Origin of the sequence: Synechococcus sp. CS-1333 (assembly GCF_025128015.1) — a bacterium.
GTDB lineage: Bacteria > Cyanobacteriota > Cyanobacteriia > PCC-6307 > Cyanobiaceae > MW101C3.
Map to the genome: position 1 here is coordinate 1 of NZ_JAHLYO010000033.1, position 112599 is coordinate 112599.

The window sequence follows — 112599 nt, forward strand, 5'->3', positions numbered from 1 at the left end:
CCCAGCAGCAGCTGCTGCTGGGGGGCCGGCCGGAAGCGGGCGATGAAGCGCAGGATCGCGCTTTGCTGGGCGTGGCCGGGCACGGGAGCGGCCTTGGGATCGGCGCGCTTCCAGTCGTCCCCGAACCACTCAAAGATCTTCGAGATCCCCACGGTGCCGGCGGCCCGGTCGACCTGCAGACCCACGCTGCTGGCCAGCCAGCGCTTGCTCTGGTCCTCCAGCTGCCGCTCGAACTCCGCGCCCGTGAACGCCTCGCCACGCAACGGCGGACAACTCATCGCGGCGCAGACGAGGGCGGCGTGGATGCGGGGCTCGTTGTACTCGCGCCGCAGGATCTCGTGCTCGATCGCATCGAGGGTGAGCTGCTGGCCCATCAGCGCGTGGCGGCGGAACTTCCACACGCCGGGGATGTCCTTGATGCTGGGCCGGATTGGTTTGTGATCGATGATCGAGCGCAGGGTGAGGGCGTTGTAGGCGTTGATCAGCAGGGCGATCTGATCGGCCTCCGGCCAGGAGGCGAAGCGCTGGGGCATGAGCGCAGCCAGTTCCTTGAGGTAACGATTCAGCTGGGCCGGATCGCGCTGCAGGGTGTCGTAGTCCACCAGCCCCTGCGCGTCCACCACCGCTTGCAGCACGGCATTGAAGGGGGCTGGATCCAGGCGCGGCTGGGGGGTGGTGGCCGTTGTACTGCCGCTGCTCTGGCGGCCGATCAGCGCGGCCGCCCCGCCGCCGCAGCCTGCGGCGCTGAGCAGCAGCACCCCGCTGAGCGCCAGCGACGGGACACGCCAACGAAGCGAAGCCATGGCAGGGCGAAAGCAGACCAGGGGTTTACCGCTGAGCGGACGGTTCGGTTCGGTCGTGGTGTTCCCCCCGCAGGCTCAGCAGCAGACCCAGCAGCAGCGGCAGCCACAGCAGCAGCCGTTCCGGGGTGGTGAGCTGCCAGTCGGGCAGCCGCGAGAGCAGCACGAAATACACGAACGCCGAGAGGCTCACCAGCCGCGCCCCCCAGTTCTGGCTGGGCACCGCGAAGGGCATCAGCCAGATGAAATACCAGGCGTGCACCACCGGGGAGAGCAGCAGCAGGGCCAGCAGGTAGCGCCAGGCGAACACCCCCAGCCGCGCCCGGCCGGCGAGCAGCACCCCCACCACCAGGAGCAGCAGCAGCCCATGCACGGCATTGGTCTGCAGCGTCCAGGGCCAGAGCCGGCCGATCCAGTGGGGCAACCATTCGGCGCTGCGGCCGTGGCGGACGAAGCTGGAACCGGTGGGCACCAGCGGGCAGCTGCGCAGGCCGCAGAACAGGGAGGCCCCCAGCAGCAGGGGGGCCAGCCCCAGCAGGACTGTGGCCAAGGGCGGCCCGGGCCGCCGTGTCTGCCGCCAGCGGCTCCAGGCCCGCTGGACCAGCAGCGGCACGGTGATCCACTTCAACGCCACGCTCAGGCCCAGCAACAGGTCGACCCCGGCCTGTGCGCGGGCGCCCTGGGGTCCGGGCGTGCGCTCGCTAAGCAGCCAGGCCGCCACCAGCGGCAGCAGGAACCAGCTGTCGTAATGGCCGCCGCCGCTGATGCCGTAAACAACCAGCGGATTCCAGGCGTAGAGCGCCGTGCGTGCCGCCCCGAAACGCGCCGCCAGCAGGCCGCAGATCGCCAGGTCGGCGGCGGTGAAGGACAGCTTGAACAGCAGCGCCTGCTGGGCCACGGCGGCATGCAGCCGGAACAGCAGCTGCGCCAGCGGCGGATAGATGGCGGTCGTGCCGGGATGGTTGATCTGCGGCCACCAGGGCGTGCGCAGCCCCTCCAGCGCCGCGGCATCCGGCGGCAGGTCGTAGGGGCTGAAGCCCTGCAGCTGGATCCCCCCCTCCCAGAGGTAGCGCCAGATGTCATCGCCGGGCTCCATGCCCAGCAGCGCCAGCCGCGTGAGCACGGCCACCGCCCAGAACAGCGCCCGGGGCAGCGCGGCCAGCGACCAGGACAGGGCAAAGCCCGCCCCCATCACCGCTGCCGCCAGCCAGAACGGCTGCAGGTTGGCGGGGTCTAACAGATCGCCGTGGGGGCGCATCATCAGCGCCCCGCCGATCAGCAGCAGGGCGCTGAAGGCTTGGCGCAGCCATATTTGCCGCAGCCAGGCCTGCCGCAGCCCCGCCGACAGCTGGAGTCTCAACGCCATCGCCGCAGCCACAGCCGGCCGAGGGTGGAGAGGATCACGCTTCCCGCCCGCACGCTGGCGCGCCAGCGACCGGAGATCTTTGAGTCCCCAGCCAGACGCGGCCGGTGGGAGACGGGAATCTCGCCGATGCGCAGGCCCAGTTCGATCGCCCGCACCTGCATCTCCAGTGTCCAGCCGTAGCCCCTGTCGCGCATGCCCATCGCCTCGAAGGCGGAACGGCGCACCAGGCGCAACGGCCCCAGGTCGCGGTAGCGGAAGCCCCAGCCCAGGGCCACCAGCCCCGTCGCCAGGCGGTTGCCCCAGTGCTGCAGGGGGGTGAGTGCCGCCCGTCCGGCGGCGGTGGCGGTGCGATCGCCCAGCAGCAGGTCGTGGTCGTGCAGCAGCGGCAGGAAGCGGGGCAGCTCCTCGATCGGATCGCTGCCGTCGCCATCGCAGAACAGCAGCCAGCGCACCGCGGGGTCGAGCTGGAGGCAGCCGCGCCAGCAGGCCCTGCCGTAGCCGGGGTGCGGCTCGCTCAGCACCTCAGCCACCTGCGCGGCGGCGATCAGGGCGCTGCCATCGCTGCTGCCGTTGTCCACCACCCGGATGCGACGCAGCCCCTGCTGGTGCAGCTGGCCGATCACATGGGCGATCGTCAATCGTTCATTGCGCACCGGAATCACCACCTGCAGGCTGTCGAGCAGTTCCCTGGCGAACGGGGGCTGGGGCTCCGGTCGGCTCTGGGATGAATCGATGGCCATGACAGGTCTCGAGGTGTGCGCGCAGTCCCAGTGGCAGACAAGCCAGATCGGCAGGTTCGTCGCTATCGGCCAGGGGGCTATGCTCTCCCCACGACCATCCGAGTGTGCGCAACCGCTCGCGGGTGATGCCGCAGACGACGTCCGTGCTCCAGGGGATCGCGCGGAACAGGGAGGGAGCGAAGCGGCTGAGCGCCAGCAGCCCGTAGCCGCCATCGCGGCTGGGAATCAGCGCGGCCTGGTTGGCGGCCAGCTGGGCCACCGCTACCTGCAGATGCTGCACGCCGAGGCCGGGGCAGTCCATGCCCAGCAGCACCACAGGCGCTCCTGTCGCCTGCACCCGCTCAGCAACAGCGGCCAGGCGCGCACCGAGATCCCCCTCGGCCTGCACGCTCCAGGCCAGCTCCGCTTGCAGGTTCAGCCGCCGCCAGGCCGGATGGTCGGGAGTAGGAGTCGTGCACAACTCCACCACGCCCAGGCCGCTGGCACAGGCGGTGCGGATGGTCCGGCGCAGCAGCCGTTCGGCCAGCCGCGCGGCGCCGGCCGGTCCCAGGGCCGGCTCCAGCCGGGTCTTCACCTGCCCCGGGACGGGCGCTTTGGCGAGGATGACGATTCGAACGGGCGGAAGCAGGGGGGGAGCCCTCCAGGGTGGCCACCCAGGCAGTACCCACCAGTGGCCGATCCGGTTTGCTGCCTGCCCCAGCCGGCCGGTTCACATCAAGGTCTCGCCGGCTAATCCGCTCCACGATGCAGCCGGCCGGTTCACGCCACGGTGTCGCTGGCCAATCCACACCACGCTGTTGCCGGTAGGTCTAGGGAAGCGCCTCCTCCATGTCTGCGTCTGGTTCACCGCCCTCTGGCCGGCCCCGCTGGCGCCAGCTGCTGCTGATCGCCGCCATCGCCCTGGTGGTGGTGCTGTTCTTCGCTCTGGGCCTGCACCGCCAGCTCACCCTGGAGGGCCTGCAGCGCGCCCACGGCGCCCTGCTGGAGCGACGGGCGCAGGCGCCGGTGCTGGTGGCCGGGGCCTACATGCTCCTCTACGTGCTGGTGACGGCCCTGTTGCTGCCGGGGGCCGCGGTGCTCACCCTGGCCGGCGGGGCGCTCTTCGGCCTGGGGCTCGGCACCCTGCTGGTGTCGTTCGCCTCCAGCGTTGGCGCCCTGCTGGCCTTCCTGGTGGCCCGCACCCTGCTGCGCGATCTGGTGCGGCGGCGCTTCGGCCGCCAGCTGGCGCCGATCGAGGCGGGCGTGGCGCGCGATGGGGTGTTCTACCTGCTCAGCCTGCGGCTGGCGCCGGTGTTCCCCTTTTTTCTGGTGAACCTGCTGATGGCGCTGACGCCGATGCGGGCCGCCAGCTTCTATCTCACCAGCCAGATCGGCATGCTGCCCGGCACGCTGGTGTACGTGAACGCCGGCACCCAGCTGGCCCAGCTGCGCGGCCTGGGCGGCATCCTCAGCCCGCCGCTGCTGGGCTCGCTGCTGCTGCTGGCCCTGTTCCCCTGGCTGGCGAAGGCGGCCACCCGCCGCTGGCAGATCTGGCAGCTCTACCGCCCCTGGCGGCGCCCCCGCCACTTCGACCGCAACCTGATCGTGATCGGCGCCGGCGCGGCAGGACTGGTCACCTCCTACATCGCCGCCACGGTGAAGGCGCGGGTGACCCTGGTGGAGCGCGCCGAGATGGGCGGCGACTGCCTCAACACCGGCTGCGTGCCCAGCAAGGCACTGATCAGCTCGGCGCGGCTGGCGGCCCGCATGCGTCGCGCCGACCGCTACGGCCTTGAGCCGGTGGAGCCGCGCCTGAGCGTGCGCCAGGTGTTCGCGCGGGTGGCCGCCAAGGTGGAGGCGATTGCGCCCCACGACAGCGTCGAGCGCTACGAGGGCCTGGGGGTGGAGGTGCTGCGCGGCCAGGCTCGGCTGCTTGATCCCTGGACCGTGGCGATCCAGGGGCCCGAGGGGGAAGCGCAGACGCTCACGGCGCGCGCGATCGTGCTGGCCACTGGCGCCGAGCCGGTGCTGCCCGACTGGCCGGGGGGCGATACGGTGCCGCTGCTCACCAGCGAAACGGTGTGGAGCTGGCTCGGCAGCTGCGCCCTGGAGCGGCCGCGGCTGGCGGTGCTGGGGGGCGGGCCGATCGCCTGCGAACTGGCCCAGGCCCTGGCCCAGCTGGGCCTGCCGATCACCCAGATCCAGCGCAGCCAGCGCCTGCTCAGCAAGGAAGACACGGACGTGGCCGCCGAGGTGCAACGGGCCCTGGAAGCTGACGGCATCACCCTGCTGATGGGCACCACGGTGCTCGGCTTCGAGCGCCAGCCCGGCCCCCAGGGCGCGATCACGGTGCGGCTGCGGCAGGGGGAGGAGGAGCGGGCGATCGTCTGCGATGCCGTGCTCTGCGCCCTCGGCCGCCGCGCCCGGCTCTCGGGCTACGGCCTCCAGGAGCTGGGCATCCCCACCGGCGCCACGGTCACCACCAACGCCTTCCTGCAGACCAATTACCCGAACATCTACGCCGCCGGCGATGTGGCCGGACCGTTCCAGTTCACCCACACCGCCGCCCACCAGGCCTGGTATGCAGCGGTGAACGCCCTGTTCGGCAACCTGCGCGCCTTCAAGGCCGACTACCGGGTGGTCCCCCGTACCACCTTCACCGAACCGGAGGTGGCCACGGTGGGGCTCACCGAAGCCGACGCCGCTCAGCAGGGCATCGCCGTGGACGTGACCCGTTTCCCCCTGCACGAACTCGACCGCGCCATCGTGGAGAGCGCCGAGCAGGGCTTCGTGAAGGTGCTCACCCAGCCAGGCAGCGACCGCATCCTCGGCGCCACGATCGTGGGCGAGCACGCCGGCGAACTGCTGGCCGAGTTCGTGTTGGCGATGACGTGGGGCCTGGGGCTGGGCCGGATCTTTGCCACCATTCACGCCTACCCCACCATGGCGGAGGCCAACAAGTACGCCGCCGCCAGCTGGAAGAAGCAGCGGGTGCCCCAGCACCTGATGCCCTGGCTGCGCCGCTACCACGCCTGGCGACGGCGCGGCTGAGCCCCCCGAAGCTCTCCCGTTCATCCCCCTGCACCCTTCCATGGCCAGCCCCACCCACACCAGCAGCGCCGACGCCCCTTCCACCGACACCAGCTGCTGCAGCCCGGCGGCCACCAGCACCCCTTACACCAGCACCACCGACGTCAGCCGCGGCGTGCAGGAGTACTACGGCGCCACGCTCAGCAGCAGCGCCGACCTGCGCACCGACGCCTGCTGCGACGCCAGCAGCGTGCCCAAGGCCCTGCGTCCGCTGCTGGCCCGCATCCATCCCGAGGTGCTGTCGCGCTATTACGGCTGCGGCCTGGTGGTGCCGCCGCTGCTGGAGGGCCTGCGGGTGCTGGATCTGGGCTGCGGCAGTGGCCGTGATGTGTACCTGCTGGCCCAGCTGGTGGGGCCCGGCGGCGCGGTGGTGGGGGTGGACATGACGCCCGAGCAGCTGGCGGTGGCCCGGCGGCACCAGCAGCACCACGCCGACCAGTTCGGCTTCGCCAATGTGACGTTCCTGGAGGGCCGTATCGAGCAGCTCGATCAGCTGCCCCTGGAGCCCGGCAGCTTCGATCTGGTGATCTCCAACTGCGTGGTGAACCTCTCGGCCGACAAGCTGGCCGTGCTGAACGGGGTGCGGCGCCTGCTCAGGCCGGGCGGTGAGTTCTTCTTCGCCGACGTGTACGCCGACCGGCGCGTGCCCGAGGCGCTGCGTCACGATCCGGTGCTCTACGGCGAATGCCTCAGCGGCGCCCTCTACTGGAACGACTTCCTGCGCCTGGCCCGTCAGGCCGGCTTCGCCGATCCCCGCCTGGTGAGCGACCGGCCCCTGGAGATCACCGATGCCGAGCTGGCCGGCCGCACCGGCGCCATCCGCTTCTTCTCCGCCACCTACCGGCTGTTCCACCTCCCCGAGCTGGAGGATGCCTGCGAAGACCACGGCCAAGCGGTGATCTACCGCGGCACGATCGCTGAGCACCCCCACGCCTTGCCTTTCGACAAGCACCACTGGATCGAGGCCGGCAAGGTGTTCCCCGTCTGCGGCAACACCTTCCGCATGCTCGCCGACAGCCGCCTGGCCCCCCACTTCAGCTTCATCGGCGATTTCAGCCGCCACTACGGCCTGTTCGAGGGCTGCGGCACGGCCCTGCCGTTCGACGGGCCTGCGGCGGCCACGTCCGCAACGAGCGGCTCCTGCTGCTGATCGGCGCTGCCGCTGCGCGGCCTCTGATCGAAGCCATGGCGCACGTTTGAGCAGCAGAGCGCCGATGCCGACCGCTTCAGTGGGAAACAACCTCTGAGGCCCGCCGGCGCTTGATGGTGTCACCCAGCCGGCGCAGGTTGGCCTGCACGACGCGCCACTGGGCGAGCGTGTGCAGAACGATGAAGCCCAGGAAGGTGTAAGCGAGCCAGAAGTGCAGGCTGCGGCCCAGCTCCACCATCGCCTTGTTTTCAGGAAACAGATCGGGAATCACGAGGCCGAAGAAGGCGACATTGCCCGCCTTGAAAGAATTGGACAGCAGCAATCCGGCCAGTGGAACCACCACCATGAAGCCATACAGCAGGGTATGGAGCAGCATGTTGCGCCACCATTGCGGGCTCAGCCGAGGCAGATGCCGGGTGTACTTTTTCCACCACACCTGCAGCAGCACCACGATCCGCCAGAGCAGCAGGGCGATGGTGAGCAGGCCGATTGATTTGTGGATGTCATAAAGAGAGCCACGAAAAGACACCTCGCGACTCAGCTGGGCCATGAAGGCGCCGCCGCTGAACAACAACAGATAGAGCCCTGCCATCCACCAATGCACCGACATCAGCCGCTGAAAGGCCGAGGTGAGCCGTGGTCTTCGGGGTGTGGTGAGGTCTTGGTTCATCGGGTGGCTCTCAGCCAGCGGAAGGGCCTGATGGGTGCGGCTGTGCCATCGGCAACCAACCGCGAACTCCGGTGTAGCCAGATTATCTCCACTTGACACACATCGCTGTTCTCCAGGCTCGCTGTTCGCCAGGCTCGCAGTCTGCCGTTGGCACTGTCCGTCGGGCTGGCTCTTCCCCATTTGCGTTGACTGCGCTGTTCACTGCAGCAGAGTCAACAACTGTGGTGCAGTTGCGGTGATGTTGTTCACCTTGCTATGGCTTGCGCTGTGGCGTTCATGGATCGGCGCATCCCTCGAAGGGCGTTGGAATCACGGTGATCTGCGCCGGCCGCCTGGCGCAGCGGTGGCAACATGGTCGCAATCATCCAGCGCTCACATGTTCAACCTCCCCCAGCGCCTGCAGTCGCTGCGCATGGTGGCGGCACTGAGCGGCTTTCTGCGCAACCCCGACCAGCTCGACAGCGTGTTTGCGGTGGTGCGGAGTCTGCAGAACAGTCCGCTGTCCAATCAGATGCACCGCCATCTGCTCGCCAACCCGCAGATGGCGGCGTTGGTGGCAGAAGGTTGGCGACCGCAGCCGCTGAATCTTGAGGCGCTCGAAGCCATGCCGGTAGGCAGCCTCGGCCATGCCTATGCCCGGCACCTGAGCGAGCAGGGCCTGTCCCCGGAGGCGCTGCTTGACCCTGCGCCGATCACATCCGCGTCCGACTACCTGGTGCACCGCCTGCGCGAAACCCACGACATCGTGCATGTGCTGACCGGCTTCGGCACCGATGGGGTGGGCGAGCTCGGTCTGCAGGCCTTCAATCTGGCCCAGGTGCGCTCCCCGCTGGCGGTGATGCTGATCTTCGGCGGCCTGCTGAAAACGCTCCAGGACGATGAACCGATCGCCCCGCTGTTGCAGGCCTTGAGCAACGGTTTTGCCATGGGCCTCTCGGCCGGCTGCCTGGTGATTGCCCAGCGCTTTGAAGCCCACTGGGAACGCCCATTGAGCGACTGGCGCCAGGATCTGGGCCTTGCGGCGCTCAACGCCTGAAGCCTGGGCCCGGAACGCCGCCGCCGGCCGCCGCACGACGTGCGGGAACCGCTGCAACGACACTCACCAGGCCCCGGCCCCGGCACTGCCAGCGGCAGGAAACAACCGCAGACACGGTTCACCGCCGCACCTCACCACCTCGCTTCGCGGCCATAGAGACCTTGCAGAGGGGTAGCAGGCACTACCACTGGTGCCGTGCTTGAACGGGCCACCGCCACTAGTGTAGGGGAGGTCGTTTTCTGAGCATGACCCAGCTCCATGATCTGCGGCTGAGGCTGTTGGTGCAGCAGGAGAGCGAAAGGATCGCCCGGGGCCAGCCCGATGAGCTCGATCTTTCCGTGGTGCAGGCCCGTTGCCTCTGCTGGCTGGCCCTGCTCACCGAAGCGCACGAGGAGCAGGCCGGCGAGGCGGAGCGGCGCGGTGACATGGAGCAGGCGATGAGCTGGTTCGCCGATTCGATGCGGCTGCGCGATGTGATTCAGGTGGTGAGCACGATCGAAATTCCTTTGCCTGCCGCCCAGGTGGAGGATGGCGACCTCTTCGGTGACGATGATTTCACCGGGGATTCCTGTATCGATCTCGCCTGACGGCACAGGTTGGCGTCCAATGGCATGATGGTTTGAGAAGAACCAAGGGAGCGCGGTGCCCGAAGAGCCCTGCCAATGCCCTGATTGTCAGCGTTTCTATCGGGAGCACGACCGACTGATCCGCGAAAACCCCAGCCTGCGTCAACAGCAGGAGCTCAACTGGGCTGCCCTTCAGGCCTTCCGCACCCTGGCGGGCCGCGTGCTGGAAGAGCTGCAGAAAACCCACGGCGACGATGCCACCGATGCCGCGGCTGCCACCGCCGCTTCCGTTGCGCCCGATGCCCAGGCCTCTGACGACGACGCGCCGGAGCAGGACAGCCTGCAGCAGGCGATCAGTGACCTCGAAAACATCAATGCCCACCTCTTCTCGATTGAGGCGTTGATGGAGCGCATCTTTGATGTGCGGGTGCCGGAGGAGGTGGAGCAGAAGTTCCGGGAAACGGCCGGTGAGCTGGCTCCCGATCCGCTCAATGCCGATCGCTTGCGTCTCAACCGTCTGCTGCACCAGACCCCCGATCTGCCCGATCGCAGCTGAGCGTCAGTGTTCGCTCGGCCCAGTGCCGCCGCTGGCCCGGCGGCAGAGCCGGGCGGCCATGCCCTCCTCATCGGCGGCAACGCGCAGCAGCTGAAACGGTGGCAGCCAGGTCAGGCGCTCCCGCAGCTCCTGCTCCAGCAGCAAGTCGTTCTGGCCGATGCCGCCGCTGAGCGCGATCGCGTCCACCCCGCCCAGGCTGGCGGCCATGGCGCCGATGCCCTGAAGCAGTCGGTGCATAAACACCTCCAGCGCCAGCTGGGCGCCGGTGTGGCCCGCCGCCGCCGCCTGCCGCAGGCTGCGCATGTCGCCGCTCAGTTCCGAGAGCCCCCGCAGGCCGCTTTCGTGCTGCAGGGCGTGATCGAGCTCAGCAGCGCTCATGCCCTGCCGTAGGCGATCGAGCAGCAGGCCGGGATCCACCGAGCCGCTGCGGCTGGCCATCACCAGCCCCTCCAGCGGCGTGAAGCCCATCGTGGTGTCGATGCTGAGGCCGTTGCGCACCGCCGCCAGGGAGCAGCCCGCCCCCAGGTGGCAGCTGATCAGCCGCGGCACCGCCACCACTTCGCTCACGTGCTGGTGGTTGAGCCCATGAAAGCCGAAACGCCGCAACCCCTCGGCGCGCCAGGCGGCGGGGATGGCGTAGGTGTAAGCCGCCCGCGGCAGGGTGCCGTGAAAGGCGGTGTCGAAGCAGGCCCACTGCGGCAGCTGCGGCAGCCAGCGCATCATCCAGCGGATCACCACCAGCGCCGGCCCGTTGTGCAGGGGTGCCAGGGGCACCAGCGCCTCCAGGGCCGCCTCCTGCGCCGGGGTGATCCAGGTGGGCTCCGTGAGCGCGGCACCGCCGTGCACCACCCGGTGGGCGGTGAGCAGCAGGCGCTGACGCCACGGGGCCAGCGCCTGTGGCAGGAACGACGCCAGGACCTCGTCCGCTGCGGCGGGATCCCAGGGGCGCTGGTCCTGCCACAGCCGCGTGCCGGCCGGGTCGATCAGGCAGGCCTTGAGGCTGGAGCTGCCCACGTTGAGCACCAGCACCAGATCGGCGGCCTGCGTTGCGCTGGGCTCCATGGCGGCCTCCGGCTCAGGGGGATTCGGCCCCTTCGATGGCGCAGCTGATCGTGATCGGAAAGGGCTTCACCTTCCAGATGCGTTCGGCGTACTCCCGGATCGAGCGGTCGGAGGAGAAGAAGCCGGTGCGTGCGGTGTTGAGCAGCGACATGCGGTTCCAGTGCTCCCGATCGGCCCAGGCGGCACTGACCGCATCCTGGGCGCGCAGGTAATCGGTGAAATCAGCGAGCACGAAGAAGGGATCGCGGCCGGTGAGGTTCTCCAGCAGCGGCTTGAACAGTTCGGTGTCGCCGTTGCTGAAATGGCCCTGCTCGATCAGCCGCAGCGCTTCGGCCAGCTCCGGCATGCCGTTGATCCATTCCCACGGCCGGTAGCCCTCGCGGCGCAGGGCCTCGATGCCGTCGGTGGTGCGGCCGAACAGGAAGAAGTTCTCCTCGCCCACCTGTTCGCGGATCTCCACGTTGGCGCCATCGAGGGTGCCGATCGTGAGGGCGCCGTTCATGGCGAATTTCATGTTGCCGGTGCCGGAGGCTTCCAGGCCAGCGGTGGAGATCTGCTCGGAAAGATCGGAGGCGGGGTACACCCGCTCGCCCAGCTTCACGTTGTAATCGGCCAGGAAGATCACCCGCAGCCGCCCGTCCATGTCGGGGTCGGCATTGACCGTATCGGCGATGCCATTGAGGAAGCGGATGATCAGCTTGGCCATGTAATAGCCAGGGGCCGCCTTGCCGCCGAAGATCACCGTGCGCGGCGCCTGACCATCGGCCAGTCCGTGCTTGATGCGCAGGTACTGCACGATCACCTGCAGTGCATTGAGGTGCTGGCGTTTGTATTCGTGGATCCGCTTCACCTGCACATCGAACATCGTGGCGGGATCCACCAGCAGGCCCGTGGTCTGGTGCACGTAAGTGGTGAGCCGCCGCTTGACGGCCAGTTTCATCTGGCCCCAGCGCTCGAGGAAGGCGCTGTCGTGCTGGAAGCGTTCCAGTTCCCGCAGGAGATCGAGATCGCGCACCCAGTCGGAGCTGATCGTTTCATCCAGCAGGCTGCGCAGCAGCGGGTTGGAGAGGGCGATCCAGCGGCGGGGCGTCACGCCGTTGGTGACGTTGAGAAACTTCTCCGGCCAGATGGCGGCGTAATCGGGGAACAGCTCGGTGCGCACCAGCTCGCTGTGCAGCGCCGCCACCCCATTGACGTGATGGGAGCCCACGGTGGCCAGATTGGCCATGCGCACGGCCTTTTCGCCGTCCTCGGCAATGATCGACACCCGCCTCAGGATCTGATCGTTGCCGGGGTACTTCATGCGCACCGTCTGCAGGAAGCGCCGGTTGATCTCGAAGATCAGCTCCAGATGGCGCGGCAGCAGGCTGCTGAACAGATTGAGGCCCCACTTCTCCAGCGCCTCCGGCAGCAGGGTGTGGTTGGTGTAAGACAGCGAGCGGGTGGTGATGTCCCAGGCCTGATCCCACTCCAGGTGCTTCTCATCGATCAGCAGCCGCATCAGCTCGGCCACGGCGATGGCCGGGTGGGTGTCATTGAGCTGCACGGCCCAGTGATCGGGGAACTCGCTGATTGGCAGCTGGCGGGCATCGAGGCTGCGCACCATGTCCTGCAGCGAGCAGCTCACGAAGAAGTGCTGCTGCTTGAGCCGCAGCCGGCGCCCCTCATCGGTGCCGTCGTTGGGGTAAAGCACCTTTGTGAGGTTCTCCGAGCCCACCTTCTCTTCCACGGCGCCGTAGTAATCGCCAATGTTGAAGGCGTAGAAGTCGAAGCTTTCCGAGGCTTCCGCTTTCCACAGCCGCAGCCGGTCGCAGGTGTTCACCTGGTAGCCCAGCACCGGCACGTCGTGGGGGATGCCGATCGCCTGCTGCGCTGGTACCCAGCGCACCCGCAGGCAGTTCTGCGCGTCGCGGTAGGTCTCGGTGTGACCGCCGAAGCCCACGGTGCAGGCCTGATCCGGCCGGGGCAGCTCCCACGGCCAACCGCCCTTCAGCCACTTGTCGGTGATCTCCACCTGCCAGCCGTCGCGCACCATCTGATCGAAAATGCCGAACTCATAGCGGATGCCGTAGCCGGTGGCCGGAATCTCCAGGCTGGCCAGGGATTCCAGGTAGCAGGCCGCCAGGCGGCCGAGGCCGCCGTTGCCCAGCCCCGGCTCCTCCTCCACCTCCAGCACCTCCTCCAGGCTCTCGATGCCGAAGCGACGCATCGCCTCGGCCGCCTCGTCCTGGATGCCGAGCATCACCAGGTTGTTGCCGAGCTGGGGGCCGATCAGGAACTCGGCCGAAAGGTAGGCCACGACCCGCCGTGGCGAGGCCGAGATCGCCTCCACCCCCGCCAGGTAACGCGTCATCAGCCGGTCCCGCACCGCGTAGCTGAGCGCCAGGTAGGCGTCGTGGCGGGTGGCGACCGGTGCTAGCTTGCCGAGTGTGTAGAAGAGGTGACCGGTGACGCTGTCGAACAGATCGTCCGCCGTGAGACCGCTGCGCTGGGGATCGGCATAGCAGCCGGGGGTGGGCAGCTGCAACTGGCGGGCCTGGGTGTCGGTCATCGAGTGGGGCGGGTAAGGGGCGCGGGAGAGGAGAGAAGGCGCCGGTTCAGGCGCCGGGCGCTACTGACGGGGCCGGAAGGCTCCAGCGCCAGTTGGTCACCTCGGGGGTGTCCATGCCGTGGATGTGGGCGTAGGCGCGGTGCCGCAGGATTTCCTCCTTCATCCTCTCCTTGACGTGGGCGGCCCGTGATCCCAGCGAGGGCACCCGGTCGATCACATCGATCACCAGATTGAAGCGGTCGATCTGATTGTTCATCGCCAGTTCCAGCGGCGTGTTGATGTTGCCCTTCTCCTTGTAGCCCCGCACGTGCATGTTGCCGTGGTTGCTGCGGTGATAGGTGAGCCGGTGAATCAGCCAGGGATAGCCGTGGAAGTTGAACAGCACGGGCTTGTCCGTTGTGAACAGGCTGTCGAAGTCGCGGTCGGAGAGCCCGTGCGGGTGCTCGCTGGGCTTGGTGAGGGCGAACAGCTTCACCACATTGATCACGCGGATCTTGAGAGTGGGAATCTGATGGCGCAGGATCTCCACCGCCGCCAGCGTTTCCTTGCTGGGGATGTCACCGGCGCAGGCCATCACCACATCAGGTTCATCCGGTGCGGTGCCGTCATCATCGTTGCTGGCCCAGGAGACGATGCCGATCCCCTTGGCCACATGGCGGCGCGCCTGCTCCAGGGTGAAGTACTGCAGGTGCTTCTGTTTGTCGGAGACGATCACGTTGCAGACGTTGGGCTCCAGGAACGCCTCCTCCGCCACCGCCAACAGGCAGTTGGCATCGGCCGGCAGATACACCCGCACCACCTCACCGCTCTTGTTGCCGGCCAGGTCGATGAAGCCGGGATCCTGGTGGGTGAAGCCGTTGTGATCCTGGCGCCACACGGTGGAGGAGATCAGGCAGTTCCAGGGGGCGATCGGCGCCCGCCAGGGGGCGTGGTGAATGCACGATTCCAGCCACTTGGCGTGCTGGTTGAACATCGAGGCGATCACATGGGCGAAGGCCTCGTAGGTGTGGAACAGGCCATTTCGGCCGGTGAGCAGGTAGCCCTCCATCATTCCCACCAGGGTGTGCTCCGAGAGCATCTCCACCACCCGGCCGTTGCGGGCCAGTTCGCTGCCGCCGCTGTCTTCCGGAAGGATGTCCTCCATCCACACCTTCTTGCTCACCTCGTAGATCGCCTGCAGTCGGTTGGAGGCGGTCTCGTCGGGGCCGAACACGCGCATGCTGTCCGGGTTGCGGGCGATGGTGTCGCGCAGCAGCTCGCCCAGCGGCGCCGTGTTCTCGTGCTCTCGCTGACCGGGATGATCCACCGGCACCTCGTAGGCCTCCATCGGCGGCAGGCGCAGCTTGCGGCGCAGAAGACCCCCATTGGCATGGGGGCTGGAGCCCATGCGCCGCTGGCCCGTGGGAGAGAGGGCCCTGAGTTCGGCCATCAAGGTGCCACCTTCATCGAACAGCTCCTCAGGCCGATAGCTGCGCAGCCAGCTCTCCAGCATCTGCAGCTGCTCGGGGTCCTTGTTGGGGGCCGGCAGGGGTACCTGGTGCGACCGCCAGAAGCCCTCCAGCTTCTTGCCGTTCAGCTCGGTGGGGCCGGTCCAGCCCTTGGGAGAGCGCAGCACGATCATCGGCCAGGCGGGCCGGAACGATTCGCCGCTCTGGCGGGCCTGGGCGCGGGCGCTGAGGATCTGGTCCACCGCCTCATCCATGGCGGCGGCCATCGCCTGGTGCATGGCCGCCGGCTCATGCCCTTCCACGAACAAGGGCGTCCAGCCGTAGCCGCGCATCAGGCTTTCCAGCTCGTCGCGGCTGATGCGGGCCAGCAGCGTGGGGTTGGCGATCTTGTAGCCGTTGAGGTGCAGGACCGGCAGCACGGCGCCATCGCTGATCGGGTTGAGGAACTTGTTGATGTGCCAGGAGGTGGCCAGCGGGCCGGTTTCGGCCTCGCCATCCCCCACGCAGGCCAGGGCGATCAGCTCGGGGTTGTCGAAGACGGCGCCGCAGGCGTGCGAGAGCACGTAGCCGAGCTCGCCGCCCTCGTGGATCGAGCCGGGGGTTTCCGGGGTGCAGTGGCTGCCGATGTGGCCGGGAAAGGAGAACTGCTTGAAGAAGCTGCGCAGCCCTTGGGCGTCCTGGGACTTGTCGGGATAGATCTCGCTGTAGCTGCCGTCGAGGTAGGTGGGGCCCAGAACGCCGGGGGCGCCATGGCCTGGCCCCGACAGGTAGATCATCTCCAGATCGTGGGCGCGGATCAGGCGGTTGGCGTGGGCCCAGATGAACGCCTGGCCCGGGCTGGAGCCCCAGTGCCCCAGCAGCCGGTTCTTGATGTGCTCGTGCTTGAGCGGCTCGCGCAGCAGCGGGTTCGCCTGCAGGTAGATCATTCCCACCGCCAGGTAGTTGGCGGCGCGCCACCAGGCATCCAGCCGCTGCAGTTCGACGGCGTCAAGCGGGGCCTGTGTCCCTGTCTCCTGGGTCTGGCCAGCGATGCTGGCCGAGGTGATCGTCATGGGAGCGGGTGGCGAAGGGCGTAGAGAGGGCTCGGGGCGCACCCGGAACCGTAGGCACGGTGCGGAGTCAGGACGGTCGGCTGGAGCACGCGGGTCGTCCCGGCTCAGGGACAGGCTGTTCAAGTACCGCCGTGGCCGCAAGGCCGGTCGCCGCTGAATGGGCGTTCCCTCACCCCCGCGCAGCCGCCGAACGCTGCAATCCGTCGGCTCGGTTTTCAGTCAGCTCAGCAGGATTCCCATTAAGGTCCAACGCACTTTGCTGCTCCCCGCTGGGGAACGACCTCCACACCAATGATCTCGTCTGTCCCTCAGTTGTTCCTCCAGATGGGCTCCCATGAGATGGAGGTGGCTTCCACATTGATCTCGGTGGGGCGGATCCTGCTGATCTTCGTGGCGGCCCGTGCGCTCGCCGAAGTGATGGTGCGCTTGCAGCTCCCCACGATCCTCGGCGAGCTGCTGGCCGGTGTGCTGATCGGCTTCTCCGGCCTCCATTTCATCCTTCCCCCCGAAACCGGAGCGCAGCTGAACGGCACGCTGCTGAATCTGGTCAGCTCACTGTCGGATGTCACTCCCGACGTGGTGCAGTCGATCTACAACTCCACGTTCCCGAACCTGGAATCGCTTGCCACGCTCGGCCTGTTCGCGCTGTTGTTCCTCACCGGCCTCGAGAGTGAACTCGATGAGCTGGTGGCGGTGGGCCTGCAGGCCAGCACCGTGGCCGTGACTGGCGTGGTGGTGCCCTTCGCGCTCGGCACGCTCGGACTCCTCTATTTCTTCCATCTGCCATTGATCCCGGCGGTGTTCGCGGGTGCGGCGATGACCGCCACCAGCATCGGCATCACCGCGAGTGTGTTCGGCGAACTCAAATATCTCCGCACCAAGGAAGGTCAGATCGTGATCGGCGCCGCCGTGCTCGACGACATCCTCGGCATCGTGATCCTGGCGGTGGTGGTGGCCCTGGCCGGTGGCGGTGCTCTCGAGATCGGCCCGATCATCAAGCTGCTGGTTGCTGCGGCGGTGTTCGTGGCGGCGTCCCTGTTCCTCAGCCGCACAGCCGCCCCCCTGTTCGACTGGGTGCTGGATCAGCTCAAGGCCCCCGGTGAAGTGGTGGTGGCCTCCTTCGTGGTGCTTTGCCTCTGCTGTTTCGCGGCTCAGGCCATCGGCCTCGAAGCGGCCCTTGGTGCTTTCGCCGCCGGCCTGATCCTCAGCAGCTCCAAGCACACCCATCTGATCCAGGACACGGTGAAGCCGCTGGTGGCCCTGTTCGCCACCATCTTCTTCGTGCTGATCGGCACGAGCATGGACCTATCGGTGCTCAACCCCATGGATCCCAGCAACCGCGAGGGTCTCGTGGTGGCTGCCTTCCTGCTCACCGTGGCGATCCTCGGCAAGCTTGTGTCCGGCTGGAGCTACCTCAGCAAGGAGAAAACCAACCGGCTGGTGGTGGGTCTGGGGATGATGCCCCGCGGTGAGGTGGGCCTGATCTTCCTTGGCCTGGGTACCCAGGCCAGGCTGCTCAACCCCGCGCTGGAGGCGGCGATCCTGATCATGGTGATCGGCACCACCTTCCTGGCGCCGCTGCTGCTGCGCCTTGTGCTCGGAGGCAAGGAGGCGCCCGCCGAGCAGCCGGCCTGACTCACTCGGAATCGCGGCGGCTGGCCAGCCCCCAGAAGGCTCCGGCCAGCACCGCCATCAGCCCGAGGCTGGCCGCCCAGCTTGGGCTGAGTGCCCAGCTCAGGCCCAGCTGGGTGATTGCTCCCACCACCAGAGCCAGCAGCAGGCTGCTCACCACCAGGGCCAGCTGGCGCAGGCCTTCGCTCAGCGGCCCGTGCGCCAGTGCTTCCTCGAAGCGCACCAGCGGCACCGTGAGCGGCAGGTAGAGCGCCAGCGCCCACAGCGCGCCCCCCGACAGCAGGCTGGTCCAGTCGCTCACGGAGCGGGCCGCTCAAACTGCTCCCTAGCATCGGCCACCGAGGCAGGCTTCCGGTGATCCCTTCAAGCGCAGCGCCCAGCGCAGAGCCCGCCACCGCCGTGGTGCCGGCCACCCCTTCCCCCGCCATTCCCTGCGCGCAGCCCTGGACCTACCTGGGCCATGCCGTGCACGCGGTGCGGGCCGCCCCCGCAGAGCCGGTGGGGCCGGCCTTCCTGCTGGTGCACGGCTTCGGTGCTTCCACCGATCACTGGCGCTACAACATTCCGGCCCTGGCGGCACGGCACGAGGTGCATGCCATCGACCTGCTCGGCTTCGGCCGCAGTGCCAAGCCCGGCGAGCTGCGTTACGGCGGGGCGCTCTGGCGCGACCAGTTGGCCGCCTACGTGCACGAACGCATCGGCCGCCCCACCGTGCTGGTGGGCAATTCCCTCGGCGGCTTCGCCGTGCTGGCCGCCGGCGTGGCGCTGGGCCCCGACGCCGCCGGTGTGGTGCTGATCAATGCGGCCGGTCCCTTCAGCGACGAGCAGGCGCCTCCCCAGGGCTGGGGGGCGATCGCGCGGCGCACGATCGGGGGAGCGCTGCTGCGCAGCCCGGTGCTGCAGCGGCTGCTGTTCGAAAACCTGCGCCGCCGCTCCACGATCCGCCGCACCCTCCATCAGGTGTACATCGATCGCACCAACGTCGATGAGGCGCTGGTGGAATCGATCCTGCGCCCCTCGCGCGACCCGGGGGCCTTCGGGGTGTTCCGCACCGTGTTCGACATCCCGAGCGGTCAGCCGCTCGATGAGCTGTTCGCCGCCCTCACCGCCCCGCTCCTCTTGCTCTGGGGCATCCGTGACCCCTGGATCAATGCCGTGGGCCGCCGTGCCGCCTTCCAGCGCCACGCCCCCGCCGGCACCGCCGAGGTGGTGCTCGACGCCGGCCACTGCCCCCACGATGAGGTGCCCGATCAGGTGAACGCCGCCCTGCTGGAGTGGGTGGCCGGCCTGCCGAGCGCCTGAGTCATGCCCCTCCTGCAGCGAAGCCTTCCCTATCCCCACTGGGAGTTCAGTCCTCCCGGCAGCTCCGACGCTCCGGGCAACCCCGATCTGCTGCGCCTGGTGCCCGAGCGGGGCGGCTTGCTCACCGGCTGGCGTTGCAACGGCCGCGAGCTGTTGTATCTCGATGCGGAGCGCTTTGCCGATCCCGCCCTCTCGGTGCGGGGAGGAATGCCGGTGTTGTTTCCGATCTGCGGCAACCTGCCGGGCGATCAGCTGCCGTTGCCGGAGGGCAGCTTCACCCTGCGTCAGCACGGCTTCGCCCGGGATCTGCCCTGGCAGCTGCGGGCCCTGCCCCAGGAGGCGGGGGTGGAACTCGAGCTGCGCGACAGCCCTGCCACCCTGGCGGCCTTTCCGTTCCCTTTCCGCCTGCGGCTGCAGCTGCGCCTTGAGCCTGCTGCCCTGGCGATCACGGCGGTGCTGGAGAACAGCGGCAGCCGGCCGCTGCCCTTCAGCTTCGGCCTGCACCCCTATTTCAATGTGTCGGCGCTGCCGGCGCCAGACGGCGGCAACGCTGCGGTGCACCTGGAAGGGCTGCCGGAGCGCTGCTTCAACCATCAGGTGATGGCGGAGGCGGACACTGCCGCCACACTCGCGCCGCTGGCCGCTGGGGTGGACCTGCTGGCGCGGCCCGAGGGGCCGGTGCGGCTGGTGGATCCGGCTGCCGGGCTGGCGCTGGAGCTGCAACCCTCCGCCCCCTTTGACCTGGCCGTGGTGTGGACCGATCCGCCACGGCCAATGGTGTGCCTGGAGCCCTGGACCGGCCCACGCGGCGCGCTGGTGAGCGGCGACCGGCGGCTGGAGGTGGCAGTCGGCGCGAGCTGCACGCTGCTGAGCCGCTACGTGCTCAGGCCGCTCTGACGCCCGGCAGGCGCCCGCGCGCCAGCTGCTGCCTGGGGTCGAACTGGCGCTTGACCGCCTGGATCATCGCCACGGCAGGGGCGTCCTCCCAGGCGGGCACGGTGCTGCCGCTGGGTTGCTGCAGCACCGTGAGCTGGCCGCCCAGCTCCTGGCAGCGGCGCCGCAGCGCTTCCACCCGGTAGGCCGGCAAGGCCGTCGCCGTCGACCAGGCGTAGCCGAGGCCACTGCCGGCCCCCAGGGCCAGCGGCAGGCCGGCGACGGAGCGATCCGCCAGCAGCGCCGCGGTGTGGCTGGGCAACACACCCGGCCGCAGCAGCCAGAGCGGCTCGTCTGCGCCGGATACCGGTTCCGGCTGCTGGCCGCCGAGCCCCAGCACGCGCAGGGCCTCCAGCCGTTCGGGATCGAGCGGCAGCCCCTTGAGCGCGTGGCAGTCGGCCTGGGCGCGCAGGGTGACGAGCTGGTCGTCCAGGGCCTCGCTGCTCACACTGGCCAGGGCCAGCAGCAGGGCGGGCTGGGCTTCGGCTCCGGCCTGCTCCGCCAGTGCACTGCTCCACCAGTCGATCAGTTCGGGGGTGAGGCTGGAGCGCAGCAGCCACTGGCGCAGGCGCTCCAGCCCCTCCAGCGGCCCCTGCACCAGCAGCCCGCGCCGTTGCGGCGGCAGCGGGAAGGTGCGCAGGGTGAGTTCGGTGATCAGGCCGAGCGCGCCCCAGCTGCCCGTGAACAGGCGCATCAGGTCGTAGCCGGCCACGTTCTTCACCACCCGGCCGCCGGCGTGGGCGGCCACACCATCGGCGCGCAGCAGGCCGATGCCGATCACCTGATCGCGCACACCCAGGTAGCGCTGGCGCAGGCCGCCGCCGAGCCCCCGTGCCACCAGCCCGCCCACGCTGCCGGCCCCTTCGCCGTTGGCGCCTGTGCCCCAGGGCCAGTCGACGGCGAGCCACTGGTTGCGCGCGCGCAGGGCCTCCTGCAGCTCACGCAGCGGCAGCCCCGCCTCCACGGTCACGGTGAAATCGCCGCTGGCGTGGTCGAGCAGGCGGTTCAGGCGCGCCACGCTCAGCACCGTGTCGGTGTGCCGCACCGGCGGCCCCCAGCCAAGGCGGCTGCCCGTGCCGGCAGGCAGCCACGGCGTGCCGGCGGCATGCAGCTGCCGCACGAGGTCGGGCAGCTCGTGGGACGCGGGAGTGATCACGGCACGATGGTGCCATGGCCGCCCCGCCCCCCCCACCCGCGCCCCCGTTCAAGGTGGTCGTTTTCGACGACGATCCCACCGGTTCGCAGACGGTGCATGGCTGCCTGCTGCTGCTCCGCTGGGATCCGGACACCCTGCTGAGCGCCCTGCGCGACCCGTCGCCGCTGCTGTTCCTGCTCACCGACACCCGTGCCCTGGAGCCGGAGCCGGCGGCCGATCGGGTGCGCCAGATCTGCCGGGCGCTGCGGCCGGCGCTGGCGGCGGCCGGCATCGATCGCTGGCTGGTGGTGAGTCGTGGCGACTCCACCCTGCGGGGGCACACGCCGCTGGAGGCGGAGGTGATCGCCGCGGAGCTGGGCCCCTTCGACGCCACCCTGCTGGTGCCCGCCTTCCTGGAAGGGGGGCGCACCACGGTGGGGGGCTGCCATCTGCTGCACGGTGAGCCGGTGCATCGCACGCCCTTTGCCCGTGATCGCCGCTTCGGCTACGGCACCAGCGTGCTGCGTGACTGGCTGGCCGAGAAGAGCGGCGGGCGGCTGCTGGCCGCGGCGGTGCAGCAGATCGGCCTGGACGAACTGGTGCCGGCCGGCCGTGAGCTGTTGATCCAGCGGTTGCGCGGGCTGTCGGGTAACCCCTGGGTGGTGGTGGATGCGGAGCGTCCGGAGCAGCTGCAGGTGCTGGGAGAGGCGGTGCGCGCCGTGGTGCAGCCCCCGGCGGGCCAACGGCCGCTGCGGCTGCTGTTCCAGTCGGCCGCCAGCCTGCTGAACTCCCTGGTGGACTTGCCGCCGCAGCCCCTGAACCCGGCGGCCCTGGCCGGCCTGCGCCGGCGCGCGGCCACGGGCCCCCTGCCGGGGCTGGTGCTGGTGGGATCGCACGTGCAGCTGGCCGATGCCCAGCTGGAGCGGTTGCTGGCGGCGCCGGGTTGCGTGGGCGTGGAGATCCCGGTGGCCCGTGTGGCGCGGGTGCTGGAAGGCCCCCTGCCCGACCATTTGCTGCCCTCACTGGAAGCGGCCTGGCTGGCACAGCTGCGCGCCGTGCTGGCCAGCGGCCGCACCCCGGTGCTGTTCACCAGCCGGGGGGAGCTGGTCTGCCGCCATGCCGAGGAGCGGCGGCGGCTGGGCCTGGCCCTGGCGGCGGCGATGGCCCGGCTGGGGGGCGCGCTGGCGCCGCAGCTGGGGTACCTGATCAGCAAGGGGGGCATCACCAGCCAGACCCTGCTGGCCGAGGGGCTGGGCCTCAGCCAGGTGCGGCTGGAGGGTCAGCTGCTGCCTGGGCTGTCGATGCTGCGCACGGGCGCGGCGCACGAAACCGCGCCATTGCTGCCGGTGCTCACCTTTCCCGGCAATCTGGGCCAGGCGGACACGCTGCGGCAGGCCTGGGAGCAGATGGAGCAGTGATCGCCTGCATCACCAGCTCCCGCCTGCCGCGCATCGGCGGCCACCTCCGCTGACGCCAGGTTCAGCAGGGCGTTGGCGACGGCAGCCGGTAGAAGGAGGCCGCATTGCTCCACAGGGCTCTCTGTGCGGCCGGCTCGCCCAGGGTTTCGATCAGCAGGGTGAGGTCGCTGGGGTGGAACGGCCGCGGCGCCCGTGTGGACGGAAGGTCGGTGCCGAACATCAGGGCCTGGGGATTGGCGGCGTGCAGGGCGCGCAGGGCCTCGGCCACCGGCAGCTCCACCCGGGAGAAGCCGCTGGCTTTCACGCGCACGCCCTGCTCGGCGAGCTGCAGCAGCGTGGCAAAGCCGTCGCGCGAGAGGCCGAGGTGATCGATGCTCACCGCCGGCAGCCGCCGCAGCAACGGCTGCAGGGCCGCCAGCTCACGCGACTCCACATACAGCTCCACAGGCCAGCCCACCAGCGCATGCAGGCGCAGCGCCAGCGCCTCCAGGTGCTGCACGCGTTCTGAGCCCCCACGCCGCAGGTTGAAGCGCACGGCCCGCACGCCCCTGGCGTTGAGCGCGAGGATCTCCGCATCGGTGGCCTGGGCCGACAGCTGGATCACACCCACGAAGCCGGGGCCCAGTTGCTGCAGGGCACTGAGCAGATGGCGTTGACCGAAACCCTGGAAGGAGCCTGATACCACCGCTCCTGCCGTGATTCCCAGGACCTCGGTGCTGCGGCGGTAGTCGGCGACGGTGAAGGGCTCGGGCAGAAAGCCGTGGTTCGGCAGCAGCGGAAAGGCTGGATCGATGATGTGGAAATGAGCATCGAAGCGGTGGTGTTGCATCACGCTCCGCGTCGTGTTGATGCATGGCGCTCCGCTGCGCCGTTCCCTGCTTCTGGCTGCTCAAGCCGGCCGGTCGGATCCGCCATCCAGGCTCATGGCCAGCAGCTGCACCGGATGCAGCACCGCCAGCGGCCGCGGCGCGCTCTCCATGTGCTGCCGGATCTGCAGCGTGCAGCCGATGTTGGCGCTCACCGCCAGGTCGGCGCCGGTGCTGCTCAGGTCGGTGGCTTTGAGGCGGCCCAGCTCGGCGGCTTCCACGGGTTGCACCAGGTTGTAGATCCCGGCGCTGCCGCAGCACACCCCCGCTTCTGTGGCCTCCAGCAGCTGCAGGTGAGGGATCTGGCGCAGCAGCGCCCGGGGCTGTTCGCGCAGCCCCTGGCCGTGCAGCATGTGGCAGGCATCGTGATAGGCGAGCCGCAGCGGACGCTCGGCGCTGGCGCGGCTGCCGTCGCTGTGGCGCAGCGGCTGCAACCGCTGGCGCACCGCTTCGCTCAACCCCACCCGCTGCAGGAATTCCTGGATGTCCGCCACACGGCCGCCGAAGGCGCTGCCGCGCGCGGCCCAGGCCGGATCACCGGCCAGCAGGCGGCCGTAAGCCTTGAGCGTGTGGCCGCAGCCGGAGGCCGCCACCAGCACCGCATCGAGCGGTTCGGCGCCCGCCGGCTTGCCCTGGCCGATCACGGCGTCGAAGGCGTCGATCAAGGCTGCGGCCAGGGCATGGGTCTGGGCCTCTTCCCCTTGGTGGTGGGTGACGGCGCCGCAGCAGCCCTGGGCCGGCGGGATCACCACCTCGATGCCGTTGGCGCTCAGTACCTGCACCGCCGCCCGGTTCACGGCCGGCTCGAACAACCGCTGCACGCAGCCCAGCACGAGGCCCACGCGGTAGCGCCGCTCGCCCTGGGCCGGGGTTACCAGCGGCAGCGGATCGGTGAACGACTCCTCGGCCAGCGGCGGCAGCAGCCGCTCCATCGCCGCCAGCCCGGGCCCGAACAGGCGGGTGAGGCCGCTGCGCCGGGCCAGCCGTTGCAGCGGTGTGCCGGCATAGAGCCGCAGCGGCTGCAGCACGGCCCGCAGCCGCTGGGGATAGGGCAGCAACTGGAACAGCAGCCTGCGGAAGGCCCACTGGCCGCCGCTGCGCAGCTCCGGGGCGTTGAGTTTCGGGCGGGTGGCCTCGATCAGTTGGTCGTAGCGGACACCGGCCGGGCACGCGCTCACGCAGGCGAGGCAGCCCAGGCAGGAATCGAAGTGGCTCGCCACGGTGGCATCCAGCGCCAGCTCACCGGCATTGATCGCCTTGAGCATGTGGATACGCCCCCGCGGTGAATCCATCTCCGTTCCCAGCACCCGGTAGCTGGCGCAGGTGGGCAGGCAGAAACCGCAGTGGATGCAGGGATCGGTGACTGGAGAAGGCATGGCACTCAGTCTGCCCGGCTCAGGGCTTCCAGGACCGGCTGCTTCAGCCGCCGCACCGCCGCGGCGGTGAGATGGTCGTCGTCGGCCAGCTGCCACTTCAGATCGTCGAGGGAGCAGCCCTTTGGACAGATCCACGGCATCGGATCGATGAAGCGCACGCGGTCAGGGAGATTGCGGCTCAGTTGAACGTTGATCGTCCTGGTGGAGGTGGCATCCTCTCGCAGGGTGTTCAGGCAGGGCTCGCTCCATCGAGCGGGGCGGAACCACTCCGGCAGACAGAGCTCCCGTCCGATCAGCCTCGGACCGGCCCCGATCAGGGCGACCTGCAGCCCATTGGCACCAGCCCTGTCTGAAAAGGCATCCAGCGCCTTCATGTAAAGCGCCGTCTTCGCTTCGGTGCCCCGCACCGGCTGTCCGGTTCGATCCAGGAAATTGTCACGGGTGGCCCGCAGGCCGCTGCCCAGGTGACTGAGCTGATAGCCCGCGATCAGAACGCCATCTCCGGGTCGGCTGGTGGCGAGGATCCGGGAAGCAATCTCATCCTGGAAGCGCTCACAGCCAGGATCCAGATGGCCGAATGCGGTGGCCGGGAACGGGCAGCCGGCTTTGGTGAGCAGTGTGATTCCGGCGCCCTCCCGGTGGAGCTCGGCGGCCAGGGGAATCAAGGCAGTGGCATGGCTGTCACCGACCACGAAGATGGTCCGACCTTGGGCTGCGCCCTGGGGCGCGGACTCGACCGAGCAGGTCCTGGCCTTGGCATCGATCTGAGGGCGATCGAGCACATCGTTTCGATCGATCAGACAGGCCGTTGAGGTGATGGTCGTGCCGGCAATGCGCTGGTTCCGCCGTTCCTCGGACAACGTGGCCGGCCGCTGGCCGAGATAAAGATGGGGTCCGAGCCCTCCGCCAATCAGCAACAGCAGCATGGTTGCAGCGGCGGCGTTGATTCCGACTCCGATCAGGATGGTCTGTTGGTTGGTGGGAGCCCACGGCTTCGAACCGAAGGGGGTTTCAAGCGTCCGGTAGGACAGTTCTGCCAGCCCCAGGATCAGCAGCAACTGAAACGGCACACTCCAGGCGTGGATGCCGATCGTCCAGCGGCTGAGCACGATGACGCTCCAGTGCCACAGGTAGAGCGAGTACGAAATCTGGCCGATGCGGAGTACCGGGGGGCACGTGAGGATCCGGCCGAGCAAGGAACGTCCCCGCAGGGTTCGGATCAGCGCGCAGGTTGCCGCCACGCTGACCAGCATCGGGATCGAACTGGAACCCTGGGGCGCCAGGGTCACGCCGACCAGAGCCAGGAAGGCCCCCCAAGCCAGCCCGTCGCGAAGGGGGGCCTGTCCGGGTTCCCCCTGCGGATCCTCCCCGTTCGCGGTCAGCAGACAACCGACCGCCAACTCCCAGACCCTCGGCCCCGTGAGGAAGTAGGCGGCGGATGAATCGACCTGCCGCATCTGCAGAAACAGGATCAGCGACAGCACGGCCACCAGGGCCATCCCCAGGCGAAACCGCCTTCGCCCCGCTCCCCCGGCTCTGCCCAGTCCGAGCTGCCAGGCAGCCAGCGGAAACACCAGATAAAACTGATAATCCACACCCAGGAACCAGGTCTGGGTGAAGCTGTTGAGCTGGGCGCTGGTGCCGAAGTAATCGGTTGCCTGCTGGTGCAGGAACAAGTTCGAGGTCCCCGCCAGCGCAAGAAGCCCTGTCCACAGGGAGGCCGCCGGATCAGGAACCACCAGGCAGGTCAGCAAGGCGGTGACGACGACACAAGCGCTCAGAGCCGGGACCAGTCGCTGGATGCGTCGGCGGTAGAACCCGGCCAGGAAGGCTCCGCGGCTGTCGGCCGTTGGCCTGAGCTCCAGCGATCGGGTGATCACGTAGCCGGAGATCACAAAAAAAACGTCAACCCCGACATAGCCGCTCGGCAGCAGGGACTTGTTCAGGTGGTTGACGATGACGGCAACGATGGCGACGGCTCTGAGGCCGTCGATCTCGGCTCTGCGAGCGATCTGATGGGGGGGGGCACGCATCCCCCCGATTGTCCTCGGCCGCACCCCTGCCCGGAATCTCCGGGCTTCAGCCGCCGAAGTGGCGCACCACGGCCTCGGCGAAGCCGGAGCAGCTCACCGGATCCACCCGCGGTTCCATCAGCCGGGCCAGGTCGTAGGTGACCTCGCCGTTGGCGATCGCGGCGCTGATCCCCGCAGTGATCAGGTCGGCCGCTTCCTGCCAGCCCATGTACTCGAGCATCATCACGCCGCTGAGGATCACCGAGCCCGGGTTGATCCGATCCAGCCCCGCATGCTTGGGCGCGGTGCCGTGGGTGGCTTCGAAGATGGCGGCGTTGTCGCCGATGTTCGCCCCCGGCGCCATGCCCAGGCCGCCCACCACCGCCGCCGCCGCATCGGAGATGTAATCGCCGTTGAGGTTGAGGGTGCAGAGCACCGAATACTCCTGGGGCCGGGTCTGGATCTGCTGGAAGATGCTGTCGGCGATGCGGTCGTCGACGAGCACCATGCTCTTCCACTTGCCGTAGCCGTGGCTCTCGCCGATGCTGTCGAGCACCCCTTTCACTTCCGCGTCCACCGCCGCTTTCTTCTCGGGGGTGAGGCTGTCGTAGCCGGGTTCGATCAGGCGGGCGTTGTCTTCGACGCTGAGGCCGTGGTTGCGCTCCAGGTTGCCGAGGATCCAGCTTTCCCGCTCGGTCACGCACTGGTCGCGGAATTCGCTGGTGGCCAGCTCGTAGCCCCAGTCACGGAAGGCCCCTTCCGTGAACTTCATGATGTTGCCCTTGTGCACCAGGGTGACGTGGCGTTTGGCGCCCTCCAGCCCCAGGGCGTGCTGGATCGCCTTGCGCACGTGGCGCTGGGTGCCCGCCTTGCTCACCGGCTTGATGCCGATGCCGGCCCCCTCCGGGATGCGGCGTTTGCCGAGCTTGCCGTTGGCCGGAATCACCGTGTCGTTGAGGTGGGCGATCAGCTCCACGCACACCGGATCGGTGGCTTCCCACTCGATCCCCATGTAGATGTCTTCGGTGTTCTCCCGGTAGACCACCACATCGAGGTCCTGGGGCCGCTTGTGGGGGCTGGGGGTGCCTTCGTAGTAGCGGCAGGGACGCACACAGCAGTAGAGGTCGAAGATCTGGCGCAGGGCCACGTTCAGCGAACGGATGCCACCGCCGATCGGCGTGGTGAGCGGGCCCTTGATCGCCACGCCGAACTGCTCGATCGCGGTGAGCGTGTCCTGTGGCAGGTATTGATAGGTGCCGTAGAGCTCGCAGGCCTCGTCGCCGGCGTACACCTTGAACCACTCGATGCGCCGCTCGCCGCCGTAGGCCTTGGCCACGGCCGCATCCAGCACCCGCTGGGTGGCGGGCCAGATGTCCACGCCGGTGCCGTCGCCGCGGATGAAGGGGATGATCGGGTCGGAGGGCACCACCGGAAGGCCGTTCTCGAAGCGGATCGCCGTGCCGTTTTCGGGTGGGGTGAGCTTTTCGTAGGACGGAGCGGACAGGGTCACCATCGGCGGCAGGAGGGGGGAAACGGCGCGACCGACGGCGGTCCGTGGTCGTGGTGCCGGCCCGCTGGCGCAGCCTCCCTCGGGAAACTCCAGCATGGGTCGGCTCGCGGAGCCTAGGTTCCGTTCCATCCGCTGTTCTGCTCAGGGGAAACGCCATGAATGCGGCAGACCTGGCCCGAAGTCCGGAGATGGCCCACGCCATCGCCTCCGCCGCCGCCCTGTTCCGGCGCCATTTCCCTGATGCCCGCGCCAATCTCACCCCCTGGCGCGACGACCCCGACACCCGCCGTTTCGAGGAGCAGGCCTCGGTGGACCTGGCCTTCCACTTCCCCGGCTGGAGCCCCCGCCTGCAGTGCCGCAGCCTGCTGATGCAGCTGCGCCTCGCCGAGGCTCCGGTCGCCGGTGGCGGCGGCACCCCGCGGCTGCTGGGGGTGCTGCTCAGCGGCATGACCTTTCAGGGCGAGCAGTGGCGGCTCGCCACCGTGGGCGACTGGGAAGCGAGTGGCGTGAACCTGCCCCAGCCCGAGGTGGCGGAGAAGCTGCGGCTCGTCTGCCGTGACCTGTTCGCCCTGCTGGGCGAGGGGCCAGCCGCCGCCGCCGCCAGCGACGAGGCCGCTTAACCCTTCGCAACCTGAGCCGCCCGTGCCGGCGGCACGGCCCTAACTTGTTGGCCACGACCTACGGCACACCGGCTTCTATGGCTGTCGCCCTTGCTTCACAGTTGCGCGAAGGCACCAAAAAGGCGCACACGATGGCCGAGAACACCGGCTTCGTCACCTGCTTCCTCAAAGGGGTGGTCGACAAGATCAGCTACCGCAAGCTGGTTGCCGACCTTTATTTCGTGTACAGCGCGATGGAGGAAGAGATCGGCGCCCTCAAGTCTCACCCGGTGGTGGGGCCTATCGCCCACGACGCCCTCAACCGCCGCAGCGCTCTTGAGGCTGATCTTGCCTTCTACTTCGGCGCCGGCTGGCGTCAGCAGGTGCAGCCCACTCCGGGCGCCCAGAAGTACGTGGAACGCCTTCATCAGGTGGCCAAAGAATCCCCCGAGCTGCTGGTGGGTCACCACTACACCCGCTACATCGGCGACCTTTCCGGCGGCCAGATCCTCAAGAACATCGCTCAGAAAGCGATGAACCTGGGCGAACACGATGGCCTGCGGTTCTACGAATTCGATGCCATTCCCGATGAGAAGGCCTTCAAGGCCAGCTATCGCGAAAGCCTCGATCAGTTGCCGATCGATCAAGCCACCGCCGATCGCATCGTGGAGGAGGCCAACCACGCCTTCCACCTCAACATGGTGATGTTCCAGGAGTTGGAAGGCAACTTGGTGGCCGCCATCGGCAAGGTGCTGTTCGGCTTCCTCACCCGGCGCCAGCGCACCGGCAGCACCGAGGCCGTCGCCGCCTGAGCCGGCACCGGCCCTCCCCTGCGCCAGAGTCAGCGGCGGCTGCCAGATCGCCTTTGCGCCCCCTTCGCTTCCTTGTGCCCGGCACCAGCGGTCGCTTCCGCTGTGGCGGTCTTCAGGTTGAACTGCAAACGGCCCGCCTCACCGCTTCAATCGTGCCCACGGAGGTGGTCACCTATCGGCGAAAGGAACCCGGCAGGCCCTATCTGGCCGATCTGCTTCGCCAGGAGCGAGCACCCGGTTCGGCTCTTTGGATCGTGAGCTGGGGGTTTGACGTGCCCAGGCAGCTGCGCCTGCTGCGGGGCAGGGCGGTGGCGTATCACGCCCATAGCACTGGGTATGGCTTTGATTTGCCCGCTGGCGTGCCGGTGTTGGCGGTGAGCCGCAACACGCTCGGGTACTGGGGAAATCGGGCGCCACGCAACCCGCTGTTTCTGGTGCCAAATGCCATTGATGCAAGCTGGGGGGACGACGACAGTGTCGCCGATCCGGCCCTGGTGGCCCGGCGCCCTATTGATGTGCTGGTGCAGGCTCGCAAGAGCAGCGCCTACGTGCTGCAGCAACTGGTGCCGGCCTTGCGGGCCCAAGGCCTCCGGGTTGAGGTGCAGAGCGGCTGGGTCGACGACTTGGTGGGCTTGTTCCGCTCCGCCAAGGTGTATCTCTACGACTCGGCCGATTACTGGCGCAGCGAAGGGCTCAGCGAGGGCTTCGGACTTCCACCACTGGAGGCGCTTGCCAGTGGCTGTGTGGTGTTCAGCAGTGTCAACCATGCCCTGGCTGACTTCCTTGACCCGGGGGCGGTTGGCCACCAGATCGGCTTTGGCACACTCCAGGCCGACCTAGAGCGAATCATTGCTGCGGCTGCTGATCCGGGCCATTGGCAGGCAGACCCCGCCCAATGCAACAGGCTGTTGTCCATGTTCTCGGAGCAGGAACTGAGGTACCGCTGGGCAGAGGCCCTCAAGTCCATCGACCAGCATTGGGACCGGCTGTCATCCCTCACTCCGCCGCTGCGGAATCCCTCGCCCGCGAGCCTGGAAGCCATGAGGATCCTCTCCAAGCTGCGCAGCCTCACAAGCCGCTGGCGTGGACGATCGGTTCTGTGACTGGCTTGGACGCAGGCACCCTGTCGGATGTGACCGATAAGGTTATCGGGCCATTGAGCAGAGTCTTCGATTTCAGTGAAGTTGAGCCTCCCTGCCGGGCTGCAAAGCCAGACGCTGGCCCAACTGGGCCGATTATTGTCATTTTTGCCAAAAAAGCGTCTGCAGGGTCTGATCGCTTTGCTGGTGATCTCTTTATTGGTTGGCCTGCTGGATCTGGTTTTCGTTGGGCTTCTGGCTCGCCTTGTGGGTGCCTTGAGCGGGGTCAAGCTGCCCGACAGAATTCCACAGATCTGGTTCTTTGGCGGCGGTAGAGCCTCTCAATCACTTTGGATGGTGAGCATCCTAATTGGTTTGATTTGGTTGTCAACAGGCTTAAAGTTTCTCACTGCTGCACTACAGAGTTTCCTCAGCGCGCAGATTTGGTCGGATTACGGCAATCGGATCTATGCAAATATTCTGATGCAAGATTACGAGTACTTCCAGGCTCAAAAGTCTGCCCACCTTCTTGCACGTCTCAACCGTATCCTCAGCAAGATATCTGATGACATCATTCTGCCTATGCTGTCAGTGATTTCCAGCGCATTATCTGTTGGTGTGCTTACGATTGGTGTCGCAGTTGTCCTGGGCCCTGTTGCGATCATTCTCTTTGTCACTCTCGTTGCTGCCTACGCCTCGGTGTCGGCACTGCTGATTGCACCCTTAAGGCTTGCCTCCAAGCAGAAGCTGCGGTTTGCGTTGAGAATCAACTCGTTGCTGGTCGAATCTATTCGTTCAATCCGTGATGTTCAGCTCTATGCGGCCGAGCAGCGATTCATCGACAAGTTCTGGTCCATTGGAGTCACAGGAAAACGTTACGACAGAATTTCAAAGCTTCTGCCTGATATCCCTCGCTACATCATTGAGCCGGCCGGAATCACGATGCTCTTCGCGATTGGCCTTATTCCCATCTTGTTGGATCCAGATAGAAAGCTGCAGCAAGCCTTGCCTGCATTGGCAGCTGTCATGTTTGCAGCCTTGAGAATCTCAGCCCCAATCCAGTCGATTTTTCGATCTGTCAACCGGTTTCGAGGCAGCCTTCCAGATATCTCGGATGCCTTACAGCTGCTGGATCTGAAGGCGTCACGGGCCACTCTTCTAAGCCCTGGTACCCCCTCTCCTGCTGGGGTGATGCCTAAGCACACAATAAGACTGAATGATGTTTGGTTCCGTTATGCCAGTTCGGAAGATTGGGTGATCAAAGGAGTCAACATCACGATCCCCATTGGGTCAAGGGTTGCTTTGGTCGGCAAAACTGGCGGAGGTAAATCCACCACCGCCCACCTCCTGCTTGCCCTCTATAAGCCGCAAAGGGGATGCATCGAGCTGGATGGGATTGAATTGGCTTATGAAGAAACGCCAGCTTGGCAAGCTTGCTGCGCGATGGTCCCTCAATCGATTGTTCTGCTCGATACGAGCATCCGTGAAAATGTTGCTTTTGGAGTGGATGAGGAAGAGATCAATGATTATGCCGTTTGGGAGGCTTTGGAAGCTGCTCAGTTAAATGAGTTTGTCTCTGAGTTGCCATATGGACTCTATACAATGATCGGGGAAAATGGTTTGCGACTCTCCGGTGGACAGCGTCAGCGCCTCGCCCTTGCAAGGGCTTTTTACAAGAAGGCCAAGGTACTCGTTCTGGATGAGGCGACAAGCTCTTTGGACAATAAAACTGAGAGCAGCGTTTTAGACTCGCTTGAGCTGATCGGTCGTAGATGCACCACAATTGTGATTGCACATCGCTTAAGCACTGTTAAGAACTGCGATCGAATCTATGAATTTGCGGATGGGATGATTAGGGCCTACGGAGATTATCAACAACTTCAGGCCAGGTCGGAAACCTTCAGGGAGCTCGTTTCGCTGGACAATGGCTGACATCACCCTTCTGGCCACTGCAGATTGGGATCAACTACTTTGGACCAATAAGCAACACGTCGCTTCCGAGTTGGCTGATCTTGGTCATCGAGTTCTTTATGTCGAGTCACTGGGTTTACGTGCACCGCGCCGTCAGGCTCAAGATTTTGGCAGAATTTTACGTCGTTTAGTCAAGGGCTTGATGCCGCCACGGCAGCAGAAGCCCAACCTCTGGGTTTGGTCACCATTGGTTTTGCCTGGGGTTCGTGGTCAACTTGCCACTCGGATCAACCGATTCATCTTGCTTGGCGGTCTGGCTCTGGCTCGGCGCTGGCTGGGGATGCGAGCGGAATTGTTATGGACTTACAATCCAAAGACCCTTGCTTATGGAATGCCCGGTCCGTATGCAACTCTGGTTTACCATTGCGTAGATGACATCCAGGCTCAACCGGACATGGATGATCTGGATCTCTCCGCGTGGGAGGAACGTCTGTGTCGGGCTGCTGATCTTGTCTTTGTAACCTCTCCTGCCCTTCAGGAGAGTCGTCGTAAGTATAATCCTAATACGTACTACTTCTCAAACGTTGCTGACTACAATCACTTCGCGCAGGCACTTGAGCCTGATCTTGAGATTCCTCGCGATATTGCCATCATCCCCCAACCTCGAATCGGCTTTGTGGGGGCCATCAGTGCCTACAAGCTTGACCTTGACTTGCTTGCCAAGCTTGCAGAGGCGTCGCCAAGCTGGTCCTATGTGATGATCGGTCCCGTTGGTGAGGGTGATCCCAGTACCCAGCTTTCCGGCTTGCTGGATTGTTCTAATGTTTACTGGCTTGGCGTCAAGTCCTATCATGATTTACCTGCCTATATGAAGGGTCTTGATGTGGGCCTTCTGCCGCTTCGCTTCAACAGATACACCCGCTCCATGTTTCCCATGAAGTTCTTTGAGTATCTGGCCGCCGGGCTGCCGGTTGTGGCTTCGGCCATTGATGCTTTGGAGAGTTATCGCCCGTTTGCTGCTCTTTGCGAGCCAACAGTGGATTCATTCCTCGCCGCTCTGCATAACAGTCTCAAGGGCTTGGGATGCCCGCTTGAGGCGCGTATCGAATGTGCCGCTCAGCATACCTATCATCGCCGTACGCAAGCCATGCTTCGTTATCTTCCTAACATTGCCTCGGTGGAATGATCGAACGCAATCAAGTTTGGAATTTGCTTGTTTGCCTGCCCAATCTGCTCCTGTCGCGTCTTTGGGCCATTCAGGCCTATGACGGCATTCTTCCCATTGTGATCACACTTCATTCCTTCACTGAAGGACGCAAGCCCGCGCTGGGTTTGCTGGTGATCTGGATGGCTATCCGCTTGACCAATCAGATGGTTGCCAAGTTTAGGACACACTCCTTGCAGCCTCCGCTGGAAGCCATTCTGTTGGCTCTTCTACTCGTGAACACTCGCTTGATTGTTCTCCGTGAGGATATTGATGGGCCTACGACCTTCCTGTTGATTGCCATCGGCTTCATGATCGGTGCCAGCCAGAGCTTGCGCGCATGGAGGTTTTCATTCGGATGGTTGGCGCTCACCCCCTTGCTGCTTATGGCCTACTTTTTGCAGCATCATTCTGCCGCAAGCTTGTGGAGCACAACCTATGTTAGAGATGTGTACGAGGCGACCATGGATGGCCATGGAGGCATCAATCGTTTTGCCACGATCCTGATGCTTCTTACGCTCAGTTCGGCCAGTTACTCATTGCTCTCTCGATCGTTCCTCGAGCGTCTGATCGGCACCACGACAGCAGTTGTTGGTTATGCTCTCTGCGTGAGCACGGATTCCCGCCTTGCCCAGATAGCTCCGCCAGTGGCTCTTCTGATTGGTTGGGTAGCTGCACGCTGGAGGAGGGGCTCCTCAAAGTTTCTTTCCGTTGTGTTTGCCACCGCTGCCATGGCTGTCATGGTCATTGGGTCGTGGTGGTTTTTCTTGGCCCCTGATGCGAACATCAATCAGTCTTCTGATCTGGGTAGGCTGAGAGCGGGGGCATGTTGGCTGTCGTTGATGTTTACTGGGGCGAATCGGTTTCTTTATGGTGTGGGCTACGGCCCACAGGCAAACGATATGTGCAGCCACCTGAGGGAAGGAGGTGGATTCGGCCATGCTCACAACACGATCGCTCAGATCGGTGGCCAGCTTGGTGTGCTTGGCATAATGGCATTTCTGATTGTGGTGATTCTCGTCTCCATGGGTCTTAGGCGACAATTCCAGAGCATTGCGTCCCGATGTGACACAACGCCCTCACACCTTGCGTTTTTTCAAGTAGCTGTTTCCCTCAATGTGTTGCTCCTGCTCAACACCCTCGCCACTACCATCTATCGCACCAATCAAGTCACCCAGTGTTTGATCGGTTTCCTGGCGGCCACGTCGCTGTGCCTGTTCAGTGCTCCCGCGGACGCCACCCTTACCTCTGAGCCGTCAGTAGACAGTTCACTGACAGCCGACCCAATCCCGTGAGGCACTCAAGCCATCAATGATCCAGCCCAGTAGGCGGCGAATCCGCACTTACCTTCCTGAATGGGTTCTGGCTTGGGTGACTGTAGCGATAGCTGCTGGCTTACGTTGCTTCGGCAGGCGGCTTGCTGCCTATCAGCTCTTGATGCGGTTTCTGGAGCGGTGGCCCCGCAATCCTGCGGTGCTTGCCGCGATTATTCCTCAGGCAATGGCTCGGAATGATTATTCCTTTGCCGTGTGCAAGATTGAGGATCTATGGCTTAACTCAGGCCATACGCATTATCTTCATCGCCTTCTCTTTCGCCGGTCAATGCGGCCTGGTGATCTGAAGCAGCGACTGGCTCTGTTTCAGTTGATCGCTGCCAGCAGCAAGCTTCCTGAGCACTATCGCTGGTATTCCTTGATCATCATTGCTTACCAGGCGATTGCAACTGATGATTTCCCACTGATGGAGCATGCGGCTGCTGATCTGGAGCGGCTGGTCCAGCAGCTGTTGAGCGATCCAGGCGTGTTTATCTGCCAGCGCGCCAACCGGGAAAACCGAGCAAAGCTGCTGGTTTCGGTTTTCACAGCACTTTCTAGATTGTATCTGTCTCTGGGGAGTATTGATTCCTTCGAGTCTGTGGGGATTCGAGTCTCTGTCATCATCGACAGCGTTGACCTCACGGCCATTGATCCCGATAGCGCCTACAGATCTACCCGTAATCTGATGCGATGCCTGGCCATTGAAGCCCTTCAGGCTTGGCACCAACAGGATGCTGAGCGGTGGCGGCTCGCCTGTCATCGATTGCGCCGAGTCCACGACCATTGCCACAGGCCTTGCTTTGATGCCAGCAGTGCTCAGGAAGATCACCGTGGCTTCGCCAGGGAGATGCTTGGGGCAGTTGCAACAACAGATGGCACGGGCTGGTTGGTTGCGAAGGAAGATGAGCAGATCCATCACTTGATCACTCTCATCATCAAGACCACATTTGAGCCACGTTTCCTCCCCAAGATCAGAGTTATGTTTGCTTCCTACCTGGCTCCGTCGCAATGACAGTGCGTGTGGCGTTCTACATCGACTCTCTCAAGACTGGTGGTGCTGAACGCGTGACGCTGCGGATGGCGCAATGGTGCCGCGAGGCTGGCCATCTTCCTGTTGTCCTCACGCGGCGGCAGGCCCGCCACGACTTCTACCCCCTCCCTGAGGGTGTTTTACGTGAGGTTGAAGCCCCTGATCCAGCCTGGGTGGCCGCCTTGGGCTGGCTGGGATTCCCATGGAGGGTGCTGACGTTACGGCATTGGCTACGCCGCAACCGAATCGAGATTGCCATTGGGATGACTACCCTTCCAGCGATCAAACTGATCCTGGCGGTATGGGGTCTGCCGCTGAAGTGCTGGATCTCTGAGCGCAACTATCCACCCGCCAAGCCCCCGTCTCTGCCATGGCGCCTGCTGCGATGGCTCACCTACCGCAGGGCTGACCTTCATCTCGTGCAGACCCATCAGACCGGTGATTGGCTCAGGCGGCATCTGGGCGCCACGCCACAGCTGTTGCTGCCGAATTCGGTGAGCTGGCCATTGTCTTCATTTGCGCCTCATGTGGATCCAGTTACTGTTCTGGATCCTTGTCTGCGTCAAGACGATTCAGGCACTGCTGGGCCTCCACCCGCCCTGCTTCTTGCAGTTGGAACCAAAGCGTTTCAGAAAGGCTTCGATCGCTTGGTGAGGGCGTTTGCGTTGATCGCTGACGACTGCCCAGGGCTCCACCTTGTGATTGCTGGACTCACCATCAAGCCCTACCGCGGTAGGGATCAAGTGGCCGACCTACAGTCCTTGTTGCCCCCCTCCTCGGCAGCCATGGGGCGCGTCCACTTTCCAGGGGTGGTGGGAAACATTGGCGACTGGTATTCGGCTTGCGAGATGTTCATCCTGCCCTCCCGCTTCGAAGGCTTCCCCAATGTTCTTCTGGAGGCCATGGCCTCGGGCTGCGCCTGCGTGGCCTGCGACTGTCCGACCGGCCCAGCCGACCTGATCCGGGATGGGGAGAACGGACTGCTGTTACCCGAAGCAGCCTCGGATCTGGAGTTGGCGAACGCCATCATCACCCTGCACCGGGATGCCCTCTTGCGGCGCCGCCTGGGCCAGGCAGCTCAGCACGTCCGTGAAGAGTTCAGCGACGCACAGCTCGCACAACGCTTCGTCGAGGCCCTCAATGGCTGACGACCTCTGGATCGTGCTGCCCCATCTGGGCCCTGGGGGTGCCCAGAAGGTCGCCATGATGGCCGCTGCCCATTTCGCCGGGCAGGGCTACCAGATCACGGTTGTCTCCCTGCTGCCGGATCCGACCCCGGTGCACGCGGTGCCGGCCGGGGTACGGCTGCTCGACCTTGGCGCCGCCGTTGCGGCGGCCCGACGCGGCGATTGGTGGAACCGCTCCCTGCTCGCCCGCGGTCGCCGATTCCTCAAGCTGTGGCTGCCGCGCCTGGCGTCCTGGTTCCTGCTCATCACCCTCTGGCCCTGGCTCCGGCGGTTGCGCCCTCCCCAGGGCGCCGGCCTGTTGCGTTGGCTGGTGCGTGGGGTGGGCGGGCCCCAGGCCTCCTTGCTGCGGGAACGGGTGCTGGCGGAGCGACCACCCCGGCTGCTGGCCCTGCTCACCAAGACCAACATGCTCGCCTGCCAGGCCTGCTGGGATCTGCCCCTCCACCTGGCCGTGTCGGAACGCAACGATCCCCGCCGGCAGACCCTTGGCTTCCCGTGGCAGCGTCTGCGGCGTCTGCTTTACCGCCGCGCCGATGCGCTCACCGCCAACACGCTTGGGGTGCTGGCGACCCTGGAAACCGATCTGGGCCTCACCCAGGCTCGCCTGTTGCCCAACCCCCTGCCGCCCGGGCTATCCCTGGCCGGTGCAGGACGGCCGGACCTCCAACCGTCGAAGGTTTGTCTCGCCGTGGCTCGGCTGGTGCCCCAGAAAGGACTCGATCTGTTGCTGGAAGCCATGGCCCGAGTGTCACCAGCCTCGGGGGAGTGGCGGTTGGTGGTTGTGGGGGATGGTCCGGAGCGTGGGGCCCTGGAGGACCAGGCCCGGTCCCTGGGGATCGCAGCCCAGGTTCGCTTCGAGGGCTTCCAGAGCACCGTTCTTCCCTATTTCCACCAGGCCAGGATCTTCGTGTTGCCCTCCCGGTTCGAAGGGATGCCCAATGCCTTGCTGGAGGCGATGGCCACCGGTCTGCCGGTGATCGTGACGGATTCCTCCCCGGGGCCGCTTGAGCTGGTTGAGCACGACCGCACCGGCCTCGTGGTGCCGGCCGAGAACCCCGGGTGCCTGGCCGAAGCGATCGAAGCCCTGCTGTCCGATGAGCGGCGTTGTGCACGGCTCGGGTCAGCAGGCCGTCAGCGGTTGGCATCGCAGGAGTGGACGGAAATCGAGCCCCTGTGGCGGTGGGCTCTGAACCTGCCCGTCGCAGCGCCGCAGCCCGATGGCTGAGCGGTTGCTGCTCCTGGTGCCAAGCCTCAGGGCACCCTCGGAAACCTTCATCAGGGCCAACGCCACCGGGCTTCCCTTCGACACGGTCGTGGTCTGCGCCGACGAGATTCCCTGGTCAGGCCCGCCGCTGCGGACGGCCTACGGCCTTTCGATTGTGGTCAGCAAGGCGCTCCATCGGCTGGCACCGGCTCTGCCCAGATGTCTGGCGCAAGCGGTGAGGCGGTTCGGCACCTGGCTGCCCTCCCGGCTGGTGAGCAGGATCTGCCGAATAGAGCAACCCGTTGTGGTGCTGGCGGAGTTCGGCTTCCATGCGGTGCAGATCATGGAACTGGTTCCGGCCACCGGCCTTCCCCTGATCGTGCATTTCCGGGGGGCCGATGCATCCGCCCACCGCTACCTGTTCCACCTGAAGGAGCGCTACGAGCGGTTGCTGGAGCTCTCGAGCGCAGCTGTGGTGAAGTCGGAGATCATGCGGAAGACGGTGTTGGGCCTGGCCCACAGACGAACAAGCCCCCTGCCCGTGCTGGTGAGTCCGTCCGGGGCGAATCCAGCCGTGTTCCACGGAGCCGATCCTGCCGCGGCCCCCCCCCTGTTCCTCAGTGTCGGTCGGTTCGTGGCCAAGAAGGGCCCGCTGCTCACCCTGGCCGCCTTCGCCCTGGCTGCCAGGGACTTGCCAGAGCTCCAGCTGGTGATGGTCGGGGAGGGGCCCCTGCTTGCTCAGGCACACCAGCGGGCCATCCAGCTGGGCATCGCCGAACGGGTGAGGTTTGCCGGGCTGCGGACGCCTGCCGAGGTGGCGGAGTTGATGCGCCACAGCAGAGGCTTCCTCCAACACTCGCTCACCGCCCCCGATGGCGACCAGGAAGGCTCACCCGTAGCGGTGATGGAGGCCCAGCTGAGCGGTTTGCCCGTCGTGGCCACATGGCATGCGGGGATACCGGACGTGGTGATCGACGGTGAGACAGGGATCCTGGTGCCCGAGGGGGACTGGAAGGCGATGGGGAATGCGATCAGCCGCCTGGCTGCTGACCCCGCCTTCGCCGAAAGGCTCGGCAATCGAGGCCGCCATCGATGCCTGACCAGGTTCACGACGGGCCATCACCACGACCAGTTGGCCACCCTTCTGAGCCAGTGCGCAGAGAGGTCGGGCCAAAAGGAATAGGAAGGTTTGGGCAGGTCCACAAAGGGGGGAGCGTGAGTTGGCTGTCAACCGGAAGCCCAACCTGGTCAGGGGGGTTCATCGCCCGCTCTGGTCGCTCCAAGCGTCGTGGAATGGCTCCGCATCCGCTGAGGAAGGAGGATTCCCTTCCCCCAGCCCGTTCGCTGCCAGGTTCTGGCTCCGCCAACTTGATTGGCCAACCCTGTGAGCTGAATCAGGCATGGAAACGACTTAGATGTTGCGTTTGTCGATCATGTCGGCCAACATGGCAAACATCAGGATGTTGAGAGCTGCAAAGCCAATGAGGATTGTCTTATCTGTGAGATTACGCAACACAAAGGCATCATAGAACAGGCTAAGAATGAAGCAGATGCTCAGCGCCACCACGAGCGGCAAGAGAAGCCGAAGTGGAGCAAAGTACATGCCAGTGCGGCTAATCAAATGAACGAAATTAATGGTGTCCTTGATTGGCTGAATATGGCTATTGCCGATTCGACGCCGATAGCTGATCGGAATGTAGGCAACATCGAAGTTGTTTCGCAGCATGCAGATCGTTATGGTGGTTGTAAAGCTGAATCCGTTCGGCAGTAATTCCAGGAAGCGCAAGGCAACATCCCTACGGAAAAAGCGAAAGCCAGAATTGATATCGGGCACATCCTGGCCAGAAAGAAAGGAAACCCAAGGGACCAGGAAGAGTTTAGGAATCGTGCGCAGCTTCGAATACTCGACATCTTCGGCAATGCGTGCACCCACGAGCATGTCGTGTTCCGCGGCTTCATCGACCAATTCAGGAATCAGCTCATTCGGGTAAGTGCCGTCGGCATACGTGATGCAGATCAGTTCGGAATGGGACCGGCGGATGCCGGTTTTCAGAGCAGCCCCGTAGCCACGGTTTCGACTATGGCTAATCACTCGCATTCGCCGGCTGCCATACAGATTCTCCAGCTCGCTAAGAATCTCAGCGCTGCCGTCGTGGGAGCCGTCGTCGACCACCATCACCTCCACGGCCTTGAGTCCGCTGGTGTCAATGGCAGCCAGGATTTCCTCCACCGTGCGGCGAATCGCACCGGCTTCGTTGAAACAGGGAATGATCACCGACACCGAGGGTGACGCCATGGTGATGCCATCATTCCGATCCCGCTCCGGCGACCGATCTTCCTGGCCTGCATGAAGGATTCGGCTCGTTTCCGCTTGGTTCAAGGATCTCCATCCAACGTTGAAGGGATGCGACGATGGGGCAGAGTTTTCGCTGAATATGCGATTGCCCTGGCTCACCAAGGTTACGGGTCTGCGTTGGGCATCGGTTCTGGCGGCTGTGGTGGGGGTCCTGATCTGCTGGTTGCTTCTGGAGGCCGGCCAAGAGATTCGGCTGGAGCCGGTGGGAGGCGATGCGCGACAGAACCTGCATGCTGCCTACAACTTGGTGGTTGGCGGCACCTATGGCTTTGAAGAGAATCCAGCCATCCCAGGGTACAGGCGTGAACCCCTTCCAAACCTGATCCTCGCATCCGTGCTGTCACTCTCCAAAGGCCCTGGTCTGCCTCAGCCATTCTCCCGTTTCCTTGCAGACCATGGTCTCCTGGAGCAGGCTTTGAAGGTGAATCTCCTGTACGCACTCATGCTGTTCGCGGGGCTCTGGTGGCTCTGCTGGTTGTTGTTTCGACCGCCCTGGCTGGCCCACATCGTTGCTATGGGTGTGCTGCTGGGTAGCTGGTCCTTTTTGGTTTCATCCGAGCTTGAGAACTTCAAGACGGAGTTACCGGCAGCTGCCTTCTTCGTCCTGAGTGCAGTGCTGTTGGTGTTGGCCCGACGTCGACCTGGCGCCCCCCTTGCATTGCTCGCCGGCGGTGGGATTTCGCTGGTGTTGCTCACCAAGGCTTCCGGCCAGTACGTCTGCATGATTGCCGTTCCGGTGATCCTCGTGCTGATCATGCGAGAAGCGCAGCGGAGGCATCAGAGGCCCTTCGTATGCGCCACTGCTCTGTTACTGGGAATCTGTCTGTTCACTGTGCCATGGATGACTCGCAACTTTCTTCTCTTCAATGATTTCGCCCTGGCACGCGGAGGTGCCGATGTGCTGCTCATCCGTGCCAGTTACAATAAGATGACTGCCGATGAGCTTCGAGGCGCCTTCTATGCATTCTCGCCAGAGCGTCTGCGCGAGGACCTGTTTGAACCCTTTCTCGGCTTTGCCCCGAGTCAGCTGGAATGCGATGGCTCACTACAACGATTCACACGCAATCTTCCCTGTGACCAGCGTGCAATCACCGCTGGCCGCTTGGATGAGGTCGTGAGTTTCTATCAGGTTGGGAAGCGCGTGGTGCCCGCAAAGCTCAAAGCAAATCTTCCTGTCGACCAACTGTCTGATCAGGAAAATGCTCTCAAGAAGATCGCTGTTCGCAACATTCAGGCCAACAGCCTTCGTCATCTGCTTGTTACCCCAGCTTTCCTTTGGAAGGGTATCTGGTCCTTCGCTCACGCTTACAGCTGGAGCACCACGATCCTGAATGGGGTGGCAATGCTCTCCCTGGTGTTCATGCCTTTGCTTGGGCTCTGGCTGCGGAAGCCTGACTGGATCCTGATCTCACTGTTGCCCGCTGGCTACTTTTTGTTCTACGGACTTTCAACCCATTTTTTGATTCGTTATTCCGCTCCTCTTATCCCCCTCAGCCTGGTTGCCCTGGCACTGTTGCTCCATCATCCCTTCGCGTCGCAGCTGGATCGTCGGAAGATGGCTTTCGGTGATGGCATGGCCCCCTAGGCTCAATCCGTGAGCTTCCTAGCCGGCCTCAACGACGCCCAGCGCCGGGCGGTGGACCACCACAACGGCCCGCTGCTGGTGGTGGCCGGTGCCGGCAGCGGCAAGACGCGCGCGCTCACGCACCGCATCGCCCACCTGATCGGCCATCACGGCGTCGATCCGCACCAGCTCCTGGCCGTCACCTTCACCAACAAGGCGGCGCGGGAGATGAAGGAGCGGCTGGAGCTGCTGCTGGCCCAGCGGCTCGCCACCAGCCAGTTCGGCCAGCCGCTGAGCACCCTCTCGCCGGTGCAGCAGCGTCAGCTGCGCACCCGCATCTACCGGGAGATCACCAAGGAGCTGTGGATCGGCACCTTCCACGCCCTGTTCGCGCGGCTGCTGCGCTTCGACATCGACAAGTACCGGGATCCCGAAGGACTCACCTGGACCCGCCAGTTCTCCATCTACGACGAGGGCGACGCCCAGACCCTGGTGAAGGAGATCGTCACCCAGGAGCTGGGGCTCGATCCCAAGCGCTTCGAGCCCAAGAAGGTGCGCTGGGCGATCAGCAACGCCAAGAACCAGGGCTGGCTGCCCGAGCAGCTGGAGCAGGAGCAGCAGGGGCAGCGGGGAAAGATGGTGGCGGATGTGTACCGCCGCTACCGCCGCGCCCTGGCGGCCAACAACGCCCTCGACTTCGACGACCTGCTGCTGCTGCCGGTGCAGCTGCTGCAGACCAACGAGCAGGTGCGGCACTACTGGCACGGCCGTTTCCGCCACGTGCTGGTGGATGAATACCAGGACACCAACCGCACCCAGTACGACCTGATCAAGCTGCTGGTCACGGGCGGCCGCGACCCCGAGCAGTTCGACGACTGGGGCCAGCGCTCGGTGTTCGTGGTGGGGGATGCGGATCAGAGCATCTACAGCTTCCGCGCCGCCGATTTCACGATCCTGATGGGCTTCCAGGACGACTTCGGCGACAAGGCCAGCGACGAGGCCACCCGCACGATGGTGAAGCTGGAGGAGAACTACCGCTCCACCGCCACGATCCTGGAGGCGGCCAACGCCCTGATCGCCCACAACAGCGAGCGCATCGACAAGGTGCTGCGCCCCACCCGCGGCGAGGGGGAGCCGATCGTGGTCACCCGCTGCGACGACGAGATCGCCGAGGCCGAGGCGGTGGTGCACCGCCTGCGCATGCTCGAGGCGGCCCACCCGGAGCTGCGCTGGGGCGACATGGCCGTGCTGTATCGCACCAACGCCCAGAGCCGGGCGATGGAGGAATCCCTGGTGCGCTGGGGCCTCCCCTACATCGTGGTGGGGGGACTGCGCTTCTACGACCGGCGCGAGATCAAGGATGTGCTCGCCTACCTGCGGCTGCTGGTCAACCCGGCGGACAGCGTCAGCCTGCTGCGGGTGATGAATGTGCCGCGCCGCGGCATCGGCAAGACCACCGTGCAGCGCCTCAGCGATGCCGCCAGCCAGCTGGGTCTGCCGCTGTGGGAGGTGGTGAACGACCCCGAGGCGGTGCGCTCGCTGGCGGGCCGCTCGGCGAAGGGGCTGCTGCAGTTCGCCGAGCTGATCGGCGACCTGAGCCGCCGCGCGCAGGACGCCCCCCCATCGGAGCTGGTGCAGCGGGTGATGGAGCAGAGCGGCTATGTGGCTGAACTGATCAGTGAGGGCACCGATGAGGCGGAGGAGCGGCGGCGCAACCTGCAGGAACTGGTGAACGCGGCCCTGCAATACCAGGAGGAGAACGAGGAGGGCTCGCTGGAGGGTTTCCTTGCGTCCGCCGCCCTGGCCAGCGACGCCGACAGCAAGGACACCGAGTCCGATCGCGTCACTCTGATGACCCTGCACGCCAGCAAGGGGCTGGAGTTTCCGGTGGTGTGCCTGGTGGGGCTGGAGCAGGGGCTGTTCCCCAGCTATCGCTCCCTGGAGGATCCCGCTGCCCTGGAGGAGGAGCGGCGCCTCTGTTATGTGGGCATCACCCGCGCCAAGGAGCGGCTGTTCCTCTCCCATGCCAGCGAGCGGCGGCTGTGGGGCGGCATGCGCGAGCCGGCGGTGCCGTCGGTGTTTCTCTCGGAGCTGCCGCCGGAGCTGGTGCAGGGCGATGTGCCCCGCAGCGGTGGTGCGGCGCTGCGCCGTGAGCAGCGGCTCGACCGGCTCACCCGCATCGACCGGGACGACAACCCGCGCAGCGCACAACGGGCCGGGGGCGGCGCTGCTGACGGCGGTGGTTCTGCTGAGCAGGCCAATGCCGTGCGCCACCGCGCCCCGGCGCGGCTCTGGGCGGTAGGTGACACCCTGCACCATGCCAGCTTCGGCGACGGGATCATCACCCACCTGTTCGGCAGCGGTGAGAAGATCTCGATCGCGGTGAAGTTCGAGGGTATGAGCGCCAAGATCCTCGATCCCCGGCTGGCGCCGATCAAGCCGCGGTGAAGGAGAGCCGCTATCCAACGGAGATCAAGCAACAACGCCGGATCTTGCTGGTCGTTCTGCTTTTACTGATACTCCTCTGCTCGAGGGGCGTGTTTCAAGCGTACTCTTACTGGCACGATGAATTGTTCTCCATTGGGGCTGCCAATGCTTCCTCATGGCATGTCTTGTTCAAGGAATGGATCCTTCCTGATACCCATCCCCCCCTTCATCTGACCCTGCTGCGGCTGTGGGTCGGCATGTTTGGATCTGGTGAAATCCCGACCCGCTTTCTGAGCCTGATTCCTGCCTGGCTGAGCCTGATCGCCATTGCATGGACCACGCAAAACGGCGGTTTCGCCCGCCAGATCATCGCGATCCTGTTCCTCGGAACAAGCCCCCTCTTCAGTCTTTATGCCCAGGAAGTTCGACCTTATTCCTGGACTCTGCTTTTTGCCACAGTCTCAGTGGGGGTCATGACCATACTCTGGCGGTCTCAGCAGCAAGGGCCTTCGGTTCACCTGCCAAGAGTTAACGCTCTGCGCCTTTGTTTTATCTTTTCCCTGCTGCTGCTTTCTCTTAGTCATTACTTCGGCTTGTTCTACGCCCTCACGCTCCTGGTGCTGGATGTCCTGAGAGGGGCGCCATGTCTTGGTCGTCGTCGCTGGGGCCTAGCTCTTCTGCCGGCACTCTTTGCTTGGCCGTTGCTTCATGTCTTGGTCGGTGGCGCAGGTGGTGGAAGAACCAGCTGGATTGTGTCTCAGCCGGTCATCGGTGTGTTCAGCACCGCGATGAATGGAGCCTTTCCAGCCTTTCCTGCTGCAGTGATCGGGATCGTGCTCGCCATGCTGATTTCAGCGTTTGGAAGCCAGCGGCGATCAAGAGATAAAGACAGAGGGCTTCAGCTAAGGGATAGTGTTCGTGGTTCCAGTGAAGCCTGTTGGTTGTTGTCTGGAGCGGCGGCATTTTTAGGGCTCATCAGTTTGATCGATCTGGTTAAGCCACTCGCTGTTGAACGATATTTTATTGTGCTTCTCCCTTGCTTCGCCCTCGCTTTGGGGGATGTGGGGCAACGTCTGATTGCCTCAGGTAGTCCTTATGTAAGACGAGCAACAGTGTGTGTCTTTGCTATTATTATTAGCATGCATTTCTGGCACTCCCAGGAAGTGCTTTCTGCCAAGATTTATCCCCTTCAGAACTACAAGCATTTGGCTCGCTTTATTGGTGAAACAGGGGTTTGTCGGCAAGGGTGCACAAGCGTTTCTGCTAAAAAGCATAGGCTGGTGCCCTATTTTGATTCCATTCCTTTGCAGCGTGTTGATCCCGAGGGAGTGAATGGTTTTTCTGCTGTCATGCTGCCTTTTGTTGGTCTGCACGGGGATCAAGAGTTGATTCAGCCACTGCTTGCGGCCCATTCAGGAGCATCGTGTTGGGAGCCTCGCCAATTCACAGCATTAAGTACCTTCATTGTGATGCCAGAAGGTTCACATGTGCAGCCGCAGTCTTTTGGGCTTCGGCAATGTGTCCAGTCAAAACACCGCAATGAATGATTTCAGATGCCTGGCGTCTATAGGTATGCGTGTGGATAAGCTTTGATCCCAGCATCGACACGGGATCGATTGTTTCACTTCCCACAGCGTGTTTCCCGAACGCTACGCACTTCCCAGTGATGACGACTCGCCCGAAGCTGCTGCTCATCCGTGGATTGGGCCACAGCGGTACCACCCTTCTTGATTTGGCGCTCGGTGCCCATCCCCAGGTGCAGGGCTTCGGCGAGGCGGTGCGCCTGTTGCGTAGGCCTGCGCCCGGTGAGGAAGGCGGTGGTCCGGCCAGGCTGCGGCGCGAACTGCGCAACGAACGTCGCTGCACCTGCGGTTGTATCGCGGCGCAATGCCCGGTCTGGGGGCCGCTTCTGGAGTGGCTACCGGCTCACGATCACCTGCCGCTGGCTCAAAAGTGGCAGCGTTTGGTGGCGCATGCTCAAGAGCAAGCCCTCGCCGAGCCACTGCGCTGGATGGTCGACTCGTTTCAGTCGGATCTGGAGTTGCTGACCCTGCCTGATGCGGCGCTTGGCATGGAAATCCGGGTGCTGTTTCTGGTCCGCGATGTGCGCTCCTGGGTTCACGCGATCGCACGCCGCCCCCGGCGCCAGGTGGCCAGTGGCTGGCGGTCGCTGGTCCGCTGGCGCCGTGTCAACGGCCAGCTCGAGCGGCGCCTGCAAACGGCGGGCAAGCCTGTGTTTCTCCTGGGCTATGAGGAGCTGGCTCTGGCCCCCGAAGCTGCGCTCACCCGCCTGTGCCACTGGCTTGATCTGAGCTTTGAGCCGGCGATGCTCATGCCGGGCCCTTCCACCGGCAGCCACATCCTCAGCGGCAATCACATGCGTTTTGATCCAGTGAAAAGCGCCCGCATCCGCTACGACGCCGCCTGGCTCAACAGCCCCTTTCTGCCTGTCCATCTGGCCTTGCTGCTGCCGGGATGGCAGGGCATGAACCGGCGGCTCGTTTATTCCAATGATCTGGTCGATCCCGGTGGCTTGATGTGATCACATGAGGCGTTCGCGCCTTCGCGGTGCAGTGAAGTGCTGATGGACAAGGCTGGCGTCGCTTCACTCAGAACAATCGCTTTCCCCCCATGCCCGGCCTTTCGCTGCTCGACGCGCTCGATCCCCCCGTGCAGCGGGTGCTGGCCACGGTGGTGCGCGCCGCAGCGCCGCTGCGGGTGGCTCTGGTGGGCGGTGCGGTGCGGGATCTGCTGCTGCACCGCGTCCACAACGACCCCTGGCGTGGCCTGCCCGATCTCGATCTGGTGGTGGAAGAAGGCAGTGAAGCGGCGGGACCGCCGGCGGCCCACCGGGTGGTGGAGCGCCTGCGGGGCACACCGGGAGCGGGGCTGGGCTTCTGTCAGCTGCATCCGGCCTACGGCACCGCCGAGCTTGAGATCGATGGGGTGGTGCTGGATCTGGCCACGGCACGCGGCGAGCGCTACCCCCATCCAGGTGCTAACCCCACGGTGTTTTTCGGCTCCCTCGACGACGACCTGGCCCGCCGCGACCTGAGCATCAACGCCATGGCGCTGGTGCTTGCCGATGGCGCCCTGCTCGATCCCCACGACGGTCTGGCGGATCTGGCCGCGCGGCGGCTGCGTTTCCTCCACGCCGGCAGCCTCAGCGACGACCCGACCCGGCTGGTGCGGGCGGCCCGTTATGGCGCCCGCCTGGGCATGGACCTGGCGCCCGGCAGCCTCCGGCAGTGGACCGACACCCTGGCCCGCTGGCCCTGGCCGGCGGCGGGCACGGTGCCCTCGCTGGGCACGCGCCTGCGGCGGGAACTGGAGCTGCTGCTGGGCCGCGAACCCTGGCCGCAGGCCCTGCAGCTGCTGCAGGGCTGGCAGGGGCTGGCGCTGCTGGCCCCGGGTCTGCAGGGCGACAGCAGCTGGCGGCGGCGGCTGCGCTGGGCCGACCGGCTGCGGGCGGCAGCGGATCTACCAGGCTGGTCGCCGGGCCCGTGGCGGCTGCTGGCCCTGCTGGCTGCGCTCCAGGATCCGCTGCCGCCCGCGCAGCGCCTGCAACTGCCAGAACGCAGCCTGCAGGCACTGCGGGGCCTGCAACGCCTGCCCAGCGGCTCCCTGCCGCGCTCGCCGGCGGCGCTGAGCCAGCGGCTGGAGCGCAAGGGCCTGCCGCTCGACTCCGTGGTGCTGGCCCTGGCCTGCGGCGCGGGGCCGGCCGCTCCCGCCCCTGGGCTGGCGTTGCGCCGCGGACTGCTGCGCTGGCTGCTGCGCTGGCGCCAGCTGCCGCCCCCCTGCACGGCGGCGGAGCTGCTGGCCACGGGCCTGACCCAGGGGCCAGCGTTGGGCGAGCGCCTGCGTGCCCTCAGGGCCGAGCGGCTCGACCGGGAGCGGTGGTGAGCGTTGCTGCGCCTCCGTCGTTGCGGTCCAGCCAGCCTGCGCCGGCCAGCGCCTGCCAGCGCCCCTGCGCCTGCAGGATCGCCTCCGCCACTAGGCGCACGGCCCCGTCCCCGCCCAGCCGCGGCAGCACCCAGTCGCAGTGGCGTCGCAGGGGGGCCGCCGCGTCGGCGGGGCACAGCAGCAGCGCCACCACCGGCCGCACCGGCAGGTCGTTGAGGTCGTCGCCCACGAAGGCCGTGGCGGCGGGGGTCAGCCCCAGCTGCAGCTGCAGGGCCGCCAGGGCGGCGGGTTTGTCCTTCACGCCGGTGAGGCAGTGCTGCACGCCCAGGTAGCGGGCCCGCTGCTCGGTGGCACCGCTCTTGCCGCCGCTCAGCAGGGCCACCTCCAGCCCGGCCTGCTGCAGCAGGCGGATGCCCAGCCCGTCGCGCACATCGAAGCGTTTGATCACCTCACCGCTCTCGGTGGTCCAGAGGCCGCCATCGGTGAGCACCCCGTCCACATCCAGCACCAGCAGCTTCAGCTGCCGCAGCCGATCGCGGCAGCGCCGCGCCGCCAGCCGGCTGCGGCCGCGGGCCAGCCAGCCGCCATTCACAGCGTGCTGACCGCTTCAGGGCGCTGCTGCAGCGGGGCGCGGATCGCCAGCAACTGCTCCAGCAGGGGTTCGAGGCGATGCAGCGGCACCATGTTGGGCCCGTCGCTGAGGGCATTCTCCGGGTCGGGATGCACCTCCATGAACAGGCCGTCCACCCCCACGGCCACGGCGGCGCGCGCCAGCGGCGCCACGTATTCACGCTGGCCGCCGCTGCTGCTGCCACGACCACCGGGCTGCTGCACCGAGTGGGTGGCATCGAAGATCACCGGGCAGCCGAGCGCCCGCAGCTGGGGCAGGCCGCGGTAGTCCACCACCAGGGTGTTGTATCCGAAGCTGGAGCCCCGCTCGGTGAGCCAGAGCTTCTCCACGCCGGCCTCGCGCAGTTTGGTCACCACCTGCGCCATGTCCCAGGGGGCGAGGAACTGGCCTTTCTTCACGTTGATCGTCTTGCCGGTGCCGCGAACGGCGTCAGCGGCGGCCAGCAGCAGATCGGTCTGACGGCAGAGGAAGGCGGGAATCTGCAGCACGTCCACCACGGCGGCCACTGGAGCGGCCTGCTGGCTTTCGTGAATGTCGGTGAGCAGAGGCAGCCCGGTGCGGCGCTTCACTTCCGCCAGCACCTCCAGGCCCTCGGCCACGCCGGGGCCACGGAAGGAGCCGCCGGAGCTGCGGTTGGCCTTGTCGAAGCTGGCCTTGAACACATAGGTGATGCCGAGCCGCTCGGTGATGGCCTTGACCCGCTCGGCCACCTCGAACACAAGTTCCGGGCTTTCGATCACACAGGGGCCGGCGATCAGGATGAAACTCACGGTCCACCGCGTGCAGGTGCCCTCAGCATGGCTCACGGGAGCCGGGACATATGCTCACCCCAATGAGTAGGCCCATCCCCATTTTCATCGGTGTCGATCCGCGCGAGCGGGCGGCCACCAATGTGTTGATCGACAGTCTGTATCAGACCAGCACACAAACGCTGGCGATCACACCACTCGAGACGCCGCAGCTGGAGTGCCAGGGGTTGTACTGGCGCCAGCGGGATCCCAGGCAAAGCACGGCCTTTTCGTTCACCCGCTTCCTCGTGCCGCAGCTGTGCGGCTATCAGGGCTGGGCGATTTTCATGGACTGCGACATGTTGTGTCTCAGTGACATCACTGAACTCTGGGCCCTGCGGGATGATCGCTTCGCGGTGATGTGCGTGCAGCACGATCACGTTCCTGGCGAAACCGTGAAGTTTCTCGGTGAGCGGCAATCGGCCTATCCGAAGAAAAACTGGAGTTCGTTGATGCTGTTCAACACCAGCCGCTGCACCGCGCTCACCCCCGAGTACGTCAACACCGCCTCCGGCCTCGATCTGCACCGCTTCCACTGGCTGGCGGGGGATCACGAGATCGGCGCCCTGCCCGACCGCTGGAACCATCTCGTCGATGTGCAGGCGCCGCCGCCGCTGGCGCCGGAGCCGGGCGGTGCCGCCCTGCTGCACTGGACCCTGGGCGGCCCCTGGTTCCGTGAATGCCGCACGATGGGCGGGCCCCTGGCCGCCCGCTGGTATGCCGCCCGCGACGACGCCATGCGTCTGTGGGATTGAGCGAAGTGGCCGCCGCTTGTGGCGTCTGCCGTCTGCACGCCGAGCCGGAGGCGATCGCCCGGTACGAGATCCTGCGCCAGCCCCTGTGGCTGCTGCGGCACCACCCCACACCGGCGCCGCTGCCGGGCTGGCTGCTGCTCGATGCGGTCCGCCACCTCGATGGCCCGGCCGCCTTCACGGCCGCGGAGGCGGCGGGCTTCGGGCCGATGTTGCAGCGCTGCAGTGCCCTGGTGCGCCAGCTCACCGGCTGCGAGCGCGTCTATGTGATCGCTTTCGGGGAGGGGGCCCGGCACCTGCACGCGCACCTGATCCCCCGCCATGTCGCCGACCCCGACACCGCTGCCTGGCGGGTGGCGGATGTGTACCGGCAGATGGAGGCCGGCGCCCGGCCAGCGGCGGCGCCGGAGCGGGTGGAAGCGCTGGTGCGGCAGGCCCGCAGCCTCACGGCGCTGTGGGAATAGGCTCCCGCCACCAGGGTCTTGGCAGCAGATGACGGGCAGTGGCTTGAGCGATCGGCAGCACGGTGGTGGCGCCTCGGCGCCGGAGCCTGCCGCCCTCGCCAGCCCACCGGCGCTGGCCTGCGTGGTGGCCGTGCCGGCGCGGCTGGAGTCGTCCCGCCTGCCCAACAAGGTGATGGCCGACATCGGCGGCCAGCCGATGCTGCAGCGGGTGCTGCTGCGTTGCCGCCTGGCGCAGCGGCCTGATGCCGTGGTGCTCTGCACCGACAGCGAGGTGCTGCGGGCGGCGGCCGAGGGCTGGGGATTTCCGGTGCTGATGACCAGCGCCAGCTGCAGCTCCGGCAGCGAGCGGCTCGCCTCGGTGGTGGAGGCCCTGATTGCCCGGGCGGGGGCCACGGGCGGCGCCTTGGCCGCGGCCCGCAGCGTGATCATCAATGTGCAGGGGGATCAGCCGTTCATTGATCCGGCCGTGATCGATGCGATGGCACTGGAGTTTGAGCGGCGCATGCCCACGCCGCAGGTGCTCACCCCGATCTACCGAATGCCGCCGGAGAAGATCCACGACCCCAATGTGGTCAAGACGCTGCTGGCTGCCGACGGCCGAGCTCTCTACTTCTCCCGCTCCGCCATCCCGCACGTACGCGGTGAGGATCCGCAGCACTGGCACGCCCATGCGCCCTACTGGGGCCATGTAGGCATCTACGGCTACCGCGCCGACGTGCTGGCCCGCTGGAATGCCTTGCCCCACTCACCGCTGGAACACACCGAGAAGCTGGAGCAGCTGCGGCTGATCGAGGCGGGCCTCACGGTGGGCACCTTCCCGGTGGAGGGTGATTTCCTCTCGGTCGACACCGCCGCCCAGCTGGAGCAGGCCCGCCGCCTGGCTGCCGCCTGAGCGGGCCCCTCCCACTCTGCAGGACGCCATGCGGCCACACCTTCAGCTCAAGCTGGGGCTCAGCCCCGCCTGGATCAGGTCGTGGAGTCGCAGCAGGCCCAGCATGGTTCCCGCGTCGTCGAGCACGGGCAGCACGCCGATCGGCTTGCGGCTGTTGCGCTCCATGCGTTCCAACGCTTCCACCGCCAGCATGCCCGGCCCCACCGTGATCGGATCGGCCGTCATCAGCTGACTGGCGCACAGCTCAGCCCATCCGGACGCGGCGTTCTGCTCCAGGGCCCGGCGCAGGTCGCCGTCGGTGATCAGGCCCGCCAGCTGCTGCGGCGCGCCGCTGCGGCGCACCCAGCAGGCCCCGGCACCATCGCGCGTGAGCAGGGCGATCACGGCGCTGAGGCTGTCGCTTTCCTCAAGCGGATGCAGCTGGGTGGTGGGCAGCATCAGATCGGCCACTGTGAGCGTGAGCTGTTTGCCGAGCGCACCGGCCGGATGGTTGAGGGCGAAGTCGGCCGGGGAGATGCCGCGCCGCTCCATCCACACGGCGGCCAGGGCATCGCCGATCGCCATCGCCACCGCCGTGCTGGCGGTGGGGGCCAGATTGAGCGGGCAGACCTCTCGGTCCACCGAGGCATCGAGCACGACATCGCAGCCGCGGGCCAGGCTCGACTGCAGTTTTCCCACCAGGGCGATGCGGCCGGTGCCACGACGGCGCAGGTGGGGAAGGATTTCGAGCAGTTCGCCGGTTTCGCCGCTGTTGGAGAGCAGCAGCGCCACGTCCTGCGGGGCCACCACACCCAGGTCTCCGTGCAGGGCATCGAGCGGGTTGAGGTACAGCGACATCAGCCCGATCGAGGAGAAGGTGGCCGCGATCTTGCGGGCCACGATGCCGCTCTTGCCTACCCCCGTGATCACGAGCTTGGCCCGTTGGTCGGCGCAGCGGTCCAGCATCGCCAGGGCTGCATCCACCTGGCGGCTTTCGATCCGGCCTGCGGCAGCGGCGATCGCGGCGGCCTCTTCCTGCAGGCAGCGGGTCAATGCCGACATGGCAGCTGCTGGCGATGGGGCGTGGCGACTGTATGGCGTGCCACCGGGCCCGGGGCGATGGCCGGGTTCAGCCGCGGGTCAATGCCGCGCGCACTTCTCTGTCGGCGTCCTTGCGGCGCTCCTCCTGGCGTTTGTCGTGCAGCTTGCGGCCCTTGGCCAGGCCGAGCGTGAGCTTGATCCATGAGCCCTTGAGGTGCAGGTTCAGGGGGATGAGCGTCAGCCCCTTCTGATCGATGGCGATGCGCAGCCTGTCGATCTCGCGGCGGTGGGCCAGCAGCTTGCGGGTGCGCAGCGGCTCGTGGTTGAAATAGGCGCCGGCGTGGCTGTGGGGCGAGATGTGCACGTTGTGCAGCTGCAGTTCCCCTTGGCGGATCAGGCAGAAGCCGTCGCGCAGGTTGGCTTTGCCAGCCCGGATCGACTTCACCTCGGTGCCCACCAGCTCCAGGCCGGTTTCCAGCGTTTCGAGAATCTCGTACTGGTGACGGGCGAAGCGGTTGTCGGCCAGCAGGCGGTTGGCCGCATCACGGGCTGCCCGCGCGGCTTTCTTTCCCGCTGCCTTCGCCATTGCCACCCCCGGCCTCAGGCTCGACCCTAAGCAGGCCCGGTCCTCCCTACGCTCCTGCCATGGCGATCGTGTCCTCCGGCCCGTCCGATCGAGCCTCTGGCAAGGGCTCCAGTCGCCTGGGCTCCAGACGCCTGGTGGATGCGCAGCCCCATCCGTATGACAGCGCCCTGGACCCCGCCGCAGGCCTCGACAGGGCTGACGCCGCTGAGCTGAGCGGCACAGCCGAAGCCCCGCGGCTGCTGCGCGAGGACACGCTCCGCCCGCGCCGGCTCGGCGAGTACATCGGCCAGCGGGAGCTCAAGCAGGTGCTCGCGATCGCGGTGGAGGCCACACGCAACCGCGGCGATGCGCTCGATCACGTTCTCCTGTATGGCCCCCCCGGCCTCGGCAAGACCACCATGGCCCTGGTGCTGGCCGAGGAGCTGGGCGTGCGCTGCCGCATCACCAGTGCGCCGGCGCTGGAACGCCCGCGCGACATCGTCGGGCTGCTGATGAACCTGCAGCCGCGCGACCTGCTGTTCATCGATGAGATCCACCGGCTCAACCGAGTGGCTGAAGAACTGCTCTACCCCGCCATGGAGGACTGCCGGCTGGATCTCACCGTGGGCAAGGGCACCACGGCCCGCACCCGCGCCGTGCCGCTGGCGCCGTTCACGCTGGTGGGGGCCACCACCCGGGCGGGAGCGTTGAGTTCGCCCCTGCGTGATCGCTTCGGGCTCATCCAGCGGCTGGAGTTCTATGACCTGCCCGATCTCCAGGCGATCGTGGAGCGGGCCGCCGGCCTGCTGAAGCTGGAGCTCGCGGGCGATGCCGCGATCGAGGTGGCCCGCCGCTGCCGCGGCACCCCCCGGATCGCCAACCGCCTGCTGCGTCGCGTCCGGGATGTGGCGAGCGTGCGCGGCCACGCCTGCATCGATGCGGCGCTGGTGGCTGAAGCCCTCACCCTGCACCGCGTGGATGCCCGCGGCCTTGATGCCAGCGACCGCCGGTTGCTGCAGTTGCTGTTGGAGGGCTACGGCGGTGGCCCGGTAGGCCTCGAGACCCTGGCTGCCGGCCTGGGCGAAGACCCGGTCACGCTGGAAACGGTGGTGGAGCCCTTCCTGCTGCAGCTGGGCTTCCTGCAGCGCACCCCGCGCGGCCGCATCGCCACCGCCGCCGCCCGTGAACACCTCGCCTGGCCGGAGGCGGCCTGATGCTCGCCACCCTGCTGGCGGTGCTGCTGGCCGCGCAAATGAGTGTGCCCCAGCTGTTCGATGCGGCCCTGAGCGCCAGCCGCGACGGGCGCTTCGGTGAGGCCCTGCCCCTGTGGGATCAGGTGGTGGAGCAGCTGCCCGGCGATGCCTCCGCCTGGAGCAACCGCGGCAACGTGCGGCTGGCGATGGGGGATCCGCAGGGCGCGATCAGCGACCAGAACCGCGCGATCGCGCTGGAACCCGGCAGCGCCGACCCCTACCTGAACCGGGGCATCGCCGAGGAGTCCCTGCAGCAGTGGGACCTGGCCGCCGCCGACTACGAGGCGATCCTGCAGAACGATCCGGCCGATGCGGCGGCGCTCTACAACCTCGGCAATGTCCGCGGCTCCCAGGGACACTGGGACCAGGCGCGCCGCTGCTTCGAAGCGGCTGATCTGGCCCGGCCGGGCTTTGCGATGGCCCGCTCCAGCGCCGCCCTGGCGGCCTTCCAGCAGGGGGATGGGGCGGCGGCTGAGCGGGAGCTGCGCCTGCTGATTCGCCGCTACCCGCTGTTCGCCGATGCCCGCGCCGGCCTCACGGCTGTGCTCTGGCAACGCGGTGCTTCGGGGGAGGCGGAGAGCAACTGGGCGGCGGCTTCCGGCCTCGACCCCCGCTACCGGCAGCCAGAATGGCTCCTGCAGATACGGCGCTGGCCTCCCCTGCCGGTGCACGCTCTTCAGGATTTTCTGCAACTGGCCCGTCGATGAGCCCTGCCGCGTCAACGCGTCCGTCCCTGTCCAGCCTGCCGGTCGCGCCGCTGACGCTCTGGCAGCAGTTTGAGCTGGAGGCGGCTCTGCAGCAGGCGATGCCGGAGCTGATCGGGCTGCGCCGCCACATCCATGCCCACCCGGAGCTGAGCGGGGCGGAACACCAGACCGCCGCCCTGGTGGCAGGTGAGCTGCGGCTGCTGGGGTGGGACGTGCGCGAAGGGGTGGGCCGCACCGGCGTGGTCGCGGAGCTTGGCCCTGAAGCGGCGCCACTGCTGGCTCTGCGGGTCGACATGGACGCGCTGCCGGTGGAGGAGCGCACGGGCCTGCCCTTCGCCTCCTGCCATCAGGGGCTGATGCACGCCTGTGGGCACGACATGCACACCGCGATCGGCCTGGGGGTGGCGCGGTTGCTGGCGCCCCTCGCCCCGCGGCTCACGGCCCGGGTGCGGCTGCTGTTTCAGCCGGCCGAGGAAATCGCCCAGGGGGCGGCCTGGATGCTGGCCGACGGCGCCATGGAGGGGGTGCAGGCCCTGTTCGGCGTGCATGTGTTCCCAAGCCTGCCGGTGGGCAGCATCGGCGTGCGCAGCGGCAGCCTCACGGCCGCGGCGGGCGAGCTGGAAGTGGAGGTGCTGGGCGAAGGCGGCCACGGCGCCCGGCCGCACCAGTCCACCGATGCGATCTGGATCGCGGCCCGGGTGGTGAGCGGTCTGCAGGAGGCGATCAGCCGGCGGCTGGATGCGCTGCAGCCGGTGGTGGTGAGCTTCGGCAAGATCGAGGGGGGCAAGGCCTTCAACGTGATCGCCGACCATGTGCGCCTGCTGGGCACGGTGCGCTGCCTCGACACCGAGGTGCACGCCGAACTGCCCGGCTGGATCGAGGACACGGTGCATGCCATCTGCCGCGGCTACGGCGGCGAGGCGCGGGTGCGCTATCGCTGCATCTCGCCGCCGGTGCACAACGATCCGGCGCTCACCGAGCTGGTGGAGGAGGCGGCCCTGGCGCTGCTCGATCGGCCGCAGGTGCGGCGGCTGGAGCAGCCGTCCCTGGGGGCGGAGGATTTCGCCGAGCTGCTCACCGCTGCGCCGGGCACCATGTTCCGGCTGGGGGTGGCCGGGCCCGAGGGTTGCGCGGCCCTCCACAACGGCGGCTTCGACCCTGACGAAGGGGCGATCGCCGTCGGCGTGCAGGTGCTCACGCTCAGCCTGCTGCTCTGGATGGAGCGCCGGGTGTGAGCGCCCGCGACCGCACACTCCGCGCGTTGCTGGCGCTGTCGGCGCCGCTGCTGATCCTGCTGGCGCTGATCAGCATCGTGTCGCGTCAGGGAATCCAGCGGGTGCAGGGTCTGCCGGCGCTGCTGATCGGCAGCGGCCTGCTGGTGAGCAGCAGCCTGCGCCGCCGTCGTCGCCGCCGGGTGGTGCGGGAATGCCTCCGGCAGGTGCAGTCATTTCCTCCCCCTCCGTGACAGGGTGGAGCCATGGCCGATTCCTCTTCCGACAGCAAGCCGCCGCTGGATGCGGACGCCCTGCGCGCCGCCATCGCCTCCGGTGATCCGGTGCAGGCGATGCCGGCCCTGGCGGGGCTGCGGGGCGTGGAAAGCGAGGTGGCAATCCCGCTGCTGCTGCTCGGCCTGGAGCAGGAACCCTTCATCGTGCGCTCGCTCAGCTGCGCCGGCCTGGGCGTGAAGCGCAGTGCGGCGGGCTGGGAGGCGCTGCAGCGGGCCCTGCGCCACGACGACGACGCCAACGTGCGGGCGGAGGCCGCCAACGCCCTGGCCAGCTATGGCGCCGAGCAGGCCTGGCCGCTGCTGCGCGAGGCCTTCGCCGCCGACGACCAGTGGCTGGTGCGCTGCAGCATCCTCTCGGCCCTGGCCGAGCAGGCGGTGATGGGGTTTGAACCGCTGCTGGAGCTGGCGCGCATGGCGATCGCCGATCCCGACAGCTCGGTGCGGGTGGGTGGCGCCGAAATCCTCGGCCGGCTGGCGCATGAAGCGGCGCCGGCCGAGGGTGCTGAAGCGGTGCGGGCGCTGTTGCGCGGTCTGCAGAACGACCCCGACCACCGGGTGGTGGCGGCCGCCCTCAACGGACTGCAGCCCTGAATGGGTTCTGTGCTGAACTCCGGCATTCGCAGGCACCCTTGCTAGCTTTGATCGGTCACTAGGGGTGCCGCCCCGAGCCTGCTTCCCACCGGAAGTGCGCCTGGGCCTCGGCTGAGATCACACCCTCCGAACCTGATCCGGGTCATGCCGGCGCAGGGAAGTGTCCCGAATGCAACCGCGGTCCGATCGGTCCCGGTGGCGCCCGGTTCCGGAGTTGTGTCCTCGCTTCCCAGCGACCCGGTCCGAACGCCCCATTTCTCGAGTCGATCATGCGCAGCGCCTGGATTGAGAAGCGTCGCGGCGACGCCAACGTGTCGCAGATGCATTACGCCCGCCAGGGTGTGATCACCGAGGAGATGGCTTACGTGGCCAAGCGGGAGAACCTGCCCGAATCCCTGGTGATGGAGGAGGTGGCCCGGGGCCGCATGATCATCCCCGCCAACATCAACCACACCAATCTCGAGCCGATGGCGATCGGCATCGCCTCCAGGTGCAAGGTGAACGCCAACATCGGCGCTTCCCCCAATGCCTCCGACCTCGAGGAAGAGGTAGCGAAACTGCGGTTGGCGGTGAAGTACGGCGCCGACACGGTGATGGATCTCTCCACCGGCGGCGTCAATCTCGACGAGGTGCGCACGGCGATCATCAACGCCTCCACCGTGCCGATCGGCACCGTGCCGGTGTATCAGGCGCTGGAAAGTGTGCACGGCTCGATCGAGAAGCTTGATGCCGATGATTTTCTGCACATCATCGAGAAGCACTGCCAGCAGGGCGTCGATTACCAGACCATCCACGCCGGTCTGCTGATCGAGCACCTGCCGCTGGTGAAGGGCCGCCTCACGGGGATCGTGAGCCGCGGCGGCGGCATCCTGGCCCAGTGGATGCTTTACCACCACAAGCAGAACCCGCTGTTCACCCGCTTCGACGACATCATCGAGATCTTCAAGCGTTACGACTGCAGTTTCTCGTTGGGCGATTCGTTGCGGCCGGGCTGTCAGCACGATGCCTCCGATGCCGCCCAGCTGGCGGAGCTGAAAACCCTCGGCCAGCTCACCCGTCGCGCCTGGGAGCACGACATCCAGGTGATGGTGGAGGGCCCCGGCCACGTGCCGATGGACCAGATCGAGTTCAACGTCAAGAAGCAGATGGAGGAGTGCAGCGAAGCGCCCTTCTATGTGCTCGGCCCGCTGGTGACGGACATTGCCCCTGGCTACGACCACATCACCAGCGCGATCGGTGCCGCCCTGGCCGGCTGGCACGGCACGGCCATGCTCTGCTACGTCACCCCGAAGGAGCACCTGGGCCTGCCCAATGCCGAGGATGTGCGTGAGGGCCTGATCGCCTACAAGATCGCCGCCCACGCCGCCGACATCGCCCGCCACCGCCCCGGCGCCCGCGATCGCGACGACGAACTCAGCCGTGCCCGCTACGCCTTCGACTGGAACCGCCAGTTCGAGCTCTCGCTCGATCCCGAGCGCGCCCGCGAGTACCACGACGAAACCCTGCCGGCCGACATCTACAAGCAGGCGGAGTTCTGCTCAATGTGCGGTCCCAAGCACTGCCCGATGCAGACCAAGATCACCGATGAGGATCTCGCCGGCCTCGAAGACGTGCTGAAGGCCCAGGCGGCCGCCGGCCAGCCGGTAGGGGTCTGAAGTTGCCCGGCCACGGCCCGAAAGGGGTCCAGCCACCCAGCGCCGAGCAGGTGATTGCCTGGCTCGGGCTGGAGCCCCATCGCACCTGCGGCAGGGTGGCCGAGAGCTTCGTGGCCCGGGAGATTCCAGGCGGCACCCTCTACTTTCTTGCCAGCCCGGACCGGGGCATCCAGCTGCACCGCATCCGCCACGACCAGGTGTATCACCACCACCTGGGAGACCCGCTGCAAGTGCTGCTGTTGTCGCCCGAAGGCCATGCCTCGATCGCGCAGGTCGGCAGCGACCTGGCGTCTGGTGAGCGGCCCCAGCTGGCCATTCCAGGTGGCACATTCCATGCCGGACGGGTGGCCCCCGGAGGCTCCTTTGGCTACGCGCTGCTGGGCACGGCCGTGTGGGGTCGGGTGATGCCGGAGGAGGTTGAGCGGATGGAGCTGGAGGTCCTCGGGCAATCCTTCCCCCAGGCGGCGTCATTGCTCAAGGTGTTCGCCTCCACCTGACGAGACATCCAGCTGTTTGTCTCCAGCTGAAGGGACACCCATGTGGTCGCCTCTGCCGGCACGGCTTCAAGCCATTCGCCTCCGCCGATAGGTCCGCCTCACCGCCCTGATGGGCTATCTCGTCAGCTTTTCCGCGCTTGGCGGTCCTGTCCCTGCGGTTGTGGATGGGTCCTGTTTTCCGCTTTCGTTTGTGATGGTTCAGGCTTGATTGGTGCCCTGCATTATCATCCCCGCCCACAAGGGCAGCCTTGTTTCTGCGCAGAGGCCTGAATTGATCGTTCTGTTTGTCTTGTCTTTCCCGTTCGCCATCTCCAAGGTGCTTCTCTGATTGCTCATGTCTGATCACCCATCACCCATATCCCATCACTCATTGCTCGTTGCTGAATACTTCTTGTTCATTGCACCCGGCTAGGGCTGGTGTTTTCTGACTGGTTAAACACTCCATACTCCATACTCCATACTCCATACTCCATGCTTCTGGCTTTGGGCTCATAAAGCTGTTGGTCATGTCTGCAGACGCCTAGCGATTCGGGGTGAACTCTTTGGGCCGACGTCTTTCAGTGGTCCGGCATGGCGAACCGTGGCCGAGATCTGACTGGGGCTGCCTCTCCGTTGAGCCTCGCGGGGTTGCGAAAGGAGACCCGAAACGCTTTCCAATGGTTTCCTGGACTTCAAGCACCAGTCTCTTGGCCCCGTTCTTGTCTGTAAGCCCATAGACAAGTGAAGCCAATTCCCTTCGGGCCCCAGCCCTTCTTGCGGCTTGCGGAGTTTCCTCTGAGATTGCCAGCAGGCGGCGACCTGCGTTGACTTGAATTGCTGCTGCTTCTGCTATAAGCTCTTGAGTCTTTGCAGCTGTCTATAACAGCGTCTGTTCCCGAGATGACCGCGGAGGATCGCAATAGACGCATGAAGTGGGGGACCGATGTTCCGCGCTGGTGGGTTCCCGACTTCAATATGTCTCATCGGGAACAGCCAAGCGAACCGCTCAGTCCAAACCCCAAGACACAGTCCAACCCAGCGGAACCTGAGGCTTCCGATTCCACGCCGCTCCCTGCTGATTCCAGCTCTGCAACATCTTCCAGCCCTGCAGCCTCATTCATTCCTGCGGCACCTGCCGGGATTCCCGAGAGCCCCGCTCTCCACAGCGCGCGTAGCGCCGCCAGCAGCAATGGCGAGCAGCTTGCGCACACAGCCAGTGTTGAGGCCTGCCGCCGTCAGCTGTTCACTCAACAGGCCCGATGGCTGCAGGAGAGGAGGCAGGCAGCCTTGTCCAGTTCCAGCACGAACAATCTGTTTGAACAGCGTGAGAGGAGCCGTCTGAATCGGATCGCCCGCAGGCGGTTGCTCCAGGATTCAACCAGGCAACTCAATCGTGATCTGCGCAGGGTTCAAATTCTGTTCGCGGTGCTCATGGTTGTGGCAGGGCTGGTTGCCGGTGGTTTCCCCGGCCTCCTGGTGGGTGCGGCGGCTGCTCTGCTGCTGCTGTCGCTCCGGCTGGAGTTTTAGGCGCGCACGTGCTGGCGCCCCTGATTGGCCACTGTTCCTGCCCATCAGCGTGGTTGCAGGAGTCCCAGCTGTTCCTGGAACGCTCACGGCCTCGGGCGTGGCTGATCGCAGAGTGCCCAGCACGCCTTCTTTCTGTCCGGGCGGGTTGGGTGCCACATGGACCACGCCCGGCCCCCTCGGCCACGGCCGGCAGGGTGATTCAGCCAAGGCGTGATTCAGCCACAGACCCTTCCTCTTTTAGGCTCCAGTGCCCCTGCCGCCGTCAGCGACGCTGCGGTTCGCCGGGCTTGCACCGCGGCGAACCGCTGTCAGAGGCGTCAACCCTCAACCACGGCCGCTGCTGCGACCCCCCTTCAACATCTGGTGACCTGCGTGCCTGAGCAACCCACCCCGGACAAGATCCTGCAGACCGGCCTGGCGTTCTGGGCCTCGAAAACATTGCTCAGCGCCATCGAGATCGGTGTGTTTCGTGCGCTGGCGGATGGTCCGGAACCTTTCGAGGGTCTCAGCGAGCGCCTTGGTCTGCATCCGCGTGCGGCGCGCGACTTTCTCGATGCGCTGGTGGCCCTCGGCTTCCTCAGCCGTGGCCCGGCCGGCTATGCCAATACTCCAGACAGCGATCTCTTTCTCGATCCCCACAAGCCCACCTACCTGGGCGGCATTCTTGAGATGGCGAACCATCGCCTCTATCCCTTCTGGGGTCACCTCACCGAAGCGTTGCGCACGGGCGCGCCGCAGAACGAGTTGCGCAACGGCGGCACGGGGCTGTTTGAAACGCTCTACAGCGACCCGGCCCGGCTGAAGGAATTCCTCTCCTCCATGACCGGCATCAGCCGGGGGGCCAACATGGCGATCGCCCGCCACTACCCCTGGCAGACCGCACGCACATTCGTGGATGTGGGCACGGCACAGGGGGATCTCGCTACCCAGATCGCCCTCGCCAACCCACACCTGCGGGGCATCGGCTTTGATCTGCCGCAGGTGGCGCCGCTGTTCGAGGAGTATGTCGCCGCGGCTGGAGTGGCAGATCGCCTCAGCTTCCAGCCGGGTGACTTCTTTCAGCAGGCCTTGCCTCAGGCCGATGTGGTGCTGATGGGGCACATCCTGCACGACTGGGATCTCGCCACTAAGCAGATGCTGATCTCCAAGGCCTACGACGCACTCCCGCCCGGCGGTGCCCTGATCGTCTACGAGGCCATCATCGACGACGACCGCTCGCAGAATGCCTTCGGTCTGATGATGAGCCTCAACATGCTCATCGAAACACCCGGCGGCTTTGATTACACCGGCGCCGATTGCACCGGCTGGATGCGGGAGGCGGGCTTCACCTCCACCCGGGTGGAACCCCTCGTGGGGCCTGATTCGATGGTGGTGGCGATCAAGTAGTCCACCTGGGGCCCCAGGTCTGCCATGGCCTGTCGCACCTGTCTGAACGGCTGGCTCCGCTGCCGCATCCCGGCGCCATCTGTTCAACTGCTCATGCCAGCTGCTGGTGGACATCACAGCGGGCTGGACATTGCTAAAAGGGGGCCCATTCGCACTTCCTCTGTGCTCACGCAGCCCGTCCTGGAGAGCGGCCGCGTCGCGGCCCTCTCCGCCGAGGCGATCGCGCTGCGCCATGTGAGCCATCGCTACGGCGATCAGGCCGCCCTCGACGACCTCAGCCTGTCGATCGCTGCCGGCGAGTTCTTCTCCCTGCTGGGCCCCTCCGGCTGCGGCAAGACCACCACCCTGCGCCTGATCGCCGGTTTCGAGCGCCCCCAGGCGGGCCGGATCCTGCTGCAGGGCCAGGACCTCACCCAGGCGCCGCCTCACCGGCGGCCGGTGAATCTGGTCTTCCAGAACTACGCCCTGTTCCCGCACCTCAGCGTCTGGGACAACGTGGCTTTCGGGCCCCGTTCGCTGCGCCGGCCGGAGCCGGAGATCCGCCGCCGGGTGGGCGAAGCGCTGGAGGTGGTGCGGCTCACGGAGCTGGCCCGGCGCCGGCCTCACCAGCTCTCCGGCGGCCAGCAGCAGCGGGTGGCGCTGGCGCGGGCGCTGGTGAACGCCCCGGCTGCCCTGCTGCTGGATGAGCCGCTGGCGGCACTCGATCCCGATCTGCGCCGCACCATGCGCTCCGAGCTCAAGCGCATCCAGCGGGAGGTGGGCATCACCTTCCTGCTGGTCACCCACGACCGGGAAGAAGCCCTCAGCCTGAGCGACCGGCTGGCGGTGCTGCACCGCGGCCGGCTCGAGCAGGTGGGCACGCCGCGGGAGCTCTATGAACGCCCCACCAGCGCCGTGGTGGCCACCTTCCTGGGCGCCGCCAACCTGCTGCCCACCGGTGCCGGGGAGGGTGTGCGGCTGCTGCGGCCCGAGCGCCTGCGGCTCAGCGCGTCCCCGCCGGGGGAAGGGGAGCGGGGACTGCGGGCGCGGGTGCGCGAACTCGCCTTTCAGGGAGCCACGGTGGAGGTGCGTCTGCGCTGTGCCGATGATCTGCCGCTGATCGCGATCGATACCAGCGCCGGCCTGCCGGACGATCTCTCCATCGGCACCGAGCTCTGGTGCCGGTGGAACCCCGCCGACAGCCACGCCCTCCAGCCGCCCAGCCGCCCATGACCCGTCCGTTCACCCCCTCCCGCTCCACCCCGTCCGCCCGCAGCCGCCGGGTCTTTCTGCGCCAGCTGGGCCTGACGGCTGCGGGGGTGGCGCTCACACCGCCGCTGCTGCAGGCCTGTGGCGGTGGGGGTGGCGGCGGCACCGGCGGCCAGAGCGAGGGCGGCGGCGACGGCAGCGGCAAGGACAGGGGGCTGGTGATCTCCAACTTCCCCCTCTACATCGATGTGGACGCCCCCGGCGCCCCCGGCAGTGTGGCGCGCTTCCAGAAGGACACCGGCATCCAGGTGCGCTACGTCGAGGACGTCAATGATGTGCGCCAGTTCTTCGCCCGCATCCAGCCCCAGCTGGCGGCCGGCCGGCCGCTCGCCCAGGACCTGATCGTGCTCACCGGCTGGATGGCCGGACGGCTGATCCGGCTGGGCTGGATGGAGCCGCTGCCGCTGGCGGAGGTGCCCAACGCCCGCAATCTCGTCCCCTCCCTGCGCAAGCCCTCCTGGGATCCGGAGCAGCGCTTCAGCCTGCCCTGGCAGTCGGGCATCGCCGGCATTGCTTACAACATCAAGGCCACAGGCAAGGAACTGCGTGGCATCGATGATCTGTTCGATCCGGCGCTCAAGGGCCGCGTGTCGGCGCTGCTGGAGATGCGCGACACCATGGGCCTGCTGATGCTGGCCGACGGCCAGGACATCACCCGCCCCACCTGGGCCGCAGCCCAGCCCTCCTTCGACCGGTTGGAGCAGGCCCGCAAGGACGGCCAGATCCGTCGCTTCACCGGCAACGACTACCAGACCGATCTGCTGGCCGGAAACCTGGCCGCCTGCATCGGCTGGTCGGGGGATGTGGCGCAGCTCTCCATGGAGCAGCCCGACCTGCGCTTCCTGGTGCCGGACAGCGGCGGTGTGCTGTGGGCCGACGTGATGCTGATGCCCAAGGGCGCGCGCCACCCGCAGGAGGTGGCCCGCTGGCTCAACTGGGTCTACGAGCCGGTGGAAGCGGCACGCATCGCCGCTGCGGTGCAGTACATCTCCCCGGTGGAAGGGGTGCGCGAGGTCCTGGCGAAGGATCCCGCCACCGCCCCGTTGGCAAACAACCCGCTGATGTTCCCGGATGCGGCCATGCAGAAGAAGCTGCATGTCTTCGGGCCGCTCAGCGATCAGGAGGAAGCCCGCTGGGAGGAACGCTTTGCCCGTATCACCGAGGGCTGAACTCCGGCGCCACTGGCCGTGGCTGCTGCTGACCCCGGGCCTGCTGTGGCTGCTGGCCCTGTATGTGCTGCCGCTGCTCGGTCTGGTGCCCCTGTCGTTGTCGGAGCCGCTCAGCCGCTTCGGCCTCGACACGGTGTTCACCGGCCGGGTGGCGAACTATCTGGAGGTGCTGCAGGCCTACGGCCCGATCCTGGTGCGTTCCTTCAGCTACGCACTGGTGGCCACGGCCGTGGGCCTGGTGTTGGCCTATCCGCTGGCCTTCGCGATCCGCTTCCATGGCGGCCGCTGGCAACCGCTGCTGATCGGCCTCGTGGTGCTGCCCTCACTCACGTCCTTTCTGGTGCGGGCGATTGCCTGGACCAGCCTGCTCGGGGACAACGGTCCGGTGCTCGGCGTGCTGGACACCCTTGGGCTCACCGAGCTGCTCAATGGGCTGGGGGTGCTGCGTGATGGACGGCTGTTGAACACGCCCACTTCGGTGATCCTGGGCCTCACCAATGGGGTGCTGCCGTTTCTGGTGCTGCCGCTGGTGGTGGCGATGGAGCGGATCGATCCCCGCCTGCTGGAGGCCGCCGCTGATCTGCATGCCGGTCCGCTGCGCTCCTTCGTTCGGGTGGTGTGGCCCCTGTCGCTGCCGGGGCTGGGAGCCGGCCTGCTGCTGAGCCTGATCCCGGCGGCCGGTGATGTCGTGAATCCGCTGTTCCTCGGCGGCCCCAATGAGCGGATGATCGCCAACACGATCGACAACCTGCTGCTGGTGCAACTGCAGGCGCCCCGGGCGGCGGCCCTGACGCTCATGCTGATGGCGCTGATCTCGGTGGCAGTGGTGCTGCAGCTGCGCAGCCGTGGCGTGGAGGATCTGCCGCTGCCATGAACCGAACCGGTGCGCTGCTGCTGGGTGTATGGAGTGTGCTGGCCTATGGCCTGCTGTATGCGCCGGTGGTCGTCACCGTGCTGTTCAGCTTCAACGCCCCCCGCGGGCGCTTCAACCTGCTGTGGCAGGGCTTCACCCTGGAGAACTGGCGGCATCCGCTGCGTAACGTCGCCCTCACCCAGGCCTTCCTCACCAGCCTCGGCCTTGCCCTGGCGGCTGCGCTGCTGGCGGTGCTGCTGGGCGGGCTGATGGCTCTGGCGCTGAGCCGCGCCCGCCTGCGGGCGGGGCGCTGGATCGAGCTGCTGCTGGCCCTGCCGCTCACTAACCCGGAGATCGTGCTGGCCACGGCCCTGTTCACCCTGTTCGTGCGCGTCGATCTGCCCCGTGGACCGCTCACGTTGTTGCTGTCCCACAGCCTGTTCTGCCTCAGCTACGCGGCGCTCACCCTCAAGGCACGGCTGGCAGGGTTCGACCCCACGCTCGAGCTCGCCGCGCAGGACCTGGGCGCTCCACCGCTGGCGGCCTTCCGCCGGGTCACCCTGCCGCTGCTGGCGCCGGGCCTGCTGGCGGCCACCCTGCTCTCCTTTTCTCTCTCCTTCGACGACTACGTGATCAGCAGCTTCACTGCCGGCGAGATCGTCACCCTGCCGCTCTACCTGGCCGGTGCCTTTCAGCGCGAGATCTCGCCCCAGATCCAGGTGCTCTCCACCCTGGTGCTGCTCGTCAGCGCCGTGCTGCTGGTGCTCGCCTCACCGCCCCGCCAGCGCCGCGGTTAGCTCGGCGACAGGCGCCTGGCCGCGCAAGACCTTGGGTCAGCTGCACGCCGCCCCCGCTCCGCTCAGGCAAAGCCGCCGGGCCGCTTCCTGGTGGAGGACAGCGACACGTTGCCGCTGGCCGGGGGCGGCACTGGCATGGCCGGCCCCACCTCCAGGCGGCCGCGGGGCACGGCCGCAGCGGCCGGGGCTCCTTGCCCCCCTGGCGGCGCGGGAACCGCCTGCACGTTGAAGGCCAGCGACCAGCGCTCGCCTTCGCCACGGAAGGGCGGCACGGAATGGGGCTGCCAGGCCGGGAACACATAGAAGGTGCCCGGCACGGGCTGCACGTAGTGCGCCATACCGGTACGGAAGCTCTGGATGTGCCACTCCTCCGGGCCGTGGAAGCAGAGCTGGCCGTCGAAGCTGGTGCCGTTGATCTGCGGTGGCACCTTCAGGAACAGCACGCCGGAAAACGAGCCGCCATGGGTGTGCACCGGGTTGTAGTCACCGGCCTGCTGGCTGTTGAGCCAGATGTCGATCATCTGCAGGCCGTAGCGGCCCGGATGCCATGGGCCGCGACCCTGGGGCGGTTGCCGCTCCATCACGTGGCGCAGCCAGCGCTCGCAGGCCGGCAGCACCACCTCGCTGCACAGGGCCGTGATCTCCGGAAACTGCGGACCCAGCTCGCGCTGCTGCTGCAACTGGCCGGCGAGCTTCGCGGAGGCATCGCTGGTGAGGCCGGTATCGGCCAGCACCCGCTCCGCCAGGGAAAGGAGAGGCTCCAGCGTGCCGACCGGCAACGTGCCCGTGAGCACGTAACGCGGAAACAGCTCGAGCATCTCCATCGGCATGGCGGAACGGCTCAGCCCAGGGCCTTCGCCTTCGCCACCACGTTGTCGACCGTGAAGCCGAACTTCTCGAGGCACACACCGCCAGGGGCGGAGGCACCGAAGCGATCGATCGACACGGTGTCACCGTCGAAGCCGGAGTACTTGTGCCAGCCGAACGAGCTGGAGGCCTCCACCACGAGGCGCTTGCGCACCGCCGCGGGCAGCACCGCTTCGCGGTAGCTGGCGTCCTGCTCCTCGAACAGCTCCACACAGGGCATCGACACCACACGCACCTGCTTGCCATCCGCGCTCAGTTGCTCGGCGGCCTTGACGCAGAGGTCGAGCTCGGTGCCGGAGCCGATCAGGATCAGATCGGGGGTGCCGTCGCAGTCGATCAGCACGTAGCCGCCCTTGGCCACCTGATCGATCGACGAGTTGGCCTGGTTCACCATCGCCTGGCGGCTGAGGGCCAGCACGGTGGGGCGCTTGCGGTTGCTGATCGCCACCTTGTAGGCGCCGCTGGTTTCGTTGCCATCGCCGGGACGCATCACCAGCAGGTTGGGGATCGAACGCAGCGAGGCAAGGGTTTCCACCGGTTGGTGGGTGGGGCCGTCTTCGCCGAGGCCGATGGAATCGTGGGTGAGCACGTAGATCACGCCCAGCTCGCTGAGGGCCGACAGGCGCATGGCGCCCACCATGTAGCCCGCGAACACCAGGAAGGTGCCGCCGTAGGGCACCAGGCCACTGCCGTGATAGGCCAGGCCGTTGAGGATCGAGGCCATGGCGTGCTCACGCACGCCGAAGTGCAGGTAACGATTGGCTTCGCCGCCTTTCTGGAAGCTGGCCTCGCCCTTGATGTCGGTGAGGTTGGAGTGGGTGAGGTCGGCGGAGCCGCCGATCAGCTCCGGCAGGCTGGGTCCCACGGCGTTGAGCACGTTGTAGGAGTGCTGGCGGGTGGCCAGACCTTTGTCTGCGGGGGTGAAGGTGGGCAGCTTGGCTTCCCAGCCCGCGGGCAGCTCGCCACGCAGCTGGCGCTCGAATTCAGCTGCCTCGGTGGGGTACTGGGAGCGGTAGGTATCCAGGTCGGCGTTCCACTGCGCTTCGGCGGCGGCACCGCGGCTGAGGGCCTGACGCCAGTGGTCGTAGGCCTCCTGGGGCACTTCGAACGGTCCATACGACCAGCCGAGGGCCTCGCGGGTGAGTTCGGCTTCGTCAGCGCCGAGGGCGGCGCCGTGCACGCCGGCGGTGTTGGCTTTGTTGGGGGAGCCGTAGCCGATGGTGGTGGTGACCTTGATCAGGCTGGGCTTGTCGGTGACCGCCTTGGCCTCCTCGATCGCCTTGGTGATCGCCGCCACATCGGTGTTGCCATCGGGCACATGCAGCACGTGCCAGCCATAGGCTTCGTACCGCTTCATCACGTCTTCGGTGAACGACACCGCGGTGTTGCCGTCGATCGTGATGTGGTTGTCGTCGTAGAGGGCGATCAGCTTGCCCAGGCCCAGGTGGCCCGCCAGGGAGGCGGCTTCGCTGGCCACCCCTTCCTGATTGCAGCCGTCGCCCATGATCACGTAGGTGTAGTGATCAACCAGCTCAACGCCGGGCTTGTTGAACCGCGCTGCCATGTGGGCTTCGGCGATCGCCAGGCCCACGGCGTTGGCGATGCCCTGGCCGAGAGGGCCGGTGGTGACTTCGACACCGGCGGTTTCAAAGGTTTCCGGGTGGCCGGGGGTCTTGGAGCCCCACTGGCGGAACTGCTTGATGTCCTCCAGCCCCACGCTGTCGTAGCCGGTGAGGTGCAGCAGCGAATAGAGCAGCATGCAGCCGTGGCCGGCCGAGAGCACGAAGCGGTCGCGGTTGAACCAGCCGGGGTTGCTGGGGTTGTGCTTCAGGACCCTGTCCCACAGCGCATAGGCCATCGGCGCTGCGCCCATCGGCAGGCCCGGGTGACCGGAATTCGCCTTGTTGACGGCATCGATCGCCAGGAAGCGGATGCTGTTGATGCAGAGGGTGTCGATGGACAAGGTGTCCACTGAAGGGGCAGCGACCATGGCGAAGAGGAGGGGGGTGGTGTGAGGGCTTCCTGAAGGACGGCTGAACGGGAACGTTCAGGGCTTCCTGCGGAATGCGAGGCAGACGTTGTGACCACCAAACCCGAAGGAGTTCGAGAGCACGACGTTCAGTTTCTGTTCCCGCGCCTGGTTCGGCACGACATCCAGATCACAAGCCGGATCCGGATTCTGGAAATTGATCGTAGGGGGTATGAGGTTGTGCTCCATCGCCTTGACCACGGCGACGGCTTCGATGCCGCCGCTGCCGCCGAGCAGGTGGCCGGTCATGGATTTGGTGGAGCTGATCGGTGTGCGCAGCGCGTGCGGACCGAGCGCGGCCTTGATGGCGGCCGTTTCGTTGCTGTCGTTGGCCTGGGTGCTGGTGCCGTGCGCATTCACGTAATCCACAGCTTCGGCGTCGAGGCGGGCATCACGCAGGGCCAGCCGCATCGCTTCGGCACCACCCACCCCACCGGGTGTGGGGGAAGTGATGTGGTGGGCATCGCAGGTCATGCCGTAGCCGACGATCTCCGCCAGCACCTCGGCGCCGCGCCGGGTGGCGTGATCCAGGCTTTCCAGCACCAGAATCCCGGCCCCTTCGCCGATCACGAAGCCGTTGCGCTCCGCATCGAAGGGGCGACTGGCGGTGGCGGGGTCGTCGTTGCGGAACGACAGTGCCTTGGCACTGGCGAAACCCGCCACCCCGAGTGGAGTGATCGCCGATTCGGCGCCGCCGCACACCATGGCGTCGGCCAGGCCCATCTGGATCAGGCGGAAGGCGTCGCCGATGGCGTTGGAGCCGGCGGCACAGGCGGTGGCCACGGCGCTGCTCGGACCCTTGGCCCCCAGGGCGATGGCGGCCAGGCCGGCGGCCATGTTGGGAATCATCATCGGCACGCAGAACGGGCTGACCCGGTCCGGCCCGCGGTCGGCCAGCACATGGGCCTGGCTCTCCATCATCAGCAGTCCGCCCACACCAGAGCCGATCGACACACCCACCCGGTCGGCGTTGGTGTCGTCGATCGTGAGACCGGCATCCAGCACGGCTTGCTTGGCGGCCACCACGCCGAACTTGCAGAAGCGATCCCAGCGCTTGGCTTCCTTGCGGTCGATCATGCCGACGGGATCGAAATCCTTCACTTCCGCCGCAAAACGGCAGGCATGGCGCGAGGCGTCGAACAGGGTGATCGCGGCCACGCCATTGCGCCCCGAGGCCAGGCCTTCCCAGTAATCGGTAACGGTGTTGCCGATCGGTGTGACCGCGCCCAGGCCTGTGACCACGACGCGGTGGAGTCCCTCCACCATCAACACCCTCAGGCCTGCTTATCCAGGATGTAAGTCACGGCATCACCCACGGTGGTGATGCCTTCAGCGGCCTCGTCGGGGATCTCGATATCGAAGGCTTCTTCCAGGGCCATCACCAGCTCCACCGTGTCGAGAGAGTCGGCGCCGAGGTCGTTCTGGAAGTTCGATTCGGGCTTGACCTCAGCGGCATCCACGCTGAGTTGCTCGGCAACGATCGAACGCACTTTCTCGAAGATCGCTTCCTGTGACATGGCCGCTTAGAGGGAGGCCGCATCCTACGGGTCGCCCCGGACGGGCCCCCGAGCCATATGAAAAAGAATGACGGCCTCGGGCCGGCCCAGCCTTGGCTTCGGTCGCCTTGGGTACCTTGGCCGCACGCCGTTCGCCTCCGGTCGGGCATGTCCCACTCCGTCAAGATCTACGACACCTGCATCGGTTGCACCCAGTGCGTCCGTGCCTGCCCTCTCGATGTGCTGGAGATGGTGCCCTGGGATGGCTGCAAGGCCGGCCAGATCGCTTCCTCCCCTCGCACCGAAGACTGCATCGGTTGCAAGCGTTGTGAAACCGCCTGCCCCACCGACTTCCTCAGCGTCCGCGTCTACCTGGGCGACGAAACCAGCCGCAGCATGGGTCTGGCCTACTGAAGTCAGGCGCAGCCTTTCGCAGCGCTTCCAGCCCGGCGCACGCCGGGCTTTTGCATGTTGGGCCCTGCCCGCTGTGCGTGCCTGCCGCAAGAACCTTCGGCCTGGGTGCCGGCGTCCCTGCACCTGGCACCTGTCAGCTCGCAGCAGCTGGCACCTGGCACTGTTGCCAGGCAGCGGCGATCCTGTAGAACCACCCCAATTCCGGCCCATCGCCCATGTGCGGCATCGTTGCGGTGATCGGCTCCAGGGAGGCCGCCCCCCTGCTGATGGAAGGCCTCCGTCAGCTCGAATACCGCGGCTACGACTCCGCCGGTCTGGCCACCGTGTCGATGGCTGCCGGGGCCGCCGCCCCCTCGGCTGACCCGGCCGGCACCCACCAGCTTGTCTGCCTGCGGGCCGAGGGCAAGCTGGTGAACCTGGCCCAGCGGCTGGAGCGGCAGGGCGCCCCCGGCAACTGCGGCATCGGCCATACCCGCTGGGCCACCCACGGCAAGCCCGAAGAGCGCAACGCCCACCCCCACCTCGATGGCAGCGGCCAGCTGGCGGTGGTGCAGAACGGCATCATCGAAAATCACCGGCAACTGCGCGAGGAGCTGCAGGCCCAGGGCGTCCACTTCCGCTCCGACACCGACACAGAGGTGATCCCGCACCTGATCGCGCGGGAGCTGGCGGCGCGGCTGGACGCGGGGGCGATCCCGAGCGGCGCCCTGCTGCTCGAAGCGCTGCAGCAGGTGTTGCCCCTGCTGCATGGCGCCTACGCCCTCGCGGTGCTGTGGGCCCAGACGCCCGGCGCCCTGGTGGTGGCCCGCCGTCAGGCGCCCCTGCTGATCGGTCTTGGCGAGGGGGAGTTCCTCTGTGCCAGCGACACACCCGCCCTGGCCGGCTTCACCCGCACGATCCTGCCGCTGGAGGACGGCGAGCTGGCCCTGCTCACGCCCCTCGGCATCGAGCTCTATGACGCCGCCGGTGCCCGGGTGCAGCGCCTGCCGCGCCTGCTCACCGGCACCGAGCACGTGGCGGACAAGCGCAGCTTCCGCCACTTCATGCTCAAGGAGATCCATGAGCAGTCGGAAACGGCGGCCTTATGGGTGGCGCGTCACCTGCCCGAGCCGAACGGCGGCCCGGCCGGACCCTCTCTGGTGGCCCTGCCCCTGGAAGACGGGGTGTTCGAGCAGGTGGAGCGGATTCAGATCCTCGCCTGCGGCACCAGCCGCCATGCCTCGATGGTGGGCGCTTACCTGCTGGAGCAGCTGGCCGGCCTGCCCACCTCGGTGTTTTACGCCAGCGAGTTCCGCTACGCACCGCCGCCGCTGGTGCCCCATACCCTCACGATCGGGGTCACCCAGTCGGGCGAAACCGCTGACACCCTCGCCGCCTTGCTGATGGAGCGTGAGCGGCGCGACCTGATCCCCGATCCCGCCTACGCCCCGAAGTTGCTGGGCATCACCAACCGGGCGGAGAGCTCGCTCGGACGCCTGGTTCCCCACCTGCTCGACATCGGCGCCGGCATCGAGGTGGGAGTAGCCGCCACCAAGACCTTCATGGGCCAGCTGCTGGCCTTCTACGGCCTGGCCCTGTCGTTCGCTGAGCGGCGCTCCAGCCGCAGCCCGGCCCAGCTGCAGGCCCTGGTGAGCGGCCTGCGGGCCCTGCCGGCCCAGCTCCAGCAGCTGGTGGAAACGCACGACCGCCAGTGCGCCGAGCTGGCCCACCTGTTCGCCGATACCCAGGACGTGATTTTCCTGGGCCGGGGCATCAACTACCCGATCGCCCTGGAGGGGGCCCTCAAGCTCAAGGAGATCAGCTACATCCACGCCGAGGGCTACCCGGCCGGCGAGATGAAGCACGGGCCGATCGCCCTGCTCGATGCGCGTGTGCCGGTGGTGTCGATCGCCATGCCAGGTGTGGTGTTCGACAAGGTGCTCTCCAACGCCCAGGAGGCCAAGGCGCGTGACGCCCGTCTGATCGGCGTGGCGCCGGAAGGCCCCGACACCGGACTCTTCGATGTGCTGCTGCCGGTGCCGGCCGTCGACGAGCTGCTCTCGCCCCTGCTTACCGTGATCCCGATGCAGTTGCTCAGCTATCACATCGCGGCCCATCGCGGCCTCGACGTCGATCAGCCCCGCAACCTGGCCAAGAGCGTCACTGTGGAGTGACCCTTCCCTTCGCCCCTGACGCTCCGATCGTGCTGGTCCTGCGCCTGAGTCTCCTGCTGGTGGCCCTGGTGGCCCTGCTGGGCTTCTTCGCAGCCGCCGAATTCGCCCTGATCCGCCTGCGCCCCAGCCGGGTGCAGGTGCTCGCCAGCGGGGGCACGCCGGGCGCCAAGGCGGTGGAGCGGTTACAGAAGCGGCTGCGCCGCACGTTGCTGGCCACCCAGCTGGGCGCCACGCTGGCGGTGGTGGCGTTGGGCTGGTCGGGGCGCGGCCTGGCGGCCAGCCTCGATCCCGAGGGTGAGAGCCCCTGGATCGACCTGCTGGTGTTCGCCGTGATCGTGAGCCTGGCCACCCTGCTGGGCGGCCTGATCCCGAAGGCCTGGGTGCTGCATCGCCCGGAGGCCTCCGCCCTGCGGCTGGCGCCGGTGCTGGAGTCGGTGAGCCGCACCCTGGCGCCACTTCTCTCGGCGTTCGAGCGCGTCACCGTCACGCTGTTGCGCCTGCTGGGGCTGCCCCGCAACTGGGATGCGCTGGTGCCGGCACTGTCAGCAGGGGAGCTGGAAACCCTGATCGAATCGAACAGCGTCACTGGCCTGATGCCGGATGAGCGCAACATCCTCGAAGGGGTGTTCTCCCTGCGGGACACGCAGGTGCGTGAGGTGATGGTGCCCCGCTCCGGCATGGTCACCCTGCCGCTTGATGCCTGCTTCGCCGAACTGATGGATGCGGTCCATCAGACCCATCACGCCCGCTTCCCGGTGATCGGCCAGTCGTTGGACGACGTGCGCGGCATGCTCGACCTGCGCCGCCTCGCCGAACCGATCGCCCGCGGCCAGTTGCAGGGGGACACCCCATTGGCCCCCTTCATCTCACCGGTGGCTCGCGTGCAGGAAACCGCCTCGCTGGCGGAGCTGCTGCCGCTGATCCGCAGCGGCCAGCCGCTGCTGGTGGTGGTTGATGAGCACGGGGGCACCGAGGGGCTGGTCACGGTGGCCGATCTCACCGGCGAGATCGTCGGCGAGGAAGACGATCATCACGAGGGTGGCGACGATCTTCAGCAGCTGCCGGACGACAGCTGGCTGGTGGCCGGCGAGCTGGAAATCTTCGAGCTGAACCGGCAGCTGGGCCTGCGTCTGCCCGAAGCCGATGGCCACCACACCCTGGCCGGCTTCCTGCTGGAGCGGCTGCAGCACATCCCGGCGCCCGGAGAGAGCCTGCGCTGGAAGGGCCACCACTTCGAGATCACCGCCATGGACGGCCCCCGCATTGAGCGGGTTCACATCACCTGTCGGTCTGCCGATGAACGGGGCCCCGCAGCGCAGGGTGATCGTTGATAATGCCGTCTCAGGAACGAGGTCTGGGCCGTTGACGCGTGAGCATGTGACGCGATGACGACGGATCCCATCACGCCGGTGAAGGTAGGGGTCATTGGCATCGGCAACATGGGTTGGCACCACGCCCGGGTGCTGAGCCTCCTGCGCGATGCGGAGCTGGTGGGGGTGGCCGACCCCGACGCCCAGCGCGGCCGCCTGGCGGTCGAGCAGTTCGGCTGCCGCTGGTTCCCCGACTACGGCCCGCTGCTGAGCGAGGTGGAGGCGGTCTGCATCGCCGTTCCCACTCTCCTGCACCACCGGGTCGGCATGGCCTGCCTGCAGGCGGGCCTGCACGTGCTGATCGAGAAGCCGATCGCCGCCACCCAGGAGGAGGCCAGCGCCCTGATTCAAGCCGCCGAAGCCAGCGCCCGCCAGCTGCAGGTGGGCCACATCGAGCGCTTCAACCCCGCCTTCCGCGAACTGCGCAAGGTGGTGGCCAATGAGGAAGTGGTGGTGCTGGAAGCCCGCCGCCATAGCCCCCACGCCGATCGGGCCAACGATGTGTCGGTGGTGCTCGATCTGATGATCCACGACATCGACCTGGTGCTGGAGCTCGCCCAGGCGCCGGTGGTGCGGCTGGCGGCGGCCGGCGGGCGCAGCGGCGAAGGCCCGATCGACTACGTCAACGCCACGCTCGGCTTCGAGAACGGCGTGGTGGCGAGCCTCACGGCCAGCAAGATGGCCCACCGCAAGATCCGCAGCCTCAGCGCCCACTGTCGCGCCAGCCTGGTGGAAACCGATTTCCTCAACCGCAGCCTGCACATCCACCGCCGCGCCCACGAGTGGGTGTCGGCCGATCACGGCGAATTGCTCTACCGCAACGATGGCTTCATCGAGGAGGTGAGCACCACCTCGATCGAGCCGCTCTACGCCGAGCTGGAGCACTTCCTGCAGTGCGTGCGTGGCCGGGAAACCCCGGCGGTGGATGGCCAGCAGGCCTCCCGCGCCCTGCTGCTGGCCAACCTGATCGAGCGGGCGGTGGATCAGCCGGCGCTCTGCATGGCCCTCGACGCGCCCATCTGAGTCGGGGCCGGTGACCGGGGGATCACCGCCAGGTCGCGCAGGGCTAGCATCTGCCAGCGGCGGCAGGTGGCCGGTGAGGAGCGGTAGAAGAGATCCCAGGCCGACGCCTTCTGCTGTGGGTAGCTCTCGATCGGCTTGTGCGGATGGGTCTGGGCCCAGCCGGCCCGCACCGCGTAGCCGATCACCACATCGAGGGCCAGGTAGTCGTCGAAGCGCACCTGGGGGTTGGCCCCCACGAAGGCCACCAGCGACAGCAGTGTTTCCGTGCAGAGCTGCCGGTATTCCGGCGCTTCGATCTTGATCAGCAGGTGCTCCACCAGCGCGGCGAAGTTGCGTTCGCCCCGGGTCTTCTCCGACAGCAGCGGTTCGCTCTCGAGGCGGTTGCGGCGCTCCAGCTTGTCGCCGATCACCAGGCCGCGGCAATGGTGCAGCAGGTCCCAGATGCCGGCGTAAAAATCGCGCGGGACCCGCTGCAGGGCCCCCAGCCGCTGGCGGTGCTGCAGCCAGCTGGTGCCGCCGGGGGGGAGATCTTCCATCGGATCCGGCACTTCCCACTGCACCCGCCCCTGCAGGTGGAGCTGCTCCTTGGCCAGCAGCGCCTCGCGGGCGTGATCCACGTCGGCGAGCACGGCCCGCAACCGCCGCCGGATGGCGTGGGGAGGGAGGCTGCAGAGCGTTTCGAAGGCTTCGTCGGGGGTGAGATCCTGCTCGGCGGCCAGCTCGCCGGTGAGCAGCAGCAGCAGCTGGCCCAGCTGCAGGGTGAGGCTGCCCTGCAGCAGTTTCGGCTCCAGCCGCGCCAGGCCATCGAGGGCAAGCAACAGCTCCTGTTGCAGCATCCATTCACGGCCGTCCTCGCCGCTGAAGCGCTGGATCATCGCCGCGATCGCCACGCTGCCCTGCGGTTCGGTGATCAGCGAGTCGCGGGTGTAGTTGCGGCCCACCACCAGCTGCTTCTGGTGCACCAGCAGATCGGTGAGCGCATCCTCAAGCTGGGGGTGCACCAGTTGCATCAGCCCGCCGCAGCGGCGCACCACGTTCCAGTCGCCCGTCATCAGTCCGCGGCGGTAGACCTCCTCCACCAGACCCCGCAGAGTCACCGGTCCGCTGCTGAACGGGCCCTGCAGGATGGCGTTGGGGCCGAGCCGCCGCACCAGCTGCTCCAGCACCTCGGCCTGTTCGGGCAGGGAGGTGCTGCTCCAGAGCCGGTCCGCGAGGACCGGCAGGGGCGCGTCATCCAGTTCCTGCTCCTGCTGGATCGTGAGCGGTTGCTGGCTGGTGCTCTGCTGAAGGAGTGGGGGGCGGCTGCTGGCCGCCGGCGCGGTGGCGGCCGGAAGCGGCGGCAGCGTTTCCCAGCCGGCCAGCTCGGTGAAGGCTTCGAGGCGGTCGAGCCGCACCGGTACCCCCTCCACCAGCCCTTCCTGCAGCCTTTCACCCAGCCGCAGCAAGGCGCCGGGATCCCTGCCGAAGGGCACCATGGCGAGGGGAATCACCAGCAGCGGCAGCCCCGGCCCGCGCCACTGGCGCATCAGCACCCGCAGCTCGCTCACCACCGTGTCGGCGAGCTGTTCAGGGTCATCGGCCAGGTAGAAGGTGCCCTCCTCCAGCACGGCGGGCAGGAAGGCGATGGGGTCCTCGCCGTCGGCGCCCGGGCAGCGGTAGAGACGCGCCGTGGCCATGGTTTCCATCCGCACGGGCGGGTGGCCGCTGAGACCGAGCCGGGCGTTGGCGCCCACCTGGGCCTTGCGCCGTGCCAGCTGCTGGGAGCTGGCGATGCGCACGGCGCCATCCGGCCGGCTCACCGGCAGGCCTTTCTGCTCCAGGGCGTCGGCGATCTCGGCTGTGGCCGGCGCCAGGGCCACCAGCACCTGCTCCGCCCCCAGCGGCCGTGGCAGCCGCCGCCCGCAGGGGTCGATGTCCTCGGGCTCGATCAGGCCGTGCAGCAGCAGATCCCCCAGCCAGGTGAGGCTCTGGGTCCACAGCAGCGGCACGTTCGCGTTTGGCACCCGGGCCTGGCTGCCGGGCTGGCGCCGCTCTGCGGCAATCGCCTCCTCCGGCACCAGGTAGAGCTCAGGCAGCAGCGGCACGCCCTCCACCAGCACGCTCACGGATTCCAGCCGCCGGCGCCAGCGCCAGGCTTCCTCCCAGCGCTGCTCGCAGCAGGCGGTGACCAGCTCGTAGCCCAGGAACAGCGGCCATTCGCACTCGATGCTCTCGAACTGCGCCAGCTCCTCCCGTTCGTAGTGGAGGCGGTTGTGGTCTTCGATCAGGGTCTGGTGGCCATCGCGGCGAAAGCGCTTGTAGCCGTAGGCGCCGCCGAGCTCGCGGCGGATCTTGGTGCGGGTGCGCTCCACCAGCTCTTGCGTGTCCACCGCCCAGGCCGGGTAGCCGATCACTGCCAGGCAGGCGCTGTCCACCTCCTTGCTGGCCGATTCCCGGGGCAGCAGAGCCTGCAGGGCCCGCCGCAGCCGCACGATCGCGTCGTGGGGAATGTGAAGACGGCACTGGCCGTCGCCATGGGGGCCGTAGAGATCCAGCCCTTCGAGCGCCTCGAGCGCCGCCTTCACCAGGCCGATCGAACTGGCATTCCGCTCCGGTTCGCCGTGGTTGCCTTTGTCACCCCGCTCCCAGATGCCGTAATCGGCCACCCGGTAGGCGCGGGCCACGTAGTACACGAGGTTCTGCAGGAAATCCCGCTCGTGATGGCTGCGCACCACCACCAGCCCCGCCCGGGTGAGCTGCGCCAGCTGCAGCAGGTAGAGCGCCGTGGCATCGAGCTGCAGGTGGCCCCAGCCGTCATCCGGCACCACTGGATCGCCGCTGGAGGTCTCGAACTTGGCGTGAATGGCATCGAGGCGGTCGAGGCTGCGCTTGAAGCGCTCCACCTTGTGGGCCTGGCGCATCATCGCCGTGAGCAGGCCGCGCATCAGCTGCAGCACCCGCTGTTCCAGCTCATACACGCGTGTGCCGGCTCCGTGCAGGCGCCGCTGGGCGATGGCCAGCCCCCAGACGCACTGAATCGAATACACCCCGTCCCGCACCCAGGCGTCGCCGTAGTTGCCGTGCACGGTGTGGGCGGTGCTGGCCGGCAGCAGTCCGCTGATCGGGTGCTGGCGCACCAGCACCACATGGTCGATCTGGGCGTGGAGCCGCTCGAGCAGCGCTTCGGCCTCGGACCGCTCCAGCCGCAGGGGACCCTGCATCACCGGCGCTTCAGGTGCGGGCAGGCCATGGGAGGGATCGCCGCTGCTCCAGGTGTCCGCCGCCCAGCTCTCTGTCATTCCTGCTCCGGCTCCGTGCGACGGGAATCGCGGCGCCACCGGCACCGGTACTCTCCACTCATTCTCTCCCGCGGCCCCACGGCCCTCAGGCAGCGATGGCCACACAATCCACCCCGTTGGCTGGCCGGCGTTCCCTGGTGCTCGGCCTGCCGGTGGATGTCTGCCCGGATGTGTTCGCGGCTGCGCTGGATCTCCATGGCGCCGGCGGCGGCCAGATCGTCACCCTCAATGCCGAGATGACCATGGCCGCCCTGGAGCAGCCGGAGCTGGGCGCGGTGATCCATGCCGCCGAGCTGGTGATTCCCGATGGCGCCGGCGTGGTGTGGGCCCTGCGCCGGCAGGGGCATCGGGTGCGGCGCACGCCCGGCATCGAGCTGGCGGATCGGCTGCTGCAGCAGGCCGCCGCGGCCGGCTGGCGCGTGGCCTTGGTGGGGGCCAGCCCGGAGGTGATGGCCTCACTGAGCGAGCAACTGCGCCGGCGCCTGCCCGCCCTCCAGTTGGTGATGACGATCCACGGCTACCAGGCGCCGGAAGCCTGGCCAGGCCTGGAGCACGCCCTGCAGAGCGCCCAGCTGGATCTGGTGCTGGTGGCGCTGGGGGTGCCCCGCCAGGAAACCTGGATTCAACGCGTCCACCACGGCCGCCGCGGGCTGTGGATGGGGGTGGGCGGCAGCTTTGATGTCTGGGCCGGCGTCAAAAAAAGGGCGCCCGGGTGGATGGGCGCCCTGCAATTGGAATGGTTGTTCCGGCTGATTCAGGAACCGGCCCGCTGGCAGCGGATGCTGGCCTTGCCGGCCTTTGCCTGGGCCGTGATCCGGGAGCGCCGCTGAAGCACCCCGCCATCGCCACACAGCCATTTGCCGCGGCGATCAGCTGCCGCTAACGGCGGAAGACCAAGTCGGAGAGGACGCGATCAGCGGAGCGCGATCCAGACAAGGAGATCAGCGGAAGCCCACCGAGGCCTGCCACACGAAGGCCAGCAGCAGGAAGAAGAGGGGGATGATCGGCAGGATGTCCACCAGAGGACCGAACGCCTGATAGGCCTCGGGAAGCTGGGCCAGGGTGGAGCCCGGTGCGGCGGTGGCAGTCGCGACGGCGAACAGCATGGAGAAAGGCATCGCGGGCCTTGGAAACCTGTGTGGCTCGGACGCTACCACGTGTGCGCCGCAGGAGATCCCTGCTCCCACGGAGCGAAATCCTCTGAAAAACACCCCTCGCGGATCGCTTGTGCCATGGCGCTGGTGAAGCGCAGCAGCTGGGTGAGGTTGTGGAGGCTGAGCAGGATGCGCCCCAACAGTTCCTCGCTGCGGATCAGGTGGTGGAGGTAGGCGCGGCTGTGGTGGGCGCAGGCCGGGCAGGGGCAGCTGGGATCGAGCGTGGTGTGGTCGTGGCGGAAGCGGGCATTGCGCAGGTTCCAGCGCTCGCCTCCCACCAGTGCGGTGCCGTGCCGGCCCAGCCGGGTCGGCAGCACGCAGTCGAACAGATCAATCCCCTGCGCTACCGCGATCGCCATTTCGCGGTAGCTGCCCACTCCCATCAGATAACGCGGCCGGTCGTCCGGCAGCAGCGGCGTCACTTGGCGCACGATGCGATGCATCGCCTCCACCGGTTCGCCCACGCTCACCCCACCGATGGCGATGCCGGGCAGGCCCATCGCCGCCACCGCCCGCGCCGATTCTTCGCGCAGGTGGGCATGGGTGCCCCCCTGCACGATGCCGAACAGGGCCTGATCGGGCCGGCTGTGGTGGGCGATGCAGCGTTCCAGCCAGCGGTGCGTGCGCCCGTTGGCTTCCGCCACATCGGTTTCGCTGGCCGGATAGGGGGGGCACTGGTCGAAGGCCATGGCCACATCCGCACCGAGCGCCATCTGGATCTCCATCGACCGCTCCGGCGTGAGCGTGATGCGGGCGCCGTCACGGGGGGAGCGGAAGACCACGCCGTCGTCGTTGATCGTGTTGATCGCCCCGAGGCTGAACACCTGGAAGCCACCGGAATCGGTGAGCAGCGGGCCGCTCCAGCCCATGAAGCGATGCAGGCCGCCCGCTTCCGCCACCACCTGTTCGCCTGGTTGGAGATGCAGGTGATAGGTGTTGGCCAGCACCATCTGGGCCTTGGTGGCGCGCAGTTGCACGGGGGTGACCCCCTTCACCGTGGCCAGGGTGCCCACCGGCATGAAGCGCGGCGTGTCCACCACCCCGTGAGGGGTGTGGAAGCTGCCGCAGCGGGCATGGCTGTGGCTGCAGCGGTGGGACACCTGAAAGCGAAATGGCGCCGCGGCCTCAGGCCCGGCAGCCTCGGGGGCGGAGCGGTTCACGGCATCAGCGCGCGCACGGTCGACGAACCTAGGTGCTCCCTTCCGATGCGCTGCGGTTCGTGTCTTCCCGTCCGCCATCCCCGTCCGCCCCGCCGGCCTGGTGGCAGGAGCTCGCCGGTGCCTGGATCTTCTACAGCGTGCTGCCGGCCTGGCCGCGGGTGCAGCCTCGCTTTGAGCGCATCGCCCGCTTCGGCCCCTGGATCGGCGCCGTGCTCGGCAGCCTGCAGGGCCTGCTCTGGATCCTCAGCGATGGCGGGCTGCCGCCCGCGGCCCAGGTGGCGCTGGTGCTGGCCTGTGGCCTCAGCCTCAGCGGCGGGATTCACATTGATGGGGTGATGGACACCGCCGACGGCCTCGCGGCAGGCGAGCGGGCGCTGGAGGCGATGGACGACAGCCGGGTGGGAGCCAGTGGAGTGGTCGCGTTCGCGCAGGTGCTGCTGGTGCGCGCCGCCGCCCTGCTCACCCTTGCGGAAGTGGCCCCGGCGCCGTTGGTGGCGCTGGCCCTGATCTGGGCGGCGGTGTGGGGGCGCCTCGCCCCTTTGGTCGCCATCCAATGGTTTCCGTATCTGCGGCAGACCAGCGGCGGCAGCGCTGGCTTTCATCGCCAGCACTGGCGCGGCCTTGGCCGCGAATTGCTGCCCTCCCTGCCTCTGCTCGTGCTGCTGGCCCTGGCGTCCGGCCCGGTGGGCCTGGGCGGCCTGGGCGCGCTTGGCCTGGTGCCCGCACTGGTGATCCCCTGGTTGCTGGGGCGCCGCCTGGGTGGGCACAGCGGCGACACCTACGGCGCCTGTGTGGAGTGGTGTGAAGCCCTGGCGCTGGCCCTCACGGCGTTGATGGTGGCGCTGGCCTGAGCCGGCCCACGGCAGGTGCGCAGCTGGCGGGCAGCTGCAGGCAGAAGGCATTGCCGGTGCCGGGCAGCGCCGGATCCAGCTCCTGCGGCGGGATGTGCAGGGTGAGATCACCACCCAGGCTGCGGGCCAGCGCCCGGGCCAGGGTGAGCCCGAGGCCCGTACCGGCTGTGCCGGCGGCCTGCGCTCCCCGCCTGCCGCGCTCGAAGATCGCCTCCCGCTCGGCGGCGGCGATCGGTGCTCCACCGTCCCAGACGATCAACCGGGGCCGCTCGGCGTCGCCGGGGGCGTGGGCCACCTCCAGGCCGATCGGTGCGCCGGGCGGGCAGTAGCGAAAGGCGTTCTCCAGCAGATTGGCAACGATCTCGGCCACCGCACCGCTGTCACCGAACCACTGGGGCAGGACCTCGCCGCCCAGCCAGCGACGGCCCTGCAGCAAGGCCGTGGCGGCGGCCCGTTTCAGCAGGGGATCGAGGCGCTCCGCCAGCGCCTGTGGCTGGCCCGAACTCAGGGAGGGCGGCAGCAGCAGGGGCTGGGGATCCTGGCTGCCGGGGCCGATCAGGGGCCGCTCGATCAGCCCATCGATCGCCTCCACGTAACGGTTGAGCTGCTGCTCTTCCGCCAGCAGGTTCTCCACCAGGGAGCGGTTGTCGGGGTCGCTCTCCAGGCGCCGCAGCAGCAGCTTGCCGAAGGTGCGCAGGGCGGCGAGCGGGTTGCGCAGCTGGTGCACCAGCAGCCGCAGATCCTCCTGGTTCCGCTTCAGCTGGCGCGTGAGCCGTTGCTCCTCCAGATCGAGGCAAAGCACTTCGGTGACCGCCTGGGCCGTGGCCTGCAGCCGGGGCGTGAGCGTGGGCGACCACGGCAGGGAGGCCGTTTCCACCCGGATGGCACCGAGCAGGAGCTGCTCGCGGCGCAGCGGCAGCCAGCGGCGCTCCGGGCAGGGCAGCTGCAGGCTGCGGTCTTCATCGACGGCAGGCAGGGCGGTGGAACGGCGTGGCCACTGGCCCACCGGCACCAGGCCCGGCTTGCCGCCCTGGCGCGTCATGGCGAGGTAGACGACCAGGGAGTGGAGGTCGGGGCGATCGGAAAACTGATCCAGCTGATGGGTCAGGAAGGCGGTGAAGCGCGCAGAAACCTCCATCAGCACTGAAACGGACGGGTTGCCGAAAGAAATTGCGATCCGATGATCCAGATTTCGGAAAAAGGCTTAAGATTTACGTATCGACCAATACTTCGCTGTCCGGGAGCGGATGGCACTGCGGAGGTATCGGCGGCAGCGGTTGCATTTCCCTTGCAACCGAGGCTACAGCAGAGGCTGAATCGTCCCTCTGCCGTTCGGCGACCCGCTCGGGTCAGCCGCGCCGTTATCCGTGTCGTGTTCGGGCGTGGTCTGCCAACAGGCCACCCCGTGCACCACCGCTCCCGCCCTGCCCTGATTGGCCGTTTGCTGCATCCATCCCGGGTGCGCATTCGCCGTGGCTCGCCTCGGCACGCCACAAAACCCATCCTCCTTTCCTCCCCCTCGGGAGTCGTTCCATGTCGAAGAAGCGCAAGCGGATCAGCCGCCGTCGTCTTGCCGGTCAGCGTGTGTTGGCCCATGTGCCCACCCACAACCTCGAAACCGGTGATCACAAACCGGTCACGGCCGCCCGGCGCTTCATCGCCGAATCCGCGCTGGTGCCGCCGGCCCTGCTCAACGTGCGCCGCAACGAGCACACCACCGACCGCTTCTTCTGGGGTGAAAAAGGCCTGTTCAGCGCGCAGTACGCCGAGGAGAACCACTTCCTGTTCCCCTCCCTTCGCCTGATCGTCGATGAGATCGGCGAAGAAAACCTGTTTGCCGGCATCGAATCCAGCGCCGCCGACGACTGGGAGGAAATGGAAGAGTACGAATACGCCTTCGTCTGACTTTCCCCTGCGGGAAGGCCGCCCTCCAGGGGGCGGGCCTTCCCGCGATAACCGCCGCAAGGCCCCGATCCCAGGATCTGCTCAGGCCGGTGCAGCGCCGAGTTGATCCTGGAGAAACGTGCGCAGCTGCGGAAACAGCGCCGGATCGATGCTGTGCCCGCCGCTGAAACCCAGCAGTTCAGCCTTCCCGCCTGCGCCCTGCAGCAACTGCTGAAGCCGCTCGCTGGCGGCAAAGGGCACCACCGGATCCTCCCGCCCATGGGTGAGCAGCACCCGGGGCAGGGGGCCACGGGGCAGCCAGTCTGGGTGGGGATAGCCACTGCAGCCGATCACGCCCGCCAGTGGCAGGGTGCTGGCCACATCCACCGCCATCGCGGCGCCCTGGGAGAAGCCCAGCAGCACCGTGTTCTCCAGCGGCACCTGCTCGCCCAGCTGCAGCAGGCGCAGCTGCAGCGCTTGCCTTGCCGCCGCCACCAGCTCGGGCCAGAGGGGATTCTGCAGGTCGTACCACTGGCGGCCCATGCCCTGTGGGTGGGGCTCGGGGGCCCGCAGCCCCACCAGGCCGATGGCAGGGCCGGCCAGCTCCTGGCCGAGATCGATCAGATCATCCGCATCGGCGCCCCAGCCGTGCAGCAGTACCAGCCGCCGCTTCGCCTCGGCCGGTCCATGGACACGCTGATCGGTAGGCATCGGAGGGGTGGCGGCGGAAACAAACGGGGAGTTGCTGCGTAGGTTGTGGCAATCGCGTCTCGATCGACATGGCACCCACGGCGCTTCTGAGTGTGTCGGACAAACAGGGCGTGGTGGCGCTGGCCCACACCCTCCACCACACCCACGGCTTCCGACTGCTCTCCAGCGGCGGCACCGCCGCGGTGCTGGCGGCGGCCGGCCTGCCGGTCACCCGGGTGGCGGAGCACACCGGCTCTCCGGAGATCCTTGGCGGCCGGGTCAAGACCCTTCACCCCCGCATCCATGGCGGCATCCTGGCCCGCCGCGATGACGCGGCCCATCAGGCCGACCTCGACGCGCAGGGCATCCCCCCGATCGATGTGGTGGTGGTGAACCTCTATCCGTTCCGCGAAACGGTGGCCGACCCAGCCGTGAGCTGGGAAACGGCCGTGGAAACGATCGACATCGGCGGCCCGGCGATGGTGCGTGCCGCCGCCAAGAACCATGCGGCCGTGACCGTACTCACCAGCCCAGCCCAGTACGAACCGTTCCTCGCCGCCCTGGCGGCCGGCGCGCTCGACGACGCGCTGCGCCAGCGTCTCGCCCTGGAGGCCTTCCGCCACACCGCCGCCTATGACGCGGCCATCAGCGCCTGGCTGGAAAGCCGCCTGGAAGCCGCTGCGCCGCCACGGGCGCTGGCCATTGAGCTGCCCCTCCAGCAGACCCTGCGTTACGGGGAGAACCCCCATCAGCAGGCGTCCTGGTTCTCCGCTCCCGCCGCCGGCTGGGGCGCGGCCCGCCAGCTGCAGGGCAAGGAGCTGAGCATGAACAACCTGCTGGATCTCGAAGCCGCCCTCGCCACCGTGCGGGAGTTCGGCTACACCGATCTGGCCCAGGGCACCGCTGCTGAGGCGCCGGCGGCCGTGGTGGTGAAGCACACCAATCCCTGCGGCGTGGCGGTCGCCACCGATGGGGCGATGGCCCTGCGGCGGGCCCTCGACGCCGATCGCACCTCGGCCTTCGGCGGCATCGTGGCGCTCAACACACCGGTGGATCAGGCGGCCGCCGAGCTGCTCACTGGCCTGTTCCTGGAGTGTGTGGTGGCACCGGGCTACAGCTCCGAGGCCCGCGAGCAGCTGGGCGCCAAGGCCAATCTGCGCCTGTTGGAGCTCGATGCAGCCGCGATCGCCCGGGCCCCTCGCCACCAGTGGCGCAGCGTGCTGGGTGGGCTGCTCCAGCAGGACCTCGACGATCAACCGGTGGACGAAGCCGAGTGGCAAGTGGTGACGAGCAGGGCGCCGACGGCGGCTGAACTGGACGATCTGCGCTTCGCCTGGCGGTTGGTGCGTCATGTGCGTTCCAACGCGATTGTGGTGGCCAGCGATGGGGCCAGCCTGGGCATCGGTGCGGGCCAGATGAATCGGGTGGGATCGGCGCGGCTCGCGCTGGAGGCGGCGGCAGAGGCGGCCCGGGGGGCGGTGCTGGCCAGCGATGGCTTCTTCCCCTTCGACGACACCGTGCGCCTGGCTGCCCGCCACGGCATCACGGCGGTGATCCAGCCGGGCGGCAGCCTGCGCGATGGCGATTCGATCCGGGCCTGCGAGGAGCTCGGTCTGGCGATGGTCACCACCGGACGTCGCCACTTCCTCCACTGAACGGACGGGACGACACCGTGAGTTGTAGCTTCGCAACGTCACCGTTCTCACTGCGATGCCGGACGCCCTGGCTTTCAATCTCAACTTCCTGCATCCCCTGCTGATGTGGGCGCTGCTGGCACTCTTCGGCTACGCCCTCTATCTGGGGGTGAAGGCCAAGAAGACCCGCACCGCTGAACCGGAACAGCGCAAGGAGTTGATCAAGGGCAAGTTCGCCCAACGCCACTTCCAGATCGGCAGCCTGGTGCTGGCCCTGATGGTGCTCGGCAGCTTCGGCGGCATGGCCGTCACCTACATCAACAACGGCAAGCTGTTCGTGGGGCCGCACCTGCTGGCGGGCATCTCCATGGTGAGCCTGATCGCCGTGGCCGCCGCCTTCGCTCCGGCCATGCAGAAGGGCAACATGCTCGCCCGCAAGGCGCATGTGGGCTTGAACATGACCGTGATGTCGCTGTTCCTCTGGCAAGCGGTCAGCGGCATGCAGATCGTCAACAAGATCTGGACGAGCCGCTGAGAGCGCACGGATTCTGAGCGCTGAGCCGCTGTGGGCCTCTCAGGGCCTAGAGAACAGGCCCGCGCCCGCACAGCTGACAGGGCCTCGGCAGCAATGCCAGGCGATCAGAAGCGCGCCTGACGCCGTGGCGGGCAGGTGAGCTCATGGGTGGCGTGGAAATCCTCCTGCACCTTCCAGGTGAGCTTGCGCGAGATCTGCCGCACGATCTGGCGCAGCAGGTGATCGCCGCTGGATTGCACCAGCCCTTCAGGCAGCAGGCCGATCACGGCGGGCAGCCGGATCCACACGCTCAGATCCAGGGTCCAGCGCACCATGGTGGCGAGCGCCTGATCGCCTTCGCCACGCTCAAGCTGAAGCGAGGCGTTGAAGGCCACGTCGTAGATCTGCTGCAGGGCGGGGTCGCCTTCCGGCAGAGGGATGGTCACGATCCGGTAGACCCCTTCGCTCTGTGGCAGCAGCTCCAGCCCGATCGTGGGCTCCACCTCGAAGCCGAAGTTGCCAAAGCGGCCCAGGGTGAGGGCATAGCCGTTGTGTCCGAGCGGCAACACCTGCATCGGAGCCGCGCAGCGGCGGAACCAGCCGTCGTGATGGTCGAGGTAGGTGGCAACGGTGCGGGGTTCCGCACGCATTTCCATCAGGTCGGCGAAGACGCTCGTGTAGCAGCGGATGCGTGCATCGTCCCCGTTGCGTAACGGGGAAACGGGCACGACAGCGTCGGACAGATGGCGGGGCTGGGTGAAGGTCAAAGGATTGGACCTACCGAAGGCCGGAGTGGATGAACTGTTTCTGGTTGTCACAGGCAACCGTAAATCGCAGCGTCCGGCTGATACGCAGCCGATGTGACAGCAGGCTTGGATGCCTCCGTGTCTTGCAGAAGGGCACGTTCCTCGGTGCTGCCGCTCCTGGCGCTGACACCGCTGGCACGGGTGCGGGTGGCACGGTGCAAGGCCGCAGGGAGGGCGGCAAAGGTGCTCAGGGCTCGCACAGCTCCATCAGGTGACGGATCACATCCTCCACCACCCGGTCGGGGGTGGAGGCTCCGGAGGTGATTCCCACTTTCAGCGGCCCCTCCGGCAGGAAGGGGGACACGCTCTCCAGTTCGCCGCCCAGGGGCTTGTGCTCGATCTGATTGCCGGGGCCGATCCGCTCGGGCGTGTCGATGTGGAAGGAGCGGATGCCGCGGCTGATGGCGATCTCCTGCAGGTGGGTGGTGTTTGAGGAGTTGTAGCCGCCGATCACCACCAGCAGATCCAGGGGTTCGTCCACCAGCGAGAACATGGCGTCCTGCCGCTCCTGGGTGGCGTCGCAGATCGTGTTGAAGGCCAGGAAGTGATCGTTGAGGGCGGTGGGGCCGTAGCGGGTCAGCATCGTGCGCTCAAACATGCGTCCGATGTCCTCGGTTTCGCTCTTGAGCATGGTGGTCTGGTTGGCCACCCCCACCCGATCGAGGTCGCGGTCGGGGTCGAAGCCAGGCGAGCAGGCCTTGGCGAACCGTTCCATGAAGGCCTCGCGATCGCCGCGGCCGAGGATGTAGTCGCAGACCATCTGGGCTTCGGCGGTGTCGAGCACCACCAGGTAAGTGCCGGCGAAGGAGCTGGTGGCAAGCGTTTCCTCGTGCTTCACCTTGCCGTGAATGATCGAGGTGAAGGCCTGCTTCTTGTGCTTCTCCACCGTGTTCCAGACCTTCGACACCCAGGGGCAGGTGGTGTCGACGATGTGGCAGCCCAGCTCATTGAGCAGCTGCATCTCCTGCACCGTGGCGCCGAAGGCCGGCAGGATCACCACATCGCCGGTGCCCACCTCGGAGAAATCCTTCACGCCTTCCTCCACCTGAATGAACTGCACGTTCATCTGGCGGAGGTGGTCGTTCACCGAGGGGTTGTGGATGATCTCGTTGGTGATCCAGATCCGCTCGCTCGGGTAGTGACGCCGCGTTTCGTAGGCCATCGCCACCGCCCGCTCCACGCCCCAGCAGAAACCGAAGGCCTCGGCCAGCTTGATCGTGAGGCGCCCGTGGCGCAGCTCATAGCCCTGCTCGCGGATCGTGGCGATCAACGCGCTCTGATAGGCCTGCTCAAGGCTGCCGGCCACCTCTTCGGCCCGGCCGAAGCCGCGGCGGTTGTAGCGCTCCGAATGGTGCAGCGAGCGCTTGAAGGCACGGGTGTCCACGGCATCGCCCCACATCGCTGACGACTCTATGGGCGGGCCCGGGCCATTGACGACAAAAAACCCACGAGATGAGCCGTGGGTGGGGGCGCGGAGCCAAGCTGCCGCGCTTTGGTGAACCAGGGTTCAGCTGGCCGTGGAGGCGAAATCGGGATAGGCCTCCATGCCGTGCTCGCTGATGTCGAGACCTTCCTCTTCTTCAGTTTCCGTGACCCGGATGCCGCCGCTGACGCCGCCGAGCACGGACCAGACGATCCAGGAGGTGACGAGGGCGAAGATCACGTAGCAGACCGAACCAAGGATCTGCAGACCGAGGAGCCCGAAGCCGCCGCCAAAGAAGAGACCTGCGTCTTTGTTGAACAGGCCAACAGCGAGCGTGCCCCAGATGCCGCAGGTGCCGTGAACCGACCAGGCACCCACGGGATCATCGATGCCGAGGCCGTCGATGATGCTCACGGAGAACACAACAAGCGCTCCGGCGATGAAGCCGACGATCCATGCACTGCCCATGCCGAAAGCATCGCAACCGGCAGTGATGCCCACCAGGCCGGCCAGGATGCCGTTGATGGTCATGGTGAGGTCGGGCTTGCCTGACTGCAGCTGGGAAACCACGGTGCCGGCGATGCCGCCGCCGGCTGCACCCAGGGTGGTGGTGACAGCGATGTAGGGAACGGCTTCGGTCATCGAAAGGACGGAGCCGGGGTTGAAGCCGTACCAGCCGATCCAGAGAATCAGACAGCCGAGAGTGGCGATGGCCAGGTTGTGGCCGGGGATGGCCTTGACCTTGCCATCAACGAACTTGCCGATCCTGGGGCCGAGGATGATCGCCCCGGTGAGGCCAGCACAAGCACCAACCGTGTGGACCAGGGTGGAGCCGGCGAAGTCGATGAAACCGAGTTTGTTGAGCCAGCCTTCGGCGTTCCACTTCCAACTGCCGGCAATCGGGTAGATGAAACCCACCAGCACCAGCGAGAAGATCACGAACTCAAAGAACTTGATGCGCTCGGCCACCAGGCCGGAAACGATCGTGGCCGAGGTGCCGGCAAAGGCCACCTGGAAGAGGAAGTCAACACTGGGAACCAGAGCGCCATCCGTGACCATCGCTGGAGTGACCGCGGGATCAAAGAACAGACCGAGCGGACCTCCCTTGCCGTAGAAGAGCCAACCGGGCACCACGGCGGAGCCGTACATCAGCGAAAAACCGATCAGCCAGTAGGCACTCGCCGCCAGCGCGAACACGATCAGGTTCTTGGCCAGGATGTTGGTGGCGTTCTTCTGGCGGCAGAGGCCGGCTTCCACCATGGCGAAACCGGCGTTCATGAAGATCACCAGGATCGAGGCGATCAGCAGCCAGAGGTTGTTGATCAGGAAGGCAGGGGTGAGCTCGGGAAGCTCTGCGGCATGAGCCGAAAGGTTGAACACACCAAGACCGAAAAGTGCCAGCGGAACGCAGGCCATCCAGGTGAGGGTGCGGGAACTGCTCATGCCCCTGATGCGACGCAGCAGCAGTGGGGGAGCTTCAAGCAGGCTCGCCTCCGACAGGCGCTTGGGGCGCCGGTGTCGAGGGGCTTGGGTTGCAATGGTCATGTAAGAAAAGACCAGGAGGGTTGTCGGAAGTGGATGACGCTCGGAAGCGCGTCCCTGGCCGCCAAACTTCCTTTCTGATGCGTGTTCTTGTGGTGTCGACGGTTACAGATCGCTCAAAGACGGTAGTGGCATAAAGAGTTTGGAGATTTCATGCGTCTCCACCGGTGCCGTGCCCAGCCATGTCACCGCGTCCTGCCGGAAGTCGTAGCGGCAGGGCAGCACCTCCACCCCGGCCGCCAGTGCCGTACGGAAGAGCTCTCCATAGCGGGGATCGGCGGAGTCGCCTGGGGCGAAACGGTCCACGTCCCCACGGCTCAGGCAGGGAACCAGCACCGCACGCGCCTCGGGCAGCAGGTCGGTCAGTTCCTCCAGGTGCTTCTGGCCCCGTTCGGTGACCGTGTCGGGAAAGAGCGCCAAGGAGCCGCGGCTCCAGGTGGTGTTCTTGATTTCCACATAAATGAGGCGGGGATCGGCTGCCCCCTCGGCGGGCGTGAGCAGCAGATCGATGCGGCTGCGGCGCCCGCGGCCATAGGGAACCTCCGCGCGGATGGCCCCGATCGGCCCCAGCCAGGGCTCCAGCAGACCGGCTTCAACCGTGGCGCGCACCAGCCGGTTCGGCAAGGCGGTGTTGATGCCCACCCAGCAGAGGGAGCCGTCGGCGCTGGGCACTTCCGCCTGCTCCCACGTCCAGGCCAGCTTGCGCTCGGGCCGGGGATCGTGGCGCAGCCGCACGCGGCCGCCGGGAATCAGCACCCCGGTCATCGGGCCGGTGTTGGCGCAGTGGGCCGTCACCACCGCGCCATCGGTGAGCTCCACATCGGCGAGGAACCGCTTGTAGCGCCGCAGCAGGATTCCCTCCACGAGAGGCTCGAAGCGGAGCACGGTGGAAACCGCTTCCGGGGGGAATGCCACGGCTTGGGGGGCTGGTGCCATGAGGTGGGGGGACGCGGTGGAGAATCAGCCGAACGAATGGGCCTGTGGTCGATACCGGATGGTGAAATCCCTGCGGCGCATCGCCTTGATCGTGGCCCTTGCCACCGCCTTGAGCAAGGTGGCAGGTCTGCTGCGCCAGCTGGTGATCGCCGCCGCCTTCGGCGTGGGGGCCGCTTACGACGCCTACAACTACGCCTACGTGCTGCCGGGATTTCTGCTGATCCTGCTGGGCGGGATCAACGGGCCGTTTCACAGCGCCATGGTGAGCGTGCTGGCCCGGCGGCCGCGCCAGGAGGGGGCCCACGTGCTGGCGGCGATCAACACCCTGGTGGGGGTGGGCCTGCTGGGCGTGACCGTGCTGCTGGTGCTGGCCGCCGACCCGCTGATCAGCCTGGTGGGCCCGGGCCTGGAGGGGGAGCGCCACGCGATCGCCGTGCTCCAGTTGCGCTGGATGGCGCCGATGGCTCTGTTTGCTGGCTTGATTGGCCTGGGTTTCGGGGCTCTCAACGCCGCCGATGTCTTCTGGCTGCCCTCGGTGAGCCCACTTGTTTCCAGCGTGGCGATGATCGGCGGCATCGGTGCGCTCTGGTGGCTGGTAGGCCCGGAGATCGGCCTGCCGGCCACGGCCGTGCTCGGTGGGGTGGTGCTGGCGGGCACCACCACACTCGGAGCTGTACTGCAGTGGCTGATCCAGCTGCCGGCCCTGGCGAAGCAGGGGCTGCACCGCTTCCAGCTTGTGTGGGACTGGCACCACCCCGGTGTGCAGGAGGTGTTGCAGGTGATGGCGCCGGCCACGCTCTCCTCCGGGATGCTGCAGATCAATGTGTTCACCAGCCTGTTCTTCGCTTCGGGGATGGTGGGTGCGGCGGCCGGTCTGGGCTACGCCAACCTCCTGGTGCAGACACCGCTGGGCTTGATCTCGAACGCCTTGCTGGTGCCGTTGCTGCCGGTGCTCTCCAGGCTCACAGAACCGGCCGACCGGCCAGCTCTGGTGGGACGCATCCGTCAGGGGTTGATGCTCTCCAACGCCAGCATGTTGCCCTTGGGGGCCTTGATGGTGGGCTTGGCCGGCCCGATCGTGGCCCTGATCTACAAGCGGGGAGCCTTCGACGCGGAGGCGGCCCAGCTGGTGACCAGCCTGCTGATCGCCTATGGGGTGGGCATGCCCGCTTACCTCGGCCGCGACGTGATCGTGCGCGTCTTCTATGCCCTTGGTGATGGCACCACGCCGTTCCGTTTCTCCCTGGCCGGGATCGGCTTCAACGTGGTCTTCTGCTGGTTGTTCGTTGGGGGCCCCACTCCCTGGGGTCTGCAGTTGCCGGCGATCAACTTCGGCGCTGCTGGGCTGGTGATGGCCACCGTCTCTGTCAACGTGCTCACCTGCCTGGGGTTGCTGCTGGCCCTCCAGAATCGCCTCGGCCAGCTGCCCCTGCGTCAGTGGGGCCGCGACAGCGTGCTGCTACTGCTGGCGGCAGTGGGGGCCGGGCTGGTTGCCTGGCTGCTCTCGATCGGCGTGCCCTGGCCGGCCGGCCTGATCGGCCAGTTGCTGGAGTGCGGGCTCAGTGCTTCCCTGGCCTTCGCGGTCTATGGGCTGCTGGCCACCTCGGCCGGGGTGCCGGAAGCGCGCCAGCTCAGCCAGCAGGTGCTGCGGCGGCTCAGGCGCCGCTCTTGAGCCGCACCTGCCGTTCCTCCCGCACGTGAACAGGCACCTCGATGTGGCTGCGGCCCACCATCGTGGGCCCGTCGACCGAGAAGATGCGGGCTTCGATGCCGAACTCGCGGAAGGCGGTTTCCAGCTCCTGGATCAAGGCCTTCTCCACCTGGGCTTCGGCGTCGACCACCTTGCCGATCAGCCGCCCACCCAGACGGCCGATGCGCTGGCGGACCACCTCGCGGGCGTTGGTGACCTCGATGACCAGCATCCGGCGCCTGCGGTGGCAGCAACCCTATTCGCAGCCTTGCCTTTGCGCCCGGCTTGTCGCCGAACTTCAGTGGCTGAAGCCTTCGAGCACATCTTCGAGGTCGCGCAGTTGCCCAGGCGGGATCAGCCGCGCCAGAGGCAGGCGGCTGGAGCCGCCACCGATCGGCACCTGCACCGCCTCCAGCGCCTGGCGGGCGCACACCCCGGCCCCCTGGTCGAGCCGGGCGGCACATTCGATCGCCAACGGGCCATCGAGGCCCGCATCGCCCAGGTAGAGGTGCCAGCCGGCGATCTGCAGGTAGAGCCGCTCGGCGAGGGCCTGGCGAAGGTCTTCGATCTCTGTGGCCGAGAGCGTCATGGCCGCAGGGGGCAAGGGGAACTGCTCATGGTGTAGCCCCATCGGAAGCGGGCGGCCGCCGGCTCAGCACCACGCACAGATGCACCAGCCACAGCCCCCCCCAGCCCAGGCTCAGCCAGCCCAGATGGTTCCAGGGGTGGCGCAGACCCTGCACCACCCAAAGCCCGCTGTTGATGGCGGCGAAAGCCATGCCGTGCAGGGTGAGGTTCACGATCCGCTCGAAGTGGCGATAGGTGGGGTCTGTGGGATCGGCGGGGCCGTACCAGCGGATCGGCATGGTTGTTGCGCGGTGAGCCGCCGCAGGAAGCTGCCTCGATTGTGGCCCCAGGGCCTGGGCCTGTTGACGGAAGGGCCCTCCGTGCGGTGAGAATGTGTGGGCACGCGCTTGTAGCTCAGCGGATTAGAGCATCTGACTACGGATCAGAGGGTCGGGAGTTCGAATCTCTCCAGGCGCGCTTTCAACGTTTCCCCTTTTCGTTTCCTCTCACCGCCCACCCGGGCGGTTTTTTTTGCGCTTCCGCGCCAGCAGCCCTGCGGGTGGGTCGATTTCCTACGATCCGTTCCATCAGGCGACGTACCGATCGATGACGGACTCCAGCGGCGAGGCCCTCAACCATTCCCTGGCGAGCGGCGATCCCGCCATCGCCGCCCTGATCGGCAAGGAGCAGGAGCGTCAGCAGCACCATCTCGAGCTGATCGCCAGCGAGAACTTCACGTCCCGGGCCGTGATGGAAGCCCAGGGCTCGGTGCTGACCAACAAGTACGCCGAGGGCCTGCCCCACAAGCGCTACTACGGCGGCTGCGAGCACGTTGATGCGATCGAGGAGCTGGCCATCGCCCGCGCCCGCCAGCTGTTCGGCGCCGACTGGGCGAACGTGCAGCCCCACAGCGGCGCCCAGGCCAACTTCGCCGTGTTCCTGGCTCTGCTGCAGCCGGGCGACACGATCCTGGGCATGGACCTCTCCCACGGCGGCCACCTCACCCACGGCTCTCCCGTGAACGTGTCGGGCAAGTGGTTCAAGGCCGTGCATTACGGCGTTTCCCCCGACACCGAACAGCTCGATTTCGCCCACATCCGCGAGCTGGCGCTCGAGCACCGCCCCAAGCTCATCATCTGCGGTTATTCCGCTTACCCCCGCACGATCGATTTCGCCGCTTTCCGCGCCATCGCTGATGAGGTGGGCGCCTATCTGCTGGCCGACATGGCCCACATCGCCGGTCTGGTGGCCGCAGGTGTGCACCCCAGCCCTGTCCCCCACTGCCATGTGGTCACCACCACCACCCACAAGACCCTGCGCGGCCCTCGCGGTGGCCTGATCCTGACGGGTGATGCCGCCTTCGGTCGGCAGTTCGACAAGGCCGTGTTCCCCGGCAGCCAGGGCGGCCCCCTGGAGCATGTGGTGGCCGCCAAGGCCGTGGCCTTCGGCGAAGCCCTCCAGCCGTCCTTCCGCGCCTACAGCCAGCAGGTGGTGGTCAATGCCAAGGCGATGGCGGCCCGCTTGATGGAACGCGGCATCCGGGTGGTGTCGGGAGGCACCGACAATCACCTGGTGCTGCTCGATCTGCGCTCGGTGGGCCTCACCGGCAAGGTCGCCGACCTGCTGGTGAGCGATGTGAACATCACCGCCAACAAGAACACGGTGCCGTTCGACCCCGAATCGCCTTTCGTCACCAGCGGCCTGCGCGTTGGCAGCGCCGCGCTCACCACCCGCGGCTTCGATGCCGAGGCGTTCGTGGAAGTGGCCGATGTGATCGCGGATCGCCTGCTGCATCCCGAGGACGCCGTGGTGGAACTGCGCTGCCGCGAGCGGGTCCGGGCGCTGTGCTCGCGTTTCCCCCTGTACGGCCCGGTCCGCGTGGCCCAGCCGGTCTGAGCTGCCCCTCCTCCCTAAGCTGCTCGCCAGGACAACCAGGCCCATGGCTCACCCTGTGATGAACCATCCCGCCTTGGCCTGTGCGCTGTCGGCGTTCCATCCCCCCAGCCACGCCCTGAGCCTTCAGCTGAGAAGCCTTTCGCAGTCGTGAGTCTTCTCCGCAACCCGGTCATCGCGGCCTTCGTCACCTTCGGTGTCGCGTCCCTGCTTACGGCGTTGGTGGTGCCGCTGGTGCGGCGGCTCGGGTTGCGGCTGGGTCTGTTCGACCCGCCCGATTCACGCAAGCAGCACAGCATCCCGATGGTGCGGCTGGGCGGGGTGGGCATGGTGCTCGGGTTCTCGCTGGCGCTCACCTGCATCTGGGCGCTGGGGGGCTTCGGTACCCTCTCGCCCGCCAAAGACCAGCTGATCTGGACGACGCTGGCGGGCTCGCTCTGTTTCTTCGTGATCGGCCTGGCGGACGACCTGTTCGCCCTGCCGCCCCTGCCCCGGCTGGCGGGTCAGGTGGCCGTGGCCATGGTGGTCTGGAGCCAGGGCGTGCGCATCGGCGCGATCGATCTGCCGTTCGGCCTGTTCGGCCAGCCGCCGGCGAGCCTCGTGCTTCCCGATGCGCTGAGCCTGCTGGCCACGCTGATCTGGCTGGTGGGCATCACCAATGCGATCAACTGGATCGACGGCCTCGACGGGCTGGCCGCGGGCGTGGGCGGCATTGCCGCGATCGGTCTGCTGTCGGTGAGTTTCAGCCTGCAGCAGAGCGCCGCCGGGCTGCTGGCCGCCGCGCTGGCGGGGGCCTGCTTCGGTTTCCTGCGCCACAACTTCAACCCCGCCCGCATTTTCATGGGCGATGGCGGCTCCTACTTCCTCGGCTTCGCTCTGGCGGCGATCAGCATCGTGGGGCCGGCCAAGGGGCTCACCACCGTGAGCCTGCTGTTTCCGCTGCTGATCCTGTCGCTGCCCCTGGCGGACATGTCGGCGGTGATCATGGGCCGGCTCAGCGAGGGCCATTCCCCCTTCTATCCCGACCGGCGCCACCTGCACCACCGCTTGCTGCGGGCCGGCTTCAGCCATCGCCGCACGGTGCTGCTGATCTATGCCTTCACCCAATGGCTGGCCACCCTGGCGCTGGTGGCCGCCAACGTGGAGATGCGCTTCCTCTGGCTGGCGATCGCCACCGCCATCCTGATCGGCGCCGTGATGGGGTCGCGCAGCCACCTCGCGGCCCAGCTGCCCGCTCCCCCCTGCGACGGCGGCGGCAACCGACCCAGCTGAGCGCAGACGCTGCCAGCCTGGGTTGGCCGGGATGATGCTGAACCGATGAGCTCTCAGCCAGTGGGCGGTGCGCAGATGGGCGAAGGTGACAGGGCCGCGGCCGAGGTGCTCTGCATCGGCACCGAGCTGCTGCTCGGCAACATCCTCAACAGCAACGCCCGCTGGCTGGCCGAAGAGTTCGCTGCCCTCGGCCTTCCGCATTTCCGCCAGACCGTGGTGGGGGACAACCGCGAGCGGCTGATCCAGGTGGTGCGCGAAGCCGCGGCCCGCAGCCGTCTGCTGATCTGCACCGGTGGCCTCGGCCCCACCCCCGACGACCTCACCACCGAGGCGATCGCCGCCGCTTTCGGCACGCCGCTGGTGGAGGTGCCGCAGGTGTGGGAAGACATCCAGGCCAAGCTGGCCGGCCGGGGTCGGCCGCTGGCCGCCAGCAACCGGCGCCAGGCGCTGCTGCCCGAGGGCGCCCGCGTGGTGCCGAACCCCACCGGCACCGCGCCGGGGATGCTCTGGAGTCCGCCGGCAACCTCCCTGCCAGACGGCCACATCCAGCCGGGTTTCACCGTGCTCACCTTCCCGGGGGTGCCGAGCGAACTGAGGCCGATGTGGCAGCAGAGCGCCGTGCCCTGGCTGCGGGAGCAGGGGTTGGCGGGGGCCTGTTTCCAGAGCCGGCTGCTGCGTTTCTGGGGCATCGGCGAATCCACACTGGCCGAGCAGGTGGCCGACCTGCTGGCCCTCGAGAACCCAACTGTGGCCCCCTATGCCGGCACCGGTGAGGTGAAGCTGCGCCTCACGGCGCGGGCCGCCAGCACCGCCGAGGCGGCGGCGTTGCTCGCGCCGCTGGAGGCAGAGCTGCGCGCCCGCACCAGCACCCTCTGCTTCGGCGCCGACGAGGAATCGCTGGCTTCTGTGGTGCTGGCGTTGCTGCGGGCCCGCGGGGAAACCCTGGCGGTGGCGGAGAGCTGCACCGGCGGCGGCATCGGCGCTGCTCTGGCGGCCGTGCCCGGCGCCTCCGATGTGTTCCTCGGCGGGGTGATCGCTTATGCCAACACGATCAAGCAGCACCTGCTCGGGGTGACAGCCACCGCGCTTGAGCGCCATGGTGCGGTGAGCGATCCGGTGGCCCTGGCCATGGCGGAAGGGGTGCGCCGCAGCACCGGCGCCACCTGGGCGGTGTCGGTGACCGGCATCGCCGGCCCGGGCGGTGGCAGCGCCGAGAAGCCGGTGGGCCTGGTGCACATCGGCCTGGCGGGCCCGCAGGGCAGCCGCAGCGAGGCGGTGCGTTTCGGCAGCTCCCGGGGCCGCGCCTGGATCCAGGCCGTCACCGCCGGGGAGGCGCTCAACCGCCTGCGGCTGCAGCTCATCGCGCCCGCCTGATTCCGACCGCCCGCACGGCTCGGTTTTAGGGTGTCGTCAGACCCCTGTGGACAAACGGTGAGCGCCGGCACCCTCTACGACAAAGTGTGGGATCTCCACCGCGTGGCGGAACTGCCGGGTGGCTCCACCCAGTTGTTCATCGGCCTTCATCTGATCCATGAGGTCACCAGCCCGCAGGCGTTCGCCGCCCTGAGGGATCTCGGCCTGGGGGTGCGCCACCCGGAGCGCACCGTCGCCACGGTGGACCACATCGTGCCCACCACCTCCCAGGCCCGCCCCTTCGCCGATCCCCTGGCCGAGGAGATGCTGGTGAATCTGGAGCGCAACTGCGCCGCCCACGGCATTCCCCTGCACGGGATCGGCAGCGGCCGGCAGGGAATCGTGCACGTGATCGCCCCTGAGCTTGGCCTCACCCAGCCCGGCATGACCGTGGCCTGCGGCGATTCCCACACCTCCACCCACGGCGCCTTCGGGGCGATCGCCTTCGGCATCGGCACCAGCCAGGTGCGCGACGTGCTCGCCACCCAGAGCCTGGCATTGAACAAGCTGCGGGTGCGCCGCATCTGGGTGGATGGCGCCCTGCCCGCTGGCGTGTACGCCAAGGATCTGATCCTGCACGTGATCCGGGTGCTTGGGGTCAAGGGAGGCGTCGGTCATGCCTATGAGTTCGCCGGCCCCGCCGTGGCGGCTCTGTCGATGGAGGAGCGCATGACCCTCTGCAACATGGCGATCGAGGGCGGCGCCCGCTGCGGCTACGTCAATCCCGATGCCACCACCTTCGCCTACCTGGAGGGGCGGCCGATGGCCCCCTCTGGCGCTGCCTGGGAGCGGGCAGTGGCCTGGTGGTCGAGCCTGGCCAGCGATGCCGACGCCAGCTACGACGACGAGGTGCGCTTCGATGCCTCCACGCTGTCGCCCACGGTCACCTGGGGCATCACCCCGGCCCAGGGCATCGGCGTGGATGAAGCGGTACCCACCCCTGAGCAGCTCGATCCACAGGAGCGGCCCATCGCCGAGGAGGCCTACCGCTACATGAACCTCAGCCCCGGCGCAGCGATCGCCGGTCTGCCGGTGGATGTCTGCTTCATCGGCAGCTGCACCAACGGCCGGCTCAGCGACCTGCGTGCCGCCGCCCTGGTGGCCCGTGGCCGCCACGTGGCCGATGGCATCCGGGCATTCGTGGTGCCTGGTTCCGAGCAGGTGGCCCGCGCCGCCGAAGCTGAAGGCCTCGACCAGCTGTTCCGCGCGGCTGGGTTCGAGTGGCGCGAACCCGGCTGCTCGATGTGCCTGGCGATGAACCCCGACCGCCTGGAAGGGCGCCAGATCAGCGCCAGTTCCAGCAACCGCAACTTCAAGGGCCGGCAGGGTTCCGCCAGCGGCCGCACCCTGCTGATGAGCCCGGCGATGGTGGCCGCCGCCGCCGTCCGCGGCCATGTCACCGACGTGCGCGAACTGCTCGCCGAAGTCGGCCCAAGCACCACCGCCTCCCGCCAGCCTTCTCTCACCGCCTGACGCCGTGATCGCTTCCCCTTCCCTGCCCCCCCTCACCGATGCGGTGAGCGCCAGCAGCTTCCCGATCGGCCCGATCCCCAGAGTCGAAGGGCGTGCGTTGGTGCTTGCCGGCGACGATATCGACACCGACCGGATCATCCCGGCCCGCTTCCTCAAGTGCGTCACCTTCGAAGGCCTGGGGGAACAGGTGTTCGCTGACGACCGCAATGAGCTGGGCGGCAGCCATCCCTTCGACCGCCCCGAGCACAGCGGTGCCCGGCTGCTGCTGGTGAACCGCAACTTCGGCTGCGGATCGAGCCGGGAGCATGCGCCGCAGGCGCTGATGCGCTGGGGCATCCGGGCGGTGATCGGCGAAAGCTTCGCCGAAATCTTCCACGGCAATGGCCTGGCGCTCGGTTTGCCTTGCCTCACCAGCGGCCACGAGCAGATGCTGGCCATCCAGGCCCATGCCAGTGCCCACCCTTCCGCCTCCTTCCTGCTGGATGTGCAGGCCGCCGAGCTGCGTTGCGGCGATCAGGTGTGGGCCCTTGAGCTGGCGCCCGGGCCGCGGCAGATGCTCACCACCGGCCAGTGGGATGCCACCGGCCAGCTGCTCGCCAACGACGACGCGCTGGTGGCCACTGTTGCCCGTCTGCCTTACCTGAACGGGTTCTGAGCAGCAGGGGCGCCTGCTCGCTCAGAACAGGCCATCGCCGGTCTGTCCGCGCATGCGCTGCTCATACGGCACGAAGGGCACGCCGGTGCCCTTGAAGCCGAAATCGTTCAGCCGCACGCGCACGCCACCGATCCCTTCATAGGGGCTGTAGTAGACGCTGAAGGCGTAGGAGCGGCGCTGCCAGCGCAGCTCCACGTACGAGCCTGTTATCTCGCCGTAGTTGGGTGAGCTGGCATCCACGTTCAGGCCGATGCCGCCATTGAGCACCAGGGGGCCCACCAGCTGCTGGGTGAGGCCGATGCCCACGGTGCCCAGATCCACGGCGGCATCGAAGGCAAACGGGCTGAGGCCATCACGCAAGCTGATGCCACCGGTGATGGTGAGCTGGGTGTAATCGAGGAAGGACCTGCTGAAGTGGCCCAGGGTGAGCGTGGGCCCGCCGGAGAGCGAGAACACGTTCTGGCGGGTGCCATCTCCGAAGTAGGCCAGGCTGGCAGAGATGTTGGTGTTGAAGGTGAGCCCCGGCACGATCGGCACCGGCGAATAGCGCAGTGCCCCTTCCGGGGTGGAGGGCAGCGGCTTGCCTCGCCAGAGGGTGAGGGAGCTGTTGATGGCGCCGAAGGCATTCCCGCGCCACAGCTGGGCAAAGTTCTGCGATTCGCCGCCGTTCTCGAAGAACTCGTTGCTCTGATAGTTGCCAATACCCAGCCGCCAGAAGTAGCTGTTGCTGAAGTTGCCAACAGGCGGCAGCTCGCCACGCTGTTCGATCGAGGTGCCGTAGGCGGAATAGACGTCCTGCTCGCCGAGCGTGCCGTTCCAGATGCGGAAGCGATAGGCGCCGAAGATGCGCGACTTCACTTTGCCCAGCAGCGGCAACTTGAGTGGGCGCACCAGTTCGCCCCAGCTCCGGGTGCCGTTGGCGAAGTTGGCGGGTTCGAAGGTGGAGATGTCGAGGTTGAGGTCGGCGTCGAAGCCGAACAGCGGCGCCTGCAGGCGCGCTTCAAGGCCGAACAGATCGCCGAGGGTGCTCGGTTGCGACTGAGGATCCGCTCCGGCGGATTGTCCGGGCAGTGGATAGCTGCTGGTGGTGCCCTCGTAGGCCCGCTGCAGCAGGAACTGGGGCTCGAGTTGCAGGGTGCCGCGCTGGCCGATGCCGATCGGCTTGAGGCGGCGGCCCACGTAGAAGCCGTCGCGGTCTTCGTTGTCGACGCCCAGCACCCAGCGGTTCTGCACCTCCTGCTCCTTGCGGATGCGGGTGCGGCTGGTGACATTGATCGGCAGGCGATCTTCCAGGATCAGCCGGTTGCGACGGGAGGTGATCACCGTGTCGCCGTTCTTGTCCTGCACGGCCAGCACGTCGTCGGCGTCCATCCACGACTGGGCGGGCGTGAATGGATCGTTGGTGAAGCTGGCCCGATCGGCCCGCCAGCCTTCGGCGGTGAGCACGGCGCGGGCGGCTTGAAAGCGCAGCCGGGTGAGGGTGCCGTCCACCAGTTTCGGGTTGCGGTTGCTCTCCAGCTGCCGCACCTGGGGCGGCCTGGCGGGCCCGAAGTCGTTGTTGGTGTTATCCCCGTCATCGGTATTGGCGTTGCCGCCGCCTGGAACGCCGAAGCGGCGCTCGGAGGCCAGGCCGGCGCGCACCTGCAGATCGCTGATGCGTTGATCGGTGAGGGCGGCGATCGCCTTGCGGCGTTCCGCCTCCTGGGCGCGCAGGGCGCGGAAGCTGGGCCGCTCAGGCGTCTGGTCGGCGCTGGTGGTACCCGCGTTGGTGCCAGTGCCAGTGCCGTTCGCAGCACCGGCACCGGTGCCGGCCGGGGGCCGGGCAGGGGGCTGGGGCTCGGCGGGGGCGGTGCCGCCCATCGCGACCTGCTCCAGCGCTTCGGCCAGGGAGCGGGGCCGCTCGGGCGGCTCGGCGCCGCGGTTGGGGCAGCCCTTGGGCGGCAGCAGCTCAGCCTGCGGGTTCGCCGTGCGGGCCGGCGGGTTGCCGAAGCGGTGCCGGAGCCCGATCAGGTAGGCGTTGCTTCCTTCCCGTACACCGCTGTAGACCCCGAAGGCGCCCGAGCGGTGATGAATCCGGCCCACCACCGACCACTGCGGCGAGAACGCCCCTTCCACCTCGAAGGCGAGATAGTTGAGAAACTGCGCGCAATCCTCGCGGGTGCCGCATTCGAAGTTGCTCAAGCTGGTGTTGAGGCTCACCCCCTGCACGATGCCCAGGCTGAGCCAGGGCTGCAGCCAGGCCCGCAGCCCGATGCCGGCGGTGATTTCCCCGAAGCTCTGGGCGGCGATGCCGGCACTGTTCTCAGCGGCGGCCTTGTGCCCCAGCAGGTTGAGATCGAGTTCGAGGGCGAAGGGTCCGGCCTGGAGCAGGCGCCGCTGCAGGCCGGCGCCCAGCAGGTAGTCGTTGCGCAGGGACCCCTGGAACACAAAGGTTTCGCCGAAGCCGGCGTTGGTGGTCTGACCAGCCCATGCCGTAGCAGCCCAGGGATAGGGGTGCCAGTCCGGGATCGGCGGCAGCTCGGTGGGGCAGGCCAGCGATGGCGGTGGGCCCAGGGGCTCGGCGGGGGGCACCTCCGGATTGAGATCCACAGCGGCAGTGGTGAGGTCGAGCACGCCGTAGACGTCCTCCATCTCGCCACGACCTTCGATCAGGTTGAAACGCAGCTTGCTGGCCTGCAGGAACTGGTTGCCGCGCTGGAACCGCACGCTGCCAGTGGCGTAGACGGTCCGGCTCACGGTGTCGTATTCGAGCCGGTCGGCCATCAGGCGGCCACCCGCCATCTGGGCCGACACATTGCCGGTGGCCACATAGCGGTTGATCACCAGATCGAAGCCCTGCTGATCGGCGGTGATGTCGAGCAGCAGGGGCGGCGGGGAGGCCGCCGCGGCCGCCGGTGCGGGCGCCAGATCAGCCGCTGGGCCACCGCCGGGCAGCGGCACCGGGCTGGGGTCCTGGCCCTGGCTGGGAAAAGAATCCGGACGGCCGCTCTCTGGGGTTGTGGCGTTGGCGTTGCCGGTGCCAGCGGCCGGGGGTGGCACCGGTGCGGCGGGCAGGGAGGCGGGATTGCCGGGATTGCTCGATGGGGTGGCCGCGCCCGCAGCGCTCGCGTCGCCGAGTGCCAAGGGGCTGAGCGCGCCCTCATCCCCAGCAGACTCTGTGCCCGGCGTGACGCCGGCGGCTTCCAGGGGCTGGGGGGATGGGGGAAGGTTGCGGGCCTCCACACTGGGAGCACCCGACCAGGCCACGAGCACGCCTGCAACCCCAATGGCCCAGCTGAGTGGGTTGGCTGAGGGCACGCGATTTCCCAATCAGCGGCTGATCCTGCCACGACGGCCGTGGTCAGAGGCCGCTGTCGGGCAGGGCGAGCACTGGCCCAGCGCCGGCCCGAAGCGGGACGCGGTGCGCTGGGCCGGGGGATTCAGTCTTCGAGGTCCTTGCGGCTGGGGGTGCGGCTGGGATCGCTGGCCAGGAAGCCGAAGACGAAGATGCCGATGAAGAAGAAAACGACCGAGTAAACCGAAATCTTGAGAGCGAGCATGGTCCGGTCCGGCGGGTGACAGGGAGTGACAGGCGCCAGGCGGGCCCTGAACGACCCTTCGGCAGCGGCATCATCCTATGGGTCGCACCCGACCGGAAACGATGACGCAGGGCCTCGATCCCGAGCTTCGCCCCTGGATTGAAACGTTTCGATCACGTTCCTGCCTCGACCTGCACCCCCGCTGGTGCCGCCGCTTCCCCGATGGGGAGTGGCGTGTGGCCCTCGGTGAGGCCTGGGGACGGCGGTGCCGGCCCGATTGGCACGCCCGAGGCCTGATCCTCTGGCCCCGCGGTGGCCAGGAGCTGCTGCTGCGGACCACGCTGGTGTGTCCCGAGCCGTGGCGCGGCGAGCCTGACCCGCCGGGCCTGGCCCGGTTGGTGCTCAGCTGGTGGGCCGCTGAGGCCGAGCTGCGCGTCGATGGGCAGCCGGTGCATCGCGGTGATCTGTTTGATGCGGCCTGCCGCTGGCGGCTGCCGGAGCGCTGGTGGCGCGGAGAGCCGCTGCAGCTGGAGCTGGAGCTGCGCAGCCCGCTGCACGACGATGGCGCGCTGATCCACAGCCGGATCGAGGCCGAACCCCTCGATCGCCGCGATCCCGGCGGCCTGCTGCTGGCCACGGCCCTGGAGCTCGCCGCCCTGCGCGAGACGGCCGGCAGCCCGGCTCCCGCCAGCCCTGCGCCAGGCGATGACCCGGCGGCGCTGAGCCTGGAGGCGGCGGCGGCGCGGGCCCGGGCGGTGCTGGCGCCGCCGGGTGGTTTCCAGGTGGCGGGCCATGCCCACCTGGATCTGGCCTGGTTGTGGCCGGTGGCGGACACCTGGCAGGCGGCCGAGCGCACCTTCCGCTCGACGCTGGCGCTGATGGAGCGCGACCCGTCCCTCCATTTCGGTCATTCCACCCCGGCGCTCTACGCCTGGCTGGAGCAGCACCGCCCCCAGCTATTTGCCGCGATCCGCGCCCGCATGCGGGAAGGGCGCTGGGAACCGCTCAATGGCCCGTGGGTGGAAACCGATGCCGTGCTGATCGGCACCGCGTCGCTGCTGCGCCAGTTCGAGGAAGGCCAGGAGTACAGCCGCGCCACCTTCCCGGAGTGGGAGCACCCGATCGCCTGGCTGCCCGACAGCTTCGGCTTCGGCGCCGGTCTGCCGGTGGTGGCGGCGGCCACCGGGGTGCGCTGGTTCTGCACCCACAAGCTGGCCTGGAATGCCACGAATCCTTTCCCGCACCGGCTGTTCCGCTGGCGGGGGCGCTGCGGCGCCGAAGTGCTGGCGCTGATGACCGCCCCGATCGGCACCGGCGGCGAACCGGTGGCGATGGAGCGTTACCGCCTGGAGTGGCAGCGGGCCACCGGCCACGAGGAAGCTCTCTGGCTGCCGGGCGTGGGCGACCACGGCGGCGGCCCGACGGCGGAGATGTACGAGCAACTGGCGCTGTGGCAGCAGCAGCCCGCCGCTGCCCCGCAGGTGCATGGCGGCGTGCGCCCCTACCTGGCACGGCTGGAGCCCTGCCGCGCCCAGCTGCCTGTGTGGCGCGACGAGCTGTACCTGGAGCTGCACCGGGCCTGCCCCACAAGCCGGCCCGACCAGAAACGCCACAACCGCACCCTGGAACGGCTGCTGCGCGAAGCCGACCTGGCGGCGGCGCTGCTGTGGGCTGGTGCGGCCGGCCAGGCGGCGGCCGGCTCGGCCCGCGCCGGGTGGCGCACGCTGCTGTTTCAGCAGTTCCACGACATCCTGCCGGGAACGTCGGTGGCGGAGGTGTTCGAGCAGGCGGAGCCACAGTGGCGCCGGGCCCGCCGTGAGGCGCGGCAGCGCCGCGATCGCCTGCTGCTGGCCTGGCTGCAGCGAGGGGCGCCGGCGGCTGCGGCTTCGCCGGCCGGCCAGCCCTGGTGGGTGATGCGGCTGCAGCCCCTGCCGGCGGCGGCGCTGACGCTGCGGCTGCCGGCGGGCTGCTGGACACTCGCGCAGCGGCCCCTGCCCCAGCAGGTGGCACCGGGAGGCGGCTGCTGGGTGCAGGTGCCGCCTGCGGCCGGGCTCACACCCCTGGCCCTGGAGCGCCGGCCGCTGCCGGCAGTGGCGCCAGCCGCGCCGCCAGAGGAGGTGCAGGCGCCGGTGTGGAGCGCGTCGCTCGGGGAGGGGCGCTGGCGGATCGGCAACGGCCTGCTGACGGCCGAACTGGGAGCGGACGGGTTGGAGCAGCTCTGGGGCGCCGACGGGCAGCCCCAGCTGGCGGCACCGCTGCAGTGGCGCCGCTGGCGCGACAGGGGTGAGTTCTGGGATGCCTGGGATCTGGCGGCGGATCACCGCGACCACCCGCTGCCGCTGGCGTGGGAGCCGGCGCTGGAGCTGGTGGAGCAGGGGCCCCTGTGCGTACGTCTGGTGGCACGGGGGCAGTGCGGGGCCAGTCCGTTGCGGTTGGATCTGCGCCTGCTGGCGGGCAGCCCCTGGCTGGAGCTGGTGCTGCGGGTGCACTGGCGCCAGCGCCATGAGCTGCTGCAGCTGGAGGTGCCGCTGCAACAGCGGGCCTGCCGCTGGGCGGCGGACACCGCGGCGGGCGTGCTGGAGCGTCCCGCGGTGCCTTGCACCGCCCGCGAGCAGGCCCGCTGGGAGGTGCCGGCGATCGCCTGGACCTGCAGCCAGGCGGAGCGCGGCGGCCTGGCGCTGCTGCTGGATGGGCCGCAGGGTGTGTCGGGCACGGCGGAGCGCCTTGGCGTATCGCTGCTCCGCGGCCCCACCTGGCCCGATCCCGGCGCCGACAACGGCCTGCAGCGCCTGCGGCTCGCGCTGATGCCCTGCGCGGATGGGTGGCGTCAGGCGGCGGTTCCGGCGGCGGCCCGCGCGTTTCGCGCCCCCACCTGGTGCCATCCGGCGGCCGAGCCAGCCACGCCACCACCAGCGGCGCTCGCCCTGGGCTCGGCCCAGCTCGACCCGGTGGTGATTGCGCCGGATCCGGAGCCGGGCGTGGTGCGGCTCACGGTGCAGAACCTCTCGCCCTGCCGGCAGCCGCTCGGTTTGTCAGCGGGGTGGCAGGTGATCGGGCCGGTGGAGGGTGGCGCTCAGGCGCGGATGGATGGAGTCGTGGAGGGCCGGCCGGCAGAACCGCTGCTGAGGCCCTGGGAGCTGCGCCAGCTGCGGGTGCGGCGGTTGGCGCGCGCTCAGGATCAGTCGTCGTGATCGTCGAAGGGATCGGTGAGGCCCTTGGACGGCGGGCCGAAGGCGAGGTAGACCCCGAAGCCGGTGAGGGCGAGCAGCGCCACCAGCACGGTGATCGCGATCGACAGGGCGGGGGAGGAGGTTTCGGTCAAGGAAGGGGCGGCTGCTGGGGGTGGCGGAGGTGGATCACAACTCTCGACAGTGACCGCGCCGGTCTCCGCCTCGACCCTTACAGTAACGATCCCCACCCATGTGTCCGAGAGGCTCACCCGCCATGGCGCAACGCACCCCACTGGGAAATCTGCTCCGCCCGCTCAACTCCGAGTACGGCAAGGTGGTGCCCGGTTGGGGCACCACGCCGGTGATGGGCATCTTCATGGTGCTGTTCCTGGTGTTCCTGCTCGTGATCCTGCAGCTGTACAACAAGTCGCTGCTGCTCGACGGCATCACCGTGAACTGGAACGGCCTCGGCTGATCTGCCTCTGAATCCTCCGGCCTAAGAGTCTGGCGGCACAGGCTGCCGGGCCTGCCGCTTTGCCGCCTGTTTTCGCCTCAGTTCCTGACCCAGGCTCCGCTGCATGAACATCTTCGGGATCGGGCTGCCGGAAATGGCGGTCATCGCGGCCATTGGCCTGCTGGTGTTCGGCCCGAAGCGGTTGCCCGAGCTGGGGCGCACCCTGGGGCGCACGCTCAAGGGCTTCCAGTCGGCCTCCAGCAACTTCGAGCAGGAGTTCCGCAAGGCGATCGACTCCGAAGCCGACACGGTGGTGACCGCCACCAGCGTGGCGATCAACGAGGCTCCCGCCCCCGCCGCTGAGACTGTTGCACCTGCACAGGCCACCACCACTGCTTCTCCTGTTCCAGCAGCCAGCTCCGCCGCAGCGGCTGAACCCCCTGCTGCCAGCGAACCGCCTGCGGCGGCCGCCTGAGTTCAACGCTTCGCTTCTGCCACTCTGCTTCCGCCGCTACGTTTTCCGCCGCTTCGTTCCGCCACGGCCATGACCGCCTCTTCCACGCCGGGCGGTGAGGCCCGCACGGGCGACCTTCAGCTGGTGGTGGGCCTGGGCAATCCCGGCGACAAGTACGCCCGCACGCGCCACAACGTGGGCTTCATGGCCCTGGAGCGGCTGGCGGCGCGCGAGCGGGTGAGCTTCCGCGCCAATGCGCGCCTGCAGGGCCTGCTGGCGGATGTGGGCCAGGGGGCCCAGCGCCTGCGGCTGCTGATGCCCACCACCTACATGAACGAGAGCGGCCGGTCGATCCGTGCCACGCTCGACTGGTTCGGCCTGCGTCCTGACCAGATGCTTGTGCTCGTCGATGACATGGACCTGCCGCTGGGTCGCCTGCGGCTGCGCCTGGCCGGCAGTGCCGGCGGCCACAACGGCCTGCGCAGCACGATCAGCCATCTCGGCAGCCAGGAGTTTCCCCGGCTGCGCATCGGCATCAGCGCCCCGGCCGATGACCCGGTCACGCGCAAGGCCCGCACGATTTCCCATGTGCTGGGCCGCTTCGAGCCCAGCGAGCAGGCCTGCGTGGAGGCGGTGCTCGACGAGGTGCTGGCGGGGCTGGGGGTGATCCAGCGGCTGGGCTATGAACGGGCCGGTAATCGTCTGAACAGTTTTCAGCCCGCAGCGGCCTGAGGCTGAGCCGGGTACCTCCGCCCGGCTGATGTTGATGGTTTCGCCTCCGCCTCCTGTCTGACTCCGTGCGTTTCCTTCCTCCGTGAGCCGTCTTCCCGCCACCACCGCCCAGCTGCGGGTGCTGCACCAGAGCTTCACCCAGAAGCTGCTGGAGGGCGAGGTGGTGGCCGGCGGCTTCGCCTGGACCTTCCGCTGGGCGTTCGATCGCGGTGAGCTGACGGTGGAGCCCTCGCTGGGTCGTGCCCTGATCCAGGACGCACTGCTGCGGTTTCTGCTCAAGGCCGACTACCAGCTGGAGCCCGGCGGTGACTACGCCTTCACGGTGCGGGCGCGCTTCTAGAAGGCGGCTGGCGGCAGGGATGGGGGCCGCGACAGCGGATGGCCGAGGTGGCGTTCGAGCAGCAGCTGGGCGACGACATCGTCCCAGGGGCCGGGCGGCTGGCGCAGGCCTTCGGGCAACAGGCGCCGCCAGCCGCGTGGCGGGAACAGCTGCCAGAAGCGCCGCCGTGCCTCAAGGGTGGTGCGGCGCTCATCCACCAGCTGCAGGGGCAGCAGCGGCGCCAGGCGCTGGCTCCAGTGGCGGCTGCCGGTGCCGTCGCCGAGCACCACGCCGGCCACGGCGCCTTCGGCCTGCCAGGCGCGCAGCTGCGCCAGGGCCTGCTCCGGCTCCAGGATCAGGGCGGCCAGCACCTGCTGCCGCGCCGGGTCGCAGCGCACCAGGCCGCACTTGCAGCGGCCCGGATCGAGCGCGGCGAGGGGACCATGGGCGGGAAGCGGCAGGGGCTCCGGTGGTGACGCGGCGGCCGCCGGCGTGGGGCTCATGAGGGGCGCTTCGGCGGGGAGGGGGGCGTGGGGCCGCCATCGAGGCGGCGAATCTCCAGCACCACCGGATCGGGCGTTTCGGCCTCGCGCACGGCCACGGCCTCCAGGCTCACGGCCTGCCCGGCCGGCCGCTCACTCAGCTCCCGCCCCAGCTGGTTGAAGCTGGCCACATCGAACTGCACCCCATCCACCAGCGACCCCTGCCGCTGCGCCTTGGCGAAGGAGGCGGCCAGCAGCAGGTTGAGCCGGTTGCGCACCTGCTCGGGCGAGATCTCGTTGCCTTCCAGCCGCGTGGTGGCCATCACCTCGCCCTGGCGGATCACCTGCTTGTTGGGCCGCAGGTCGGGGAAGCCGAGCACCTGCTGCTCGCCGCGCAGCACATTGGCGGCCGAGAGGATGCTCACCACCCAGTTGCCACCTTTCTGGATCAGGGCCTCCAGCTTGGCGATGTCTTCACGGGGCACCAGCAGGATCGGCCGGTTCACCGGTTCCCCCGGCAGCACCCGCTGAAAGGCCGACTGGTTGGCCTGGCGCAGCAGGGCATCGATGGCGGCACGGGCCTGGCCCGGCTGCTTGACGCTCACCTTGGCGGTGGCCAGCGGCTGGCCGCTGCTGATCACCACATCGCCGCGGCGCAGGGCGATCAGCTTGGTTTCCAGATCTTTGAGTTCGGCCTGGCCGGAGGCGATCTGCCCCTTCACGCGGGCCAGCTCCGCTTCGGTGCGGCGGATGTCCTGATCGCGGGCGCGGATGTCGCTGTTGAGCCGATCGCGCTGGCGCAGCAACTGCTGCTGCTGGTTCTGCAGCGGCTGCAGCTCACGCCGCAGGCGGCCCGCCTGCTGCTCCACCGCCACCAGCTGGCGGCGGGCCTGCTGGCGGCCCCGTTCGGCCCGGCCCACGGCCTGCTGGGCGTCGCGCTGGGCCGAGAGGCTGCGCTTCAGGGCGGCATCGCTGCGTTGGACGGCGTCGCGGCTGTCCCGCAGCTTCTGCTCGAGGCTGTCGAGCTCGAACAGGCCGGTGCGCAGCCGCTGGCTCACGGCCAGCATCAGGCCGAGCGAGACGGCACTGATCAGGCTGCCGGTGAGCACCGTGATCAGCACCGCGGTGTTGCGCGGGCGGAGGTTGAAGAGGCTGAGCCGGGCCTTGCCGACGCGGCTGCCGAGCCGATCGCCGAGGGTGGCGAGCACCCCCCCGAGGGTCAGCAGGGCCAGGATCAGCAGCCAGCCGGACACGATTCAGGGCGAGGGGGTCCAGTATCGGCCGCGGGCCTTCAGCTGAAGCGTTTGGCCAGCGCCACCGGATCGAACACGGTGATCTTCTTGCGATCCACCTGCACGAGGCCGGCCTGACGCAGGTCGCCGAGCAGGCGGGTGATGGTGACGCGGGTGGAGCCGATCGCTTCGGCGATCGCCTGGTGCGACAGGCGCAGATCGATGGTGATGCCCTCGGCGCCGGGGACACCGAAATCGCGGCAGAGCACCAGCAGGAAGCTCACCAGCCGCGAGGACATGTCCCGGTGGGTGAGGGTCTCGATCATGGTCTCCGTCTGCAGGATGCGGGAGGAGAGGCCTTGCAGCAGCAGCAGGCCCACGCTGGCGTCCTGCTCGATGGCGCGCCGCACGGAACTGGCCGGGGCGGCCACCAGCTCGACGCGGGTGAAGGCGACGGCGTGATAGAAGCGATCCGAGCGCTGGCCGGTGAGCAGGGAGAGCACGCCGAAGAGGCTGTTCTCGCGCAGCAGGGCCACGGTGATCTCCTCACCCGACTCATAGACGCGGGACAGCCGCACGGCGCCACGGCGCAGCAGGTAGACGCGCTCGGCCGGGTCGCCGGGGAAAAAGATCGTTTTGCCGCGCTCCACCGTTTCGCTGGTGCAGCCGCTCAGCCCACGCATGACGTCCAGCAGGGTGCTGGAGCCACTGGCGGAGGAGGCCAAGCCGCTGGTGACGGGCGCGGGGGTGGTGCTGGTGCGGCTGAATCCGCGCATCGCGCCGACCATGACGGTTGGACAAGTGGTTGGAAGCTACGGATCGACTTCCGTGCTCCATGTAGCCGATCACACTAACTGGACGGTTCCCTGTGGACATCCGTCTGCAGAATCCCAGTGCCGACGGGATTTCCGCAAAGTAGTACAAGCGT

General features: G+C 67.5%; 101 protein-coding genes, 1 tRNA gene and 1 riboswitch. Of the genes, 61 read left to right on the forward strand and 41 right to left on the reverse strand.

Annotation, left to right across the window (positions count from 1 at the left end; genetic code table 11):
• The 4 genes from KQ303_RS13075 to KQ303_RS13090 all read right to left on the reverse strand — a co-directional run.
• The coding region (locus KQ303_RS13075; RefSeq protein ID WP_259730636.1) for a DUF547 domain-containing protein at window positions 1-803 on the reverse strand (803 nt) is incomplete at its 3' end.
• A gap of 25 nt (window positions 804-828) precedes the next feature.
• Complete coding sequence (locus tag KQ303_RS13080; protein WP_259730637.1) at window positions 829-2166, reverse strand: hypothetical protein; 1338 nt, start codon at window positions 2164-2166, stop codon at window positions 829-831.
• The gene (locus KQ303_RS13085) at window positions 2157-2906 is read right to left on the reverse strand and encodes a glycosyltransferase family 2 protein (protein ID WP_259730638.1); all 750 of its coding nucleotides are present in this window, start codon (window positions 2904-2906) and stop codon (window positions 2157-2159) included. Before KQ303_RS13085 ends, KQ303_RS13080 begins: the two co-directional genes overlap by 10 nt.
• Window positions 2809-3606: a TIGR04282 family arsenosugar biosynthesis glycosyltransferase gene (locus tag KQ303_RS13090; RefSeq protein ID WP_311134170.1), complete on the reverse strand. Its 798-nt coding sequence runs from the start codon at window positions 3604-3606 to the stop codon at window positions 2809-2811. The genes KQ303_RS13085 and KQ303_RS13090 overlap by 98 nt, the downstream gene beginning before the upstream one ends.
• Before the next feature lie 128 nt (window positions 3607-3734).
• Between KQ303_RS13090 and KQ303_RS13095 the strand changes: the two genes are divergently transcribed.
• Together KQ303_RS13095 and KQ303_RS13100 are read left to right on the forward strand one after the other, a co-directional pair.
• Window positions 3735-5936, forward strand: a complete 2202-nt coding sequence (locus KQ303_RS13095; RefSeq protein ID WP_259730639.1) for an FAD-dependent oxidoreductase — start codon at window positions 3735-3737, stop codon at window positions 5934-5936.
• 40 nt (window positions 5937-5976) lie between these two features.
• Window positions 5977-7125: a methyltransferase domain-containing protein gene (locus KQ303_RS13100; RefSeq protein ID WP_259730640.1), complete on the forward strand. Its 1149-nt coding sequence runs from the start codon at window positions 5977-5979 to the stop codon at window positions 7123-7125.
• A 76-nt stretch (window positions 7126-7201) separates the two neighbouring features.
• Here the strand turns inward: KQ303_RS13100 and KQ303_RS13105 are convergent, their stop codons facing one another.
• On the reverse strand, window positions 7202-7795 hold the full coding sequence (locus KQ303_RS13105; protein WP_259730641.1) for a cytochrome b: 594 nt from the start codon (window positions 7793-7795) through the stop codon (window positions 7202-7204).
• 376 nt (window positions 7796-8171) lie between these two features.
• Here KQ303_RS13105 and KQ303_RS13110 point away from each other — a divergent pair, with 376 nt between their 5' ends.
• From KQ303_RS13110 to KQ303_RS13120, 3 genes are all read left to right on the forward strand, one after another.
• On the forward strand, window positions 8172-8831 hold the full coding sequence (locus KQ303_RS13110) for a Coq4 family protein (protein WP_259730642.1): 660 nt from the start codon (window positions 8172-8174) through the stop codon (window positions 8829-8831).
• Window positions 8832-9076: 245 nt separating this feature from the next.
• The gene (locus tag KQ303_RS13115) at window positions 9077-9418 is read left to right on the forward strand and encodes a hypothetical protein (RefSeq protein WP_094513784.1); all 342 of its coding nucleotides are present in this window, start codon (window positions 9077-9079) and stop codon (window positions 9416-9418) included.
• A gap of 55 nt (window positions 9419-9473) precedes the next feature.
• On the forward strand, window positions 9474-9953 hold the full coding sequence (locus tag KQ303_RS13120; RefSeq protein ID WP_259730643.1) for a hypothetical protein: 480 nt from the start codon (window positions 9474-9476) through the stop codon (window positions 9951-9953).
• Window positions 9954-9956: 3 nt separating this feature from the next.
• Here the strand turns inward: KQ303_RS13120 and KQ303_RS13125 are convergent, their stop codons facing one another.
• The 3 genes from KQ303_RS13125 to KQ303_RS13135 are packed head-to-tail and all read right to left on the reverse strand — an operon-like array spanning window position 9957 to window position 16066.
• On the reverse strand, window positions 9957-11015 hold the full coding sequence (locus KQ303_RS13125) for an acetate/propionate family kinase (RefSeq protein ID WP_259730644.1): 1059 nt from the start codon (window positions 11013-11015) through the stop codon (window positions 9957-9959).
• Window positions 11016-11028: 13 nt separating this feature from the next.
• Window positions 11029-13566, reverse strand: a complete 2538-nt coding sequence (locus KQ303_RS13130; protein WP_259730645.1) for a glycogen/starch/alpha-glucan phosphorylase — start codon at window positions 13564-13566, stop codon at window positions 11029-11031.
• A gap of 46 nt (window positions 13567-13612) precedes the next feature.
• Complete coding sequence (locus KQ303_RS13135) at window positions 13613-16066, reverse strand: phosphoketolase (RefSeq protein ID WP_259730646.1); 2454 nt, start codon at window positions 16064-16066, stop codon at window positions 13613-13615.
• Window positions 16067-16357: 291 nt separating this feature from the next.
• Between KQ303_RS13135 and KQ303_RS13140 the strand changes: the two genes are divergently transcribed.
• Window positions 16358-17701: a cation:proton antiporter gene (locus KQ303_RS13140; RefSeq protein WP_259730647.1), complete on the forward strand. Its 1344-nt coding sequence runs from the start codon at window positions 16358-16360 to the stop codon at window positions 17699-17701.
• 1 nt (window position 17702) lies between these two features.
• On the opposite strand, the gene KQ303_RS13145 is transcribed toward KQ303_RS13140, so the two are convergent.
• A complete protein-coding gene (locus KQ303_RS13145; protein WP_259730648.1) occupies window positions 17703-17999 on the reverse strand; it encodes a hypothetical protein in 297 nt (98 codons plus the stop codon).
• Between the two features lie 125 nt (window positions 18000-18124).
• On the opposite strand from KQ303_RS13145, the gene KQ303_RS13150 reads away from it, so the two are divergent.
• Window positions 18125-19000 (forward strand): alpha/beta fold hydrolase, encoded by an 876-nt coding sequence (locus tag KQ303_RS13150; RefSeq protein WP_255100717.1) that lies wholly within the window; start codon window positions 18125-18127, stop codon window positions 18998-19000.
• Between the two features lie 3 nt (window positions 19001-19003).
• Window positions 19004-19897 carry a galactose mutarotase gene (locus tag KQ303_RS13155; RefSeq protein ID WP_259730649.1) on the forward strand — a complete coding sequence of 298 codons (894 nt, stop codon included), beginning with the start codon at window positions 19004-19006 and terminating at the stop codon, window positions 19895-19897.
• On the opposite strand, the gene KQ303_RS13160 is transcribed toward KQ303_RS13155, so the two are convergent.
• Window positions 19884-21089 carry an FAD-binding oxidoreductase gene (locus KQ303_RS13160; RefSeq protein ID WP_259730650.1) on the reverse strand — a complete coding sequence of 402 codons (1206 nt, stop codon included), beginning with the start codon at window positions 21087-21089 and terminating at the stop codon, window positions 19884-19886. The genes KQ303_RS13155 and KQ303_RS13160 overlap by 14 nt on opposite strands.
• A gap of 14 nt (window positions 21090-21103) precedes the next feature.
• Between KQ303_RS13160 and KQ303_RS13165 the strand changes: the two genes are divergently transcribed.
• Window positions 21104-22486, forward strand: coding sequence for a four-carbon acid sugar kinase family protein (locus tag KQ303_RS13165; protein WP_259730651.1), 1383 nt, complete (start codon window positions 21104-21106; stop codon window positions 22484-22486).
• A gap of 61 nt (window positions 22487-22547) precedes the next feature.
• On the opposite strand, the gene KQ303_RS13170 is transcribed toward KQ303_RS13165, so the two are convergent.
• From KQ303_RS13170 to KQ303_RS13185, 4 genes are read right to left on the reverse strand one after another with little or no spacing between them, the layout of a single operon-like run.
• Entirely contained in the window at window positions 22548-23315 is a 768-nt protein-coding gene (locus KQ303_RS13170; RefSeq protein WP_259730652.1) for an amidohydrolase family protein, read from the reverse strand.
• Window positions 23316-23375: 60 nt separating this feature from the next.
• Window positions 23376-24728 (reverse strand): (Fe-S)-binding protein, encoded by a 1353-nt coding sequence (locus KQ303_RS13175; RefSeq protein WP_259730653.1) that lies wholly within the window; start codon window positions 24726-24728, stop codon window positions 23376-23378.
• A 5-nt stretch (window positions 24729-24733) separates the two neighbouring features.
• The gene (locus tag KQ303_RS13180; protein WP_259730654.1) at window positions 24734-26761 is read right to left on the reverse strand and encodes an acyltransferase family protein; all 2028 of its coding nucleotides are present in this window, start codon (window positions 26759-26761) and stop codon (window positions 24734-24736) included.
• A 46-nt stretch (window positions 26762-26807) separates the two neighbouring features.
• On the reverse strand, window positions 26808-28253 hold the full coding sequence (locus tag KQ303_RS13185) for an NADP-dependent isocitrate dehydrogenase (protein WP_094513744.1): 1446 nt from the start codon (window positions 28251-28253) through the stop codon (window positions 26808-26810).
• A gap of 152 nt (window positions 28254-28405) precedes the next feature.
• Between KQ303_RS13185 and KQ303_RS13190 the strand changes: the two genes are divergently transcribed.
• The 10 genes from KQ303_RS13190 to KQ303_RS13235 all read left to right on the forward strand — a co-directional run bounded on the left by KQ303_RS13190 (window position 28406) and on the right by KQ303_RS13235 (window position 39775).
• Window positions 28406-28870, forward strand: coding sequence for a hypothetical protein (locus KQ303_RS13190; protein ID WP_259730655.1), 465 nt, complete (start codon window positions 28406-28408; stop codon window positions 28868-28870).
• 77 nt (window positions 28871-28947) lie between these two features.
• Window positions 28948-29661: a heme oxygenase (biliverdin-producing) gene (locus tag KQ303_RS13195; protein WP_094513739.1), complete on the forward strand. Its 714-nt coding sequence runs from the start codon at window positions 28948-28950 to the stop codon at window positions 29659-29661.
• Between the two features lie 53 nt (window positions 29662-29714).
• Window positions 29715-30764 carry a glycosyltransferase gene (locus KQ303_RS13200; RefSeq protein ID WP_259730656.1) on the forward strand — a complete coding sequence of 350 codons (1050 nt, stop codon included), beginning with the start codon at window positions 29715-29717 and terminating at the stop codon, window positions 30762-30764.
• An 81-nt stretch (window positions 30765-30845) separates the two neighbouring features.
• Complete coding sequence (locus tag KQ303_RS13205; protein WP_259730657.1) at window positions 30846-32672, forward strand: ABC transporter ATP-binding protein; 1827 nt, start codon at window positions 30846-30848, stop codon at window positions 32670-32672.
• Window positions 32665-33837 (forward strand): glycosyltransferase, encoded by a 1173-nt coding sequence (locus KQ303_RS13210; protein WP_259730658.1) that lies wholly within the window; start codon window positions 32665-32667, stop codon window positions 33835-33837. Before KQ303_RS13205 ends, KQ303_RS13210 begins: the two co-directional genes overlap by 8 nt.
• A complete protein-coding gene (locus KQ303_RS13215; protein WP_259730659.1) occupies window positions 33834-35150 on the forward strand; it encodes an O-antigen ligase in 1317 nt (438 codons plus the stop codon). Before KQ303_RS13210 ends, KQ303_RS13215 begins: the two co-directional genes overlap by 4 nt.
• Before the next feature lie 142 nt (window positions 35151-35292).
• On the forward strand, window positions 35293-36183 hold the full coding sequence (locus KQ303_RS13220; protein ID WP_259730660.1) for a hypothetical protein: 891 nt from the start codon (window positions 35293-35295) through the stop codon (window positions 36181-36183).
• Window positions 36180-37349: a glycosyltransferase gene (locus KQ303_RS13225; RefSeq protein WP_259730661.1), complete on the forward strand. Its 1170-nt coding sequence runs from the start codon at window positions 36180-36182 to the stop codon at window positions 37347-37349. The genes KQ303_RS13220 and KQ303_RS13225 overlap by 4 nt, the downstream gene beginning before the upstream one ends.
• The gene (locus KQ303_RS13230; RefSeq protein ID WP_259730662.1) at window positions 37342-38613 is read left to right on the forward strand and encodes a glycosyltransferase; all 1272 of its coding nucleotides are present in this window, start codon (window positions 37342-37344) and stop codon (window positions 38611-38613) included. The genes KQ303_RS13225 and KQ303_RS13230 overlap by 8 nt, the downstream gene beginning before the upstream one ends.
• Window positions 38606-39775: a glycosyltransferase gene (locus tag KQ303_RS13235; RefSeq protein WP_259730663.1), complete on the forward strand. Its 1170-nt coding sequence runs from the start codon at window positions 38606-38608 to the stop codon at window positions 39773-39775. The genes KQ303_RS13230 and KQ303_RS13235 overlap by 8 nt, the downstream gene beginning before the upstream one ends.
• Before the next feature lie 228 nt (window positions 39776-40003).
• Here KQ303_RS13235 and KQ303_RS13240 read toward each other — a convergent pair whose 3' ends face one another.
• Window positions 40004-40888 carry a glycosyltransferase family 2 protein gene (locus KQ303_RS13240; protein WP_259730664.1) on the reverse strand — a complete coding sequence of 295 codons (885 nt, stop codon included), beginning with the start codon at window positions 40886-40888 and terminating at the stop codon, window positions 40004-40006.
• Between the two features lie 145 nt (window positions 40889-41033).
• Here KQ303_RS13240 and KQ303_RS13245 point away from each other — a divergent pair, with 145 nt between their 5' ends.
• The 5 genes from KQ303_RS13245 to KQ303_RS13265 all read left to right on the forward strand — a co-directional run bounded on the left by KQ303_RS13245 (window position 41034) and on the right by KQ303_RS13265 (window position 48842).
• Window positions 41034-42533 (forward strand): hypothetical protein, encoded by a 1500-nt coding sequence (locus tag KQ303_RS13245; RefSeq protein ID WP_259730665.1) that lies wholly within the window; start codon window positions 41034-41036, stop codon window positions 42531-42533.
• 9 nt (window positions 42534-42542) lie between these two features.
• The gene (locus KQ303_RS13250) at window positions 42543-44960 is read left to right on the forward strand and encodes a UvrD-helicase domain-containing protein (RefSeq protein ID WP_259730666.1); all 2418 of its coding nucleotides are present in this window, start codon (window positions 42543-42545) and stop codon (window positions 44958-44960) included.
• Window positions 44957-46486 carry a hypothetical protein gene (locus KQ303_RS13255; protein WP_259730667.1) on the forward strand — a complete coding sequence of 510 codons (1530 nt, stop codon included), beginning with the start codon at window positions 44957-44959 and terminating at the stop codon, window positions 46484-46486. The genes KQ303_RS13250 and KQ303_RS13255 overlap by 4 nt, the downstream gene beginning before the upstream one ends.
• A 119-nt stretch (window positions 46487-46605) precedes the next feature.
• Window positions 46606-47481 (forward strand): sulfotransferase, encoded by an 876-nt coding sequence (locus KQ303_RS13260; RefSeq protein WP_259730668.1) that lies wholly within the window; start codon window positions 46606-46608, stop codon window positions 47479-47481.
• An 89-nt stretch (window positions 47482-47570) separates the two neighbouring features.
• On the forward strand, window positions 47571-48842 hold the full coding sequence (locus KQ303_RS13265; RefSeq protein WP_259730669.1) for a CCA tRNA nucleotidyltransferase: 1272 nt from the start codon (window positions 47571-47573) through the stop codon (window positions 48840-48842).
• On the opposite strand, the gene KQ303_RS13270 is transcribed toward KQ303_RS13265, so the two are convergent.
• Window positions 48808-49434 carry an HAD family hydrolase gene (locus tag KQ303_RS13270; RefSeq protein ID WP_259730670.1) on the reverse strand — a complete coding sequence of 209 codons (627 nt, stop codon included), beginning with the start codon at window positions 49432-49434 and terminating at the stop codon, window positions 48808-48810. The two genes, KQ303_RS13265 and KQ303_RS13270, sit on opposite strands and share 35 nt — an antisense overlap.
• Complete coding sequence (gene kdsA / locus KQ303_RS13275) at window positions 49431-50279, reverse strand: 3-deoxy-8-phosphooctulonate synthase (RefSeq protein WP_255100603.1); 849 nt, start codon at window positions 50277-50279, stop codon at window positions 49431-49433. The genes KQ303_RS13270 and kdsA overlap by 4 nt, the downstream gene beginning before the upstream one ends.
• A 26-nt stretch (window positions 50280-50305) precedes the next feature.
• Here kdsA and KQ303_RS13280 point away from each other — a divergent pair, with 26 nt between their 5' ends.
• From KQ303_RS13280 to kdsB, 3 genes are all read left to right on the forward strand, one after another.
• Window positions 50306-51016, forward strand: coding sequence for a glycosyltransferase (locus KQ303_RS13280; protein WP_198948310.1), 711 nt, complete (start codon window positions 50306-50308; stop codon window positions 51014-51016).
• On the forward strand, window positions 51007-51477 hold the full coding sequence (locus tag KQ303_RS13285; protein ID WP_399233799.1) for a diadenosine tetraphosphate hydrolase: 471 nt from the start codon (window positions 51007-51009) through the stop codon (window positions 51475-51477). Before KQ303_RS13280 ends, KQ303_RS13285 begins: the two co-directional genes overlap by 10 nt.
• Before the next feature lie 112 nt (window positions 51478-51589).
• The gene (gene kdsB / locus KQ303_RS13290) at window positions 51590-52369 is read left to right on the forward strand and encodes a 3-deoxy-manno-octulosonate cytidylyltransferase (RefSeq protein WP_259730720.1); all 780 of its coding nucleotides are present in this window, start codon (window positions 51590-51592) and stop codon (window positions 52367-52369) included.
• 42 nt (window positions 52370-52411) lie between these two features.
• On the opposite strand, the gene KQ303_RS13295 is transcribed toward kdsB, so the two are convergent.
• Window positions 52412-53410 carry an SIS domain-containing protein gene (locus KQ303_RS13295; RefSeq protein WP_259730671.1) on the reverse strand — a complete coding sequence of 333 codons (999 nt, stop codon included), beginning with the start codon at window positions 53408-53410 and terminating at the stop codon, window positions 52412-52414.
• 67 nt (window positions 53411-53477) lie between these two features.
• Complete coding sequence (gene smpB, locus KQ303_RS13300) at window positions 53478-53975, reverse strand: SsrA-binding protein SmpB (protein WP_094513691.1); 498 nt, start codon at window positions 53973-53975, stop codon at window positions 53478-53480.
• Between the two features lie 59 nt (window positions 53976-54034).
• Here smpB and ruvB point away from each other — a divergent pair, with 59 nt between their 5' ends.
• From ruvB to KQ303_RS13365, 13 genes are all read left to right on the forward strand, one after another.
• Window positions 54035-55168 carry a Holliday junction branch migration DNA helicase RuvB gene (ruvB, locus tag KQ303_RS13305; protein ID WP_259730672.1) on the forward strand — a complete coding sequence of 378 codons (1134 nt, stop codon included), beginning with the start codon at window positions 54035-54037 and terminating at the stop codon, window positions 55166-55168.
• The gene (locus tag KQ303_RS13310; RefSeq protein ID WP_255100607.1) at window positions 55168-55914 is read left to right on the forward strand and encodes a tetratricopeptide repeat protein; all 747 of its coding nucleotides are present in this window, start codon (window positions 55168-55170) and stop codon (window positions 55912-55914) included. Before ruvB ends, KQ303_RS13310 begins: the two co-directional genes overlap by 1 nt.
• A gap of 98 nt (window positions 55915-56012) precedes the next feature.
• Window positions 56013-57149 (forward strand): amidohydrolase, encoded by a 1137-nt coding sequence (locus tag KQ303_RS13315; RefSeq protein ID WP_259730721.1) that lies wholly within the window; start codon window positions 56013-56015, stop codon window positions 57147-57149.
• Window positions 57146-57379, forward strand: coding sequence for a DUF3188 domain-containing protein (locus KQ303_RS13320; RefSeq protein ID WP_255100608.1), 234 nt, complete (start codon window positions 57146-57148; stop codon window positions 57377-57379). Before KQ303_RS13315 ends, KQ303_RS13320 begins: the two co-directional genes overlap by 4 nt.
• 12 nt (window positions 57380-57391) lie before the next feature.
• A complete protein-coding gene (locus tag KQ303_RS13325) occupies window positions 57392-58012 on the forward strand; it encodes a HEAT repeat domain-containing protein (RefSeq protein ID WP_094513678.1) in 621 nt (206 codons plus the stop codon).
• A 50-nt stretch (window positions 58013-58062) separates the two neighbouring features.
• A riboswitch (TPP riboswitch) is annotated at window positions 58063-58188 on the forward strand.
• A gap of 93 nt (window positions 58189-58281) precedes the next feature.
• Window positions 58282-59667 (forward strand): phosphomethylpyrimidine synthase ThiC, encoded by a 1386-nt coding sequence (gene thiC / locus KQ303_RS13330; RefSeq protein WP_094513674.1) that lies wholly within the window; start codon window positions 58282-58284, stop codon window positions 59665-59667.
• A gap of 2 nt (window positions 59668-59669) precedes the next feature.
• Complete coding sequence (locus tag KQ303_RS13335; RefSeq protein ID WP_259730673.1) at window positions 59670-60164, forward strand: cupin domain-containing protein; 495 nt, start codon at window positions 59670-59672, stop codon at window positions 60162-60164.
• 879 nt (window positions 60165-61043) lie between these two features.
• A complete protein-coding gene (locus tag KQ303_RS13340) occupies window positions 61044-61670 on the forward strand; it encodes a hypothetical protein (RefSeq protein WP_259730674.1) in 627 nt (208 codons plus the stop codon).
• Between the two features lie 363 nt (window positions 61671-62033).
• Complete coding sequence (locus tag KQ303_RS13345; protein ID WP_259730675.1) at window positions 62034-63056, forward strand: acetylserotonin O-methyltransferase; 1023 nt, start codon at window positions 62034-62036, stop codon at window positions 63054-63056.
• Between the two features lie 162 nt (window positions 63057-63218).
• Window positions 63219-64268, forward strand: a complete 1050-nt coding sequence (locus tag KQ303_RS13350) for an ABC transporter ATP-binding protein (RefSeq protein ID WP_259730676.1) — start codon at window positions 63219-63221, stop codon at window positions 64266-64268.
• The gene (locus KQ303_RS13355) at window positions 64265-65473 is read left to right on the forward strand and encodes a spermidine/putrescine ABC transporter substrate-binding protein (protein WP_259730677.1); all 1209 of its coding nucleotides are present in this window, start codon (window positions 64265-64267) and stop codon (window positions 65471-65473) included. The genes KQ303_RS13350 and KQ303_RS13355 overlap by 4 nt, the downstream gene beginning before the upstream one ends.
• Window positions 65451-66347, forward strand: coding sequence for an ABC transporter permease (locus KQ303_RS13360; protein WP_255100614.1), 897 nt, complete (start codon window positions 65451-65453; stop codon window positions 66345-66347). Before KQ303_RS13355 ends, KQ303_RS13360 begins: the two co-directional genes overlap by 23 nt.
• Window positions 66344-67123: an ABC transporter permease gene (locus KQ303_RS13365; protein ID WP_259730678.1), complete on the forward strand. Its 780-nt coding sequence runs from the start codon at window positions 66344-66346 to the stop codon at window positions 67121-67123. The genes KQ303_RS13360 and KQ303_RS13365 overlap by 4 nt, the downstream gene beginning before the upstream one ends.
• A 62-nt stretch (window positions 67124-67185) precedes the next feature.
• Here KQ303_RS13365 and KQ303_RS13370 read toward each other — a convergent pair whose 3' ends face one another.
• Genes KQ303_RS13370 through acpP form a run of 4 tightly spaced genes read right to left on the reverse strand, consistent with a single transcriptional unit; the run spans window position 67186 to window position 71536 of the window.
• Complete coding sequence (locus KQ303_RS13370; RefSeq protein WP_259730722.1) at window positions 67186-67947, reverse strand: 2OG-Fe(II) oxygenase family protein; 762 nt, start codon at window positions 67945-67947, stop codon at window positions 67186-67188.
• A 17-nt stretch (window positions 67948-67964) separates the two neighbouring features.
• The gene (gene tkt, locus KQ303_RS13375) at window positions 67965-69980 is read right to left on the reverse strand and encodes a transketolase (protein WP_259730679.1); all 2016 of its coding nucleotides are present in this window, start codon (window positions 69978-69980) and stop codon (window positions 67965-67967) included.
• Between the two features lie 57 nt (window positions 69981-70037).
• Window positions 70038-71285, reverse strand: a complete 1248-nt coding sequence (gene fabF, locus KQ303_RS13380; RefSeq protein WP_094513981.1) for a beta-ketoacyl-ACP synthase II — start codon at window positions 71283-71285, stop codon at window positions 70038-70040.
• Window positions 71286-71293: 8 nt separating this feature from the next.
• On the reverse strand, window positions 71294-71536 hold the full coding sequence (gene acpP, locus KQ303_RS13385) for an acyl carrier protein (protein WP_094513653.1): 243 nt from the start codon (window positions 71534-71536) through the stop codon (window positions 71294-71296).
• A gap of 147 nt (window positions 71537-71683) precedes the next feature.
• Between acpP and psaC the strand changes: the two genes are divergently transcribed.
• From psaC to KQ303_RS13405, 4 genes are all read left to right on the forward strand, one after another.
• The gene (gene psaC, locus KQ303_RS13390) at window positions 71684-71929 is read left to right on the forward strand and encodes a photosystem I iron-sulfur center protein PsaC (RefSeq protein WP_094513650.1); all 246 of its coding nucleotides are present in this window, start codon (window positions 71684-71686) and stop codon (window positions 71927-71929) included.
• 215 nt (window positions 71930-72144) lie between these two features.
• Window positions 72145-74082: a glutamine--fructose-6-phosphate transaminase (isomerizing) gene (gene glmS, locus KQ303_RS13395; RefSeq protein WP_259730680.1), complete on the forward strand. Its 1938-nt coding sequence runs from the start codon at window positions 72145-72147 to the stop codon at window positions 74080-74082.
• 38 nt (window positions 74083-74120) lie between these two features.
• Window positions 74121-75413: a hemolysin family protein gene (locus tag KQ303_RS13400; protein ID WP_259730723.1), complete on the forward strand. Its 1293-nt coding sequence runs from the start codon at window positions 74121-74123 to the stop codon at window positions 75411-75413.
• Between the two features lie 54 nt (window positions 75414-75467).
• On the forward strand, window positions 75468-76475 hold the full coding sequence (locus tag KQ303_RS13405) for a Gfo/Idh/MocA family protein (RefSeq protein ID WP_094513644.1): 1008 nt from the start codon (window positions 75468-75470) through the stop codon (window positions 76473-76475).
• On the opposite strand, the gene KQ303_RS13410 is transcribed toward KQ303_RS13405, so the two are convergent.
• The gene (locus tag KQ303_RS13410) at window positions 76436-79675 is read right to left on the reverse strand and encodes a glycoside hydrolase family 15 protein (protein WP_259730724.1); all 3240 of its coding nucleotides are present in this window, start codon (window positions 79673-79675) and stop codon (window positions 76436-76438) included. The two genes, KQ303_RS13405 and KQ303_RS13410, sit on opposite strands and share 40 nt — an antisense overlap.
• Window positions 79676-79848: 173 nt before the next feature.
• Here KQ303_RS13410 and KQ303_RS13415 point away from each other — a divergent pair, with 173 nt between their 5' ends.
• Complete coding sequence (locus tag KQ303_RS13415) at window positions 79849-80583, forward strand: WecB/TagA/CpsF family glycosyltransferase (protein WP_259730681.1); 735 nt, start codon at window positions 79849-79851, stop codon at window positions 80581-80583.
• A 111-nt stretch (window positions 80584-80694) separates the two neighbouring features.
• Here KQ303_RS13415 and KQ303_RS13420 read toward each other — a convergent pair whose 3' ends face one another.
• A complete protein-coding gene (locus KQ303_RS13420; RefSeq protein WP_259730682.1) occupies window positions 80695-80859 on the reverse strand; it encodes a photosystem II reaction center protein K in 165 nt (54 codons plus the stop codon).
• A gap of 44 nt (window positions 80860-80903) precedes the next feature.
• Entirely contained in the window at window positions 80904-82007 is a 1104-nt protein-coding gene (tgt, locus tag KQ303_RS13425; protein ID WP_399233835.1) for a tRNA guanosine(34) transglycosylase Tgt, read from the reverse strand.
• 119 nt (window positions 82008-82126) lie between these two features.
• Between tgt and KQ303_RS13430 the strand changes: the two genes are divergently transcribed.
• Window positions 82127-82918, forward strand: a complete 792-nt coding sequence (locus tag KQ303_RS13430) for an adenosylcobinamide-GDP ribazoletransferase (protein WP_259730684.1) — start codon at window positions 82127-82129, stop codon at window positions 82916-82918.
• On the opposite strand, the gene KQ303_RS13435 is transcribed toward KQ303_RS13430, so the two are convergent.
• Window positions 82890-84056: a sensor histidine kinase KdpD gene (locus KQ303_RS13435; RefSeq protein WP_259730685.1), complete on the reverse strand. Its 1167-nt coding sequence runs from the start codon at window positions 84054-84056 to the stop codon at window positions 82890-82892. The two genes, KQ303_RS13430 and KQ303_RS13435, sit on opposite strands and share 29 nt — an antisense overlap.
• Before the next feature lie 395 nt (window positions 84057-84451).
• Between KQ303_RS13435 and KQ303_RS13440 the strand changes: the two genes are divergently transcribed.
• Window positions 84452-84823 (forward strand): DUF3155 domain-containing protein, encoded by a 372-nt coding sequence (locus KQ303_RS13440; protein WP_259730686.1) that lies wholly within the window; start codon window positions 84452-84454, stop codon window positions 84821-84823.
• An 81-nt stretch (window positions 84824-84904) separates the two neighbouring features.
• On the opposite strand, the gene KQ303_RS13445 is transcribed toward KQ303_RS13440, so the two are convergent.
• The gene (locus KQ303_RS13445; RefSeq protein ID WP_259730687.1) at window positions 84905-85513 is read right to left on the reverse strand and encodes an alpha/beta hydrolase; all 609 of its coding nucleotides are present in this window, start codon (window positions 85511-85513) and stop codon (window positions 84905-84907) included.
• A gap of 68 nt (window positions 85514-85581) precedes the next feature.
• On the opposite strand from KQ303_RS13445, the gene purH reads away from it, so the two are divergent.
• The gene (gene purH / locus KQ303_RS13450; RefSeq protein WP_259730688.1) at window positions 85582-87147 is read left to right on the forward strand and encodes a bifunctional phosphoribosylaminoimidazolecarboxamide formyltransferase/IMP cyclohydrolase; all 1566 of its coding nucleotides are present in this window, start codon (window positions 85582-85584) and stop codon (window positions 87145-87147) included.
• A gap of 55 nt (window positions 87148-87202) precedes the next feature.
• Window positions 87203-87661, forward strand: a complete 459-nt coding sequence (locus tag KQ303_RS13455; protein ID WP_094513628.1) for a DUF4079 domain-containing protein — start codon at window positions 87203-87205, stop codon at window positions 87659-87661.
• Window positions 87662-87765: 104 nt separating this feature from the next.
• On the opposite strand, the gene KQ303_RS13460 is transcribed toward KQ303_RS13455, so the two are convergent.
• From KQ303_RS13460 to sfsA, 4 genes are all read right to left on the reverse strand, one after another.
• Window positions 87766-88407: a DUF1997 domain-containing protein gene (locus KQ303_RS13460; RefSeq protein WP_259730689.1), complete on the reverse strand. Its 642-nt coding sequence runs from the start codon at window positions 88405-88407 to the stop codon at window positions 87766-87768.
• Window positions 88408-88633: 226 nt separating this feature from the next.
• A complete protein-coding gene (locus KQ303_RS13465) occupies window positions 88634-89830 on the reverse strand; it encodes a 4-hydroxy-3-methylbut-2-enyl diphosphate reductase (RefSeq protein WP_259730690.1) in 1197 nt (398 codons plus the stop codon).
• 123 nt (window positions 89831-89953) lie between these two features.
• Window positions 89954-91414, reverse strand: a complete 1461-nt coding sequence (locus KQ303_RS13470; RefSeq protein ID WP_259730691.1) for an ammonium transporter — start codon at window positions 91412-91414, stop codon at window positions 89954-89956.
• A 102-nt stretch (window positions 91415-91516) separates the two neighbouring features.
• The gene (sfsA, locus tag KQ303_RS13475) at window positions 91517-92347 is read right to left on the reverse strand and encodes a DNA/RNA nuclease SfsA (RefSeq protein ID WP_259730692.1); all 831 of its coding nucleotides are present in this window, start codon (window positions 92345-92347) and stop codon (window positions 91517-91519) included.
• A 58-nt stretch (window positions 92348-92405) separates the two neighbouring features.
• Between sfsA and murJ the strand changes: the two genes are divergently transcribed.
• Window positions 92406-94019 carry a murein biosynthesis integral membrane protein MurJ gene (murJ, locus tag KQ303_RS13480; RefSeq protein ID WP_259730693.1) on the forward strand — a complete coding sequence of 538 codons (1614 nt, stop codon included), beginning with the start codon at window positions 92406-92408 and terminating at the stop codon, window positions 94017-94019.
• Here murJ and KQ303_RS13485 read toward each other — a convergent pair.
• The 3 genes from KQ303_RS13485 to KQ303_RS13495 all read right to left on the reverse strand — a co-directional run bounded on the left by KQ303_RS13485 (window position 94003) and on the right by KQ303_RS13495 (window position 94903).
• Window positions 94003-94269: a cytochrome-c oxidase gene (locus KQ303_RS13485; protein WP_259730694.1), complete on the reverse strand. Its 267-nt coding sequence runs from the start codon at window positions 94267-94269 to the stop codon at window positions 94003-94005. The genes murJ and KQ303_RS13485 overlap by 17 nt on opposite strands.
• Before the next feature lie 66 nt (window positions 94270-94335).
• The gene (locus KQ303_RS13490; protein WP_259730695.1) at window positions 94336-94626 is read right to left on the reverse strand and encodes a DUF3181 family protein; all 291 of its coding nucleotides are present in this window, start codon (window positions 94624-94626) and stop codon (window positions 94336-94338) included.
• 25 nt (window positions 94627-94651) lie between these two features.
• Complete coding sequence (locus tag KQ303_RS13495; RefSeq protein ID WP_094513610.1) at window positions 94652-94903, reverse strand: hypothetical protein; 252 nt, start codon at window positions 94901-94903, stop codon at window positions 94652-94654.
• Window positions 94904-95007: 104 nt separating this feature from the next.
• Between KQ303_RS13495 and KQ303_RS13500 the strand changes: the two genes are divergently transcribed.
• From KQ303_RS13500 to KQ303_RS13525, 6 genes are all read left to right on the forward strand, one after another.
• Window positions 95008-95081: transfer RNA gene (locus KQ303_RS13500), tRNA-Arg, on the forward strand.
• Between the two features lie 129 nt (window positions 95082-95210).
• Entirely contained in the window at window positions 95211-96500 is a 1290-nt protein-coding gene (gene glyA, locus KQ303_RS13505; protein WP_259730696.1) for a serine hydroxymethyltransferase, read from the forward strand.
• Window positions 96501-96647: 147 nt separating this feature from the next.
• Window positions 96648-97769, forward strand: coding sequence for an MraY family glycosyltransferase (locus tag KQ303_RS13510; protein ID WP_094513604.1), 1122 nt, complete (start codon window positions 96648-96650; stop codon window positions 97767-97769).
• Between the two features lie 45 nt (window positions 97770-97814).
• Window positions 97815-99143, forward strand: a complete 1329-nt coding sequence (locus KQ303_RS13515; protein WP_259730697.1) for a competence/damage-inducible protein A — start codon at window positions 97815-97817, stop codon at window positions 99141-99143.
• A 57-nt stretch (window positions 99144-99200) separates the two neighbouring features.
• Complete coding sequence (gene leuC / locus KQ303_RS13520) at window positions 99201-100655, forward strand: 3-isopropylmalate dehydratase large subunit (RefSeq protein WP_259730698.1); 1455 nt, start codon at window positions 99201-99203, stop codon at window positions 100653-100655.
• Between the two features lie 4 nt (window positions 100656-100659).
• On the forward strand, window positions 100660-101310 hold the full coding sequence (locus tag KQ303_RS13525) for a 3-isopropylmalate dehydratase small subunit 2 (RefSeq protein WP_259730699.1): 651 nt from the start codon (window positions 100660-100662) through the stop codon (window positions 101308-101310).
• 21 nt (window positions 101311-101331) lie between these two features.
• On the opposite strand, the gene KQ303_RS14660 is transcribed toward KQ303_RS13525, so the two are convergent.
• Both KQ303_RS14660 and KQ303_RS13535 read right to left on the reverse strand, forming a co-directional pair.
• The gene (locus KQ303_RS14660; RefSeq protein ID WP_311134168.1) at window positions 101332-104607 is read right to left on the reverse strand and encodes a DUF3769 domain-containing protein; all 3276 of its coding nucleotides are present in this window, start codon (window positions 104605-104607) and stop codon (window positions 101332-101334) included.
• Window positions 104608-104729: 122 nt separating this feature from the next.
• Window positions 104730-104849, reverse strand: a complete 120-nt coding sequence (locus KQ303_RS13535) for a photosystem II reaction center protein I (protein WP_006172424.1) — start codon at window positions 104847-104849, stop codon at window positions 104730-104732.
• Window positions 104850-104950: 101 nt separating this feature from the next.
• Between KQ303_RS13535 and KQ303_RS14665 the strand changes: the two genes are divergently transcribed.
• Window positions 104951-108019 carry an alpha-mannosidase gene (locus tag KQ303_RS14665; protein WP_311134169.1) on the forward strand — a complete coding sequence of 1023 codons (3069 nt, stop codon included), beginning with the start codon at window positions 104951-104953 and terminating at the stop codon, window positions 108017-108019.
• Here KQ303_RS14665 and psbN read toward each other — a convergent pair.
• Window positions 108007-108150, reverse strand: a complete 144-nt coding sequence (gene psbN / locus KQ303_RS13550; protein ID WP_233133062.1) for a photosystem II reaction center protein PsbN — start codon at window positions 108148-108150, stop codon at window positions 108007-108009. The two genes, KQ303_RS14665 and psbN, sit on opposite strands and share 13 nt — an antisense overlap.
• 122 nt (window positions 108151-108272) lie before the next feature.
• On the opposite strand from psbN, the gene psbH reads away from it, so the two are divergent.
• The 4 genes from psbH to KQ303_RS13570 all read left to right on the forward strand — a co-directional run bounded on the left by psbH (window position 108273) and on the right by KQ303_RS13570 (window position 109978).
• The gene (gene psbH / locus KQ303_RS13555; protein WP_071800830.1) at window positions 108273-108473 is read left to right on the forward strand and encodes a photosystem II reaction center phosphoprotein PsbH; all 201 of its coding nucleotides are present in this window, start codon (window positions 108273-108275) and stop codon (window positions 108471-108473) included.
• 103 nt (window positions 108474-108576) lie between these two features.
• Window positions 108577-108927 carry a TatA/E family twin arginine-targeting protein translocase gene (locus tag KQ303_RS13560; RefSeq protein WP_259730700.1) on the forward strand — a complete coding sequence of 117 codons (351 nt, stop codon included), beginning with the start codon at window positions 108577-108579 and terminating at the stop codon, window positions 108925-108927.
• Between the two features lie 69 nt (window positions 108928-108996).
• Window positions 108997-109638 carry an aminoacyl-tRNA hydrolase gene (gene pth / locus KQ303_RS13565; protein WP_259730701.1) on the forward strand — a complete coding sequence of 214 codons (642 nt, stop codon included), beginning with the start codon at window positions 108997-108999 and terminating at the stop codon, window positions 109636-109638.
• Between the two features lie 82 nt (window positions 109639-109720).
• Window positions 109721-109978 carry a DUF3146 family protein gene (locus KQ303_RS13570; protein ID WP_094513590.1) on the forward strand — a complete coding sequence of 86 codons (258 nt, stop codon included), beginning with the start codon at window positions 109721-109723 and terminating at the stop codon, window positions 109976-109978.
• Here the strand turns inward: KQ303_RS13570 and KQ303_RS13575 are convergent.
• Genes KQ303_RS13575 through ntcA form a run of 3 tightly spaced genes read right to left on the reverse strand, consistent with a single transcriptional unit; the run spans window position 109975 to window position 112459 of the window.
• Window positions 109975-110460 (reverse strand): resolvase, encoded by a 486-nt coding sequence (locus tag KQ303_RS13575; RefSeq protein ID WP_259730702.1) that lies wholly within the window; start codon window positions 110458-110460, stop codon window positions 109975-109977. The genes KQ303_RS13570 and KQ303_RS13575 overlap by 4 nt on opposite strands.
• Entirely contained in the window at window positions 110457-111692 is a 1236-nt protein-coding gene (locus tag KQ303_RS13580; protein ID WP_259730703.1) for a DUF3084 domain-containing protein, read from the reverse strand. The genes KQ303_RS13575 and KQ303_RS13580 overlap by 4 nt, the downstream gene beginning before the upstream one ends.
• Window positions 111693-111730: 38 nt before the next feature.
• On the reverse strand, window positions 111731-112459 hold the full coding sequence (gene ntcA, locus KQ303_RS13585) for a global nitrogen regulator NtcA (protein WP_259730704.1): 729 nt from the start codon (window positions 112457-112459) through the stop codon (window positions 111731-111733).
• Window positions 112460-112599: the final 140 nt, after the last annotated feature.

Excerpts from the sequence above, each read along its gene's own strand:
- KQ303_RS13125 (WP_259730644.1), bottom strand. The coding sequence starts at position 11,015 with ATGGAGCCCAGCGCAACGCAGGCCGCCGATCTGGTGCTGGTGCTCAAC.
- KQ303_RS13340 (WP_259730674.1), top strand. The coding sequence starts at position 61,044 with ATGACCGCGGAGGATCGCAATAGACGCATGAAGTGGGGGACCGATGTT.
- KQ303_RS13295 (WP_259730671.1), bottom strand. The coding sequence starts at position 53,410 with ATGTCGGCATTGACCCGCTGCCTGCAGGAAGAGGCCGCCGCGATCGCC.
- KQ303_RS13155 (WP_259730649.1), top strand. The coding sequence starts at position 19,004 with ATGCCCCTCCTGCAGCGAAGCCTTCCCTATCCCCACTGGGAGTTCAGT.
- ruvB (WP_259730672.1), top strand. The coding sequence starts at position 54,035 with ATGGCGATCGTGTCCTCCGGCCCGTCCGATCGAGCCTCTGGCAAGGGC.
- KQ303_RS13225 (WP_259730661.1), top strand. The coding sequence starts at position 36,180 with ATGACAGTGCGTGTGGCGTTCTACATCGACTCTCTCAAGACTGGTGGT.
- KQ303_RS13440 (WP_259730686.1), top strand. The coding sequence starts at position 84,452 with ATGTCGAAGAAGCGCAAGCGGATCAGCCGCCGTCGTCTTGCCGGTCAG.
- KQ303_RS13170 (WP_259730652.1), bottom strand. The coding sequence starts at position 23,315 with ATGCAACACCACCGCTTCGATGCTCATTTCCACATCATCGATCCAGCC.
- KQ303_RS13405 (WP_094513644.1), top strand. The coding sequence starts at position 75,468 with ATGACGACGGATCCCATCACGCCGGTGAAGGTAGGGGTCATTGGCATC.
- KQ303_RS13080 (WP_259730637.1), bottom strand. The coding sequence starts at position 2,166 with ATGGCGTTGAGACTCCAGCTGTCGGCGGGGCTGCGGCAGGCCTGGCTG.
- KQ303_RS13575 (WP_259730702.1), bottom strand. The coding sequence starts at position 110,460 with ATGAGCCCCACGCCGGCGGCCGCCGCGTCACCACCGGAGCCCCTGCCG.
- KQ303_RS13315 (WP_259730721.1), top strand. The coding sequence starts at position 56,013 with ATGCCGGAGCTGATCGGGCTGCGCCGCCACATCCATGCCCACCCGGAG.
- KQ303_RS13235 (WP_259730663.1), top strand. The coding sequence starts at position 38,606 with ATGGCTGAGCGGTTGCTGCTCCTGGTGCCAAGCCTCAGGGCACCCTCG.
- tkt (WP_259730679.1), bottom strand. The coding sequence starts at position 69,980 with ATGGTCGCTGCCCCTTCAGTGGACACCTTGTCCATCGACACCCTCTGC.
- ntcA (WP_259730704.1), bottom strand. The coding sequence starts at position 112,459 with ATGGTCGGCGCGATGCGCGGATTCAGCCGCACCAGCACCACCCCCGCG.
- sfsA (WP_259730692.1), bottom strand. The coding sequence starts at position 92,347 with ATGGCACCAGCCCCCCAAGCCGTGGCATTCCCCCCGGAAGCGGTTTCC.
- KQ303_RS13135 (WP_259730646.1), bottom strand. The coding sequence starts at position 16,066 with ATGACGATCACCTCGGCCAGCATCGCTGGCCAGACCCAGGAGACAGGG.
- KQ303_RS13325 (WP_094513678.1), top strand. The coding sequence starts at position 57,392 with ATGGCCGATTCCTCTTCCGACAGCAAGCCGCCGCTGGATGCGGACGCC.
- KQ303_RS13420 (WP_259730682.1), bottom strand. The coding sequence starts at position 80,859 with ATGCTGTTCGCCGTCGCGACTGCCACCGCCGCACCGGGCTCCACCCTG.
- KQ303_RS13515 (WP_259730697.1), top strand. The coding sequence starts at position 97,815 with ATGAGCTCTCAGCCAGTGGGCGGTGCGCAGATGGGCGAAGGTGACAGG.
- glyA (WP_259730696.1), top strand. The coding sequence starts at position 95,211 with ATGACGGACTCCAGCGGCGAGGCCCTCAACCATTCCCTGGCGAGCGGC.
- KQ303_RS13470 (WP_259730691.1), bottom strand. The coding sequence starts at position 91,414 with ATGACCATTGCAACCCAAGCCCCTCGACACCGGCGCCCCAAGCGCCTG.
- KQ303_RS13495 (WP_094513610.1), bottom strand. The coding sequence starts at position 94,903 with ATGCCGATCCGCTGGTACGGCCCCGCCGATCCCACAGACCCCACCTAT.
- KQ303_RS13105 (WP_259730641.1), bottom strand. The coding sequence starts at position 7,795 with ATGAACCAAGACCTCACCACACCCCGAAGACCACGGCTCACCTCGGCC.
- pth (WP_259730701.1), top strand. The coding sequence starts at position 108,997 with ATGACCGCCTCTTCCACGCCGGGCGGTGAGGCCCGCACGGGCGACCTT.
- KQ303_RS13190 (WP_259730655.1), top strand. The coding sequence starts at position 28,406 with ATGAATGCGGCAGACCTGGCCCGAAGTCCGGAGATGGCCCACGCCATC.
- KQ303_RS13230 (WP_259730662.1), top strand. The coding sequence starts at position 37,342 with ATGGCTGACGACCTCTGGATCGTGCTGCCCCATCTGGGCCCTGGGGGT.
- KQ303_RS13095 (WP_259730639.1), top strand. The coding sequence starts at position 3,735 with ATGTCTGCGTCTGGTTCACCGCCCTCTGGCCGGCCCCGCTGGCGCCAG.
- KQ303_RS13100 (WP_259730640.1), top strand. The coding sequence starts at position 5,977 with ATGGCCAGCCCCACCCACACCAGCAGCGCCGACGCCCCTTCCACCGAC.
- smpB (WP_094513691.1), bottom strand. The coding sequence starts at position 53,975 with ATGGCGAAGGCAGCGGGAAAGAAAGCCGCGCGGGCAGCCCGTGATGCG.
- KQ303_RS13310 (WP_255100607.1), top strand. The coding sequence starts at position 55,168 with ATGCTCGCCACCCTGCTGGCGGTGCTGCTGGCCGCGCAAATGAGTGTG.
- KQ303_RS13535 (WP_006172424.1), bottom strand. The coding sequence starts at position 104,849 with ATGCTCGCTCTCAAGATTTCGGTTTACTCGGTCGTTTTCTTCTTCATC.
- KQ303_RS13485 (WP_259730694.1), bottom strand. The coding sequence starts at position 94,269 with ATGCTGGTCATCGAGGTCACCAACGCCCGCGAGGTGGTCCGCCAGCGC.
- KQ303_RS13455 (WP_094513628.1), top strand. The coding sequence starts at position 87,203 with ATGCCGGACGCCCTGGCTTTCAATCTCAACTTCCTGCATCCCCTGCTG.
- KQ303_RS13445 (WP_259730687.1), bottom strand. The coding sequence starts at position 85,513 with ATGCCTACCGATCAGCGTGTCCATGGACCGGCCGAGGCGAAGCGGCGG.
- psbH (WP_071800830.1), top strand. The coding sequence starts at position 108,273 with ATGGCGCAACGCACCCCACTGGGAAATCTGCTCCGCCCGCTCAACTCC.
- fabF (WP_094513981.1), bottom strand. The coding sequence starts at position 71,285 with ATGGTGGAGGGACTCCACCGCGTCGTGGTCACAGGCCTGGGCGCGGTC.
- KQ303_RS13085 (WP_259730638.1), bottom strand. The coding sequence starts at position 2,906 with ATGGCCATCGATTCATCCCAGAGCCGACCGGAGCCCCAGCCCCCGTTC.
- KQ303_RS13410 (WP_259730724.1), bottom strand. The coding sequence starts at position 79,675 with ATGCAGGGTCCCCTGCGGCTGGAGCGGTCCGAGGCCGAAGCGCTGCTC.
- KQ303_RS13265 (WP_259730669.1), top strand. The coding sequence starts at position 47,571 with ATGCCCGGCCTTTCGCTGCTCGACGCGCTCGATCCCCCCGTGCAGCGG.
- KQ303_RS13175 (WP_259730653.1), bottom strand. The coding sequence starts at position 24,728 with ATGCCTTCTCCAGTCACCGATCCCTGCATCCACTGCGGTTTCTGCCTG.
- KQ303_RS13560 (WP_259730700.1), top strand. The coding sequence starts at position 108,577 with ATGAACATCTTCGGGATCGGGCTGCCGGAAATGGCGGTCATCGCGGCC.
- acpP (WP_094513653.1), bottom strand. The coding sequence starts at position 71,536 with ATGTCACAGGAAGCGATCTTCGAGAAAGTGCGTTCGATCGTTGCCGAG.
- KQ303_RS13435 (WP_259730685.1), bottom strand. The coding sequence starts at position 84,056 with ATGGAGGTTTCTGCGCGCTTCACCGCCTTCCTGACCCATCAGCTGGAT.
- KQ303_RS13195 (WP_094513739.1), top strand. The coding sequence starts at position 28,948 with ATGGCTGTCGCCCTTGCTTCACAGTTGCGCGAAGGCACCAAAAAGGCG.
- KQ303_RS13280 (WP_198948310.1), top strand. The coding sequence starts at position 50,306 with ATGAGTAGGCCCATCCCCATTTTCATCGGTGTCGATCCGCGCGAGCGG.
- KQ303_RS13415 (WP_259730681.1), top strand. The coding sequence starts at position 79,849 with ATGGCCACACAATCCACCCCGTTGGCTGGCCGGCGTTCCCTGGTGCTC.
- psaC (WP_094513650.1), top strand. The coding sequence starts at position 71,684 with ATGTCCCACTCCGTCAAGATCTACGACACCTGCATCGGTTGCACCCAG.
- KQ303_RS13355 (WP_259730677.1), top strand. The coding sequence starts at position 64,265 with ATGACCCGTCCGTTCACCCCCTCCCGCTCCACCCCGTCCGCCCGCAGC.
- thiC (WP_094513674.1), top strand. The coding sequence starts at position 58,282 with ATGCGCAGCGCCTGGATTGAGAAGCGTCGCGGCGACGCCAACGTGTCG.
- KQ303_RS13490 (WP_259730695.1), bottom strand. The coding sequence starts at position 94,626 with ATGACGCTCTCGGCCACAGAGATCGAAGACCTTCGCCAGGCCCTCGCC.
- KQ303_RS13365 (WP_259730678.1), top strand. The coding sequence starts at position 66,344 with ATGAACCGAACCGGTGCGCTGCTGCTGGGTGTATGGAGTGTGCTGGCC.
- KQ303_RS13260 (WP_259730668.1), top strand. The coding sequence starts at position 46,606 with ATGACGACTCGCCCGAAGCTGCTGCTCATCCGTGGATTGGGCCACAGC.
- KQ303_RS13210 (WP_259730658.1), top strand. The coding sequence starts at position 32,665 with ATGGCTGACATCACCCTTCTGGCCACTGCAGATTGGGATCAACTACTT.
- glmS (WP_259730680.1), top strand. The coding sequence starts at position 72,145 with ATGTGCGGCATCGTTGCGGTGATCGGCTCCAGGGAGGCCGCCCCCCTG.
- KQ303_RS13130 (WP_259730645.1), bottom strand. The coding sequence starts at position 13,566 with ATGACCGACACCCAGGCCCGCCAGTTGCAGCTGCCCACCCCCGGCTGC.
- KQ303_RS13110 (WP_259730642.1), top strand. The coding sequence starts at position 8,172 with ATGTTCAACCTCCCCCAGCGCCTGCAGTCGCTGCGCATGGTGGCGGCA.
- KQ303_RS13140 (WP_259730647.1), top strand. The coding sequence starts at position 16,358 with ATGATCTCGTCTGTCCCTCAGTTGTTCCTCCAGATGGGCTCCCATGAG.
- KQ303_RS13165 (WP_259730651.1), top strand. The coding sequence starts at position 21,104 with ATGGCCGCCCCGCCCCCCCCACCCGCGCCCCCGTTCAAGGTGGTCGTT.
- KQ303_RS13115 (WP_094513784.1), top strand. The coding sequence starts at position 9,077 with ATGACCCAGCTCCATGATCTGCGGCTGAGGCTGTTGGTGCAGCAGGAG.
- murJ (WP_259730693.1), top strand. The coding sequence starts at position 92,406 with ATGGTGAAATCCCTGCGGCGCATCGCCTTGATCGTGGCCCTTGCCACC.
- KQ303_RS13220 (WP_259730660.1), top strand. The coding sequence starts at position 35,293 with ATGCGGTTTCTGGAGCGGTGGCCCCGCAATCCTGCGGTGCTTGCCGCG.
- KQ303_RS13370 (WP_259730722.1), bottom strand. The coding sequence starts at position 67,947 with ATGGAGATGCTCGAGCTGTTTCCGCGTTACGTGCTCACGGGCACGTTG.
- purH (WP_259730688.1), top strand. The coding sequence starts at position 85,582 with ATGGCACCCACGGCGCTTCTGAGTGTGTCGGACAAACAGGGCGTGGTG.
- KQ303_RS13180 (WP_259730654.1), bottom strand. The coding sequence starts at position 26,761 with ATGCGTGCCCCCCCCCATCAGATCGCTCGCAGAGCCGAGATCGACGGC.
- KQ303_RS13215 (WP_259730659.1), top strand. The coding sequence starts at position 33,834 with ATGATCGAACGCAATCAAGTTTGGAATTTGCTTGTTTGCCTGCCCAAT.
- KQ303_RS14665 (WP_311134169.1), top strand. The coding sequence starts at position 104,951 with ATGACGCAGGGCCTCGATCCCGAGCTTCGCCCCTGGATTGAAACGTTT.
- KQ303_RS13185 (WP_094513744.1), bottom strand. The coding sequence starts at position 28,253 with ATGGTGACCCTGTCCGCTCCGTCCTACGAAAAGCTCACCCCACCCGAA.
- KQ303_RS13240 (WP_259730664.1), bottom strand. The coding sequence starts at position 40,888 with ATGGCGTCACCCTCGGTGTCGGTGATCATTCCCTGTTTCAACGAAGCC.